This window comes from Streptomyces sp. NPDC085460 (genome assembly GCF_044541975.1).
Lineage (GTDB): Bacteria > Actinomycetota > Actinomycetes > Streptomycetales > Streptomycetaceae > Streptomyces.
This window is the reverse complement of sequence record NZ_JBITTO010000001.1, coordinates 563,336-678,678: the sequence shown is the minus strand read 5'-3', so window position 1 is coordinate 678,678 and position 115,343 is coordinate 563,336. Positions and strand designations below refer to the sequence as shown.

General features: G+C 74.6%; 74 protein-coding genes and 1 pseudogene (1 of these 75 cut by a window edge). 39 read left to right on the top strand and 36 right to left on the bottom strand.

The window, feature by feature from the left end:
* Both aceB and aceA read right to left on the bottom strand, forming a co-directional pair.
* On the bottom strand, positions 1–1,210 hold the 5' portion of the coding sequence (aceB, locus tag ACIGHB_RS02915; protein ID WP_360308597.1) for a malate synthase A. It extends 383 nt beyond the left edge of the window; only the first 1,210 of its 1,593 coding nucleotides appear in the window; its start codon is at positions 1,208–1,210; its stop codon lies off the left edge, out of view.
* A gap of 105 nt (positions 1,211–1,315) precedes the next feature.
* A complete protein-coding gene (aceA, locus tag ACIGHB_RS02910) occupies positions 1,316–2,599 on the bottom strand; it encodes an isocitrate lyase (protein WP_399908990.1) in 1,284 nt (427 codons plus the stop codon).
* A 411-nt stretch (positions 2,600–3,010) separates the two neighbouring features.
* Here aceA and ACIGHB_RS02905 point away from each other — a divergent pair, with 411 nt between their 5' ends.
* On the top strand, positions 3,011–4,417 hold the full coding sequence (locus tag ACIGHB_RS02905) for a short-chain fatty acyl-CoA regulator family protein (protein ID WP_399908988.1): 1,407 nt from the start codon (positions 3,011–3,013) through the stop codon (positions 4,415–4,417).
* Between the two features lie 59 nt (positions 4,418–4,476).
* On the opposite strand, the gene aztD is transcribed toward ACIGHB_RS02905, so the two are convergent.
* The 4 genes from aztD to aztB all read right to left on the bottom strand — a co-directional run bounded on the left by aztD (position 4,477) and on the right by aztB (position 9,081).
* Positions 4,477–5,655, bottom strand: a complete 1,179-nt coding sequence (aztD, locus tag ACIGHB_RS02900) for a zinc metallochaperone AztD (protein ID WP_399909355.1) — start codon at positions 5,653–5,655, stop codon at positions 4,477–4,479.
* A 217-nt stretch (positions 5,656–5,872) separates the two neighbouring features.
* Complete coding sequence (gene aztC, locus ACIGHB_RS02895; protein WP_360308585.1) at positions 5,873–6,853, bottom strand: zinc ABC transporter substrate-binding protein AztC; 981 nt, start codon at positions 6,851–6,853, stop codon at positions 5,873–5,875.
* Positions 6,850–8,175, bottom strand: a complete 1,326-nt coding sequence (locus ACIGHB_RS02890; protein ID WP_399908985.1) for a hypothetical protein — start codon at positions 8,173–8,175, stop codon at positions 6,850–6,852. The genes aztC and ACIGHB_RS02890 overlap by 4 nt, the downstream gene beginning before the upstream one ends.
* Before the next feature lie 21 nt (positions 8,176–8,196).
* The gene (gene aztB, locus ACIGHB_RS02885) at positions 8,197–9,081 is read right to left on the bottom strand and encodes a zinc ABC transporter permease AztB (protein ID WP_399908983.1); all 885 of its coding nucleotides are present in this window, start codon (positions 9,079–9,081) and stop codon (positions 8,197–8,199) included.
* Between the two features lie 16 nt (positions 9,082–9,097).
* Here aztB and aztA point away from each other — a divergent pair, with 16 nt between their 5' ends.
* Entirely contained in the window at positions 9,098–9,844 is a 747-nt protein-coding gene (gene aztA, locus ACIGHB_RS02880) for a zinc ABC transporter ATP-binding protein AztA (protein ID WP_399908981.1), read from the top strand.
* On the opposite strand, the gene ACIGHB_RS02875 is transcribed toward aztA, so the two are convergent.
* The 4 genes from ACIGHB_RS02875 to ACIGHB_RS02860 all read right to left on the bottom strand — a co-directional run bounded on the left by ACIGHB_RS02875 (position 9,825) and on the right by ACIGHB_RS02860 (position 13,784).
* Entirely contained in the window at positions 9,825–10,454 is a 630-nt protein-coding gene (locus ACIGHB_RS02875) for a lactate utilization protein C (RefSeq protein WP_399908980.1), read from the bottom strand. The genes aztA and ACIGHB_RS02875 overlap by 20 nt on opposite strands.
* Positions 10,451–12,079, bottom strand: coding sequence for a lactate utilization protein B (locus ACIGHB_RS02870; RefSeq protein ID WP_399908978.1), 1,629 nt, complete (start codon positions 12,077–12,079; stop codon positions 10,451–10,453). Before ACIGHB_RS02870 ends, ACIGHB_RS02875 begins: the two co-directional genes overlap by 4 nt.
* The gene (locus ACIGHB_RS02865; RefSeq protein WP_360308567.1) at positions 12,076–12,843 is read right to left on the bottom strand and encodes a (Fe-S)-binding protein; all 768 of its coding nucleotides are present in this window, start codon (positions 12,841–12,843) and stop codon (positions 12,076–12,078) included. The genes ACIGHB_RS02870 and ACIGHB_RS02865 overlap by 4 nt, the downstream gene beginning before the upstream one ends.
* A 200-nt stretch (positions 12,844–13,043) precedes the next feature.
* Entirely contained in the window at positions 13,044–13,784 is a 741-nt protein-coding gene (locus ACIGHB_RS02860) for a FadR/GntR family transcriptional regulator (RefSeq protein ID WP_399908976.1), read from the bottom strand.
* A 264-nt stretch (positions 13,785–14,048) separates the two neighbouring features.
* Here ACIGHB_RS02860 and ACIGHB_RS02855 point away from each other — a divergent pair, with 264 nt between their 5' ends.
* The gene (locus ACIGHB_RS02855) at positions 14,049–15,482 is read left to right on the top strand and encodes a Gfo/Idh/MocA family protein (RefSeq protein ID WP_399908974.1); all 1,434 of its coding nucleotides are present in this window, start codon (positions 14,049–14,051) and stop codon (positions 15,480–15,482) included.
* 40 nt (positions 15,483–15,522) lie between these two features.
* On the top strand, positions 15,523–16,536 hold the full coding sequence (locus tag ACIGHB_RS02850; protein WP_399908972.1) for an NEW3 domain-containing protein: 1,014 nt from the start codon (positions 15,523–15,525) through the stop codon (positions 16,534–16,536).
* A gap of 127 nt (positions 16,537–16,663) precedes the next feature.
* On the opposite strand, the gene ACIGHB_RS02845 is transcribed toward ACIGHB_RS02850, so the two are convergent.
* A complete protein-coding gene (locus tag ACIGHB_RS02845; protein ID WP_360308555.1) occupies positions 16,664–17,464 on the bottom strand; it encodes a DeoR/GlpR family DNA-binding transcription regulator in 801 nt (266 codons plus the stop codon).
* A 314-nt stretch (positions 17,465–17,778) separates the two neighbouring features.
* Here ACIGHB_RS02845 and ACIGHB_RS02840 point away from each other — a divergent pair, with 314 nt between their 5' ends.
* The 10 genes from ACIGHB_RS02840 (at position 17,779) to ACIGHB_RS02795 (ending at position 27,715) form a co-directional block, all read left to right on the top strand.
* A complete protein-coding gene (locus ACIGHB_RS02840) occupies positions 17,779–18,738 on the top strand; it encodes a 1-phosphofructokinase family hexose kinase (protein WP_399908969.1) in 960 nt (319 codons plus the stop codon).
* Between the two features lie 110 nt (positions 18,739–18,848).
* Complete coding sequence (locus ACIGHB_RS02835) at positions 18,849–19,799, top strand: SIS domain-containing protein (protein WP_399908967.1); 951 nt, start codon at positions 18,849–18,851, stop codon at positions 19,797–19,799.
* Between the two features lie 167 nt (positions 19,800–19,966).
* Positions 19,967–20,803 (top strand): ketose-bisphosphate aldolase, encoded by an 837-nt coding sequence (locus ACIGHB_RS02830; protein ID WP_399908965.1) that lies wholly within the window; start codon positions 19,967–19,969, stop codon positions 20,801–20,803.
* Positions 20,804–20,919: 116 nt separating this feature from the next.
* Positions 20,920–21,621, top strand: a complete 702-nt coding sequence (locus ACIGHB_RS02825; protein ID WP_399908963.1) for a DUF2470 domain-containing protein — start codon at positions 20,920–20,922, stop codon at positions 21,619–21,621.
* A gap of 186 nt (positions 21,622–21,807) precedes the next feature.
* Positions 21,808–22,524, top strand: a complete 717-nt coding sequence (locus ACIGHB_RS02820; protein ID WP_360308540.1) for a DUF2470 domain-containing protein — start codon at positions 21,808–21,810, stop codon at positions 22,522–22,524.
* Between the two features lie 115 nt (positions 22,525–22,639).
* Complete coding sequence (locus ACIGHB_RS02815) at positions 22,640–23,296, top strand: isochorismatase family protein (protein ID WP_360308537.1); 657 nt, start codon at positions 22,640–22,642, stop codon at positions 23,294–23,296.
* Between the two features lie 46 nt (positions 23,297–23,342).
* A complete protein-coding gene (gene argC, locus ACIGHB_RS02810; RefSeq protein ID WP_399908960.1) occupies positions 23,343–24,380 on the top strand; it encodes an N-acetyl-gamma-glutamyl-phosphate reductase in 1,038 nt (345 codons plus the stop codon).
* A 34-nt stretch (positions 24,381–24,414) separates the two neighbouring features.
* Complete coding sequence (argJ, locus tag ACIGHB_RS02805) at positions 24,415–25,566, top strand: bifunctional glutamate N-acetyltransferase/amino-acid acetyltransferase ArgJ (RefSeq protein WP_360308532.1); 1,152 nt, start codon at positions 24,415–24,417, stop codon at positions 25,564–25,566.
* Positions 25,567–25,583: 17 nt separating this feature from the next.
* Positions 25,584–26,510, top strand: coding sequence for an acetylglutamate kinase (gene argB / locus ACIGHB_RS02800; protein ID WP_399908958.1), 927 nt, complete (start codon positions 25,584–25,586; stop codon positions 26,508–26,510).
* Entirely contained in the window at positions 26,507–27,715 is a 1,209-nt protein-coding gene (locus ACIGHB_RS02795; RefSeq protein WP_399908956.1) for an acetylornithine transaminase, read from the top strand. Before argB ends, ACIGHB_RS02795 begins: the two co-directional genes overlap by 4 nt.
* Before the next feature lie 290 nt (positions 27,716–28,005).
* Here the strand turns inward: ACIGHB_RS02795 and ACIGHB_RS02790 are convergent, their stop codons facing one another.
* From ACIGHB_RS02790 to ACIGHB_RS02770, 5 genes are read right to left on the bottom strand one after another with little or no spacing between them, the layout of a single operon-like run.
* Positions 28,006–28,236 (bottom strand): hypothetical protein, encoded by a 231-nt coding sequence (locus ACIGHB_RS02790; protein WP_360322318.1) that lies wholly within the window; start codon positions 28,234–28,236, stop codon positions 28,006–28,008.
* Positions 28,233–29,813 (bottom strand): amidohydrolase, encoded by a 1,581-nt coding sequence (locus ACIGHB_RS02785; protein WP_399909353.1) that lies wholly within the window; start codon positions 29,811–29,813, stop codon positions 28,233–28,235. Before ACIGHB_RS02785 ends, ACIGHB_RS02790 begins: the two co-directional genes overlap by 4 nt.
* Before the next feature lie 15 nt (positions 29,814–29,828).
* The gene (locus ACIGHB_RS02780) at positions 29,829–30,701 is read right to left on the bottom strand and encodes an ABC transporter ATP-binding protein (RefSeq protein WP_360322315.1); all 873 of its coding nucleotides are present in this window, start codon (positions 30,699–30,701) and stop codon (positions 29,829–29,831) included.
* On the bottom strand, positions 30,698–31,810 hold the full coding sequence (locus ACIGHB_RS02775; RefSeq protein ID WP_399908953.1) for a FecCD family ABC transporter permease: 1,113 nt from the start codon (positions 31,808–31,810) through the stop codon (positions 30,698–30,700). Before ACIGHB_RS02775 ends, ACIGHB_RS02780 begins: the two co-directional genes overlap by 4 nt.
* On the bottom strand, positions 31,807–32,853 hold the full coding sequence (locus tag ACIGHB_RS02770; protein WP_399908951.1) for a FecCD family ABC transporter permease: 1,047 nt from the start codon (positions 32,851–32,853) through the stop codon (positions 31,807–31,809). The genes ACIGHB_RS02775 and ACIGHB_RS02770 overlap by 4 nt, the downstream gene beginning before the upstream one ends.
* Positions 32,854–33,130: 277 nt before the next feature.
* Here ACIGHB_RS02770 and ACIGHB_RS02765 point away from each other — a divergent pair, with 277 nt between their 5' ends.
* Positions 33,131–34,822: an ABC transporter ATP-binding protein gene (locus ACIGHB_RS02765; protein ID WP_399908949.1), complete on the top strand. Its 1,692-nt coding sequence runs from the start codon at positions 33,131–33,133 to the stop codon at positions 34,820–34,822.
* A complete protein-coding gene (locus tag ACIGHB_RS02760) occupies positions 34,819–36,777 on the top strand; it encodes an ABC transporter ATP-binding protein (RefSeq protein ID WP_399908947.1) in 1,959 nt (652 codons plus the stop codon). The genes ACIGHB_RS02765 and ACIGHB_RS02760 overlap by 4 nt, the downstream gene beginning before the upstream one ends.
* Before the next feature lie 166 nt (positions 36,778–36,943).
* On the opposite strand, the gene ACIGHB_RS02755 is transcribed toward ACIGHB_RS02760, so the two are convergent.
* The 4 genes from ACIGHB_RS02755 to ACIGHB_RS02740 form a co-directional block, all read right to left on the bottom strand.
* Entirely contained in the window at positions 36,944–37,153 is a 210-nt protein-coding gene (locus ACIGHB_RS02755) for an MbtH family protein (RefSeq protein ID WP_360320992.1), read from the bottom strand.
* Positions 37,150–51,537: an amino acid adenylation domain-containing protein gene (locus ACIGHB_RS02750; RefSeq protein WP_399908945.1), complete on the bottom strand. Its 14,388-nt coding sequence runs from the start codon at positions 51,535–51,537 to the stop codon at positions 37,150–37,152. The genes ACIGHB_RS02755 and ACIGHB_RS02750 overlap by 4 nt, the downstream gene beginning before the upstream one ends.
* A 136-nt stretch (positions 51,538–51,673) precedes the next feature.
* Positions 51,674–52,723: an iron-siderophore ABC transporter substrate-binding protein gene (locus ACIGHB_RS02745; RefSeq protein ID WP_399908943.1), complete on the bottom strand. Its 1,050-nt coding sequence runs from the start codon at positions 52,721–52,723 to the stop codon at positions 51,674–51,676.
* A 58-nt stretch (positions 52,724–52,781) separates the two neighbouring features.
* Positions 52,782–54,134 carry a SidA/IucD/PvdA family monooxygenase gene (locus ACIGHB_RS02740; RefSeq protein WP_360322482.1) on the bottom strand — a complete coding sequence of 451 codons (1,353 nt, stop codon included), beginning with the start codon at positions 54,132–54,134 and terminating at the stop codon, positions 52,782–52,784.
* A 254-nt stretch (positions 54,135–54,388) separates the two neighbouring features.
* Between ACIGHB_RS02740 and ACIGHB_RS02735 the strand changes: the two genes are divergently transcribed.
* On the top strand, positions 54,389–55,336 hold the full coding sequence (locus ACIGHB_RS02735) for a methionyl-tRNA formyltransferase (protein ID WP_399908941.1): 948 nt from the start codon (positions 54,389–54,391) through the stop codon (positions 55,334–55,336).
* 123 nt (positions 55,337–55,459) lie between these two features.
* Complete coding sequence (locus ACIGHB_RS02730) at positions 55,460–56,506, top strand: winged helix DNA-binding protein (RefSeq protein ID WP_399908939.1); 1,047 nt, start codon at positions 55,460–55,462, stop codon at positions 56,504–56,506.
* Positions 56,507–56,913: 407 nt separating this feature from the next.
* Here the strand turns inward: ACIGHB_RS02730 and ACIGHB_RS02725 are convergent, their stop codons facing one another.
* From ACIGHB_RS02725 to ACIGHB_RS02705, 5 genes are all read right to left on the bottom strand, one after another.
* Entirely contained in the window at positions 56,914–58,806 is a 1,893-nt protein-coding gene (locus ACIGHB_RS02725) for an SIP domain-containing protein (protein WP_399908937.1), read from the bottom strand.
* 136 nt (positions 58,807–58,942) lie between these two features.
* Positions 58,943–60,001, bottom strand: a complete 1,059-nt coding sequence (locus ACIGHB_RS02720) for an ABC transporter substrate-binding protein (RefSeq protein ID WP_399908935.1) — start codon at positions 59,999–60,001, stop codon at positions 58,943–58,945.
* 2 nt (positions 60,002–60,003) lie between these two features.
* A complete protein-coding gene (locus ACIGHB_RS02715; RefSeq protein ID WP_360321853.1) occupies positions 60,004–60,852 on the bottom strand; it encodes an ABC transporter ATP-binding protein in 849 nt (282 codons plus the stop codon).
* Positions 60,849–61,922 (bottom strand): FecCD family ABC transporter permease, encoded by a 1,074-nt coding sequence (locus ACIGHB_RS02710; protein ID WP_399908932.1) that lies wholly within the window; start codon positions 61,920–61,922, stop codon positions 60,849–60,851. The genes ACIGHB_RS02715 and ACIGHB_RS02710 overlap by 4 nt, the downstream gene beginning before the upstream one ends.
* Positions 61,922–62,947 (bottom strand): iron ABC transporter permease, encoded by a 1,026-nt coding sequence (locus ACIGHB_RS02705; protein ID WP_360321859.1) that lies wholly within the window; start codon positions 62,945–62,947, stop codon positions 61,922–61,924. Before ACIGHB_RS02705 ends, ACIGHB_RS02710 begins: the two co-directional genes overlap by 1 nt.
* A gap of 183 nt (positions 62,948–63,130) precedes the next feature.
* On the opposite strand from ACIGHB_RS02705, the gene ACIGHB_RS02700 reads away from it, so the two are divergent.
* Together ACIGHB_RS02700 and ACIGHB_RS02695 are read left to right on the top strand one after the other, a co-directional pair.
* On the top strand, positions 63,131–63,931 hold the full coding sequence (locus tag ACIGHB_RS02700; protein WP_399908930.1) for an AraC family transcriptional regulator: 801 nt from the start codon (positions 63,131–63,133) through the stop codon (positions 63,929–63,931).
* 155 nt (positions 63,932–64,086) lie between these two features.
* On the top strand, positions 64,087–64,296 hold the full coding sequence (locus ACIGHB_RS02695; RefSeq protein ID WP_360321865.1) for an MbtH family protein: 210 nt from the start codon (positions 64,087–64,089) through the stop codon (positions 64,294–64,296).
* 131 nt (positions 64,297–64,427) lie between these two features.
* Here ACIGHB_RS02695 and ACIGHB_RS02690 read toward each other — a convergent pair whose 3' ends face one another.
* Complete coding sequence (locus tag ACIGHB_RS02690) at positions 64,428–64,931, bottom strand: GNAT family N-acetyltransferase (protein ID WP_399908927.1); 504 nt, start codon at positions 64,929–64,931, stop codon at positions 64,428–64,430.
* Between the two features lie 133 nt (positions 64,932–65,064).
* On the opposite strand from ACIGHB_RS02690, the gene ACIGHB_RS02685 reads away from it, so the two are divergent.
* The 8 genes from ACIGHB_RS02685 to ACIGHB_RS02650 all read left to right on the top strand — a co-directional run bounded on the left by ACIGHB_RS02685 (position 65,065) and on the right by ACIGHB_RS02650 (position 92,825).
* On the top strand, positions 65,065–65,334 hold the full coding sequence (locus ACIGHB_RS02685; protein ID WP_360321871.1) for a phosphopantetheine-binding protein: 270 nt from the start codon (positions 65,065–65,067) through the stop codon (positions 65,332–65,334).
* A complete protein-coding gene (entS, locus tag ACIGHB_RS02680; RefSeq protein WP_399908925.1) occupies positions 65,321–66,664 on the top strand; it encodes an enterobactin transporter EntS in 1,344 nt (447 codons plus the stop codon). The genes ACIGHB_RS02685 and entS overlap by 14 nt, the downstream gene beginning before the upstream one ends.
* A 100-nt stretch (positions 66,665–66,764) precedes the next feature.
* A complete protein-coding gene (locus ACIGHB_RS02675) occupies positions 66,765–81,041 on the top strand; it encodes an amino acid adenylation domain-containing protein (RefSeq protein ID WP_399908923.1) in 14,277 nt (4,758 codons plus the stop codon).
* 20 nt (positions 81,042–81,061) lie between these two features.
* Positions 81,062–88,282 (top strand): amino acid adenylation domain-containing protein, encoded by a 7,221-nt coding sequence (locus ACIGHB_RS02670; RefSeq protein ID WP_399909351.1) that lies wholly within the window; start codon positions 81,062–81,064, stop codon positions 88,280–88,282.
* A 53-nt stretch (positions 88,283–88,335) separates the two neighbouring features.
* Positions 88,336–89,163, top strand: a complete 828-nt coding sequence (locus ACIGHB_RS02665) for a 2,3-dihydro-2,3-dihydroxybenzoate dehydrogenase (protein WP_399908920.1) — start codon at positions 88,336–88,338, stop codon at positions 89,161–89,163.
* A gap of 63 nt (positions 89,164–89,226) precedes the next feature.
* Complete coding sequence (dhbC, locus tag ACIGHB_RS02660; RefSeq protein ID WP_360319694.1) at positions 89,227–90,480, top strand: isochorismate synthase DhbC; 1,254 nt, start codon at positions 89,227–89,229, stop codon at positions 90,478–90,480.
* A complete protein-coding gene (locus ACIGHB_RS02655) occupies positions 90,477–92,147 on the top strand; it encodes a (2,3-dihydroxybenzoyl)adenylate synthase (RefSeq protein WP_399908918.1) in 1,671 nt (556 codons plus the stop codon). Before dhbC ends, ACIGHB_RS02655 begins: the two co-directional genes overlap by 4 nt.
* Positions 92,148–92,192: 45 nt before the next feature.
* On the top strand, positions 92,193–92,825 hold the full coding sequence (locus tag ACIGHB_RS02650) for an isochorismatase family protein (protein ID WP_399908916.1): 633 nt from the start codon (positions 92,193–92,195) through the stop codon (positions 92,823–92,825).
* Here ACIGHB_RS02650 and pntB read toward each other — a convergent pair.
* Positions 92,812–94,230, bottom strand: a complete 1,419-nt coding sequence (gene pntB / locus ACIGHB_RS02645) for a Re/Si-specific NAD(P)(+) transhydrogenase subunit beta (protein ID WP_399908914.1) — start codon at positions 94,228–94,230, stop codon at positions 92,812–92,814. The genes ACIGHB_RS02650 and pntB overlap by 14 nt on opposite strands.
* Before the next feature lies 1 nt (position 94,231).
* Complete coding sequence (locus tag ACIGHB_RS02640; protein WP_399908912.1) at positions 94,232–95,758, bottom strand: Re/Si-specific NAD(P)(+) transhydrogenase subunit alpha; 1,527 nt, start codon at positions 95,756–95,758, stop codon at positions 94,232–94,234.
* 186 nt (positions 95,759–95,944) lie between these two features.
* Here ACIGHB_RS02640 and ACIGHB_RS02635 point away from each other — a divergent pair, with 186 nt between their 5' ends.
* Positions 95,945–96,919 (top strand): acetylxylan esterase, encoded by a 975-nt coding sequence (locus ACIGHB_RS02635; RefSeq protein WP_399908910.1) that lies wholly within the window; start codon positions 95,945–95,947, stop codon positions 96,917–96,919.
* A gap of 49 nt (positions 96,920–96,968) precedes the next feature.
* The gene (locus ACIGHB_RS02630) at positions 96,969–97,898 is read left to right on the top strand and encodes a LysR family transcriptional regulator (RefSeq protein WP_399908908.1); all 930 of its coding nucleotides are present in this window, start codon (positions 96,969–96,971) and stop codon (positions 97,896–97,898) included.
* 7 nt (positions 97,899–97,905) lie between these two features.
* On the opposite strand, the gene ACIGHB_RS02625 is transcribed toward ACIGHB_RS02630, so the two are convergent.
* The gene (locus ACIGHB_RS02625; RefSeq protein WP_399908906.1) at positions 97,906–98,379 is read right to left on the bottom strand and encodes a hypothetical protein; all 474 of its coding nucleotides are present in this window, start codon (positions 98,377–98,379) and stop codon (positions 97,906–97,908) included.
* A gap of 138 nt (positions 98,380–98,517) precedes the next feature.
* On the opposite strand from ACIGHB_RS02625, the gene ACIGHB_RS02620 reads away from it, so the two are divergent.
* Entirely contained in the window at positions 98,518–99,882 is a 1,365-nt protein-coding gene (locus ACIGHB_RS02620) for a carbohydrate-binding protein (RefSeq protein WP_399908904.1), read from the top strand.
* Positions 99,883–99,994: 112 nt separating this feature from the next.
* The gene (locus tag ACIGHB_RS02615; RefSeq protein WP_399908902.1) at positions 99,995–100,567 is read left to right on the top strand and encodes an antibiotic biosynthesis monooxygenase; all 573 of its coding nucleotides are present in this window, start codon (positions 99,995–99,997) and stop codon (positions 100,565–100,567) included.
* Here ACIGHB_RS02615 and ACIGHB_RS02610 read toward each other — a convergent pair.
* Together ACIGHB_RS02610 and ACIGHB_RS02605 are read right to left on the bottom strand one after the other, a co-directional pair.
* Positions 100,557–102,329 carry a methyltransferase gene (locus ACIGHB_RS02610; RefSeq protein ID WP_399908900.1) on the bottom strand — a complete coding sequence of 591 codons (1,773 nt, stop codon included), beginning with the start codon at positions 102,327–102,329 and terminating at the stop codon, positions 100,557–100,559. The two genes, ACIGHB_RS02615 and ACIGHB_RS02610, sit on opposite strands and share 11 nt — an antisense overlap.
* 103 nt (positions 102,330–102,432) lie before the next feature.
* Positions 102,433–103,653 (bottom strand): 4-hydroxybenzoate 3-monooxygenase, encoded by a 1,221-nt coding sequence (locus tag ACIGHB_RS02605; RefSeq protein ID WP_399908898.1) that lies wholly within the window; start codon positions 103,651–103,653, stop codon positions 102,433–102,435.
* A gap of 269 nt (positions 103,654–103,922) precedes the next feature.
* On the opposite strand from ACIGHB_RS02605, the gene ACIGHB_RS02600 reads away from it, so the two are divergent.
* Positions 103,923–105,134: an MFS transporter gene (locus ACIGHB_RS02600; RefSeq protein WP_399908896.1), complete on the top strand. Its 1,212-nt coding sequence runs from the start codon at positions 103,923–103,925 to the stop codon at positions 105,132–105,134.
* 32 nt (positions 105,135–105,166) lie between these two features.
* Positions 105,167–105,598 carry a heme-binding protein gene (locus ACIGHB_RS02595; RefSeq protein WP_399908894.1) on the top strand — a complete coding sequence of 144 codons (432 nt, stop codon included), beginning with the start codon at positions 105,167–105,169 and terminating at the stop codon, positions 105,596–105,598.
* Between the two features lie 24 nt (positions 105,599–105,622).
* On the opposite strand, the gene opcA is transcribed toward ACIGHB_RS02595, so the two are convergent.
* Positions 105,623–106,537, bottom strand: coding sequence for a glucose-6-phosphate dehydrogenase assembly protein OpcA (gene opcA / locus ACIGHB_RS02590; RefSeq protein ID WP_360319720.1), 915 nt, complete (start codon positions 106,535–106,537; stop codon positions 105,623–105,625).
* Between the two features lie 82 nt (positions 106,538–106,619).
* Complete coding sequence (locus ACIGHB_RS02585) at positions 106,620–107,198, bottom strand: DoxX family protein (RefSeq protein ID WP_399908892.1); 579 nt, start codon at positions 107,196–107,198, stop codon at positions 106,620–106,622.
* A gap of 192 nt (positions 107,199–107,390) precedes the next feature.
* On the opposite strand from ACIGHB_RS02585, the gene ACIGHB_RS02580 reads away from it, so the two are divergent.
* From ACIGHB_RS02580 to ACIGHB_RS02570, 3 genes are all read left to right on the top strand, one after another.
* Positions 107,391–108,785, top strand: a complete 1,395-nt coding sequence (locus tag ACIGHB_RS02580) for a dipeptidase (protein WP_399908890.1) — start codon at positions 107,391–107,393, stop codon at positions 108,783–108,785.
* Between the two features lie 148 nt (positions 108,786–108,933).
* Positions 108,934–109,560 (top strand): HdeD family acid-resistance protein, encoded by a 627-nt coding sequence (locus ACIGHB_RS02575; RefSeq protein ID WP_360322147.1) that lies wholly within the window; start codon positions 108,934–108,936, stop codon positions 109,558–109,560.
* A 145-nt stretch (positions 109,561–109,705) separates the two neighbouring features.
* Positions 109,706–110,128 carry a DUF350 domain-containing protein gene (locus tag ACIGHB_RS02570; protein ID WP_360322150.1) on the top strand — a complete coding sequence of 141 codons (423 nt, stop codon included), beginning with the start codon at positions 109,706–109,708 and terminating at the stop codon, positions 110,126–110,128.
* Positions 110,129–110,250: 122 nt separating this feature from the next.
* Here the strand turns inward: ACIGHB_RS02570 and ACIGHB_RS02565 are convergent, their stop codons facing one another.
* Complete coding sequence (locus ACIGHB_RS02565) at positions 110,251–110,754, bottom strand: hypothetical protein (protein WP_399908887.1); 504 nt, start codon at positions 110,752–110,754, stop codon at positions 110,251–110,253.
* Positions 110,751–112,196, bottom strand: a complete 1,446-nt coding sequence (locus ACIGHB_RS02560; RefSeq protein ID WP_399908885.1) for a WGR domain-containing protein — start codon at positions 112,194–112,196, stop codon at positions 110,751–110,753. Before ACIGHB_RS02560 ends, ACIGHB_RS02565 begins: the two co-directional genes overlap by 4 nt.
* A gap of 175 nt (positions 112,197–112,371) precedes the next feature.
* Between ACIGHB_RS02560 and ACIGHB_RS02555 the strand changes: the two genes are divergently transcribed.
* Both ACIGHB_RS02555 and ACIGHB_RS02550 read left to right on the top strand, forming a co-directional pair.
* Complete coding sequence (locus ACIGHB_RS02555) at positions 112,372–113,427, top strand: SPFH domain-containing protein (RefSeq protein ID WP_399908883.1); 1,056 nt, start codon at positions 112,372–112,374, stop codon at positions 113,425–113,427.
* Between the two features lie 590 nt (positions 113,428–114,017).
* Positions 114,018–114,380 (top strand): annotated as a pseudogene (locus ACIGHB_RS02550) (M23 family metallopeptidase); the annotation flags it as partial.
* Between the two features lie 22 nt (positions 114,381–114,402).
* Here the strand turns inward: ACIGHB_RS02550 and ACIGHB_RS02545 are convergent.
* Positions 114,403–115,254, bottom strand: coding sequence for a lysophospholipase (locus tag ACIGHB_RS02545; protein ID WP_399908881.1), 852 nt, complete (start codon positions 115,252–115,254; stop codon positions 114,403–114,405).
* Positions 115,255–115,343: the final 89 nt, after the last annotated feature.

Here is a 115,343-nt window from a genome sequence, read left to right as displayed (position 1 = left end):
GGTCGGCGGCGGTGACCGTGACGTCGTCGCGGGTCCGGTCGAGCTGGTGGGGGTGCGCGCCGAGGACGCCGTCGAAGACCTCGCGGCAGACGGGCACGAGCGCCGGGTGGGCGACCCAGGAGCCGTCGAAGCCGTCCTCTGCCTCGCGTTCCTTGTCGAGCCGGACCTTCGCCAGGGCCGCCGTGTTGGCCTCGGGGTCCTTGCTGGGGACGTGGGCGGCCATGCCGCCGATGGCGTGGGCGCCGCGCTTGTGGCAGGTGCGGACCAGGAGTTCGGTGTACGCCCGCATGAAGGGGGCGGTCATGGTGACCTGGGCGCGGTCGGGGAGCCGGAAGTCGGTGCGGTGGCCGAAGGTCTTGATGAGGCTGAAGAGGTAGTCCCAGCGGCCGGCGTTGAGTCCGGAGCTGTGCTCGCGGAGCTGGTAGAGGATCTCCTCCATCTCGAAGGCGGCGGTGATCGTCTCGATGAGGACGGTGGCGCGGACGGTGCCGCGCGGGATGCCGAGGAGGTCCTGGGCGAGGACGAAGATGTCGTTCCAGAGCCGTGCCTCGCCCGCGTTCTCCAGCTTGGGGAGGTAGAAGTACGGTCCGTGTCCGGCGTCGATCTGCCGCTGGGCGCAGTGGAAGAAGTACAGGCCGAAGTCGACGAGGGACGCCGGTACGGGCCGGCCGTCGATCTCCAGGTGCTCTTCGAGCAGGTGCCAGCCCCGGGGCCGGACGACGATGGTCGCCGGGGTGTCGCCGAGGCGGTACTCCTTGCCCTCGGGCGTGGTGAAGTCGATCCGCCGTTCGATCGCGTCGAGCAGGTTCAGCTGGCCGCCGATCACGTTCTCCCAGGTGGGCGCGGTCGCGTCCTCGAAGTCCGCCATCCAGACGCGGGCGCCGGAGTTGAGCGCGTTCACGGTCATGCGCCGGTCCGGCGGTCCGGTGATCTCGACGCGGCGGTCGGTGAGTCCGGGAGCCGGGGGCGCGACGCGCCAGTCGGGGTCCGCCCGGATGGCGGAGGTGGCGACGGAGAAGTCCAGCGGGGTCCCCGAGACCAGGCGGTCCCTGCGGCGGCCCCGCTCCTTGAGGAGGGCCTCGCGGCGGGGGGCGAAGGCCGCGTCGAGCCGGCCGATGAAGTCGAGGGCCTCCGGCGTGAGGATCTCGTCGTGGCGGTGGCCCGGCGCGGCGAGGACCCGGACCTGGCGGGTGGTGACGGTGGTGGACATGGGGTCTCCTGACGAGGGTGGAGTGGGGGCCGTACGGAGACGGTCGTCCGGCCCCCACTGTTCACGGGCCCGCGGCCGGGCGGCGGCCGGCGGGGCGGAGGCGTCCTAGTGGAACTGCTCCTCCTCGGTGGAGCCGGTGAGCGCGGTGGTGGAGGAGGCGGGGTTGACGGCGGTGGAGACGAGGTCGAAGTAGCCGGTGCCGACCTCGCGCTGGTGCTTGACGGCGGTGAAGCCCTGTGCCTGCGCGGCGAACTCGCGCTCCTGGAGGTCGACGTAGGCGGTCATGCCGTGCTCGGCGTAGCCGCGGGCCAGGTCGAACATGCCGTGGTTGAGGGAGTGGAAGCCGGCCAGGGTGATGAACTGGAACTTGTAGCCCATGGCGCCGAGTTCACGCTGGAACTTGGCGATCTGGTCGTCGTCCAGGGCCGCCTTCCAGTTGAAGGACGGCGAGCAGTTGTACGCCAGCATCTTGCCCGGGTAGCGGGCGTGCAGGGCCTCGGCGAACTCGCGGGCCTGGCCGAGGTCCGGGGTGCCGGTCTCGACCCAGATCAGGTCGGCGTACGGGGCGTAGGCGAGGCCGCGGGCGATCACCGGGCCCATGCCGTTCTGGACGTGGTAGAAGCCCTCGGAGGTCCGCTCGCCGGTGACGAACGGCGCGTCGCGCTCGTCGATGTCGCTGGTCAGCAGGGTGGCGGCGAGCGCGTCGGTGCGGGCGACGATCAGGGTGGGGACGTCGGCGATGTCGGCGGCGAGCCGGGCCGCGTTCAGGGTGCGGATGTGCTGGGCGGTCGGCACGAGGACCTTGCCGCCGAGGTGGCCGCACTTCTTCTCGGAGGCCAGCTGGTCCTCGTAGTGGATGCCCGCCGCGCCGGCCGCGATCATCGCCTTCGTCAGCTCGAAGGCGTTCAGCGGGCCGCCGAAGCCGGCCTCGGCGTCGGCGACGATCGGCGCCAGCCAGTCGGTGGTGTCCGCGCCGCCCTCGGCGGTGGCGATCTGGTCGGCCCGCAGCAGCGCGTTGTTGATCCGGCGCACCACCTGCGGCACGGAGTTGACCGGGTAGAGGCTCTGGTCCGGGTACGTGTGCCCGGCCTGGTTGGCGTCCGCGGCCACCTGCCAGCCGGAGAGGTAGATCGCCTGGAGCCCGGCCCGCACCTGCTGGACCGCCTGGCCACCGGTCAGGGCGCCCAGCGCGTGGACGTAGTCCAGCTCGTGCAGCTGCCGCCACAGCCGCTCGGCACCGCGCCGGGCCAGCGTGTGCTCCTCACGGACGCTCCCGGAGAGCCGCACCACGTCCTCGGCGCTGTACGTGCGCTCGATCCCCTGCCAGCGCGGCTCCGTCGCCCAGCGCCGCTCCAGCTCCCGCGCCGCCTGCGTCGTGATGTCCGTCATGACTGTCACCGTCTCCCTGAGTCGTTCGATCTGCCAACGCTCTCGTCCGCACAGACGAGCAGGTGGCACTATGTGCCTGGGTTTGATGGGTCGCGGCCGCCGGCCCCGCGGGAAGCGGATCAGAGCAATCACGCGGACGACCGAGCCGAACTGCCGGGATCTCCGACGTCAGGGCATGAATCGTGCCCGGATCGTTCGTCTCGGTCGCCGGGGTCCGGCGGGCCGCAGGACGACTGTTTCACTGGCACCCAGTGCCATCAAGGAGTGCCGTTCGCCAAGTTCTGCGAATCTTCCGGCCCGGTTCTGCGAAGTTTGCAAAGCTTGGCGGAGACGGATTCGCGCGTACGCTGAAGCCCGGCGCGAGCGGAGCACGGGACCTGGAGCGCGGGATCCGAGGGCGGAGGGGTACGGATGGGCAAGACGTACGCGGGGGCACGGCTGCGCCGGCTGCGCGAGGAGCGGCGGATGAGCCAGGCCGAACTGGCCCGGGTGCTCGGGATCTCCCCCAGCTATCTGAACCAGATGGAGCACGACTCGCGTCCGCTGACCGTCCCGGTGCTGCTGAGGCTCACCGAGGCGTTCGGCGTCGACCCCGGCTTCTTCTCGGAGCGCGACACCAGCCGGCTCGTCGCCGACCTGCGCGAGGCGCTCGCCGGGGAGGTCGCCGCCGCCCGGGTCTCGGCCACGGACCTGGCCGAACTGGCACAGCGGATGCCGGCCGTCGCGTCCGTCCTCCTCGACCTCGGCCGGCGCAGCCATCAGCTCGCCGAGCGGCTCGCCGACGCGGCCGACGGCCGGAACGACGCGGGCGCCGCCGCACCCCGCTCCCCGCACGAGGAGATCCGGGAGTTCTTCTACCGCCGGCAGAACTACCTCCACGACACCGACCTCGCCGCCGAGGAGCTCGCGCGCGAGATCGGGATCCGCCCCGGAGACGTCCTGCGGTGCCTCACCCGACGGCTCGCCGAGCGGCACGGGATCCGGCTCGCGGCCGACTCCGACCGGCTGCACCACTACGACTCCGCGAGCCGGGTGCTGCACCTGTCCGGCCGGCTGCGGCCGGGCCAGCAGGCGTTCCGGATGGCCACCCAGCTCGCCCTGCTCGAATACGACGACGAGCTCGACCGGCTCGCCGGGGAGGACTTCGAGCCCGGCTCCCCCGCGCACCGGCTCGCCCGCATCGGCATCGCGAACTACTTCGCCGCCGCGCTGATCCTTCCCTACGCCGCCTTCCACACGGCCGCCGAGGAGGTCCGCTACGACATCGAGCGGCTCACCGACCGTTTCGGCCTCGGCTACGAGACGGTCTGCCACCGTCTCAGCACCCTGCAACGCCCCCGGCTGCGCGGCGTCCCCTTCTCCTTCGTCCGCGTCGACCGCGCCGGGAACATGTCCAAGCGGCAGTCGGCCACCGGCTTCCACTTCTCCCGCGCCGGCGGCACCTGCCCCCTGTGGAACGTGTACGAGGCGTTCGCCGCGCCCGGCCGCATCCACGTCCAGATCGCGGCGATGCCCGACGGGCAGCGCCACCTCTGGACCGCGCGGGCCGTCACGCGCCACCGGGGCGGCTGGGGCGAGCCGGGGAAGACCTTCGCCATCGGCCTGGGCTGCGAACTCCGCCACGCCCACCGGCTCGTCTACTCCGACGGCCTCGACCTGGACAACACGTCGGCCGCCACCCCCATCGGCATGGGCTGCCGGCTCTGCGAACGCCTCGACTGCCCCCAGCGGGCCGTGCCGCCGCTCGGCCGGTCCCTGGCCGTGGACGAGAACAGCAGCACCTTCGTCCCCTATCCCGTCGTCCCCGGCCAGGGGTGAGCGTCACCTCCGCGGGAATGCGGGGGTGACCGTCGCCCCACCCTCGCGGGGGTGCGGGGTCAGTGTCCGGCGACGACGCCCGACAGTTCGTTCGTGCCCTTCGGGAGCGTGACGGAGGCGGTCTTCTCGCCGGTCTCCAGGTCGACGGCGTGCAGGGCCTTCTTGCCGGGCTCGGAGACGTACGCGGTGTGATCGCGGACGAACAGGGTGGGGCGGGGCTGCTGCCAGTCCAGCGGCTCGCGCCACTCGCCGACGACGGGGATCTTCTTCCGGATCTCGCCGGAGGCGGGGTCGATGACGTGGAGCGCGCCGTTCGTGCCGAGCACCAGGGCCTCGCCGTGCGGCCCTCGGGCGAGGGAGCGGAAGGAGTAGCTGGTGCCCAGGTCGACCAGGCGGATCTTCTTCCGCTCGGTGTCGATGAGGGAGACGCGGGTGGGCCGCTCCAGCTCCGCTTCGGGGTCGGTCTTGTAGTCGCCCAGCAGGATCGGCGAGTTGTCGCTGCCCGCCTGGTTGCCGATGCGGCCGTAGGCGTCGGGAGAGTCGATCTTGGTGAACTCGCCGTCCCGGTAGATCAGGATGCCGTCCTCGCAGCCGACGCCGACGGCCTCGTTCTCGGCCGCCGCCTCGCCGTGGACGCCGGGGCACTGCTCGCTGCGCGCGATCTCCTTGCCGTTCTTGTCGAGCACCAGCGCGCCGGTGCGCTTCTCCTCGGTGCCCAGGGTGCTGAGGAGCCGGCCGTCGGCCAGTTCTATGGCCACACCGTGGTGCGGCGCGGCGGAGGTGTACGTGCGGCCCTCGGGCTTCCTGCCGGAGGCCAGGTCGGCGGGGTCGAAGACGTCGACCCGGCCGGTTCCGTCGGTGAACAGCACGGTCTTGCCGGCGTGGCGGACGACGTGGCCGGGCTTGGGGCCCTCGTACGCGATGCCGGTGAGGGTCCGCCCGGTGGCGTTCAGGACGCGGAAGCCGCTGTCGGTGGAGACGATGACGTGGTCCTTGTCCCCCGCCGGGTTGACCCGGTTGAAGCCGGGCAGCTCGATGGTCCCGGCCGGCTTGAGGGTCGTGGCGTCCAGGACGTAGAGGCCGCCGTCGAAGGTGGCGACGAGGGGGTTCTCGACCGCGGCGGCGGGCTTGGCGCCGGCCGTGGCTCCGGCCTTGGCGTCGGCGGTGGCGGTGGCGGACGGGGAGTCCTTTCCGCCGCAGGCGGTGAGGACCGTGGAGACGGCGAGGGCGAGTGCCATGCCCGCGAGGGCTCTGTTCCGCGGCGCGGAGTGCGTCGTCGAGGTGCTCGTCGAGGTGCTCGTCGAGGACTTGACCGGGTTCTTCATCGGGGTGTTCCTTTCCGTGCCGTCCGGTGACGGCGGTGCGGGGGTGATCAAGGGGGTGACGGGTGAGGGGGTGACGGGTGAGGGGGTGACGGGTGAGGGGGTGACGGGTGAGGGGCGGGGCGCGCGGGGCTCAGTCGCCGGTCAGGCCGTCGGTCATGGCGGTGGTGTTGGCGCGCATCATCCGCAGGTAGGTGTCGGCGCCCTCGCCCTCGGCGGTGAGCGACTCCGAGTAGAGGTCGACGACCCGGACCCCGTCGCCCAGCTCCGTGCGCAGGACCTCGGCGAGGCGTCGCGGCTGGGAGGAGTCGGCGAAGACGGTGCGCACCCCGGCGTCCTCCATCGCCTCGGTGAGGGAGCGGAGGTCGGAGGAGCTGGGTGAGGCGAGCGTGGTGCCGCTGGGGACGACCGCGCCGATCACGCGGAAGCCGAAGCGCTCGGCGAGGTAGCCGAAGACGTGATGGTTGGTGACCAGCGCCTTCCTGTCCTCGGGGATGCGGTCGAAGGACTGCTCCATCCAGGCGGTGAGAGCGGTGAGCTGCGCCGTGTAGCGGTCGGCGTTGGCGCGGATCGCGCCGGCGTCCACGCCGTCGACGTGCTCGACGACCTGGTCGGCTATGAGGCCGGTGACCTCGCGCATCCGGTCGGGGTCGGTCCAGAAGTGCGGGTCGGGCCGCCCCGCCTCGCCGCCGGGTCCGCCCTCGGCGGTGGTGCGGAAGGTGAGCGGGTCGGCCGCCTCGCCCGCCGCGAAGGCGGCGACGCCGGACTCGCGGGCGGCGTGCACGTGCCGCAGCACGTTCTCCTCCAGCTCCAGGCCGTTGTAGACGATCAGGTCGGCCTGCTCCAGCTCGGCGGCCTGCACCGCCGAGAGACCGAAGGAGTGCGGGTCGGCGTTGGGCTTCATCAGGACGGTGACGTCGGCTTCGGCGCCGACGATCTCCCGGGTGACGTCGCCGAGGATGTTGGTCGTGACGACGATGCCGGGCCGGTCGTCTCCGGAGGCGGTGCAGGCGGTCGCGGTGGCGGCGGTGGCGAGGGCGAGCAGGCCCGCGACGAAGCCGCGCAGGCGGGCGACGCCGATCCTCGCGCGCCGTACGGCGGCGGTCCGGGTCATCGGCCGGTCTCCGCCATGAGCACGGGCGCGATGTCCAGGTCGAAGGTGCGCGCGAGGCGCAGGTCGTCGGCGTAGTCGATCTCGAACACTCTCTTGCCTGCAGGGTCGTTGAGGTAGGCGCGGCTGCGGTCGACCTCGATCACGGCGGCGCCGGTGCCGGTCCGCTCGCCGGTGTCGGTCCGCGTGCCGGTGTCGGTTCGCTCGCCGGTGTCGGTCCGTTCACCGGTGGACAGGAGCGGGCGGGTCCGCGCGGTCCGCTTCCCGGTCGCGATGTCGTAGCCGTGCAGCGCGCCGTCGGTCTCCAGGACGAGCAGCGGGGAGCCCTCGCCGGCGGTGTTGGCCGCGACGACGGGTCCGGTGTCCACCCGGGTCCACGTCCGCGCGGCGACGTCGAGCACCCAGACGGCGTCGCCCCCGGCGACGGCGGTGAGGGTGTCGCTGCCGGGCCGGTGGCGGAAGGAGGTGGCCCGTTCCCGGGCGGGGACCTCCCTTCCGTAGGGAATCGGCTCGGCGGTGAACGCGCCGTCGGCGCCGTCCGCCGCGCGGACCAGCAGGGCGCCGTCGGCACAGCCGAAGACCACGCCGCGCCGGGTGACGGCGTCGCCGCGCGGCTGCTCGCACGCCACGCCGGGGGCGGCGACGCGCTCGCCCTCGCGGTCGAGGACGACGAGCTCGGGCCCGCCGCCCTCGTCCGCGAACGCGAGGAGGTGCTCCCCGTACGGCACGACGGCGCCGGTGTAGGTGCCGGGCAGGGTCCGCGCGGGCCCGATCCCGCCCCGCTCCAGGTCGGTCCGCTCGTAGAGGGCGGCCCGCCCCTTCTCGTCGGTCACCGCGGTCACGGTGGCGTCGGCGCGCACCTGCGCGCGGGCGCCCGCGGGCAGTTCGCCGACGTCGCGTACCGCCGCGCTGTAGTAGTGGACGTGGTCCCCGTGGTCCACCGTCCAGGCGCCGCCGTCGATCACGCGGGTGCCTCCGGCCGTGTGGAGGTAGCCGAACCTGCCGTCCGTGCCGAGGCGTACGGCGCCCGTCACCGGGGTCGTCTCGTGCGTTTCGCCGGTGATGAGGTCGAGGACCCTGCCGCTGCCGGTGCCGGGGTCGTTCAGCAGGAGCCGGGACTGCTGTCCGGCGGCCTCCTGGGCTCCCTCGACGTATCCGTGCGGAGTCCCGGCGGACAGGTCGGGGGAGGTGTCGAGGGAAGTACGGGCCGCGGGCCGGCCGTCGTCTGCCGTGCTTCCCGCGCTTCCCGCGCAGCCGGCGGCGAGCAGCGCGGTGAGCGCCAGTGCGGCCGAAGCCCATGGTGTGACGTTTCTGCGGAGGGGCATGGCGATCGCCTCGGACTTCTCTCAGTCGACTGCGGGGACGGAAGCGGGGGTGGGGGCGGGAGCGGGGGTGGGGGCGGGGTCCCGGCGCGTGCGGCGGTGCCGCAGGCCGGAGAGCGCGTGGGAGAGGAAGAAGAAGGCGACCGCGAGGGCGGCGACCGTGGCGCCGGCGGCCGTGCTCAGGTGCCAGGACAGCAACAGGCCGCCGAACGTGGCCAGGGCTCCCAGCAGCGCGGCGAGCGCCATGACCCCACGGACGCTGCGGGCCCAGGGCAGCGCCGCGGCCGGCGGTGCGATCAGCAGGCCGAGGACGAGCAGCGTGCCCACGATGTGGAACGAGGCGACGATCGCCAGTCCGAGCAGGCCCAGGAGCAGGGCATGGGCCAGGCGCGGCCGCAGCCCCAGGGTCGTGGCCTTGCGCGCGTCGAACGCCAGGGCCAGGAAGGCACGGTGGCCGAGGACCGAGACGGCCAGCGCCACGGACAACGCCACCGCGAGGACGAGGAGATCCCGCTCCCGGACCGCGAGGACGTCACCGAAGAGGAATCCGGTGAGGTCGACGGCGAAGGACTCCGAGCGCGACACGATGATCACTCCGAGCGAGAGCATGCCGACGAACAGCAGCCCTATGCCGGTGTCCTGGGAGATCCTCGGCGTACGGCCGAGGGCGGTGACGCCGGCCGTCATGACGACGGCGCTCACCACCGCGCCCACCATCAGGTTCCCGCCGAGGAGCGCGGCCAGGGCGACACCCGGCAGCAGTCCGTGGGACATGGCGTCGCCGAGGAAGGCCATCCCCCTCAGCACCACCCAGGTGCCCGCGGGCGCGCAGATCGCGGAGACGAGCATTCCGGCCCATAGGGCCCGCTGCACGAAGGTGACCTCGAACGGGGCCGTCAACCATTCCATGAGCGAGGACACTACAATGAAAATCATGTTCAACAAACCGCCCCACTCGACCGCCGCCCCCCACGACCGGCCCGCCCACCTGCACCTCTCCGCGCTGTGCGCCGGCTATCCCGGGCGCCCCGTGCTGCGTGAAATGACCGCCGAGATACCGGAGTTGGCCACGACGGCGCTCGTCGGCCCGAACGGCAGCGGCAAGTCGACGCTGCTCGGCGTCCTCGCCGGTGTGATCCATCCGACGTCCGGCACGCTCCGACGCACCGGAGACCGGCCGCCCGCCTTCGTCCCGCAGCGCGGAGCCACCGGCGACACGCTGCCGCTCACCGTCCGGCAGACCGTGGAGATGGGGCGGTGGGGGGAACGCGGACCGTGGCGGCGGCTGACCCGCCAGGACCACGCGGCCGTGGACGCGGCGCTCGACCGCCTCGACATCCGGGACCTCGCCGCACGACAGCTGGGCGAGCTGTCGGGCGGGCAGCGCCAGCGCGCCCTCATCGCCCAGGGCCTGGCCCAGGGCTCGGACCTGCTGCTCCTGGACGAGCCGACCACCGGTCTCGACCCCGGGGCGAGGGACCGGATCGGGGCGCTGCTGACGTCACTCGCCGCCGACGGGGTCACGGTCGTCCAGGCCACCCACGACCTGGAGGCCGCCCGCACGGCGGACGCCTGCCTCCTGCTCCGGGACGGCCGGCTCGTCGGCCAGGGTCATCCGGACCGGGTCCTCACCCCCTCGGCGCTCGCCGGGCTCAGTGGTCGGTTCGGATGACGACGACGAGGGTGCGGGGGCCGTGGACGCCCTCGACGCGTTCGAGTTCGATGTCGGAGGTGGCCGACGGACCGCTGACCAAGGTGGTCGGACGCTCGGGCGTCAGACGTTCCAGGGCTTCGGGGATCCCTGCGGTGACCTGCGAGAGGTCCACGACGCAGACGTGGACGTCGGGGACGAGGGTGAGCGCCCGGCGGCCCTGGTCCGGGGAGCCGTCGAGGAAGATCGTGCCGGTCTCGGCGCAGGTCACCGCGGAGGCCGTCACCACGGCGTCGAGGTCCGCCAGGGACGGGGCCGGCGCGTCGGGGCGGTCCTCGACGAGCTCGCCGGTCCAGGCGGCGAGCCAGGCGCGGTCGAGGCCGGAGGGGACGCCGACCCGGCGGGCGCCGAGGTCGGTGAGCAGCTCGGCGAGGGTCGCCGAGGTCTCGGCGCCCGTGCAGGTGCGGACCCGCGCCTTGTAGTCCACGAGACGGTCGACAAGGAGGGCGAGACGGTCCGCGTCGGGCAGTTCGCGCCCGCGCCGGTAGTCGCGGGGCACGGTGACGGCGGGGCGGGGGGCGAGCGCGAGCGCGTCCCGCACCCGGCCGAGGACGGTCTCGCGGGCGTTCATCGCTCCTCCTCGGGGGCGTCGGCGGGCGCACGGCGCTCGGCGGCCGGGGCGCTGCGTTCGGCGGCCGGGGCTTTGTGCTCCGCGGCCGGGTCACGGTGGCCGGCGGCCGGGTCGCGGTGCTCGGCGGACGCGGCCGCCAGGGCCTCGCGGCCCTCCTCGGAGGCGTACCAGGCGCGGAAGGTCCGGCGGGGCGGTGCGGGGACGTCGCGGCTGTCGGTCCAGCCGGAGAACGGGGGCGGCAGGTGGGAGATCTTCCCGTCCCGGCCCGCCGCGATCCGGCCGAGCGCGGCGGCCCGCTGCGCCGTGGCGTAGACCTTCGGGCGGCCCATCACGGCGGCGGCGGCCCTCATGGCGAGGCGTTCCGCGCTGTTGCCGGTGCGCTCGGTGGTCTGGTGGCGGAGTTCCACGAGCAGCGAGGGGATGTCGATCTTGACGGGGCAGGCGTCGTAGCAGGCGCCGCAGAGGGTCGAGGCGTACGGGAGCGAGGCGTTGGGGTCGTTCTTCGCCGCGTGGGTGCCGGCGAGCTGCGGGGTGAGGACGGCGCCGATGGGCCCGGGGTAGGTGGAGCCGTACGCGTGGCCGCCGACCCGCTCGTAGACCGGGCAGACGTTCAGACAGGCCGAGCAGCGGATGCAGTTGAGGGCCTCGCGGCCGATCGGGTCGGCGAGGGCGGCGGTGCGGCCGTTGTCGAGGAGGACGAGGTGGAAGTCCTGCGGTCCGTCGCCCGGGGTGACCCCGGTCCACAGGGTGGTGTACGGGTTCATCCGCTCGCCGGTCGACGAGCGGGGCAGCAGCTGGAGGAAGACCTCCAGGTCGGCGTAGCGGGGCAGGACCTTCTCGATGCCCATGACGGTGATGAGGGTCCGGGGGAGGGTCAGGCACATGCGGCCGTTGCCCTCGGACTCGACCACCGACAGGGTCCCGGTCTCGGCGATGCCGAAGTTGGCGCCCGAGACGGCGACGGGGACCGTCATGAACTTCTCGCGCAGGTACGCCCGCGCGGCGGCGGCCAGTTCGGCGGGGACGGAGCCGAGGCCGGGGTCGACGCCGGGGATCCGTTCGAGGAAGATCCGGCGGATCTCCTCGCGGTTGCGGTGGATGGCGGGGACCAGGATGTGGGAGGGCCGGTCGTCGGCGAGCTGCACGATGAGTTCGGCGAGGTCGGTCTCGTGGGCGGTGACGCCCTGGCTCTCCAGGTGTTCGTTGAGCCCGATCTCCTGGGTGGCCATGGACTTGACCTTGATCACCTCGCGGCTGCCGGTGGCCGCGACCAGTTCGGTCACGAGGGCGTTCGCCTCGGCCGCGTCCCGGGCCCAGTGCACGGTGCCGCCGGCTTCGGTGACCTTCGCCTCCAGTTGCTCCAGGAGTTCCGGGAGCCGGCTCATCGCCTCGTTCTTGACGGCGGCGCCGGCGGCCCGCAGCTCCTCCCAGTCGGGGAGTTCGGCGGTGACCGCGAGCCGCTTGGCGCGGATGGTGCGGGTGGCGCGGTGGAGGTTTCCGCGCAGCTGGTCGTTGTCCAGCTCGTGCGCGGCGGCCTCGGGGAACTTCCGCTCGCCCCGCAGGTTTCCCTCCCCGTACGGGGAGCGGGGCGGGGGCGCGGGCATGCCGAGGAAGGTGCTGCTCATCGGGGCGTCTCCAGCGGTGCGTACGGCGCGGTACGGGTGGCGGCGAGGATCTCGGCGAGGTGGAGCGTGCGGGTGCCGGAGCGGATCCGGGAGAGTCCGCCGCCGATGTGCATGAGGCAGGAGGAGTCGCCGGCGGTGCAGACGGCGGCGCCGGTCGACGCGATGTGGTCGAGCTTGTCGCGGAGCATGGCGGTGGACGTGGCGGCGTTCTTGACGGCGAAGGTGCCGCCGAAGCCGCAGCAGGCGTCCTCCTCGGGGAGGGCGACGAGGTCGATGCCCTCCACCGCGCGCAGCAGTCGCAGCGGCTTGTCGCCGACGCCCAGCATCCGCAGGGAGTGGCAGGTCGGGTGGTAGGTGACGCGGTGCGGGAAGTAGGCGCCGACGTCGGTGGCGTCGAGGACGTCGACCAGGAACTCCGAGAGTTCGTACGTCTTGGCCTTCACGACCGCGACACCGGAACGCAGCGCCGCGTCGCCGTACCGGTCGGCCACCAGGGGGTGCTGGTGGCGCACGCAGCCGGCGCAGGAGCCGGAGGGCATGACGACGGCGTCGATGGACGGGTCGCCGAACTGCTCGGCGAAGTTCCGCACGAGGGGGACGGGCTCGCGCTGGTAGCCGGTGTTGACGTGCATCTGCCCGCAGCAGGTCTGGTCAGGCGGGAAGACGACCTCGTGGCCGAGGCGGGCGAGGAGCAGGGCGGTCGCCCGGACCGCGTCGGGGAACAGGGTGTCCCCGAGACAGGTGGCGAAGAGGCCGACGCGCATGACTTCCTCCGGGGCCGGGGGCGCTTCAGTGGTCCGACCATACGCGGGTCGACCGAGGGGCGCCAAGACCTGACCACAATATGGTCGGACCTTTCTCGCGCACGCCGATCGGACGCCGCCGCCGATCTGAGGCCGCCGCCGACCGGACGCCGCCGCCGACCGGAGGCCGGCCCGGTACGACCGTCGGCCCCCGCCGGCCGTCAGCGGGCCGGGTCCTCCGGGCGGGTCGAGACGAAGGCGCCGTGGAAGCCCCGGATGTGCCGCTCGACGAGCTCGGCCGCCGCGCCGCCCTCGCCCGCGCCGATCAGGCGCAGCAGCTCCGCGTGGTCCGCGTTGAGCTGCCGGGCGGTGGCCGGCCAGTCGTCGAGGTTCCGTTCGGCGTCGAGGATGAGCGCGCGCACGGACTCCCGTACGGCGGCGGTGAGCGTGGACACCAGGTGGTTGCCCGAGCAGCGGGCGAGCAGGACGTGGAAGGCGGTGTCGAGCTCGTTGAACAGCTCCGCGTCGGACTCCGCCCCCGCCATCCGGGCCAGCAGTTCCTCCGCCGCCTCGAAGTCCTCGGTCCGCCCGGCCCGCGCCGCCGCCTCGACGCTGGACCGCTCCAGGACGACGCGGGCCTCCAGGACGTCCTCCAGGCCGTAGCTGCCGAGGGCCAGGTGCAGCCGGAGGACCCTCCCGAGGGCGTCGTCCGGCTCGCGGACGATCCGGGCGCCCGCGTCCGGCCCGCGTCCGACCTGGGCGACGAGCACCCCGATCGTCTCAAGCACCCGCAGCGCCTCGCGCAGCGCCGAGCGGCTGACACCGAGGGCCGCCGCGAGTTCACGCTCCGGCGGCAGGCGGTCCCCCGCCTTGAGCTCTCCGGCCAGCAGCTGCCGCTCGATGGCCTCCAGGACCAGCTCGTGCGTCCGCGACTGCCGCACCGGTCGCCACTGGGTCACCACAGGCCCCTCCCCTCTCACCGTCGGGGCCACACACCCCTTGCTCCTTCCTCATTATGGTCCGACCGCATCCACCTGCCGCCCCTCCCGGACACGGCGAGCAGGGCCTTCGCTCCCGCGCGGAACCTGCCCAGAGAATGCGCGATTCATGCAGATGGAGTGATCGAAGCTATCCGAGAAGTCGTCATTCCGAGCATCTATTGACACGCAGCGTGGGCGCCGCCAGAGTCGTGCCCCATACAGCCCGCCTTCGCACCGAGGAGCGCCATGCCCAAGTTCCCTTCGCTCTCGCGCCGTTCACTGATGGGAGGTGCGGTCGCCACCGGAGCCGCCATGGCCGGGCTCGGCGCGACGCTGCCGGAAGCCGCCGCGGCCCCGCCGGGCGGCGGCACGCCCCGCCGCCGGCCCGGCCAGAAGTCCATGATCGGCGTCGCGTACGACACGTACCCCACCGTCCGCGTCGGCGTCATCGGCCTCGGCAACCGGGGCGGCGGCATGACCCTGGGCTGGGCCGCGGTGCCGGGCTGCACCGTGACCGCCGTGTGCGACATCCGCGCCGACCGGGTCAAGCGGACCGCCGACCAGCTCGTCGCCCAGGGCAAGCCCCGCCCGGCCGAACTCGGCGGCTCGGCGGCCTCGTTCGAGCAGCTCCTGAAGCGGGACGACGTGGACCTGGTCTACATCGCCACGCCCTGGGAGTTCCACTACGAGCAGGGCAGGGCCGCGCTCCTGGCCGGCAAGCACGTCATCGTCGAACTGCCCATCGCCACCGGGCTCGACGAGCTGTGGGACCTCGTCGACACCTCCGAGCGCACCCGCAGGCACCTGATGCTCGCGGAGAACTGCAGCTACGGCCGGAACGAGCTGGCCATGCTGAAGATGGCGCACGAGGGCATGTTCGGCGACATCACCAACGGCCACGGCGGCTACCTGCACGACCTGCGGGCGCTGCTGTTCTCCGACACGTACTACACGGACAGCTGGCGGCGGCTCTGGCACACCCGCAGCACCGCCTCCTTCTACGCCATGCACGGCCTCGCGCCGATCGCCGCCGCGATGGACATCAACCGCGGGGACCGGATGACGACCCTGCGCGCCACCGCCACCGCGCCCAGGGGCCTCGCCGACTACCGGGCCCGGTTCGTCGACCGCTCGCACCCCTCCTGGAAGGAGACCTACGTCAACGGCGACCTCGTCACCTGCCTCATCGACACGGCCCAGGGCCGTGTCATCCGGGCCGAGCACGACGTCAGCTCGCCCCGGCCGTACAGCCGCATCAACACCCTCGCCGGCAGCCGGGGCATCTTCGAGGACTACGCGGGCGTGGTGTCGTCCGGCGGCGGACGGATCTACGTGGAGCCCGACCACGGCGGGCACGCCTGGCGGGACTTCGGGTCGTACCGCAAGGAGTTCGACCACTGGCTGTGGAAGAAGATCGGCGACGACGCCGCGAACAACGGCGGCCACGGGGGCATGGACTACGTTCTCCAGTGGCGCACCGTCCAGCAGATGCGGGCCGGCCTCGCCCCCGACATCGACGTCTACGACTCCGCGGCCTGGTGCGCACCCGTCCCTCTGAGTGTCATGTCCCTGGCGAAGGACGGCCGGCCCGTGGCCGTACCGGACTTCACCCGCGGCGACTGGGTCAACCTGCGCACGGGCCTCGACTCCCGGCCCTCCGACATGCCGCCCGTCGCCTGACGCGCCGACCGAGCGATCCCACTCACCAGGAGCAGCAGACATGAGACACCCGCGCCACTGGGGCAGCGCCCTCAGAACCCTCGCCGCGGCCGTGACCGCCGTCGTGGCCCTCTCCCCCGCCACCGCCTCCGCACACGCCGCGTCCGGAGCGCCGGCGGGCACGGCGGCGCCGAGGACGGAGGTCGCCGTCTCCGCCGTCGACCTCGACGGACCCGCCATCTCGACCGTGCAGGTCACCGTGAGGAACGCCGGGCCCGACCGGATGCGGTCGCTGAAGGTGTCCTTCGCCGGGCCGGTGGGCTGGGCGGTGCAGCCGTCGTCGCAGACCGTGGAGGGCACCTTCGCGGCCGGGGCGACCGCCCGGGCCACCTTCCGCGTGCAGGTGCCCGAGCGCCGTCCGGGCTTCACCGTCCGCACCTTCACGGCGACGGCGACGTATCGGGGCGGGGACGGCCTCGGTACCGCCACGGGCACCCGTACCGAGCTCAGCGGCACGCCGGTGGCGTCCCTCGCCGCCGCGTACAACAACGTCGCCGTCACGGACGAGGCGAACCCCGCGCCGGGCGACTACGACGGCGAGGGCAACAGCTTCTCCGCACAGAAGCTGGCCGCCGCCGGCCTCACCAGGGGTGCCGCCGTCGAGGCCCTCGGCGCCCGCCTGACCTGGCCGGACGTCGCCCCCGGCAGCAAGGACAACGTCGCCGCCTCCGGCCAGGCCGTGACCCTCTCCGGCGCGGGCGGCAAGCTCGTGTTCCTCGGATCGGGCGTGGGCAGCGGCGCGACCGGAAGCGCCACCGTGCACTACACGGACGGCACCACGACCACGGGCACGTTCGGGTTCCCGAACTGGTCCTTCGACCCGGCGAACGCCCACGGGGCGACCCTCGTGGCGTCGAGCGACGGGCGCAACCGGCCGAACGGCTACGGCAACGCGGGCATCGCGTACCGGGTGTTCGCCCACGCGATCGCCCTCGACCCCGCCAAGCAGGTCTCGTTCGTCGTCCTGCCGGCGAACGCGGGCATCCACCTCTTCGCCATGGCCCTCGCGCCGTGACCGAGGCCGACTGACTGGCCGGCCGGCTGACTGGCCGGCTGACTGACGGGGCCCCGGGGACACCCGGGGCCCCCGTGCGTCCGCCGCCGCCGCGCGGTTCGCCGAGGCGGGCCGCTCGGCGGTGGGGTCAGACGGTGACGACCTCGATCCCCGCCTCGGCGAACCGCGCGGCCATGTCCGGGGCCAGGCCCGCGTCGGTGACCAGCACGTCGACGCGGTCGAGACCGCAGATGCGGGCGAAGGCCCGCTGCCCCACCTTGGTCGAGTCCGTCGCGAGGACGACCTTCCGGGCCCGCTCGGCGAAGAGCCGGCTGATGCCGGCCTCGTCCTCGTGCCGGGTCATCACCCCGAGCCGCGGGTCCACGCCGTCGACTCCGAGCACCGCGATGTCCAGGACCACCTGGTTCAGCACGCCCTCGGTGAGCGGACCCACCAGTTCGTACGTCTGCGGGCGGGCCACGCCACCGGTCACGACGATCTTGAACTGCGGACGCACCGCCAGCTCACCGGCGATGTTGAGCGCGTTGGTCACCACGGTGTACTGCGGACCCGCCGGGGTCTCGTACCGGTCCCCCGTGCCGTTGCCCGCGCGCAGCGCCAGGGCCCGGGCCACCTCCGTCGTGGTCGTGCCCCCGTTGAGCCCGACGACGTCGCCCTCCGCGAGCAGCTCGACCACCGCCTTCGCGATCCGCTGCTTCTCGGAGGTGCGCCGCGAGGACTTGTAGCGCAGCGGCAGCTCGTACGAGACGCCGTGCGCCATCGCTCCGCCGCGCGTCCGGACCAGGAGCTTCTGCTCGGCCAGCTCGTCGAGGTCGCGCCGGATGGTGGCGGGCGACACGGCGACCGCGACGGCCGCCTCCTCGACGTCGAGTCTGCCGTCGGCCGCGAGCAGCTCCAGCAGCTTGCTCCATCGCTCCTGCTTGGACACGCGCCACATCCTTCTGGGTCCCGGACTCGTTCGCTCCCTCACGGGATGCACGCAGGCGATCGTAACCGCGCAGCCTTCGCGCACCCCGCGAGCGGCCGGTCCGCGCACGCCAGGGGCGCCCGGGCACCCCTCCTCTGGACTCCGCGGCCCTCCACGGCCGATACTTCGATCAGACTTGGTGTTCCATCAAGCTTGATATGAGCGGTAAACACGCAGATTCACGCACACGATGGTGAGATCGTCATGACGCGCAGCTCCCGCCCCTCACCCCCCGCGCTCCCCACCGGGCCCGCTCCGGCCGGGGCGGTGGCGTCGTGATCCTCACCGTCACGCTCAACGCCGCCCTGGACGTCACCTGGCACGTCGAACGCCTGACACCGCGCTCCTCGCACCGCGTCGACGCCGCCCGCGAACGCGCGGGCGGCAAGGGCGTCAACGTGGCCCGCGTACTGGCCTTCCTGGGGCACGCCCCGATCGCCACCGGCCTCGCGGGCGGGACCACCGGCCGCCTGATCCGGGACGGGATCCGCTCCGCCGGCGTCCGGGACGCGTTCGCCGAGGTGGCCGGGGAGTCGCGGCGCACCCTCACGGTCGTCTCCCGCGAGGACGGCGACGCCACCGTCTTCAACGGGCGGGGCCCCCGGGTCACCGCAGCCGAGTGGCACGCCTTCCGGCGCCACTTCGCGGCCCTGCTCCCCGGCGTCCGCGTGGTGGTGCTGAGCGGCAGCGTCCCGCCGGGCCTGCCCCGCGACGCGTACGCGCGGCTGATCCGCGCGGCGGCGGAGGCCGGCGCGGCCACCGTGCTCGACACCAGCGGTCCCGCGCTGACCGGCGCCCTGGGGGCCCGCCCCGACGTCGTCAAGCCCAACGCGGACGAACTCGCCGCGGCCACCGGTCTGTCCGACCCGGCCGCGGCGGCCGTCGCGGTACGCGCCCGCGGGGCCCGCGCGGTGGTCGCGTCCGCAGGACCCGAGGGGCTGTACGCGGTCACGCCGGAGGGGGCCTGGGTGGCGCGGCCCCCGGAGCGGCTCTCCGGCAACCCCACCGGGGCGGGCGACGCGTGCGTGGCCGCGCTGGCGGCGGGTCTGGCATCCGGCGCCCCCTGGGACGCCATCCTGCGGGAGGCCGTGGCCCTGTCGGCCGCGGCGGTGCCGTGCCCGGTGGCGGGAGACGTCGACGCGGGGGTGTACGAGCGGTTCCGGCGGGAGGTACGCGCCGAACGCCTGCCCCTGGAGGCGGAGAGCGGAGAGGCCCGGAATGGGGCTGCTCATTAATGCGTGAAAGCATGGAGTTACGAGCAAGTATTGACTTGCGGTGTGCTCATAACACACCATGAGAGCGGCTCGGCTCCTCCGTCGAGGGCCCTTGAGAAGAAGGAACCCGCGTGACCACCTTCGAAACCTGCCGCACGTCCATCGAGATCGAGTCCCAGCCGGCGGTCTGGCAGCGGACCGTCGAATCCGTCTCCGGCCACGCCCCCGCGCTGCCCCGGCGGGGCGAGCGCGTGGCCGTGGTGGGCTGCGGCACGTCCTGGTTCATGGCGCACGCCTACGCGCGGCTGCGCGAGGCGGCGGGCCACGGCGAGACCGACGCCTTCGCCGCCTCCGAGTTCCCGCACGGGCGCCGGTACGACCGGATCCTCGCGATCAGCCGGTCCGGCACGACCACCGAGGTCCTCGACCTGCTCGGCCGGGTACGGGGGACCGCGCCCACGAGCGCGATCACGGCGGATCCGGACACCCCCGTCATGACCGCCGCCGACGCGGTGGTGGTGCTCGACTTCGCCGACGAGGAGTCCGTGGTCCAGACGCGGTTCGCCACCACGGTGCTGGTCCTGCTCCGCGCCCACCTGGAGACGGAGGGCGCCCCGCCCCCGGGGACCGGTCCGGTCGCCGGGGCGGTACGGGACGCCCGGCGGGCCCTCGACGTGCCCCTCGGGCCGGAGCTGACCGGTGCCGAGCAGGTCACCTTCCTCGGCACCGGCTGGACCTACGGGCTCGCCCAGGAAGCCGCCCTGAAGATGCGCGAGGCGGCCGGCGCGTGGACGGAGGCGTACCCGGCCATGGAGTACCGGCACGGCCCCATCAGCGTCACCGGCCCCGGGCGCGTCACCTGGCTCTTCGGCGCCGCGCCGCAGGGGCTCGCCGACGACGTCGCCCGCGTCGGCGGCCACTTCGTCTCGGCCTCCGGCGGCACGGGCGACGGGCTCGACCCCCTCGCCGACCTGGTGATCGCCCAGCGGCTGGCCGTGCACCTGGCCCTGACGAGCGGTCAGAACCCGGACACGCCGCGGAACCTGACGCGCTCGGTCATCCTCCAGGACTCCCCCGCGTAACGCGGCACGTACCCCGAGCCGGCGGGGGCGGAGGCGTCTTCCCGGCCCCTGCCGTGGACGACCCCGCTGTGCACACTCCCCCGGCGGAGGCTCCCGCCACGGACGACCGACCCGCCGCCGGCCCCGCCGTTCACGGACGGCGCCCCACCGCCCTGTGGAGAACCCCCATGCCCCTCGCACCCACCGGTGCCATCATCGGCCCCGCGTCCGCCGGCCACCGCGGCGTCGGCGCCTTCAACGTCGTACAGATCGAGCACGCCGAGGCCATCGTCGCCGGAGCCGAACGCGCCGAGCTCCCCGTCATCCTGCAGATCAGCGAGAACACCGTCCGCTACCACGGCGCCCTCGCCCCGATCGCGGCCGCGTCCCTGTCGCTCGCCGCCGCCTCCTCCGCACCCGTCGCCGTGCACCTGGACCACGCCGAGACGGCCGAGCTCGTCCACGAGGCCGTCGCACTCGGCTTCTCCTCGGTGATGTTCGACGCGTCCCGGCTGCCGTACGAGGCCAATCTCGCCGCCACCCGTGAGATCACCGACCACTGCCACCGGGCCGGCGTCTGGGTGGAGGCCGAACTCGGCGAGGTCGGCGGCAAGGACGGCGCCCACGCCCCCGGCGTCCGCACGGACCCCGAGGAGGCCCGCGCCTTCGCCGCCGCGACGGCCGTCGACGCGCTGGCCGTCGCCGTGGGCAGCTCGCACGCGATGCTCACCCGCGACGCGGTCCTCGACCTCGACCTCATCACCCGCCTCCGGGACGCCCTCGGCATACCCCTCGTCCTGCACGGCTCCTCGGGCGTCGGCGACGAGGATCTGGTGAAGGCCGTCGCCGCCGGGATGACGAAGGTGAACATCTCCACCCACCTGAACCGGCTCTTCACCCGGACGATCCGGGAACGCCTGGCGGAGGCCCCCGGCGTCGCCGACCCCCGCACGTACCTGGGCCCGGCCCGCCAGACCGTGGCCACCGAGGTCGAGCGGCTGCTGGGGGTGCTCGCCGGACGCTGACGTCGGCCGGGTCATGCCGTCGCCCGGGCGATGACATGACCCGGCCGAGACACGGAGCCCATGGGTTAAGTTAGGCTTACCTAAGTTGGTATCGCCCCCACTCCCCTGGAGCGCCCATGCGGCTTCGTACTGCCCGCGCCACCCGGCCGACCCCCGCCGAGCGGATGCGGTCGATCATCGCGGTGGCCCGCTCCATGACCGTGGTGACCGACGGCCACCGGCACGAGATCCACACCGCCGACGGCACCCCCGCGATGGGCCGCGTCCACCTCCACGAGCCCACCGAGGACCTGGACCGGCGCGGGGCGCCCCGCATCCCGATCCGCGTCGAGCTCACCGACATCGCCCCCACACCCGTACGCGACCGGGTCCGTGCCCGCGTGACCCTCACGGGCCTCGTCGCCTCCGCCTACGGCGCGGAGTCGGACGCGAGCACGTGCGTGTTCCTCGGCCAGGCGGTCATCGAGGACGCCGAGGGGCGCACCTACGTCCCGCTGAGCCAGTTGACGGCGGCGGCCCCGGACCCGCTCGCGGGATGCGAGGCGGCGATGCTGCACCACCTCGTCGCCGACCACCCCGACCTGGTCACCCGGCTGCTCCGCCTCGCGTCCTCGCACCTCAAGCGCGACCTCGTCCGCGCCCTGCCGCTCGCGATCGACCGCTACGGACTCACGCTCCGCCTCGAACGCGCCGCCGGCCAGCACGACGTACGGCTGCCGTTCCCCACCCCGCTCGCCGACGTCGAGCAGGTCGGCCCCCGTGTGCGGGCCCTGCTGACGACCGCGCGCCGGGCGTCCCACTCCCGGCTGTTCGCCTGACTCGTCGTCAAGGGCGCCCGCCCGTAGGGGCGTACAGAACGCACCCGCATGTGATGTACGTCACCTTCCCCCGTCACCCCTAGGCAGCCGACGGGCGGAAACTAAGGTTAGCCTTACCTCAATTCGGCGGCGCGGTACGGCCGCAGGACCGAGGTCACCGATTCGACTTGTCCGCAGGGAGTCCCGTTGAGCACGCATGGCACCGTCGCCCCCACCGGGCCGAGCGCGGCGGAGCACGTGCGCACCGTCCTGGCGCGCGCGGTCTCGCTGTCCCTCAGGACCGCCGGGCAGGAGTACGACCTGATCGGCCTGCACACCGTCGGTCCCGACGGCGACATCACGCTCCGCCTCCAGGACGCCACCTCGCCCGCCCCGCACCCCGACGAGACGCCCGGCGCCGGGCAGGCGGCCGTCCTGGAGTTCACCGACATCGCCCCGACCGCGGTCCGCGGCCGCGTCCGGGCGCGGGTGACCGTCGTCGGCCGTCTCACCCCGGCCGACGGCGGCGCCCTGCGCCTCGACACCCTCCACGTCCGGCTGGGCACTCCGGGGGGCACGGTGGACGTCTCACCGGAGGAACTCGCCCGGGCCGCGGCCGACCCCCTCGCCGTCGAGGAGGCCGCCCTCCTCACGCATCTCGTGGACGCGCACGGCGACACCGCGCGACAGCTCCTGAACCTGGCCGGCCACCGGGTGCCCGCGGGCGTCGTCCGGGCCGTCCCGTACGCCCTGGACAGTCGCTCGATCACCCTCCGCTGCGAGTACCCCGGCGGTCACTGCGACCTCCGCCTGCTCTTCCCGGCACCCGCCCGCGACGCCGCCGAGGCGGGCGAGCGGATCCGGCAGCTGCTCTCCGAGCCGTGCCCGTGCCGCCACCACTCCCCCACCCGCTCCCACCCCTGACGGGACGACACCACCTCGTCCGCTCCACGGCCGGCGCACCGCGTGCGCCGGCCACCCAGACCAGTACAGTTCCGCAGGCTCGCTCGCGAGCCGGTTCGCCGGGGAGGGACCCATCATGGGCTTGCCTGTCATCGAGTCCTATCCCATGCCCGACCGGGCCGCCCTCCCCCGCTCGTGCGCCTCCTGGACCGTCGACCCCGCGCGGGCCGCGCTCCTCGTCCACGACATGCAGCACCACTTCGTCCGGGCCTTCCCCGCGGGCCGGTCGCCCGTGGTGGAACTGGTCCAGAACATCGCCGCGCTGCGGGAGCTGGCGGGCACGCTCGGCATGCCGGTCGTCTTCACCGCCGAACCGGCGGGACAGTCACCCGGCCGGCGCGGTCTCGTGGCCGACGTGTGGGGCCCGGGCATCGGGGACGACCCCGAGGAGTCCGCGTTCGTGGCCCCCCTCGTCCCCCGCACCGGCGAGCACGTGCTGCCCAACCTCCGCCCCAACGCCTTCCTCCGCAGCCATCTCGGCCGCGTCCTCCGCGAGGAGGGCCGCGACCAGCTGATCGTCTGCGGGGTCTACGCCCACCTCGGCGTCCTGCTGACCGCGGCGGACGCCTTCATGAACGACATACAGCCCTTCGTCGTCGCCGACGCCGTCGCCGACTTCTCCGCCGAGGAGCACGCCATGGCCCTGCGGTGGGCCGCGCGCAGCGGTGTGGTCTGCACGACCGACGCCCTCCTGCGCGACCTGCTGCTCGGCCGGGTCCCGCGCGACGCGTGACGACGCCCCCTTCCAACCGCACCTCGACAACAGGAGACGGAAGAACATGGCCCTACGGGTCGCGGTGGCCGGAGCCAGTGGCTACGCCGGCGGAGAGATCCTGCGTCTGCTCACCTCGCACCCCGAGGTGGAGATCGGCGCCGTCACCGCGCACAGCAGCGCGGGCCGGACACTCGGGGAGGCACACCCGCAAGCGAACAGCCTTGCCGACCGGGTCCTGAAGGACACCACGGCGGAGAACCTCTCCGGGCACGACGTGGTCTTCCTCGCCCTGCCGCACGGCCAATCGGCCTCCCTGGCAGCCGAGTTGTCACCCGGAACCCTCGTCATCGACTGCGGCGCCGACTTCCGGCTGCGCGACCCGGCCGCCTGGGAGCGGTTCTACGGCTCCGCGCACGCGGGCACCTGGCCGTACGGGCTCCCCGAACTCCCGGGCGCCCGCGACGAACTCAAGGGCGCCACCCGTATCGCCGTGCCCGGCTGCTTCCCCACCGCGGTCACCCTGGCCCTGCTCCCCGCCTACACGCACCACCTGGTGGAGCCCGAGGCCGTGATCGTCGCGGCCAGCGGCACCTCGGGCGCCGGGCGGGCGCTCCGCCCCCATCTGCTCGGCGCCGAGGTGATGGGGTCGATGACGCCGTACGGGGTCGGCGGCGGCCACCGGCACACCCCCGAACTCACCCAGAACCTCTCCCTGGTGGCCGGCGAGCACGTGACCGTGTCCTTCACGCCCACGCTCGCCCCCATGCCCCGCGGCATCCTCGCCACCTGCTCGGCCAGGCTCCGGCCCGGCACCGCGGACCGGAGCGAGGAGGAGGTGCGCGCGGTCTACGAGGCCGTCTACGCCGACGAGCCGTTCGTCCGGGTGCTCCCGCCCGGCCGCTGGCCCTCCACCGCCTCGGTCCTCGGCTCCAACACCGCCCAGCTACAGGTGGCCGTGGACCCCGAGGCCCGCCGCCTCGTCTGTGTGAGCGCGATCGACAACCTGACCAAGGGCACCGCCGGCGGCGCGGTGCAGTGCATGAACGTCGCCCTCGGCCTGCCCGAGCGGCTGGGCCTGCCCACGGACGGAGTCGCTCCGTGAACGGGCACCTCACCACGACGAACGGAGTGGCACCGTGACCGTGACCGCTGCCCAGGGGTTCCTCGCGAGCGGCGTGACCGCCGGGATCAAGGAGTCGCCGAGCCCCGATCTCGCCCTGGTGGTGAACCGGGGACCGTCCCGCGCCGCCGCCGGCGTGTTCACCTCGAACCGGGTGCAGGCGGCGCCGGTCCGCTGGTCCCGGCGCGTCCTCGCCGGCCGGCGGGTCTCCGCCGTCGTCCTCAACTCCGGCGGGGCCAACGCCTGCACCGGCGAGGCGGGCGCCCACGACACCAGGACCATGGCGGAACGCACGGCGGACGCGGTGGGCGTGAGCCCGCACGAGGTCGCCGTCTGCTCCACCGGCCTGATCGGCGTCCGGCTCCCCATGGACCGCGTCGAGACGGGCATAGGCACCGCGGCGGACGCGCTGTCGCCCACCGGCGGCGGGGACGCCGCCCGGGCCATCATGACGACGGACTCGGTGCACAAGACCGCCGCCGTCGCGCGGTCCGGGTGGACGGTCGGCGGCATGGCGAAGGGCGCGGGCATGCTCGCCCCCGGACTCGCCACCATGCTCGTCGTCCTCACCACGGACGCCGACGCGGACGACGCGCTGCTCGACTCCGCGCTGCGCTCCGCCGTCCGCACCACCTTCGACCGCGTGGACTCGGACGGCTGCATGTCCACCAACGACACCGTCCTGCTGCTCGCCTCCGGCGCCTCGGGCGAGGCCCCGGACGCCGGCGAGTTCACCGGCGCCGTGCACGCCGTCTGCGCCGACCTCGCACGGCAGCTCGTCGCCGACGCCGAAGGGGCGTCGAAGGAGATCGAGATCGAGGTGGTCGGCGCGGCCACGGAACACGACGCCGTCACCGTCGGCCGCTCCGTGGCCCGGAACAACCTCCTCAAGTGCGCCCTGCACGGGGAGGACCCCAACTGGGGCCGGGTGCTCTCGGCGATCGGCACCACCGACGCCGTCTTCGACCCCGACCGGCTCGACGTGGCGATCAACGGCGTCTGGGTGTGCCGGGACGGCGCGGCGGGCGAGCCCCGCGAGAAGGCGGTCCTCTCCGGCCGCCGGATCACCGTCACCGTCGACCTGCGCGCCGGCGACGCGTCGGCGGTCGTCTGGACCAACGACCTCACGGCCGAGTACGTCCACGAGAACAGCGCCTACAGCTCGTGAGCGCGAGGGGGACACAGATGCGTACGACAGTCGCGCGACCGGTCGCGCAGGCGGCGCCGCCGACCGGGGCGGCGCCCTGGCGCGAGGAGCTCGGGGGCCGCACGGTCGTCGTGAAGTTCGGCGGCAACGCCATGGTGGACGGGGCGCTCCTGGAGGCGTTCGCCCGCGACGTCGTGGAGCTGTGGCGGGCCGGGGTGCGGCCGGTCGTGGTGCACGGGGGCGGCCCCCAGATCAGTGCCATGCTCGACCGGCTCGGCCTGGAGACCCGCTTCGAGGCGGGCCTGCGGGTGACGACGCCGGAGACCATGGACGTGGTCCGTATGGTCCTGACCGGCCGCATCCAGCGCGAGCTGGTCGGCGCGCTCAACGCCCACGGCCCGCTGGCCGTGGGCCTGTCGGGGGAGGACGCGCACACGCTCACCGCCGTGCGGCGCCGGGCCGAGGTCGACGGGCGCCTCGTGGACATCGGGCTCGTGGGCGAGGTCGTGTCCGTGGCACCTGACACCGTCAGGGCCTTACTGGACGAGGGCCGCATCCCGGTCGTCTCCCCGATCGCGCGCGGGGACGACCGCCAGGTCTACAACGTCAACGCCGACCTCGCCGCCTCGGCGCTCGCCGTCGCGCTCGGCGCCGACCGGCTCGTGGTGCTCACCGACGTCCAGGGCCTGTACGCGGACTGGCCGCACAGCACCGAGGTGATCCCGCGCCTGACCGCCGCCGAACTGGCCCTCCTGCTCCCGGGCCTCGCGAGCGGCATGCTGCCGAAGATGGAGGGCTGTCTGCGGGCCGTACGGGCGGGCGTCGGCCGGGCCCAGGTCGTCGACGGCCGGGTGCCGCACGCGCTGCTGCGCGGCCTCGCGTCCGAGCACGGCCCCGGCACCACGGTGGTGCCGGACGACACGACCGGGCCGGAGGGCCCCCGCGCCGAGGAGGACCGCGCATGAGCCCCGACAGCACGCGCCCGCCGCTCGCCGAACGGTGGCGCGCGGCGATGATGGACACCTACGGCACTCCCCCGCTGGCTCTCGTCCGGGGCGAGGGCAGCACGGTGTGGGACGAGTCCGGGCGCGCGTACACGGACTTCACCGGCGGGATCGCCGTCAACGCCCTCGGCCACGCCCACCCGGCGTTCGTCGCGGCCGTCCGCGACCAGGCCGCCCGCCTGGGGCACGTGTCGAACCTGTTCGTCGCCGAGCCGCCGGTCGCGCTCGCGGAGAAGCTCCTGGAACTGCTGGGCGGTCCGGAGCGCGACGGGCGGGTGTTCCTCGCGAACTCGGGGACCGAGGCGGTCGAGGCCGCGTTCAAGCTCGCCCGCAGGACGGGGCGACCCCACCTGGTCGCGGCCGAGGGCGGATTCCACGGGCGCACCATGGGCGCCCTCGCGCTCACCGGCCAGCCGGCCAAGCGCGGGCCCTTCCTGCCCCTGCCAGGCGAGGTGACGCACGTGCCCTTCGGCGACGTGGCGGCGCTCCGCGCGGCCGTCACGGAGCGGACGGCGGCCCTCGTGCTCGAACCCGTCCAGGGCGAGGGCGGGGTCGTCCCGGCGCCCGAGGGGTATCTGCGGGCCGCCCGCGAGATCACCCGCGCCGCGGGCAGCCTCCTCGTCCTCGACGAGGTGCAGACCGGGATCGGGCGTACCGGCCGGTGGTTCGCGCACCAGGCGGAGCGGGGTGTGGATCCCGACGTGGTCGTCCTGGCGAAGGGGCTCGGCGGCGGTCTGCCGATCGGCGCGACGGTCGCCTTCGGCGCGGCGGCCTCCCTGCTGACCCCCGGTCAGCACGGCTCCACCTTCGGCGGCAACCCCGTGGCGTGCGCCGCCGGGCTCGCCGTGCTGGAGACCATCGAGAAGGAAGGGCTGCTTCCCCGGGTCGCGCGGGTGGGCGCTCGGCTGCGGGGCGGCGTCGAGGCGCTGGGGCATCCCCTCGTCCGTGAGGTGCGGGGGGCGGGGCTGCTCCTGGGGGTCGTCCTCCGCGAGCCGGTCGCCGCGCGGTTCCAGCGGGCGGCGCAGGACGCCGGCTTCCTGGTGAACGCGGCGGGACCCGCCGTCGTCCGGCTGGCACCCGCCCTGACCCTGGAGGAGGAGCAGGCCGAGGCGCTCCTGTCGGCGCTGCCCCGGATCCTCGACGCCTCGGCGGACGGCGGCAGCTGACGTACACGGCGCCGGAGGGCCGTGCGGTGCGGCGGACGGCGGCAGCTGACGTACGCCGCGCCGGAGGGCCTTGCGGTGCGGCCCGCCGACGCGACCCGCCTCCCGCGCCCGCCTCCCGCGCCCGTCTCCCTCACCCGCCTGCCACACCCCCGGCGCCCCGCCCGACGATCCGTCCGGCGGGGCGCCCCGGCGTCCGGCCCGGCGTCCCGCCCGGCGCCCGGCCCAGGAGGTCCCGCGCACGGCGGAAGTCCGGGCGGCCGGTGCCCTCGGCCCGTGTCGCGGGCCGGCCGTCACCCGCAGGGGCCGCCGGGGTAGTCGTCCGTCTCCGGTGCTCCGGCCGTCCGCATGCGGCGCAGGACGTCCGGGAGGTACCGGTCGTCCACGTCGACCGGGAGGTTGGACTCCCGGTCGAAGACCATCGACTCGTCCCCGCCCATCCGCCAGATGACCCAGCGCGGCGGCGTGGCGGGCGCCTGCCACAGTTCGGCGAACCGGTCCGGTGCGCTGCCGGGGCCGCTCACAGCTTGGCCTCGCCCGTCGCCTCGTGTCCGTCGACGATCGTCGACACGACGTCGATGGAGCCGATCCGGGAGGGGTCGACCCGCCGGGGGTCGTCGCCGAGGACGACGAGGTCGGCGCGCATGCCCGGGGCGAGGACGCCCGCGCTGTCCTCCCATCGGCAGGCGTGGGCGCCGGCGACGGTGTAGGCGCGCAGCGCCTCGTCCACGGTGATGGCCTCGTCCGGTCCGATCAGGCGGCCGGAGACGGAGGCGCGCTCGACCATGAACTGGATGGCGCGCAGCGGGGAGCCGTCCGTGACGGGCCGGTCGGAGCTGCCGACGAGGGTCACTCCGTGGTCGAGGAAGCCGCGGCCCCGGTACATCCAGGGGGCCCGCCGCTCGCCCATGACAGTGGCGTAGTCGTCGCCGAAGTAGCGCAGGAAGTTGGGCTGGACGACCGCGCTGACGCCGAGCCGGGCGAAGCGCGGGAGCTGGTCGGGGCGGATCAGCCCGGCGTGCTCGATGCGGTGGCGGGCGTCGGGGCGGGGTCGTGCCCGCTGCGCCCGCTCCAGGGCGTCGAGGGCGAGGTCGGCCGCGCGGTCGCCGATGGCGTGGACGGCGAGCTGCCAGCCGGCGAGGTGGCCGTCCACGATGAGGTCGGTGAGCCGTTCGGGGTCGTCCTGGAGCTGCCCGGTGTGGTCCGTTCCCTCGTACGGTTCGGTGAGGGCGGCGGTCCGCGCCATCATCCCGCCGTCGGTGTAGATCTTGAGCGCCCCGACGGAGAGCCAGTCGTCGCCGAAGCCGGTGCGCAGGCCGAGGTCGAGCGCGCGGGGTATGCCGTCGTGGCGGTGGGCGCCGGCCGGTTTCAGGGTGTCGCCGCCCGGCATGAGCTGGACCCGCAGGGGCAGCCGGCCCTCGTCGCGGAGGAGTTGGTACGCGCCGAGTTCGACGGGGCTGTGGCCGAGCAGCCCGCCGCCGATGCCGGCTTCGGCGCAGGCCGTGATGCCCTCGGCGAGGCAGGCGCGGCCGGCGTGTTCGATGGCGTCGGCGAGTTCGGTCTGGGAGTAGGGCAGGCGCAGTTTCCGTACGGCGCCCATGGCGCTCTCGACGAGGAGGCCGTCCTGGTGGGGGACGTCGGCCGGGAGCAGGTCGAGGACCGCAGTGTTGACCACGCAGGCGTGGCCGGAGTCGTGCATGAGGAAGATCCGGCGGCCGTGGGCGACCCGGTCGAGCTCGGCGGCGGTCAGGTGCCGGCCGAGGGGCCGCTGGTCGTAGCCGCCGATGCTGACCCAGGTCCCGGGTCCGGCGGCGCGGGTGGCCGCGTCCTCCACGGCGCGCAGCACGTCCTCGACGCGGGTGAGGCCGGTGATGCTGGGTGTACGTGCCTTGAGGCCGGCCCAGGACAGGTGCACGTGGCTGTCGATGAACCCCGGGAGCACGGTGGCCCCCTGGAGGTCGACGACGTCCCTGGCGGGCAGCGCGGTCACGGCCTCGTCCACGCCGACGATACGGCCCCGCCAGATGCCCAGGTCGTGCGCGACCGGATGGTCCGGGTCCATGGTGAGGATGTTCGCGTTCGTCAGCCTGGTACAGAGCATCATGGGCTGTCCGTCCTAACGGGGTTCGGCCATCACGGACTCGGGTGCCCGGCCGCGGTCCTCGCCGTCCTCGGGGGTGAACCGCCGGGGTGCGGCGGGGACCATGAGGGGGGTGCCGGTCTCGGGGTCGTCGATGATGCGGCAGGGCAGGCCGAAGACGTCCTCGACGAGTTCGGCGGTCATGACGTCGGCGGGGGCGCCTTCGGCGGCGATGGTGCCGCCGGGGCGCATGACGATGAGGTGGGTGGCGTAGCGGCACGCCTGGTTGAGGTCGTGCAGGACGGCGACGACGGTGTGGCCCTTGCGGGCGTGGAGTTCGGCGCAGAGGTCGAGGACGTCGACCTGGTGGGCGATGTCGAGGAAGGTGGTCGGCTCGTCGAGCAGCAGGAGGTCGGTCTGCTGGGCGAGGACCATGGAGAGCCAGACGCGCTGGCGCTGGCCGCCGGAGAGGTCGTCGACGGGCCGGTCGGCGAGTTCGAGGACGCCGGTCTGCCGCATGGCCTCGACGACGGCCGTCTCGTCGTCGGCGGACCACTGCTTGAGGAGTCCCTGGTGGGGGTAGCGGCCGCGGGCGACGAGGTCGCCGACGGTGATGCCGCCGGGGGCGGTGGAGGTCTGCGGGAGGAGTCCGACGCGGCGGGCGACCTCGCGCGAGCGGTAGGAGGCGATGGCCGCGCCGTCGAGGTAGACCTGTCCGTGGCGGGGCTTGAGCATCCGGGCGAGGGCTTTGAGGAGGGTGGACTTGCCGCAGGCGTTCGGCCCGATGATCACGGTGAAGGAGTGGTCGGGGATGTCCACGCCGAGGTGGGTGGCGACCGTCCGCCCGTCGTAGGCGAGCGTCAGGTCCTCGGCGCGCAGCCGGGGGGCGGGGGTGTGCGGTGCGGTCATGCGCGGCTCTTTCGCGACTCGGTGATCAACAGCCAGATCAGGTACAGCCCGCCGATGGTGCCGGTCGCCGTGCCGACGGGCAGGAGGGAGGGGGCGAAGAGGCGCTGGGCGGCGAGGTCGCTGCCGGCCAGCAGCAGCGCGCCGAGGAGCGCGGCGGGCAGCAGGGCGGGGCCGGCGGTACGGGTCAGGCGCCGGGCGAGCTGGGGGGCGGCCAGGGCGATGAACCAGATGGGGCCGGTGACGGCGGTGGCGAAGGCGGCCAGGGCGACGCTGATGACGAGGAGGGCGGCGCGGGTGCGGTGGACGTTCACGCCGAGGGCGGTGGCGGTGAGGTCGCCCATCTCGACCATGGAGAGCCGGCGGGCCAGGAGGAAGGCCGGCGGGAGGAGGACCGCGCAGGCGAGGAGGATGGCGTTGGCGTGGGTCCAGCCGCGGTTGCCGAGGCTGCCGATCAGCCACGCCTGGGCTTCGATGGCTTCCTGGAAGGTCGCCCGGGTGATCAGGTACGAGTTGACGGCGAGGAGCAGGGCGCTGACCCCGATGCCGGTGACGATGAGCCGGAAGCCGTGCAGTCCCCGGCCCAGCATCAGGAGGTGGACGGCGGCGGCGGTGGCGAGGCCGCCGATGAGGGCGCCGGTCGCGATCTGGGTCATGCTGCCGTGCATCAGGATGATGACGACGAGCGCGCCGACGGCGGAGCCGTTGGTGAAGCCGATGATGTCCGGGCTGCCGAGGGCGTTCCCGGTCAGGCTGGTGAGCAGCGCGCCGCTGACGGCGAGGGCCGCGCCGACGGCGAGGGCGGTGAGCAGCCGGGGCAGGCGGAGGGTGTTGACGATGAAGTCGGCGCCGCCCGAGTCCTGCCCGGCGAGTGCCCGGACGACCTCGGCGACGGTCAGTTCGTAGTCGCCGGTGGTGAGGGTGACGAGCGTGACGGCGACGAGGACGGCGAGGAGGGCGGCCGTCACGATCAGGGCCCGGCCCCGGACCCGTACCGACCATCCGCCGGCGCGCAGGACGCTGCCGGTGATCACGCGCGGCCGGTGGACCTTCCGGCCGGCCGCCTCCGGGGAGTCCGGAGCGGCGGTGCGGGTGTCGTGGAGGGCGCTCACAGCATGACCAGCTTTCGGCGACGGCACAGCGCGAGGAACACGGGCGCGCCGAGGAACGCGGTGACGATGCCGACCTGGACCTCGCCGGGGGCGCCCATGACCCGGCCGAGGACGTCGGCCCCGATGAGCAGGACGGGGGCGAGCAGCATCGAGTACGCGAGCACCCACCGCTGGTCCGGGCCGACGACGAAGCGCGCGATGTGCGGGACGACGAGTCCGACGAAGGCGATGGGTCCGGCGGCGGCGGTGGCGGCGCCGCACAGCAGCATCACGCCGACGGCGCCGAGGATCCGGGTCCGGTGGACGTTGACGCCGAGTGCCCGCCCCATCTGGTCGCCCAGCGCGAGGGCGTTGAGCGAGGGGCCGAGGAGCAGCGCGATCACCAGGCCCACGGCGACGAACGGCAGGATCACGTGGACGACGTCGAGGTAGCGGCCGGCGAGCGAGCCGACGGTCCAGAAGCGGAACTGGTCGAAGGCGCGGGGGTTCAGCAGCAGGACGGCCGAGTTGAAGGCGTAGAGGACCGCCGTCACGGCGGCGCCGGCGACCACCAGACGGTCGGGGGTCGCGATCTGGCGGCCTGACGACCCCAGCAGGTACACGACCACCGAGGTGATGGCCGCGCCGAGGAAGGCGAACCACACGTACCCGAGGACGGATCCGACGCCGAGGAAGGCGATGGCGACGACGACCCCTGCGGACGAGCCGAGGCTGATGCCCAGCAGTCCGGGCTCCGCGAGCGGATTGCGGGTCAGTGCCTGCATCAGGGCGCCGGAGAGGCCGAGGGCCGCGCCGACGAGGAGTCCGAGCAGGGTCCTGGGGATGCGGTAGTCATGGATGATCACCGAGGTCTCGGATCCGTCGGGGTTCCACAACGCGCTCCATGTGGCGGTGAACGGGATCCCCCTCGTGCCCGTCCACACGCTCAGCAGACCCACGAGCACCAGTGCGGCGAGGACGACGAGGAGTCCCGCGCCCCGCAGGGCGGTGGAGGTGCCGCGCGGCTTGGGCACGGTTGCGGGGGCGGCTTCCTTGTCGGACACCGCCCGGGTTTCGACCGGCAAAGACCATTCCCCCTGACGGCGGTGCGCGCGTACCGCGATCGTTCGAGCACTCCGGGGACGAGGTGGCGACTCGACGCCCATGAGACTTGTAACTTAGGCGAGGCTAACCGAACGTGGTGAGCGGGTCAACGCGCCCGCGAGTGAGGCGAGATGGCACGGCGGCGCCCTCACCCGCGGAAACGTCCGACCCCGCAGAACGCGTTCGATATGCAGGATAGCCTTACCTAACTTTCCGCGACTCCGGATGGAGGGTCACATGCTCGTTGGAGGACCGACCGGAGGACTCGTCCTCCGCGGGGCGATCCGAGGCCAGCGCCGAAGAGTCGTCTCGGCGTCCGCGCTCGGCATGACCCACCAAGCGTGCGAGGCGCTGGTCCCCGTGGTCATCGGCGCCGCGATCGACTCGGCGTTCGCCACCGGCTCCACGCAGGCGCTGCTGCGCTGGCTCCTGCTGTTGGGCGTTCTCTTCCTCGTCCTGTCCACCTGTTACCGGACGAGTGCCCGGATCGCCGAGGGCGCGGGCGAGCACGCCGCGCACCTGCTGCGCCTCGAACTCGGCGCCCGGGTCCTCGACCCCCGGGGCGGGGCGGACGCGAACCGGCTGCCGGGCGCGCTCACCAGCGTCGCCACCAACGACGCCCGCCGCGTCGGCTCGGTCGCCACCGTGCTCCCCTACGGCTGTGCGGCGATCGCGGCGCTGGTGGTCAGCGCGGTCGCGCTGCTGAGGATCTCCGTCCCCCTCGGTCTGCTCGTCCTGCTCGGCATTCCCCCGCTCCTTTGGCTCGGCCACCGCATCAGCCGCCCCCTCGAACAGCGCAGCGAGACCGAACAGGAATCCGCCGCCCACGCCTCCGGCGTCGCCGCCGACCTGGTCTCCGGACTGCGTGTCCTCAAGGGCATGGGCGCCGAGTCCGCCGCCGTGGACCGCTACCGCACCACCAGCCAGGACTCCCTCGCCGCCGCCCTGCGCGCCGCCCGCAGCCGCGCCGGCCACGAAGGCGCCCTTCTCGCCCTGACCGGCGTCTTCATCGCCGTCATCGGCATCGTCGGCGCCTACCTCGCCATGGACGGCTCCATCAGCGTCGGCGACCTGGTCGCCGCCGTCGGACTCGCCCAGTTCCTCATCGCCCCCTTCCAGCTCCTCGCCTACGCCAACGCCGAGTTCGCCCAGGCCCGCGCCTCCGCCCGACGCATCGCCGACGTCCTCGCCTCCCCCACCGCCGTCCCCGGCGGCACCCAGGCACCCGGCTCCGCCGCCGGGCACGTCCGGCTGCGGAACGTCCACCTGGGCGACCTGCACGGCATCGACCTCGACCTCCCGGCCGGCAGCCTCACCGGCATCGTGACCCGCGACCCGGCCGCCGCCCACGACCTCCTCCTCGCCCTCGCCCGCGAGACCGACCCCACCGAAGGCCGCGTCGAACTCGACGGCACCCCCCTCACCGACCTCGACCCCGACCTCCTGCGCCGCGCCGTCCTCGTCTCCCCCCACGACGCCGACCTCTTCGAGAGCAGCCTCCTGGACAACGTGCGGGCGGGCGCCGCGGGGCCCGGGTCGGTCGAGGCGGCCCTGGCCGCCTCGACGGCGGACGAGGTGACCCGGCTGCTGCCGGACGGCGGGGACACGGTGCTCGCCGAGCGCGGCCGGTCCCTCTCCGGCGGGCAGCGCCAGCGTGTCGCGCTCGCCCGCGCGCTCGCCGCCGACAGCCCCGTCCTCGTCCTGCACGACCCGACCACGGCCGTCGACACCGTCACCGAGTCCCGGATCGCCGCCCGCCTGCGGGAGAGCCGCCGCGGCCTGACCACCGTCCTCATCACGACCAGTCCGGCGCTGCTCGCGGTGACGGACCGGGTCGTCGTCCTCGACGGAGGGACCGTGTCGGCCGAGGGCCCGCACGCCGAACTCGTCACCGCGAACGAGACCTACCGCAAGGCGGTGCTCGCATGACCGCCGTGCACGACGACCGCGCGCACGCCACGGAGACCACGCGCCCGACCGGCGACACACCGACGGAGACCGACATGAGCGGAACCAGCACGAACCAGCCGGGTCGCGTGCTCCTCCCGACAGCCAAGGGCGCCGAGTGCGTGGCCGCGCTGCGCGTGATCCTGCGCGGTCACCGGCTCCTGGCCGTCGCCGCCGCCCTCGTCCTCGTCGCCGGGACCGCCATCGGCCTGCTGACCGCTCCCCTGCTCGGCCACATCGTCGACCTCGTGATCGACAGCGAAGGGCCCCGTGCCCTCACCGTCCCGCTGGTCCTCCTCGTCGTCGTCGCCCTCGCGCGCGGCGCCGCCGCCGTGGTCGGCGGGGTGCTGGTCGCCCGGCTCGGCGAGACGGTCCTCGCCACCGTCCGCGAGCGGTTCATCGAGCGGGCCCTCCGCCTTCCCCTGGAACGGGTGGAAGCGGCCGGGTCCGGGGACCTCGTCTCCCGCGTCACCAGCGACGTCTCCATGATCGCCAAATCAGTCCGGCAGGCCCTGCCCGAGTTCACCCGCTCCACGCTCACCATCGTCCTCACCCTCGCCGGACTCGCCCTCCTCGACTGGCGCTTCCTCCTCGCCGCACTCCTCGCCGTCCCCGTCCAGATCCTCTCCGTCCGCTGGTACCTCCGCCGCGCCGCCCCCGTCTACGCCACCCACCGCATCGCCACCGGCGCCCTCCAGCACCAACTCCTCGACAGCATCGGCGGCGTCCGCACCGTCCGCGCCTTCCGCCTCAACCACCCCCACACCACCCTCCTCGAAGACCGGTCCGCAGCCGCCCGCGACGTCGCCCTGCGCGGACTGCACATCGTCACCGGCTTCTTCTCCCGCCTCAACCTCGCCGAGTTCATCGGCCTCGCCGCCATGCTCGCCACCGGCTTCCTCCTCGTCCAGAACAACGCCGTCACCATCGGCACCGCCACCGCCGCCGCCCTCTACTTCCACAGCCTCTTCAACCCCGTCAACGCCGCCCTCTACCTCATCGACGACGCCCAGTCCGCCGGCGCCAGCTTCGCCCGCCTCATCGGCGTCGCCAACCTCCCCGCCGAACACACCCCCAAGAACGCCGGCACACCCGTCGACGGCGCCGTCAAGGTCACCGGACTCGGCCACGCCTACACCGACGGCCGCCCGGTGCTGTCCGACATCACCCTCGACATCCGCAGCGGAGAACGCGTCGCACTCGTCGGCGCCAGCGGCGCCGGAAAGACCACCCTCGCCAAGGTCATCGCCGGCATCCACACCCCCACCACCGGAACCATCGCCCTCGGCGACACCGACACCCGCGAACTCGGCCCCGAAGGCATCCGCAACGCCGTCACCCTCATCAGCCAAGAGGTGCACGTCTTCGCCGGCCCCCTCACCGCCGACCTCCGCCTCGCCAAACCCGACGCCACCGACGAGGAACTGCGGGGCGCGCTCGCCACGGTGGGGGCCCTGGAATGGGCCGAGGCACTGCCCGAAGGACCGGACACCGTCGTCGGCGAGGGCGGACACCGGCTGACGGTCGCGCAGGCCCAGCACGTGGCGCTGGCGCGGCTGGTGCTCGCGGATCCGCCGATCGCCATCCTGGACGAGGCCACCGCCGACGCCGGCAGCGCCGGCGCCCGCGTCCTGGAGCAAGCCGCCGACCGCGCCCTGGAAGGCCGTACCGGCATCGTCGTCGCCCACCGCCTCCCCCAGGCGGCAGCCGCCGACCGCGTCGTCGTCCTCGACGGCGGCCGCGTCGTCGAGACCGGCACCCACACCGAACTCGTCACCGCCGGCGGCCGCTACGCCGAACTCTGGACCGCGTGGTCGGACAGCCGCCAGGAGGCGGACGTCCCGTCGTCGCGGAATGCGCGGACGGCGGACGGCGCCACCGGTGACGTACCCGCGCCCGGCCCCGCCGAGCGGTCGGAGGCCGGCTCCGCGCTCTAGGCGCCCCGCGTCACGGGCCGTTCACGGCGGCCCGTGACGCACGACCGCGGCCCGCGGAGGTCTCCCTCCGCGGGCCGCGGTCGTCGTCGGGCGTGGCCGGTCGTCCCAGCCGGGCGGTCTCCCGCCGGCTGGTCACTCCGGCCGGCCGGTCAGTCCTGTCGGCCGGTCAGTCCTGTCGGGCGGCCAGGCTCGCGGGGCGCAGGTCGGTCCAGTGCTCCTCCACGTACCCGAGGCACGCCTCGCGGGTGTCCGGTCCCGCGACCGTGCGCCAGCCGGCGGGGACCTCGGCGAAGGACGGCCAGACCGAGTGCTGGTTCTCGTCGTTGACCAGGACCAGGAAGGTGCCCTGCGGGTCCTCGAACGGGTTGGTCGTCATGCGTGGTCACTCCTCGGGGACGGTGCGGTGAACAGTGCGGACAGCGGCTGTTCCGGACGGGCCGCCGCGGTGCGCAGCAGCTCCTGGAGTTCGTCGGCGAGCCGCCGGGCGCCGGCGGTGCCGAGCAGGTCGGTGGCGTGGATGAGGGCGCAGTGCACGGGGCCGTCGCCGCGCGGTTCGTGGAAGCCGAGGGTCAGCTCGGCGCGGGACCAGCCGGTCGGCACCACGTCGAGCGTGCCCACGCCGCCCTCCAGGAGGTCCAGGTCGGCCTGCTCGTGGTGGACGACCATGACCTGCGGTCCCTCGACGGGGAGGCCCGACGCGCGGGCGACGTCGTCGTACGGGACCTCCTGCCGGTCGAGGGCGGCGAGCGTGGTCTCCCGCACCCGGGTCAGCAGCTCGGTGAAGGCCGGGTCGCCCGCGGTGTCGGTGCGCAGCACGACCGTGTTGAGGAAGCTGCCGACGAGGTCGGCGAGCTGGTCGTCGGAGCGTCCCGCGACCATCGTGCCGATGGGCAGGTCGGTGCCCGCGCCGTGCGCGGTGAGCAGGGTGGCGAGGGCCGAGTGCAGCACCATGAACATGCTGGTGCCGGTGGCCCTGGCGAGCTCGTCCACGGCCGCGTGCAGCTGCTCGTCGAGCACGAACGCGACGTGCTCCGCGGGCCGGAGCGCCGGGTCGGCGGCGGCCGGGCGGGCGCCCGTGGCCGGGAGGGTGAGCCGGGCCGGGACGTCCCTGAGCGTCTCCCGCCAGTGGGCGAGCTGCCGCCCGCCGCGGCTGTCGGGGTCCGTGGGGTCGCCCAGGACGTCGTGGGCCCAGCGGGTGTAGTCGGCGTACGAGACGGGCAGCGGCTCCCAGGCGGGGGCGAGGCCCCGGGTGCGCGCGGTGTAGGCCGTGGTGAGGTCGCGGACGAGGGGGACCACGGACCATTCGTCGACGGCGAGGTAGTGCAGGGCGAGCAGCAGGGACTGGCGGCCGTCGGGGCCGGTCAGCAGGCGGGCCCGCAGCGGGGCCTCCCGCGTCAGGTCGGGCGCCTCGGCGGCCAGCTCGCGCAGGCGGTTCTCCGGGTCGGCGGAGGACTCGGTGGTCAGGGCGGGGGCCGGGGCCGGCCGCTGGTACACGACGCCGTCGCGCTCCTCGAAGGCCGTGCGCAGCGGCTCGTGGCGGGCCGTCACGTCGTCGAGGGCGGCGGCGAGCGCCGTCTCGTCGAAGCCGTCCGGGGCGCGCAGGACCAGGGCGTGGTCGAAGCCGGGGCGGCTGCGGTACGCCTGCCACCTGGGGCGCTGGCCGGGTGCGAGCGGCAGCGGCTCGTCCCCGTGTGCGGCGGGGCGCAGCGGCGGGCGGGCGGTCGCCGCGCCGTCGAGCCTGGCCGCGAGGCGGGCGACGGTCAGCGCGTCGAAGACGTCCCGGATGCCGAGTTCGACGCCGAACTCGGCGCGGATGCGGCCGAGGAGCCGCATCGCGGCCATGGAGTGGCCGCCGAGGGCGAAGAAGTCGTCGTGCACGCCGACGGTGTCGAGCCGGAGGATCTCGCGGAACAGCGCGGCGAGGCGGGCCTGGGACTCGGTGGCCGGGCGGACGTCGCCGGTCATCGCGGACCAGTCGGGCGCGGGCAGCGCCTTGCGGTCCAGCTTGCCGTTGGGGGTCAGCGGCAGCGGGCCGTCGAGCGGCACCACGAGCGCGGGGACCATGTACTCGGGCAGCAGCCCGGCGACGTGGGCGCGCAGCTCCTGCGGGTCGAGCGCGCCGGACTCGGGGACCGCGTAGCCGATCAGGCGGACGATGTCGCCGTCGCGGTCGGGCAGGACGGCGGCCTGGGCGACGGCGGGGTGTCCGGCGAGGGCGGCCTCGATCTCGCCGAGCTCGATGCGGAAGCCGCGGACCTTGACCTGGGTGTCGACCCGGCCGAGGAAGTCGAGGTTGCCGTCGCGGCGCCAGCGGGCCCGGTCGCCGGTGCGGTACATCCGGCTGCCCGGATCTCCGTACGGGTCGGCGACGAACCGCTCCGAGGTGAGTCCCGGCTTGCCGAGGTAGCCGCGGGCGAGGCCGCGCCCGGCGACGTACAGCTCGCCCACCACGCCGGGGGGCACGGGCCGCAGCCGGTCGTCGAGCACGTAGGCGCGGGTGTTGGGGTCGGGGCGGCCGATCGGGACCCGTCCCGCCGGGGTGCCGCCGTGCTCGTGGGCGGGCCACAGCGTGGAGTTGACCGTCGCCTCGGTGAGGCCGTAGGCGCAGATCAGGTGGGCGGTGGCGCCGAACCGCTCGAACAGGTCCGGCGGCACGGTCTCGGTGCCGACGAGGACGGTCGAGCCCTCGGGGAGGGCGCAGCCGGGCGGCAGCGCCGAGACGAGGGACGGCGGGAGGATCATGTGGGTGACGCGCTGGTCCGCGAGGAAGTCGGTGAGCGCCGGTCCGGCGACCCGTGCCTCGTCGGTGATGAGGACGAGCCGGCCGCCGTGGCACAGCGCCATCGCCAGTTCGAAGGCGAAGACGTCGAAGCCGATGGAGGCGAACTGGAGCACGCGGCTGTCGGGGCGCAGGCCCATCCGGTCGACGGCGGTGGCGACCAGGCTGGAGATGCCCTCGTGGGGCACGACCACGCCCTTGGGGCGGCCGGTGGAGCCGGAGGTGTAGATCACGTACGCGGCCTGGTCGAGGGCGATCCCGCCGGTCTCCGGGGGCCCGTCGGGGAGCGCGTCGAGCTCGGCGGCGGTGCCGGGCGCGTCGAGGAGCACGGCGGGGACGCCGGGTACGTCGGGGATCTTCCCGGCGACCGGTTCGGTGCCGACCACGAGGCCGGCCCGCGAGTCCTCGATCATGTACGCGAGGCGGTCGGCCGGGTGCGCGAGGTCGAGCGGGAGGAACGCGGCGCCCAGCTTCAGGACGGCGAGGACGGTGGCGACCATGTCCACGGACCGGGGCACCGCCACGCCGACGACGCTCTCGGCGCCGACGCCGTGTGCGGCGAGCAGCCGGGCGAGGCGGTCGGAGCGGGCGTCGAGCTGCGCGTACGTGACGGAGCGGGCGCGGTCGACGACGGCGACGGCGTCGGGCCGTTCGGCGAGGCGCCGGGCGAACAGGCCGGGGAAGGTGTCCTCGTCGACCTCGCGCGGTGCTCCGTTGAAGCCGTCCAGGACGAGGCGCCGCTCGTCGCCGGTGAGGATCTCCGCCCGGGACAGGGGCTGTGCGGGGGCGGCGACGACGGTGGAGACGAGGCGGCGGAGCCGGGCTCCGAGCTCCTCGGCGGTCTCCTGGTCGAAGAGCTCGGTGGCGTACTCGAGGCGGCAGGTCAGGGAGCCGGTGGCGCCGTCGGCGGGGGTGTGCTCGGTGAAGCTGAACACGAGGTCGAACTTGGCCGAGCGGATCCGGAAGGGCACGTACTCCACGGCCAGGCCGGGCAGGGCCGTCTCCGCGCCGGTCCTGGCGTGGTAGCCGACCATGACCTGGAAGAGCGGGTTGCGGGCGAGGGAGCGGGTGGGGTTGAGCGTCTCGACGACGGACTCGAAGGGCACGTCCGCGTGGGAGAACGCGGCGAGGTCGGTCTCGCGGACCCGGGCGAGGAGCTCGGTGAAGCCGGGGTCGCCGCTGAGGTCGGTGCGCAGCACCAGGGTGTTGACGAAGAAGCCGACGAGGTCGTCGAGGGCCGCGTCGGTCCGGCCGGCGATGGGCGAGCCGAGCGGGATGTCGGTGCCGGCGCCCATGCGGTGCAGCAGGGCGGCGACGGCCGCGTGCACGACCATGAACATGCTGGCGCCGGTCTCCCGGGCGAGCCGCCTGAGGCCCTCGTGGGTGTCGGCGTCGAAGGCGATGTCCAGCTCGGCGCCGGTGAAAGCGGGGCGGGCCGGCCGGGGGCGGTCGGTGGGCAGTTCCAGTTCCTCGGGGGCGCCGGCGAGCGTGGTCCGCCAGTACGCCAGCTGCCGGGCCGCGAGTCCTTCGCCGTCCGCCGGGTCGCCGAGGAGTCGCCGCTGCCAGAGGGCGTAGTCGGCGTACTGCACCGGCAGCGGCTCCCACGCGGGGGCGTGTCCCTGGGTGCGCGCCGCGTAGGCGGCGGCGAGGTCCCGCAGGAACGGGCGGTCCGACCACTCGTCGGTGGTGATGTGGTGCAGCAGCAGGACGAGGACGTGGTCCTCGGGCGCGAGCTCCACGACGGTGGCCCGCAGCGGGAGTTCGGCGGCGAGGTCGAAGGGCCGGCTGACGGCCGCGGCGACGAGGCCGGGCAGCTCGTCCTCCGTGGCGCGCACCAGGTCCACCACCGGCCGTGCCTCGCCGGCGGGCAGCACCCGCTGGACGACCTGGCCGTCGGGGGTGGTGGGGAAGAGCGTGCGCAGCGGCTCGTGGCGGCTCGTCACGTCGGTGAGCGCGGCGCGCCAGGCGTCGGTGTCGAGGGCGCCCCGGGCGCGCATGACCAGCGGGAAGTTGTACGCGGCGGAGGTGCACTCGATCTGCTGGATCATCCACAGCCGCTGCTGGGCGTGGGAGAGCGGCAGCTCGTCGGGGCGCTCGCCGGCCGTGAGGGCGGGGCGGACCGCTCCGCCCGCGCGGTCGGCCCGTTCGATCAGTTCGGCGACGGTGGGCGCCTCGAAGAGGTCGCGGATGGCGAGTTCCGCGTCGAGCGCGGTCCGGGCGCGGCTGACGAGACGGGTGGCGAGGAGCGAGTGGCCGCCGAGCTCGAAGAAGTCGCTGTCGATGCCGACGCTGCCCTCGGGCAGGCCCAGGGCCTCGGCGAAGAGGCCGCACAGCGTCTCCTCGCGGGGGTTGCGCGGCGGGCGGCTGACGGCGGTGGCGGCGAAGTCCGGGGCGGGCAGGGCGCGGACGTCGAGCTTGCCGTTGACGGTGAGGGGCAGGGTGGGGACGGTGACGAGCGCGGACGGGACCATGTAGTCCGGCAGGCCGGCCTTCAGGTGGTCGCGCAGCCGCTGGACGAGGTCGTCGCCGGAGGGGGTGCCGGAACCGGACGCGGAGCCGGACGGGGTGCCGGAGGACGCGGTGCCGGACGGGATTCCGGAAGACGCGGATCCGGACGCGGTACCGAGCGCGGTGCCGGACGCGGTGCCGGATCCTGTTCCCGGCTCGGGGACGACGTAGCCGACCAGGCGCTTGACGCCGGTGGACTCGTCGACGACGACGGCGGCGTGCGCGACCGCCGGGTGCGCGGCGAGCGCCCCCTCGATCTCGCCGAGCTCGACGCGGTAGCCGCGGATCTTGACCTGGTCGTCGGTGCGGCCGAGGAAGTCGAGGAGTCCGTCGGGGCGCTGCCGGACGAGGTCGCCGGTGCGGTACATGCGCTCGCCGGGCTCGCCGTACGGGTCGGCGACGAACCGCTCGGCGGTCAGTCCCGGCCGGTCGTGGTAGCCGCGGGCGAGGCCGGTGCCGGCGATGTACAGCTCGCCGGGGGTGCCGGGCGGGACGGGCCGGAGCATGGCGTCGAGGACGTGGCCCCGGGTGTTGCGGATCGGCACGCCTACCGTGGAGGTCGCGCTGTCCGCCGTCGAACCGCCGAGCGTGTTGATGGTGTACTCGGTCGGCCCGTACAGGTTGTACCCGTAGGTGCCCTCGGTGCGGCGCAGCCGGTCCCAGACGGAGTCGGGGACGGCCTCGCCGCCGAGCAGGACCAGGGCGGGCCGGTGCCTGCCGGCCGCCTCGTCGTGGTCGAGCAGTCCCTGCTCGATGAGGAGCTGGGCGTAGGTGGGGGTCACGTTGACGACGTCGACGCGGTGGGCGTCGCAGTAGGCGACCAGGGCCTCCGCGTCCCGCCGGAGGTCCTCGTCGCAGACGTGGACCTCGTGGCCCTCGACGAGCCAGAGCAGCTCCTCCCACGACATGTCGAAGGCGAAGGAGACCGTGTGCGCGATGCGCAGGCGCCGGCCGCCGGCCGAGGCGATCGCGGGGTCGAAGATCTCCTTCTGGTGGTTGAGCTGCATGTTCGTCAGGCCCCGGTAGGGGGTGACGACGCCCTTGGGCCGGCCGGTGGAGCCGGAGGTGTAGATGACGTACGCGGGGTGCTCCAGGCGGCCGGGGACGTCGTGCGCGAACGCGGGGCGTTCGGCGTCGGTGATGTCGTCGCCGGGCAGGGCGGCCAGCTCTCGGGCCACGGCCTCGTCGTCGAGGAGGAGTTCGGGCGCGGCGGGGCCGTCGGGTCCGCGCAGGGTCGGGGCGACGGCCGCGGTGGAGACGAGGCAGAGGGGGCCGGTGTCCTCGACCATCATGCGCAGCCGGTCGGCCGGGTGGTCCAGGTCGAGCGGCAGGTAGGCGGCGCCGGTGCGCAGGACGGCGAAGAGGGCCGCGACCATGTCGAGGGAGCGGGGCAGCGCGAGCGCCACGGCCTTCTCGGGTCCGGCGCCGCGGGCGAGCAGCAGCCGGGCGATCCGGTTGATGCGCGCGTCCAGTTCGGCGTAGGTGAGGGCGCGCTCGCCGAAGACCAGCGCCACCGCGTCCGGGGTGCGGGCGACCTGGGCGGTCAGCATGTCGGCGATGGTCTCGTTCGGCACGGGGCCCCGGGTGTCGTCCCAGGCCGCGGTCAGGGCGGCGCGCTCCGGGGGCAGCAGCAGGTCCACGCCGACGGTCCTGGCCGGGGTGGCGCCGGGGGCGTCGAGGAGGGCGCCGAGGCGTTCCAGGACGGTCGTGAAGCGGTTCAGGATGGTGGCGGACGCCTCGGCGTCGAAGAGGTCGGGGCGGGCCGCCAGGGTGACCCGCAGCCGGGTCTCGGGGGTGACGATCAGGGTGAGGGGGAAGTGGGTGCCGTCCACGTTCGCCACCTCGGTGATGCCGTGGCGGCGGCGCAGTTCGGCGGCCCGGTCCTCGCCGTCGGCGGAGCGGAGCACGAACAGGGTGTCGAACAGGCGGCGGTGGCCGGTCTCCTGCTGGATCGTGCCGAGGCCCACGTACTCGTACGGCATGACGGCGGCGCGCTCGGTCTGGGTGCGCCGCAGCAGGTCGAGCAGGGGCTCGTCCGGGACGAAGGCGATCCGGGCGGGCACGGTGTTGAGGAACATGCCGATGATGCCGGCGGCGTTGGGCACGTCGGCGGGCCGTCCGGCGACCGCGGTGCCGAAGGCGACGTCGCCGCGTCCGGTCATCGCGGAGAGGACCAGGCCCCAGGCGGTGTTGAGCAGGGTGTTGAGGGTGAGGCCGTGCCGGCGGGCGAGGGCGCGCAGCCGGTCGCTGGACTCGCGGGACAGGACGGCGTGGTGGTCGGCCGGGATGACGGGGCCGGCGTCGCGGCCGGTGGGGGCGACGAGCGTCGGCTCGTCGAAGCCGGCGAGGGAGTCGCGCCAGGCGGCGACCGCGCGGGGGGTGTCCTGCCGGTCCAGCCAGGCGAGGTAGTCGCGGTACGAGCCCGGGGCGGGCAGTCCGGTGACGTCGCCGCCCCGCTCGTACAGCGTGAACAGCTCCTCCAGGAACAGCCAGGCGGACCAGCCGTCCCAGAGGATGAGGTGGTGGGTGACGACGAGCCGGTCGCGGCCGTCGCCGAGGCGGATCAGCCGGAGGCGGCAGAGCGGCGGCGCGGACAGGTCGAAGCGCTGCCTGCGGTCGGCGGCGAGGAGTGCGGCGACCCGGTCGTCCCGCTCGCCGGGGGCCAGGCCGGTCAGGTCGGTCACGGTGAGGGGGATCTCGGGGCCGTCGGCGATGAACTGCACGGGGCGGGGCAGGCCGTCGCTGGTGAAGCCGGCCCGCAGGCTGGTGTTGCGGGCGAGCAGGGCGCGGCAGGCGGCGCGCAGCCGGTCGGCGTCGAGCTCGTGGTCGAAGTCCAGGGTCTCCTGGGAGAGGTAGACGTCGAGGGCGTCGCCGGAGTCGTAGGTGGCGTGGAAGTACATGCCCTCCTGGAGCGGGGAGAGCGGCCACACCTCGGCGACGGGGAGTCCGGCGGCGCCCTCGACGCGGGCGGTCTCCTCCGGGGTGAGGACGAGTCCGCCCAGGGGGGCGGGGGCCCGCTGCGCGTCCGGGGCGGCCGTGGTCAGCTGGTCGAGGAGGGCCTTCAGGGCCGGGTCGACGGCCGCGCCGGAGGCGGCCTGTGCCGCGAGCATCGCCTGGAGGGCGGCGGCGGCCTGGCCGGCGTCGGCGGCCGACACGGTCACGGCGGCGGGCGCCTCGGGGGCCGGTGCGGCGGTGGGCTCGTCCGGCACGTCGGCGGCCGTCGCGGCGAGCGCGGCGGGCGTGCGGTGCTCGAAGACATCGCGCGGGCTGATGGTCAGTCCCCTTTCACGGGCCCGGGTGGCGACGGCGATGGAGGTGAGGCTGTCGCCGCCGAGCATGAAGAAGTCGTCGTCGGCGCCGATGGACTCGATGCCGAGGACCTCGGTGAAGATCTCGCAGAGCGCGGTCTCCCGCTCGTCGCGGGGCGCGCGGCCGTCGGCCCTGGGCGTGTGCTCGGGCGACGGCAGGGCGTTCTGGTCGAGTTTTCCGCTGGGCGTGAGCGGCAGCTCGTCGAGGATCGTGACGGCGCCGGGTACGAGGGCGGCGGGCAGCGCCTCGGCGAGGGCGGCGAGCAGGGCCGCTCCGTCCGGCGCCGCGCCGGGGGCCGGGACGGCGTAGCCGAGGAGGGTGTCGTCGCGGACGATCACGGCGGCGCGGGCGACGCCGGGCCGGGCGGCGAGGGCGGCCTCGATCTCGCCGAGTTCGACGCGGTTGCCGCGGATCTTGACCTGGCGGTCGGTGCGGCCGAGGTACTCGACGGCGCCGTCGGCGCGGCGGCGCACCAGGTCGCCGGTGCGGTACATGCGGGTGCCGGGCGGGCCGTACGGGTCGGCGACGAACCGTTCGGCGGTCAGGGCGGCCCGGCCGTGGTAGCCGCGGGCCAGCTGGACGCCGGCGAGGTGGAGCTCGCCGGGGACGCCGTCGGGCACCGGGCGCAGGAAGGGGTCGAGGACGTACAGGCGGGTGTTCCAGACGGGCCGCCCGATGGGGACGGTGAACTCGGCGCCGCCCTCGTACGGGTGGTACGTGACGTCGACGGCCGCCTCGGTGGGGCCGTACAGGTTGTGCAGCGGCACGGGCCCGTGCGCGGAGCCCGCGGTGAGCTCCCGCCAGCGCGCGGCCTCGGCGCCGGTGAGCGCCTCGCCGCTGCAGAAGACGCGCCGCAGGCTCGCCGCCCAGTCGGGCGCGGTTCCGGCGCCCGCCACGACCTGGGTGAAGACGGCGAGCATCGACGGGACGAAGTGGAGCGTGGTGATCCGTCGCGTGCGGATCAGCTCGGCGAGGTAGGCGGGGTCGCGGTGGCCGTCCGGGCGGGCGAGGACGACGGTGGCGCCGGCGGTCAGGGCCCAGAAGAACTCCCAGACCGACACGTCGAAGCTGGACGGGGTCTTCTGGAGCACCCGGTCGTCGGCGGCGAGCCCGTAGGCGTCCTGCATCCAGGCGAGCCGGTTGACGATGGCCCGGTGGGTGACGGCGACGCCCTTGGGGCGGCCGGTGGAGCCGGAGGTGTAGATGAGGTACGCGGGGTGGTCGGGTCCGGCGGCCGGTGCGGGCCCGTCGGACACGGCCGGTGCGGCACCGTCGGACACGGCCGGGTCGTCGTCGGGGTCCGCCGGGTCGAGCACGAGGAGGTCGAGGCCGTCCGCGCGGGGCAGCCGGGCGGCCCCGGCGGCGGTGGTCACGACGGTGCGGGCGCCGGAGTCGGCGAGCATGTACGCGACGCGGTCGGCCGGGTAGTCGAGGTCGACGGGAAGGTAGGCGGCGCCGGCCTTGAGGACGCCGAGGAGGGCGACCATCAGCTCGGCGGAACGGGGCACGGCGACCGCCACGTACGTCTCGGGTCCCGCGCCCCGGGCGCGCAGCCGGCGGGCCAGCGCCCCGGCGCGCCGGTCGAGTTCGGCGTAGCTGAGGGTGGTGTCCTCGAAGACGACGGCGGGGGCGTCCGGGGTGCGTGCGGTCCGCTCGGCGATCAGGGAGACGAGGGTGGCGTCGGGGACGGGGTGCGCGGTGGCGTTCGACGCGGCGAGGTGGCCGCGTTCGCGGTCGGAGAGCACGTCGGTGCGGGCGACGGTCCGGCCGGGCTCCGTCAGCAGGGTGCGCAGCAGTGCGGTGAACCGGGTGGCGAGGACGGCCACGGTGAGGCCGTCGAGACGGGTGGCGTCGTGCTTGAAGCGGAGCAGCAGGCCGTCGCCCGGTTCGACGACGAGGGCGAGGGGGTAGTGCACGGCGTCGTGGACCTCGGTGCCGGTGACGCGCAGCGCTCCCGGTTCCGGTCGGGCGGCGGGGTCGCCCGCGGGGTAGTTCTCGACGACCACGAGCGTGTCGAAGAGCTCGCCGCCGCCGGCGAGCCGCTGGATGTCGGCGAGGCCGAGGTGGTGGTGGTCGAGGAGGGCGGCGTGCTCGTCCTGCACGCGGGCCAGCAGGGCGCCGAGGGGTTCGTCGGGGCGCAGGGTCACGCGGACCGGGACGGTATTGATGAAGAGGCCGACGGCGGAGTCGACGCCGGGGACCTCGGTGGTCCGTCCGGACACGGTGGTGCCGAAGACGACGTCCCTGCGGCCGGTGAGGGCGCCGAGGAGCAGCGCCCAGGCGCCGTTCAGGACGGTGCCGAGGGTGAGGCCGTGGGTGCGGGCGAAGGCGTGGAGGTCGGCGGTGAAGCCCTCGGGCAGCCGGGTGTCGACGTGTTCGGGGCGGGCGGGGGTCCGGTCGGTGCCGGTGGCGCCGGCGGGCGCGGCGAGCCGGGTGGGCTCGTCCAGTCCTGCCAGGGCGTCGCGCCAGGCGTCCCGGGCGGCGTCCCGGTCCCGGGCGGCCAGCCACGCCAGGTAGGGGCGGGGGTCGACGGGCTCGGGCAGGGCACCGCCCGTGGCGGCGGTGGTCAGTTCGCGCAGGAGGAGGGCGACGGACCAGCCGTCGGCGATGATGTGGTGCAGGGTGAGCAGGAGGCGAGGGCGCCCGCCGTCGCGGATCAGGGTGGCCCGCATCAGCGGCGGTCGAGCCAGGTCGAAGGGCTCGGCCCGGTCGGCGGCGAGGATCTCGGCGAGGGCGGTGTCGGCGGTGTCGGCCTGCCGCCAGGGCAGCGTGACGTGGTCGGCGAGCCGCTGGACGACCTCGCCGCCGGGCAGCTGCCGGTAGGAGGCGCGCAGCAGGGCGTGGCGGTCGAGCATCAGCTGGAGGGAGCCGCGCAGCCGGTCGGCGTCGACGGGGCCTTCGAGGTCGAGGAGTTCCTGGACGACGTAGAGGTCGGCGGCCTCCTCGTCGAAGGCGGCGTGGAAGTAGAAGCCCTCCTGGAGCGGGGAGACGGGGAGCGCCGTCTCGTCCAGGGCGGCGACGGCGGCGGGGGCGGCGGCCGGGGCGGCCTGGTCCGCGACGCGGGCGAGCGCGGCGACCGTGCGGTGCCGGAACACCGCGCGGGGGGTGAGGGCGAGGCCCGCCTCGCGGGCGCGGTTCACGAGCTGGATGGCGACGATGCTGTCGCCGCCGAGCTCGAAGAAGCTGTCGTGGACGCCGACCGAGGGCAGGCCGAGGACCTCGGCGACCAGGCCGGCCAGGGTGGTCTCGACCGGGCCGGTGGGCGCGTCGGTGCCGCTGACGGCGGTCCAGCGGGGCTCGGGCAGGGCGCGGCGGTCGAGCTTGCCGTTGGGGGTGAGGGGCAGCGGTCCTTCGAGCACGACGACCGCGGACGGGTTCATGGCGTCGGGCAGGGTGTCGGCGATCCGGGCGCGGGCGGCGGAGACGGCGGTCTCGGTGTCCGTGCCGTCGTCGCCCACCAGGTAGGCGACGAGGCGCTTGACGCCCCGGTGGTCCTCGCGGGCGAGGACGGCGGCCTGAGCGATGCCGGGGCAGGCCATGAAGGCGCTCTCGACCTCGCCCGGTTCGATCCGGTGGCCGCGGATCTTGATCTGGCCGTCGGCGCGGCCGAGAAACTCCAGGTTGCCGTCGGCGCCCCAGCGGACGCGGTCGCCGGTGCGGTACATGCGGCTGCCGGGTGCGCCGTACGGGTCGGCGACGAATCGTTCCGCCGTGAGCCCGTGCCGGCCGAGGTAGCCGCGGGCGAGGCCGCGTCCGGCGACGTACAGCTCGCCCTCGGTGCCGACGGGGACGGGCCGCAGGGCGGTGTCGAGGACGTAGGCGCGGGTGTTGGGGTCGGGGCGGCCGATGGGCGCGGCGCCGGGCCGGTCGGGCTCGGCGGGCCACAGGGTGGAGTTGACGCTCGCCTCGGTGAGCCCGTACGCGACGACCACCCGGACCCGGCCGGACCAGCGGGCGATCAGCTCGCCGGGGACGGCCTCGGTGCCCACGATCAGGACGGCGCCGTCGGGGAGTTCGCACTCCGGGGGCAGCGCGGAGACCAGCGACGGGGGCAGGATCATGTGCGTGGCCCGGTGGCGGGCGATGTAGTCGGTGAGGGCGGGTCCCGCGACGCGGCGTTCGGCGGGGACGACGATGATCCGGCCGCCGACGCACAGGGACATGATGAGGTCCCAGACGGTCACGTCGAAGCCGACGGAGGCGAACTGGACGACGCGGCTCTCGGCGGTGATGCCGATGCGGTCGGTGGCGGTGGCGATGAGGCTGCCGACGCCGTCGTGCGGGACGACGACGCCCTTGGGGCGGCCCGTGGAGCCGGAGGTGTAGATGACGTACGCGGCCTGGTCCAGGGCGACGGGCACGCCGGGGCGGCCGGCGTCGAGGCGCGCGAGGGCGTCCGCGGTGGCGGGGGCGTCGAGGAGGAGGTGGGTGACGTCCGGCAGCCGGGGCAGGTCGGCGGCGAGCCCGGTGGTGGTGACGACGGTACGGGCCCCGGCGTCGTCCAGCATGTAGGCGATGCGGTCCTGCGGGTGGTCGGCGTCCAGCGGCAGGTAGGCGGCGCCGGCCTTCATCACGGCGAGCAGGGCGACGACGAGTTCCGGGGAGCGCGGCAGGGCGACGGCCACGACGTCCTCGGCGCGGGTGCCGAGGTCCCTCAGGTGGCGGGCGAGCCGGTTCGCGGCGGCGTCGAGTTCCGCGTACGTCAGCTCCCGCTGCTCGCAGACGAGGGCGACGGCGTCCGGCGTGCGGTCCACCCGCGCCTCGAAGGCGGCGGGCCACGACAGTTCGGCCGTGTCGCGGGGTGACACGCCGAACTCGTCGAGCAGGAGGGCGCGTTCGCTCTCCGTGACCAGGTCCAGGTGGCCGACGGGGCGGTCCGGGTCCTCGGTGAAGGCGTGCAGGAGGGCGAGGAAGCGCGTCTCGTGCGCGCGCAGGGTCTCCTCGTCGCAGACGGCGGCGTCGGCGTCCAGGTGGACGGAGGTGCCGCTGCCTCCCGGGATCTCGCCGAAGCTGAAGGCGAGGTCGCTGACCGGGCCGAGCCACTCGGGCCGGAGCCCGGCCGTGAGGCCGGCGAAGCGCAGGTCGTCGGAGCGGGGCAGGATGTTGACGGTGGGGCCGACGAGTTCGGCGACGCCGTCGACGAGTCCGAGGTCCTTGGCCAGGTCCTCGGCGCGGTAGCGGCCGTGCTCGACCGTCTCGGCGACGGCGTCGCGGACGTGGGCCACGAGGGCGGTCGCGGTGGTGGCGGGCCGGACGGTCAGGCGCAGCGGGACGATGTTGGAGACCATGCCGGGGACGGTGGCCGCGGCCTCGTCCTGCCGGGCGGCGATGGGCAGGCCGAGGACGAGGTCCCGCTCCCCGGTCACCCGGTGCAGGTAGGCGGCGACGGCCGCGAGCAGGACGCGCGAGGCGCGGGTGTCCGCGTGGGCGGCGGCCCGGTGGAGCCGCGCGGTCTCCTCGGCGGACAGTTCCACGGAGCGCCGCAGCCGCCGGGTGGTGAGCGAGGGGGCCCGCTCGACCAGGCGGGCCGGTTCGGTGCGGCCGGCCATGCGCTCCCGCCACCAGGCGCGCTCGGTCGCGTAGTGGTCGGAGGCACGGTGGGCGTGGTCGGCGTCCACCAGGCGGGCCAGGGACCAGTCGGGGGTCTCGGGGGCCTGCTCGCCGAGGGTGTAGAGCTCGCCCGCGCGGCGGGAGATCAGCGCGACGCCCATGCCGTCCACGAGGAGGTGGTGGTAGCGCTGGTGCCACCACACGCGGTCGTCGGCGAGGCGGAGGAGGGCCTGGGCGAAGAGCGGCCCTCCGGCGTCCAGGTCGACGGGCCGGTCGCGGTCGGCGGTGATCCAGGCGGTGGCGGCCTCCTCGGGGTCCGCGGCTTCGCGCAGGTCGACGACGGGCACGTCGAAGGCGGTGGGGACGGGCGTCTGGCGGGGCGTGCCGTCCTCGCCGGGCGCGAAGCGCACGTGGAGGCTCTCGGCCTCGGCGACGGTACGCCGCACGGCCGCGCCGAGGCGGTCCAGGTCGATGTCGCCGCGCAGGTCCAGGGCGAAGACGATGTTGTAGGCGGAGGTTCCCGGCTCGATCTGCTGGGCCAGCCAGATGCCGGTCTGCCCGCCGGTCAGGGGCGTACCGGGTGCGGGCGTCGGGTCCGACTCGACGTCAAACATCGTGCGTGGTGGCCTTTCCCTGGGGTGCTGCGGCGATGGGCGGGACGGAGGACCGGCCGCGGGGGAGGCCGCCCCGCGCCGGCACGACGTGCCGGACGGTGACGTCCTCCCCCGCTCCGCCTCGGCGGTGGAGGTGCTACTTGACGGCCGACAGGAGGGGTTCGATCTCGTCGATGGCGTACGGGATCGACAGGACGGTGTTGAAGGAAAACGCGGCGCCGATGTCCGGGTCCTGGTACGGCACGAACAGGTCGCGCTTGTCCTGGTTGACCTTCAGCTTCTTGTACAGCGGCTCGGCCTTGATGCGGGTGTTGGCGTCGGTGCTGGAGGTCACCCAGACCAGCCGGTCCACGTCAAGGACGTTCAGCTTCTCCGCGCTCAGCTCCGCCACGTTCCAGCCCGGCTTGGCCAGCGTGTCGATCTCAGGCTTCAGCTTGAACCCGAGCTCCTGGAAGAAGATCGACTTCGGATCGGTCTTCGTGAACGCCGAGTACTTGCCCGCCTCGAAGCTGTCCGCGACCGCGAGCGTCTTCGACGCCCACTCCGGGTGCTTCTCCCGCGCCGCCTCGAACCGGGCGTCGATGCCCTCGATCAGCTTCTCGGTCTCGTCCGCCCTGCCCAGCGACTTACCGATCTGACGTGTCATCACCTGCCACGAAGCACCGTAGTCCGGCACGCCCTTGGGCTGCGCGACGACCTTCGTGAACTTCGACAGCGTGTCGTACTGCTCCTTCTTCATGCCCGAGTACTGCGCGATGACGAGATCCGGCTTGAGCGCCGCGATCTTCTCGACGTTGTACTCGTCCCGCTCGCCGACGATCTGCGGCTTGTCGGCCCCCCACTTGTCCTTCGTCCACGGCCACTTGCCGTACGGGTCCTCCTTGAACCAGTCGACCGCCCCGACCGGCTTCACCCCGAGCGCCAGCACCGCGTCCTGGTCCGACAGGCCCAGCGTGACGACCCGCTTCGGCTCCTTGTCGATCGTCGTGCTGCCGTACTTGTGCTCCACCGTCACGGGGAAGGCGGACGGCGCCTCGCCGCCGGCCGACGTGGCAGCGGGCTTCGACTCCGCCTTCTCCGAACCACCACCGCACGCCGACAGGGCGAGAGCCGCGACCGTCGCGACGGCCACGTACGGCAGTTGTCCGACGAACCGCGGCGGGGCGGGACGCGTACCAGTGAACACAGACGTTCCTTTCGAGGGTTCTCGCGGTGGGGCGTGCCCCGGTGGTGCGGGGGGGGTGCTAGCGGGCCGAGCCGATGCCGTCGGCGACCGGCCGGGGCTCGCCCGGCGCGGGCGTGCGGCCCCGGTCGAGGATGGAGTCGAGGATCTCGCCGACCCGGATCGCGGTGTTGGAGAGCAGGGAGGAGGTGATGCCGTGGGTGTGCTCGGTGCCGCCCTGGAGGTAGATGCCGCAGCGCAGTTCGGCGTCGGTCGTCAGCCGGTAGTCGCGCTCGGCGAGGACGCGGCCCTCCTCGTCGCGCCGGCAGTGGTCGGCGACCGGGCCGAGCAGTCCGACGGGGTCGGCGGGGCTGTAGCCGGTGGCGTACACGACGACGTCGGCGTCCAGGACCGTCTCCTCCCCGGTGACCAGGGAGGTGACGAAGGCGCGGACCTTCTTCCCGTCGTCCTCGACGCCGGTGAGCCGGGAGACGTTGATGAACCGCAGGCGCTCGGTGCCGAGGACCTTCTCCTGGTACGCCTGGCGGTACAGGTCGTCGATCAGGTCGATGTCGACGACCGAGTAGTTGGTGTTGCCGTGGTAGTCCATGAGCTTCCGCTTCACGTCTCCGGGCGCCGTGAAGTACTCGTCGACGGCGGCCGGGTCGAAGATGCGGTTGGCGAAGGCGCTGTCGTCCGCGGGGCTGTAGCCGTAGCGGGAGAAGACGGCGCACACCTCGGCCTCGGGGAAGCGGCGGTGGAGGTAGGCGACGTTCTCGGCGGCGCTCTGGCCGGCGCCGACGACGACGAAGCGCGTGGGGCTCTCGCCGTTCAGGGAGTCGACCTTGGTGAGCAGCTCGGAGTTGTGCCAGACGCGGTCCGTGCGCTCGACGCCCTCGGGCATCATCGGGCGGAGACCGGTGCCGATCACGAGGTTGCGCGCCCGGTGGACGACGGTCTCGGTGCCGTTCCTGGCGGTGACGTCGAGGTATTCGATGACGCCGTCCCGTACGACGGGTTCGACGGCGACGACCTCGTGGCCGTAGGAGACCATGTCGTCGACCTTGGCCGCCGCCCACTCGAAGTAGTCGTGGAACTCGACGCGGAGGGGGAAGAGGTTCTTGTGGTTGACGAAGTCGATCAGCCGGTCCCTGCTCTGCAGGTAGCAGAGGAAGCTGTACTCGCTGGTCGGATTCCTCAGCGTGACCAGGTCCTTGAGGAAGGAGACCTGCATCGTGGCGTCGTCGATCAGCATGCCGCGGTGCCAGCCGAAGCCGGGCTGCCGCTCGAAGAAGTGCGCGGTGACGGCCTCCTCCCTTCCGACGCGGGCGTTGTGCTCGGTGAGCGCTATCGCCATGGCCACATTGGACGGCCCGAAGCCGATCCCTATGAGGTCGTGGACCAGAGGGGCGTCGCCAGGAAGGCCCTGAGACATGTCACTCCCATCGTGCGGAACTGCCGCCTGTGAGGCGTGGGGCGAAAGGAACGCGACAGCGGCTCGGTGTCATCCACAAGCCAGCCGCAACTTAGGTAAAGCTAACCTGACCTGCGCGAGGCTGTCGACTGGACAAATGGGACATGACGCGACCAGGCCAGGCCAACTGGCTTGAAAGAACCGCAACTTGCGGACCTTAGGTAAGGCTTGCTTTACTTGGCGCGACCATTCGTTTCACCGAGGAGGAAGCCCTTATGCGGGTCGTCATGTTCGGTTACCAGACGTGGGGTCACCGCACCCTCAAGGCCCTCCTGGAGTCCGAACACGACGTGGTGATGGTCGTGACGCACCCCAAGAGCGAGCACGCCTACGAGAAGATCTGGAGCGACTCGGTCGCCGACCTCGCCGAGGAGCACGGCGTCCCCGTCGCGATCCGCAACCGGCCCGACGACGACGAGCTGTTCGACCTGCTCAAGGCCGCCGACCCGGACATCATCGTGGCCAACAACTGGCGCACGTGGATCCCGCCGCACATCTACTCGCTGCCGCGCCACGGCACGCTGAACATCCACGACTCGCTGCTGCCGAAGTACGCCGGCTTCTCGCCCCTCATCTGGGCCCTCATCAACGGCGAGTCCGAAGTGGGCGTCACGGCCCACATGATGGACGAGGTGCTCGACGCCGGCGACATCGTCGACCAGCGCGCGGTCACCGTGGAGCCGGCCGACACGGCCACCGACCTGTTCCACAAGACGGTCGACCTCATCGCCCCCGTCACGATCGGGGCGCTCGCCCGGATCGCCGCCGGGGAGACCGAGTTCACCCCGCAGGACCGCTCCCAGGCCAGCTTCTTCCACAAGCGGGCCGAGGACGACATCCGGATCGACTGGAACTGGCCGGCCGACCGCCTGGAGCGCCTGGTCCGCGCGCAGTCCGCGCCGTACCCCAGCGCCTTCACCTTCCACAGGGGCAAGCGCCTGGAGCTCCTCTCCGCCGCCGTGTCGGAAGGCCGTTACGGCGGCACCCCAGGACGGATCTTCTACCGCGAGGGCGCCGGCGTCGTGATCGTCGCCGGCCCCGACGCCTTCACCGGCCGCAACCACGGACTCGCCGTCACACGGGTCCGGACCGAGGACGGGCGCGAGCTGCCCGCCACCGAGTACTTCACCTCCATGGGCGGATACCTGACCAGCCGCCCCTGAGGCCAGGGGCCCCTGGCCCCCGCACCCCGTCGCCCCTCAGACGGTCCTGAGGGGCGACGGCTTTTTACGACCACTTGAGTGGGTTAGACACACCTCACTCGCAGGGTGAGCAAGGGGAAGCTCATGGAACAACCGGCAGTCTCCGGCGTCGCGCACGACGCGTCCGGAGCAGCGTTCGCCGTCGTCGGCCTGTCCAATCTGCCGACGACCGACTGGGCCCAGGTCTTCCGGGCCCTGGCCGACACCGATCTGACGATCCAGGCCGTCGCCTTACCCGGCACGACGCGGCAGACCTCCCCGGCGGACACGGCGGGCGTCCCCGACCGGGCCGCCGCCGGACCCTCCGGGCCGCCCCGACTGAGCATGACGCCGCCCAGCGTCCTGAACCTCAACGCGTACCTGCTCTACGCGCTCGGCAAGGCCGCCCGCCGCCGGCTCACCGAGCGGCTCGCCGCCCACAACCTGCGGTTGTGGCACCTCACCGTGATGGCGCTCGTCGCGGATCTGGGCCCGCAGATGAAGACCGTCCTCGCGGCGCGGCTCGACATGAACTCCAGCGACCTGGTGAAGATCGTCAACGACCTGGTGCGGACCGGCCACGTCGACTGCGCCCGGGACCCGGCCAACCGGCGCAGGGTCCTGGTCCGCCTCACCCCCGAGGGCAGGACCTGGCTGGCCCGCCTCAACGCGGAGATCGCCTCGACGGACGACGAGGTCCTCGCCCCGCTCAACGAGGAGGAGCGCGCCCAGCTCGCCTCCCTGCTCCGCCGGGTCCACCGGCACCTCGAACCGAGCCCGGCGGGCGTGGTCCACGACCCTCCGGGAGCGGTCGAGATCCTCTCCGGCGGCTCCGACGAGGACGGCCGCATCGACTGGACGCACTCCGCGGAGGAGCTCGCCCGCTTCGTCGAGTCGCGGCGCGGGCTGCACCCGACCGCCTTCACCCACCACGCCGGCCGGCGGCTCGACGTTCTCGCGGCGACGGTCTCGCGGGGCCTCTACTCCGGCGAGCCGGGGCTGATCCTCCGGACCGGGGACGAAGGCGTGGTCGTCGTCGCCGGCGCGGACCACGGCGGCACCGCCCGCCCGGCCCTGGTGCTGCGCCAGGTCCGGTCCGAGGGAGGCGGCGCGTCCTCCGCCGAGGAACACTTCGGCACGGGACGGGGGTGACGGCCGGCCCCGGTCTCCCGGCCCCGGGATACCTGGGCCGGGAGACCGGGCCCGGGGCCGGGGAGATCGGGGCCGGGGCCGGGGCCGGGGAGATCGGGGCCGGGGAGATTGGGGCCGCTGAGACCGGGGCCCGGGGTCGGGCACGGGGAGACCGGGCCGGCGAGACCCAGGCCCGGGGTCAGACACGGGGAGACCAGGCCGGGAAGGCCCGGGGCCGGGGTCGGGCACGGGGAGGCCCAAGGGTCGAAACCCGGGCGCGGGGAGATCCGGGGGCCGAAGGCGGGTGTGGCCAGGGGCCGGGCACGGGGTCTCCTCGTGCCCCGCACCGGGAGTCCGAAGGGCCGGGCGCAGGAGAACGCGCGGGGGCCGGGCCGGCGGTGTGCCGGGCCGGTCCCCGCGCGCGTGAGTCAGGAGGCGTCGCGGACGAGGGTCCAGAGGCGGTGGTCCCAGCCCACGTCGGCGCGGGAGACGACCCTGAGGCCCGCGCTCTCCGCCAGTGCCGCGATCGCCTCCGCGTCGCGCACCCCCGAGCCGAAGGCGCACTTCAGGCGCAGATGGTGCAGGACCTCCTCCATGTCCTCGGGGTCGCCGGTCGCGACCTGCTCGACCAGGAGCAGGGTGCCGTCCGGCGCGAGGGCGGCGGCCGCCTCGGCGAGGGTGTGCACCGCGTCCTCGTCGGCCTGCCACTCCAGCTGACGTGACATCAGCACCGTCCGCGCGCCCACCGGTACGGCCCCGGATCCGGCGACCAGGTCGATCCGGGGCAGCAGCTCCTGGTCCAGGATCGCCTCGCGCAGCACCCGCAGCACCGAGGGCATCGCGACGATCCGCGCCCGCAGTTCCGGGTGTTCCTTGACCAGGGTCTCGACGACGGTGGCGACTCCCTGGCCGGTGGCGGTCAGCTCGGTGACGGCCGACCAGTCGTGGGCGCGCAGGACGCCGGGGGCGATCCAGCGGGCCTCGTCCTCGACGGCGGCGCGCGCGGTGTCGGCGATCCGGGACTCCCGGGCCAGCTCCTCGGTCAGGGTGCGGCCGGCGAGGGTGCGGTAGCCGGCGCGGCCGGTGCGGACGGTGTGCAGCAGCCCGGAGAGGGAGGCGTCGAGCGCGGCCTGGGCGCCCTCCAGGTGGTACTCCTCCGCCGAGTGGTCGTCCTCGACCAGCTCCTCGCTGACCGGGGTGAGGCTGTAGTGGCCCTCGCCGTCGGTGGCGAGCAGGTCGATGCCCACGAGGTAGTCGAGGAGGGCGCGGAGGGTGGCCGGGTCGGCCTCGGCGCGGCGGGCCAGTTCGCCGGCGTGCCGCACGCCCCGGTCGACCAGGTCGAAGACGCCGAGGGTGACGGCGGTCCGGATGGCGTACGGGGGCGCCAGGTCGGTCAGGGCGTGGAGGCGCTCGTGCGCGTCGTCCTCGTCGTCCTCCACCGCCGGGACGGTCTCGGCGCCGGCGGGCGACTCCCCGGCCGAGGCCGAGGCCGAGTCCGAGGCCGGCGCGGCGGCGGGCGCGGAGCGGCGCCAGTAACCGGTGATGTGCGTCTGCTCGCGCGGGATCTGACGCTCCGTCGCCAGGTGGCGGCGGATGCCCTTGAGGGTGACGGCCTCGCCGGCGACCCAGGCGAAGACGGTGCCGGGCAGCCATTCGGCGGCGCGGAGGGCCTGCTCCAGGAGGTCGGTGGTGCCGGCCGGGGCGCCCTCGCGGGAGAGCCAGACGATCTCGGCGTCGGCCTCGGTGGGCAGCTCCTGGCGGTGGCTGTCGTCGCCGACCTCGATGAAGACGCGGGCCTTGGTGCCGGCCGGCATCTCGGCGAGCCAGCGGCCGATGGCGGGCAGGGCGGTCTCGTCGCCGACGACGAGGATCCAGTCGGCGCCCTCGGGGTGGCTGTGGGACATCTTCGGTCCCGCGATCCAGGCGCTGTCGCCGGGGACGGCGTTCTCGGCCCAGGTGGAGGCGACTCCGCCGTCGTGGCGGACGAAGTCGAAGTCGATCTCGCCCTTCTCGGGGTCGTGGCGGACCGGGGTGTAGTCCTTGGCGACGGGCCGTCCGTCCGACCAGTCGAGGCTGCTCACCCGCTGCCGGGGCAGGACGAGGCGCCCGGTCTCGTCGGCGAAGAAGAACTTCACGTGGTCGTCGAAGCCCTCGGTGCGCAGGGCCGGGAGTTCCAGGCCGTCCTTGACGAAGGCGTCGAGCTGGGGTCCGCCGAGGGTGAGGCGGCGCATCCCGGGGGTGAGGTTCTCGGCGCGCAGGACGGTCAGCTCGCGCAGCACGATGGGGAAGGTGACGACCGAGCGGGGGCTGCGGGTGGGCATGGGTACTGCTCCTTCGTGCGCGGCGCCGGGCGGGCGCCGCGGGACGGACCTGCGGGCCGGGCGGGCCGGTGGCGCGGTGCGCCGGCCCGCCCGGCCCGTACGGGTGGCGGTGGGTGCTCCCTGCCGGGAGCGGGGGTCACTTGCCGGCGACGGCCCCGGCGAGGATCGGCGTCAGCTTCTCGACGACCCAGGGGGCGCTGAGGGCGTCCGGGTAGGCGACGGCGGAGGAGAGGGTGTTCTCCGAGGGGATGACCGCGTAGTGCTTGCCCTTGACGGCCTTCAGGGACTGGAAGAGCTTGTTGCTCTCCAGCTCCTTGACGCTGAGCAGGCCGTTGTCACCGAAGGGGTAGGTCATGAGGAGGACGTCGGCCTCCAGCTCGTCCAGGTTCTCCAGGCTGACGGCGTTCTTGTCGGCCTTGTAGTTCTTGGCCTTGTCCGACTTGGTGAAGCCGAGCTGCTCGAAGACGCCCGGGTCCTGGTCGGCGTAGGACATGAAGGTGATCTGCTCGGGGTGGACGACCGCGTAGGTGTACGTCTTGCCCTTGAACTCGGGGTGCGCGGCGGCCGCGTCGGCGGTGGCCTTCTCGTTGGCGGCGATGACCTTCTCGGCCTCGGCGGTCATGCCGAGGGCCTTGGCGGCGGTCTTCAGGCGCTCCTGCCAGGTGAGGGTGTCGGAGTGCGCCTTGTCGGTGAAGGTGACGACCGGGGCGATCGGCGCGAGCTTGGCGTAGTCGGCGTCCATCGACCAGGTGTTCATGCCGAGGATGACGTCCGGGGCCTCGGCGGCGATGGCCTCGTAGTCGGTGCCGTCGGTGTCGTCGTACGTCTTGAGCTTGCCGGCGCCGAGCTTGTCGATCGCGCGCTGCTTGTACTCGGGGACGGGGCCGCCGTCCTCGGCGTCCGGGGTGATGACCGGGACGAGGCCGAGGGCGAGGGCGATGTCGGTGTCGCCGTCGGAGACGGTGGCGACCTTGAGGGGCTTCTTCTTGACCTCGGTCTTGCCCCAGGCGTTGGGGAGGGTGACCGGGAAGGCGGCCTCGGCGGCGGCGCCGCTCGCGGCACCGGTGGGCTTCGCGCCGTCGCTCTTCGCGTCGTCCTTGCCGCCGCAGCCGACGAGGAGGGCGCCGCACGCGGCGGCGGCGAGGAGGGTACGGGCGGCGGAGCGCCGTGCGAGCGGTCTGGCGGGGCGGTTCATGGTCAGTTCTCCTGCGCGTGGTGACGGCGGCCGAGGGGGAAGATCTGCGGCCGTGCGGTGAGGGGATGGGGTACGACGAGGCAGCGGAGGCCGAAGACCTCGGCCACGGTGCTCTCGTCGAGGACCTCTTCGGGCGGGCCCTGCCGGATGACGCGCCCGTCGCGCAGGGCGACGATCGTCGAGGCGTACAGGGCTGCCTGGTTGAGGTCGTGGGAGACGAGCACGATGGTCTTGCCCGTCTGTTCGTTGAGGTCGGCGAGGAGGTCCATGACCTCGATCTGGTGCGCGACGTCCAGGTAGGTGGTGGGTTCGTCGAGCAGCAGGGTGGGGGTGTCCTGGGCGAGGGCGAGGGCGATCCACACGCGCTGGCGCTGGCCGCCGGAGAGCTGGTCGACCGGGCGGTCGACGAGTTCGGCGGTTCCGGTGGCCTGGAGGGCCTCGGCGATGATCTCGTCCTCGCGCGCGTCGCGGCGGCGGCCGAACTGGCGGTGCGGATGGCGGCCGCGCCAGACCAGGTCGCCGACGGTGATGCTCTCCGGGGCGACCGGGGACTGCGGGAGGACGCCGAGCCGGCGCGCCACCTCGCGGGTGGGCAGGCGGTGGATGTCGGAGCCTTCGAGGAGGACCGATCCGGCGGCGAGCGGCAGGAGGCGGGCGATGGACTTGAGGAGGGTGGACTTGCCGCAGGCGTTGGGGCCGACGAGGGCGGTGATCCGGCCCTTCTCGATCCGGAGGTCCAGGTCCTCGATGACGGGTGTCTTGCCGTACCCGGCGCTGATGCCGCGGGCTTCGAGCTGGTGGGTCGCGGTGGCTTCCGGGCTCTCGGTCTGCGGGGTCACGGTGTGGGTCACGAGGCTCCCTGCCTGCGTCGAAGGATCAGCCAGACGAAGTAGGGGGCGCCGAGCAGCGCGGTGAGGACACCGGTGGGCACCGGGCTGATCAGCGGTGCGTGCTGGGCGAGGACGTCGGCGCCGAGGACGATGGCGGCGCCGATCGCCGAGGCGAGGAGGGTGGAGCGCTCGGTCCCCACCAGGCGGACGGCGATGGGGCCGCTGACGAGGGAGACGAAGCCGATGGGGCCGACGACGCTGGTGGCGAGGGCCGCGGCGGCGGCGCCGACGAGCAGGACGCCGACGCGGGAGGCGGTCACCCGGGTGCCGAGGCCGGCGGCGAAGCCGTCGCCCAGGGTGAGGGTGGCGAGGGGCCGGGCGAGGAAGAGGGCGGCGAGCGCGCAGGCGGCGAAGCCGGCGGCGAGGGTCGTGACGCCGTCCCAGTCCGCGTCGTTGGTGGTGCCGACCGTCCAGCGCAGGGCGATGGCGAGGCTCTGCTGGTCCGCGACGAGGAAGAGGTAGTTCGTGTACGCGGTGCAGACGGCGCTGAGCCCGATGCCGACGAGGACGAGGCGGTACGTGTCGACCCCGCCGCGCCAGCTGAGCGCCTGGACGGCGGCGACGAGGACGAAGGAGCCGATGACGGCGGCCACGGGGACGCCGAGGGAGAAGGCGGCGGGCGCGTAGAGCAGCGCGGTCGCGGCGCCGGCGCCGGCTCCGGCGGAGATGCCGACGATGTCGGGGGTGGCGAGCGGGTTGCGGATCAGGCGCTGGTAGAGCGAGCCGGCCAGGCCGAAGAGGGCTCCGGCGAGCAGCGCGGAGAGCGCCCTCGGCATCCGCAGCTGGAAGATCATGTAGTCGGCGAGGCCGTCGCGCAGGCCGAAGGCGGCGGGCAGGACGTCTGCGGGGTCGAGCCGGCCGATGCCGCCGAGCAGGACGGAGGCGGTGGTGAGGCCCAGCAGCGCGACGGCGAGCACGGAGGCGGTCACCGAGGCGCGGCGGTTGCGGGCGCGGCGGTCGGCGCGCAGGCGGGCGACGACGACGGGCGTGGTCGGGGAGTCCGGCGTGGACCGGAGGGCGAGAGGGGTCATCACATCCGCACCAGGTCGCGGCGCCGGGCGAGCCAGACGAAGAAGGGGGTGCCGACGATCGCGGTCATGAGGCCCACCTGGACCTCGCCGTGGTCGAGGACGAGCCGGCCGGCGGTGTCGGCTCCGGTGAGGAGGACGGCCCCGGCGGCCATGGAGATCGGCAGCGACCAGCGGTGGTCGGGGCCGACGAGGAGCCGGGCGCAGTGGGCGGCGACCAGTCCGACGAAGGCGACGGGGCCGACGGCGGCGGTGGCGGCGGCGCACAGGAGGACGGCGACGGCCGCGGCGGTGAGCCGGGCGCGTTCGACCCGGACGCCGAGGGCGCGGGCGGTGTCGTCGCCGAGGCCGAGGATGTTGAGGGTGCGGCCGAGGGGCAGCGCGAGGAGGAGTCCGACGAGGACGAAGGGCATGAGGTGGCTCAGGACCTCCGCGCGGCCGGTGAGCTGACCGACCGACCAGAAGCGGAGGTGGAAGAACGCCTCCTTGTCGCGGACGACGAGGAGGGTGATGAGGGAGGACATCACGGCCGCGAGGGCGACGCCGGCGAGGACGAGGCCGACGGCCGAACTCCCGGCGTCGGTGCGGGTCCCGATGAGGTAGACAAGGGTGGCGGTCACGGAGGCGCCCAGGAGGGCGAGCCAGAAGTAGTCGCCGGTGTCGGTGACACCGAGGAGCATGATGCCGAGGACGACGAACATCGAGGCGCCCTGTTCGACGCCGAGGATGCCGGGGTCCGCGAGGGGGTTGGCGGTGAGGGCCTGCATGACGAGACCGGCGGCGCCGAGCGCCGCGCCGACGGCGAGGCCGAGGAAGGTGCGGGGGATGCGCTCGGTCCACAGGACGTGGGTGTTGAACGCCTCTTCCCCGGGGTGGAGCAGGATGCGGACGACTTCCAGGGGCGAGATGTCCCGGGCGCCGAGTCCGATGCTCGCGACGAGCGTCACGAGGACCGCCGCGACGGCGAGGACGGACACGACCGTGCCCCGCGAGGTCCGGGTGCGGACCGGGGGGTCGCCCGGAGGCATGTCCTGTATCGGGGCTTTCGCCACCGATAGGGGCGGTTGTGTCATGTGCCGTCCTTGTTCTCACTGCTCGTACGGCTACTTAGGTTACCCTTGCCTAACCTTCGGGGATCCAACTCGGAGGCCGACCGATCACACCGAGGGGTCGCGGGCCGACCGCCTCTCAGACACCGGGGGGTGGCGCGCATGACCGACCGCACGGCGGGCGCGACCGACGAGATCGTCATCACGGCGACGGGTCATGCGACGCACTGGCACGACTACCACCAACTCCTGTACGCGCCCTTGGGACGGATCACCGTCACCACCCCGGACGGCGAGCACGAGCTGACCTCGCCGCAGGCGCTGTGGCTTCCGGCCGGCACCCCGCACAGCGCCGCGTTCGATTCCGGATCCCTGGTCCTGACCGAGTCGTTCGACCCCGTCCGGCACCGCCTGCCGTACACCCGGGCCACCACGATCCGGCTCGACGAGACCGCTCGCCGGCACCTGCTGGCCCGCACCCGGGGCGGGGGCGCGGAGGTCGACGACGCGGCCATGTTCGCGGCGCTGACCTGCGCCGGGCCCCACGGCGACGCCCGGCTTCCGCTGCCCCGCCCGACCAGCGAGGCGGCCCGCGCCGTCGCGGGAACGCTGCTGCGCAGACCCGACGACCAGCGCACCGCGACGGAGTGGGCCGAGAGCCTCTACGTGAGCGCGACGAGCCTGCGCCGGGCCTTCCGCGCCGAGACCGGGCTCGCCTTCTCCGAGTGGCGGACCCGGGTGCGCCTCAACCACTCGCTCGCCCTGCTCAGCCGGGGACATCAGGTCGGCGCGGTCGCCGCCAAGGTCGGATTCACGAGCACGAACGGCTACATCCTGGCGTTCAGGCGACACTTCGGGCGCACCCCGGGCGTCTGGATCAAGGAGCACGGAGGGCGCCCGCCCGGGCCTCCCGAGCCGGTCGGAAGCGTCCCCTCCGCGCGAAAGTCGGCCACCGGGGGGTGACTTGACAGCCACCGCACCCTAGGTGATTTTAGGTAAGCCTTACCTAAACGCCCAGCTCCTGGGCGCCCCCACCGACCCGACCCCCCCCCCACGGCCCCCGTGCCCCGCCCCGAAGGGCGCGGCAGGCGGGGCCGCCCCGGCGCGAGGAGAGACCCATGACCGCGACCAACCCCTTCGAGGACGACGACGCCCGCTACTACGTGCTCGTCAACGCCGAGAACCAGCACTCGCTCTGGCCGGCCTTCGCCGAGATCCCGGACGGCTGGACCGTGGTGCACGGCGAGGACTCCCGGCAGGGCTGTGCCGCGTACACCGAGGAGCACTGGACCGACCTGCGCCCGGCGAGCCTGGCCGCCCGTTCCTGACGCCGGACCCCCGGCGGGCGCGGCCCGTCCCGCCCGCTCCCGTCCGGCGCGCGACCGCGTCCGGGAGATGGCGGGACGGGAGCCGGCGGCACGGGAGCCGGCGGCACGGGAGCGGGCAGGGCCCGTCCGCCTCACGCCAGGACGCGGGTGAGGATCCGGGAGCCGCGCGCGGGATCGAGGGCGGCCCGCCACGCGGGCGGCGCCTCCTCCTCGCGACCGGCGGCGAAGCCGTGCCGCAGGAAGAGCAGCCCGCTGCCGACGGTCGCCGCGCACACCCGGGCGGCGCCCCGCGCGTCCGCCTCGCGGAGCACGGCGCCGAGCAGCGCGGAGCCGATGCCCCGCCCCTGATGTCCGGGCGCCACGCAGAAGTTGTAGAGCACGACCGCCACCCGGCCCCGCGCGTCGGCGCAGGCCCGCAGACCCACACATCCCACCAGACCCTCGGCGCCGGCCTCCACGACCAGGAAGTCCGCCGCGTCGCGGGCCAGTTCGGCGAGCGACCGGTCGCGCAGGGCGCCCTCGCGCACGAACGGCCTCGACAGCCGGTGGACCGCGCCGGCATCCCCGGCCCCGGCCGCCCTGACCTCGACGAGGGGCAGCGGCGGGCGCTCCGGTCGGGACAGTGCAGTGTTCAACGTCTTCTCGCTCTCTGACAACTGACGGACCGCCGTGAGTTCGCGGCACGCGTTTGACTGCACGATAGCTACTTAGGTAAGCCTTACCTAACCAACACCTGCACCACCGGAACGGGAAGACGAGGACCCACCCATGGCCGACACGGCCGGACAGCAGACCTTCGCCCTGGAGCGGCTCACGCGTGACGTCGCCGACGTGCTCTACGTCGACGCCGAGGAGATCGACCCGGACGAGAGCCTGCTCGACCAGGGCCTCGACTCGATCCGGCTGATGGCCCTGGTCGAGACGTGGCGCGCCGACGGCGCCGTGATCGGATTCGTCGAACTCGCCGAACACCCCACCCTCAAGGAGTGGGCCGCCCTCCTCGGGCAGCCGTCGGGAGCGTCCCGTGCGAGCCGGTGACCTCCTCATCGACATCAGCCCGCTGCGGGCCAGCCGCGACTTCCGGGCGATCTTCATCGCCCGGATCGTGTCCCTCTTCGGACTCGGCATGGCCATGGTGGCGCTGGCCAAGCAGGTCTACGACCTGACGGGCTCCACCTTCGGGGTCGCCGTCTCCAGCATGATCATGAGCGTCACCGTGCTGCTCGGCTCCCTCTGGGGCGGCTGGGCGGCCGACCGCATGGACCGCCGGAAGCTGATCCTGTGGGGCCGTTCCTCCGCCGCCCTCGCCTTCGCCGGACTCGCGGTCAACGCCTTCCTGCCCGACCCGCAGCTGTGGACGGTCTACCTGTTCGTCGCCCTGGACGGACTCGCCACCGGAGTCAGCGTCACCGCCCTGATGGCCGTCGCCCCGACCCTGGTCCGGCCCGACCAACTGCCCGCCGCGGGCGCCCTGATCTCCCTCACCGGCGAGCTCGGATCGATCGCCGCCCCCTTCCTCGGCGGTGTGGTGCTCGCCCTGACCGGCGGCCCCGGACCGGTCTACGCCTTCACCGCCGTCACCACCGGCGTCACCACCCTGCTCCTCCTCAGGCTGCGCCCGCTGCCCCCGGTCACGGACGACGACGAGGACGAGGACGGCGCCGAGGACTCCGGCTCGCCGCTCGCCGCCTTCCGGTTCGCCGTCCGCAACCGCGTCGTCGGCGGCCTCCTCGCCCTCGGCGGGATCAACGCGCTGTTCAGCATGCCGGTCGTCGTCTTCCCCGAGCTGGTCGACAAGCGGTTCGGCGGCGGCGAGTTGATGCTCGGCCTGCTGTACACCGCCCCGGCCGTGGGCGCGATCCTCGTCTCCGCCACCAGCGGCTGGATCGCGCGAGCGCCCCGGCCCGGACGCCTGCTGCTCACCGCCGCGTTCGTCGGCGGTCTGGCCATCCTCGGTTTCGGACTCAGCGGCAGCCCCGCGCTCGCCTTCGCGATGCTGGCCGTGGGCGGAGCCGCCGGCACGGTCTACGAGATCCTCGAGTACGCCCTCGTCCAGCACAACACCCCGGACCGGCTGCGCGGCCGCATGGTCAGCGTCCTCACCGCCCAAGGCACCACCGGCGGCATCGCGGGCGAGGTCGAAGTCGCCCTGGTGGCCAAGTGGTTCAGCCCGGCCGGCGCCGCCGTCGTGAACGGCGTGGTGTGCACGGCGGCTGCCGTGGTCGTCGCCCTCACGGTCCCCGGACTGCGGCACGCCACCCTCCCCGAGGAGGAGCCCGAGGACGACGGTCCGCCCGAGGGCCCCGACCTCGCGAAGACTCCCGCCGCCGCCGCGCGGATCGACGCCACGGGCCCGGCGGGCGGCTGACCCGCCCGCCGGTGCCGCCCCGCCCTCCCCCACACCCCCTCTCCGTCCCGTCCCGCGGCCGGCCCCCCTGCCGCCGCGGGTGAACCCTGGAGCAAGATCCATGACCGAGCGTGCCCAGCGACGCCTCGCCCTGACCGGGGCCCAGACCGGAGTCTGGTACGGCCAGCGGCTCGACCCCGACTCCCCGGTCTACAACGTCGGCCAGTACGTCGCCGTCGACGGGACGCTCGACCCGGACCTCTTCGCCACGGCCCTGCGCCGGGTCGTCGGGGAGTGCGAGGCCCTCACCGTCCGCTTCGAGGAGGACGAGCACGGACAGCCCGTCCAGATCCTCGCCGACGCGCCCCCGGACGGCCCCGTCGTCACGGTCGTGGACCACCGGGGCGAACCGGACCCGGAGGCCGCCGCGCTCGCCCGGATGCGCGCCGACATGGCCACCCCCGCCGACCCGGCCGCCGCCCCGCTGTTCGCGTTCGCCCTCCACCGGGTCGCCCCCGACCGCACGCTCTGGTACCAGCGCGTCCACCACATCGCGCTGGACGCCTACGGCTTCTCCCTGCTCTCCCGCCGTGCCGCCGAGGTCTACACGGCGCTCGCGCGCGGCGAGGAGCCCGCCCCGTCGCCGTTCGGACCGCTCTCCGCCGTCGTCGAGGAGGAGGCCGCCTACCGCGACGACGAGCGGTACGCCGCCGACCGCGCCCACTGGCTGGACCGGCTCGCGGACCTCGGCGACCACGAGCCCCTGGCCGGCGCCTCCTTCCCCGCCGCCCCCGGCTTCCTGCGCGCCGAGGCCGCCCTCTCCCCCGAGGCCACCGCCGGGGTGCTCGCCCTCGCCCGCGCCGCGAAGGCCACCTGGGCGGACGTCGTGACCGCCGCCTTCGCCGCCTTCCTCCACCGCTCGACCGGCAGCCGGGACGTCCTGCTGTCGCTGCCCGCGATGGCCCGCCTCGGCTCGGCCGCCCTCTCCGTGCCGGCCATGGTCGTCAACGTGCTGCCGCTGCGGGTCGCGGTCCGCCCCGACCTCCCCCTGGCCGGACTCGTCGCCGAGGTCGCCGCCGGCGTCCGGGACCTGCGCCGCCACCAGCGCTACCGCGCCGAGGACATCCGCCGCGACCTCGGCCTCGTCGGCCGCGACCGGGGCCCGCTCGGCCCGATGGTCAACGTCAAGGCGTTCGACAACGCCCTCGACTTCGCCGGCGCCCCCGGCACCGTGCACAACGTGGCCGCCGGACCGGTCGACGACCTCACCCTCGCCGTCCGCCACGACGCCGCCGCGGGCCGGATCGCCTTCGAGCTCGACGCCAACCCGCGCGCCTACGACGCCGAGGGCCTGGACGCCCGCTGCGCCGAGTTCGTCCGCTTCCTCACCGAAGCCGCCGGAGCCGCCCACGACACCCCCGTGGGCCGCCCCGACCTCCTCGACACCGGCGCCCTGCGCGCGCTCGCCGAGCAGGCCGCCGCCACCACCCGCGCGATCCCGCCCGGCACCGTCGCCGACGCCTTCGCCGCCCGCGTACGGGAGCACCCCGAGGCCCTCGCCCTCGTCGCGGGCGCCGAGGAACTCACGTACGCCGAACTCGACGCCCGGGTCGACCGGCTGGCCCGGCTGCTCGCCGCGCGCGGCGTCGGCCCCGAGCGGTTCGTCGGCATCGCCCTGCCGCGCGGCGCCGACCTCGTCGTCGCCCTGCTCGCCGTCCTCAGGGCGGGCGGCGCCTATCTGCCGCTCGACCTCGAATACCCGGCCGAGCGCCTGGAGTTCATGGTCCGCGACGCCCGCCCCGTCTGCGTCCTCACCACCCTCGCCGCCGCGCCGGACGCCCCCGACGTGCCCGGCACCGACACCCTCGTCCTGGACTCCCCCGACGCCCTGTCCGCGCTCGCCGACCTCGCCGACCTCGCCGACGGACCGTCCGCGCCCCTTCCGGCCCCGGACGGCGCCCACCCGGCGTACGTCATCCACACCTCCGGCTCCACCGGGCGCCCCAAGGGCGTGGTGATCCCCCACTCCGCGCTCGCCAACTTCCTGCGCATGCAGGCCCACGAGCTGGCCATGGCGCCCGGCGACCGGCTCGTCGCCGTCACCACCGTCTCCTTCGACATCGCGGCCCTGGAGCTCCACGTGCCGCTGATCAGCGGCGCGGCGGTCGTCCTCGCCGACCGCGACACGGTCCGCGACCCGGCGGCCCTCGCCGCCCTCGTCGAGGCCCACCGCCCGGCCGTCATGCAGGCGACGCCGTCGCTGTGGCACGCCCTGCTGGAGGAGGGCGCCCCGCGCGCCCTCGCCCGTACCAAGGTCCTCGTCGGCGGCGAGGCCCTGCCCGCCGCCCTCGCCGAACGCCTCGCCCGCACGGCAGCCTCCGTCACCAACGTGTACGGGCCGACCGAGGTGACCGTCTGGGCCACCTCCTCCGTCCTCTCCCCCGAACACACCGGCACCCCGGACATCGGCCTGCCGTTCTGGAACACCCGCGCCCACGTCCTCGACTCCGCGCTCCGCCCCGTCCCGCACGGCCGCCCCGGCGAGCTGTACCTGTCGGGCGAGCAGCTGGCCCGCGGCTACCTCGGCCGCCCGGCCCTCACCTCCGAGCGGTTCGTCGCCGACCCGTACGGCCCCGCCGGCTCCCGCATGTACCGCACCGGCGACCTCGTGCGCCGCCGGCCCGACGGCGTCATCGACTTCCTCGGCCGCGCCGACGACCAGGTGAAGGTCCGCGGCTTCCGCATCGAACTCGGCGAGATCGAAACAGCCCTGACGGACCGTCCGGAGGTCGACCGCGCGGTGGTCGTGGTCCGCGAGGACATCCCCGGCTCCCCGCTCCTGGTCGGCTACGTCACTGGCACGGGCGGCTCCGCCCCCGACCCGGCCGGACTGCGCGCGGCGGTCGGCGAGCGGCTGCCCGCCCACATGGTGCCGTCCGCCGTGGTGGTCCTGGACGCCTTCCCGCTCACCGCCAACGGCAAGGTCGACCGGCGCGCCCTGCCCGCCCCGGACCTGGCCGGCCTCACGACGACCACCGGCCGGACCCCGCGCGACGCCCGTGAGGAGATCGTCGCCGGCGCCTACGCCGACGTCCTGGAGCTGGCCTCGGTCGGCCCCGGCGACGACTTCTTCGACCTCGGCGGCCACTCGCTGCTCGCCGCCCGCGTGGCGGCACGGCTGCGCGCCGCCCTCGGCGCCGACTGCGGCGTGCGGGACGTCTTCGAGGCCCGCACCCCCGCCTCGCTCGCCGAGCGGCTCGCCGCCCGCACCGCGACCGGCCCCCGCCCCGCGCTCACCGCCGGGCGGCGGCCCGAGGTCCTGCCGCTCTCCGACGCCCAGCACCGGCTGTGGTTCCTGCACCAGCTCGAAGGCCCCAGCGCCACCTACAACATCCCGTTCGTCGCCCGCTTCGGCACCCTCCTCGACCCGACCGCCCTGGACGCGGCCCTCGGCGACGTGGTGGCCCGGCACGAGGCGCTGCGCACCGTCTTCGGCGAGCGCGGCGGCGAGCCGTACCAGCGGATCCTCGACCCGGCGGGCGCCGGGGTGCGGCTGCGCCTGGCGGAGACCGCCCCGGACCGCGTGGACGCGGCGGTGGCGGCGGCCCTCGGCCACCTCTTCGACCTGTCGGCCGAGGCACCGGTGCGGGTCACCCTGGTCCGCGACACCGAGCGGGGCGCCGACGCCCTGGTCGTGCTGCTGCACCACATCGCGAGCGACGAGTGGTCGATGGGCCCGTTCCTCCACGACCTCGAACACGCCTACGCGGCCCGACTCCGCGGCGAGGCACCCGAGTTCGCCCCGCTGCCGGTGCAGTACGCCGACTTCGCGCTCTGGCAGCGCGCGGCCCTCGGCGACCCGGCCGACCCCGCGTCCCCGGCCGCCCGGCAGGCCGCCCACTGGTGCGAGGCGCTCGCCGGTCTGCCGGCCGAGGCCACCGCGCCCACCGACCGGCCGCGCCCCGCCGAGCCCGACAACGCGGGCCGCATGACCCACCACGCGGTGCCCGCCGCCCTCGCCACCGGCATCCGCAGGCTGGCCCGCGACTCCGGCACCAGCGTCTTCATGGTCGTCCACGCGGCCGTCGCCACCCTGCTCCACCGCCTCGGCGCCGGCGACGACATCCCGCTCGGCAGCCCGGTCGCCGGCCGCTCCGACCCGGCGCTCGACGGCCTCGTCGGCTTCTTCGTCAACACCGTGGTGCTGCGCGCCGACCTGTCCGGCGACCCGACGTTCGCCACCCTCCTGGAGCGGGTGCGCGCCACCGACCTGGCCGCGCTCGACCACGCCGACCTCCCGTTCGACGCGGTCGTGGAGGCGGTCAACCCGGAGCGCTCCCTCACCCGGCACCCGCTCTTCCAGACCATGGTGTCGCACAGCACCGTCACCCAGGACGTGCGCGCCCTGTTCGGCCTGGACGCCTCCGTGGACCGCACCGACCCGGGCGTCACCAAGTTCGACCTCGACATCACCTTCTCCGACAGCGCCCACGGCGACGAGCTCGACCTGGAGGTCTTCTCCTCGTCCGCCCTCTTCGACGCGGCCACCGCCGACGCGCTCGCCACCCGGCTGCTGCGCCTCCTGGAGCAGGCCGTCGCGGCCCCCGACACCCCGGTCTCCGCGTACGAGCTGCGCTCCGGGGAGGAGCGGACGCTCCTGGAGCGGTGGAACGACACCGCCGTCGACCACCCCGCCGCCACCGTCGTGGAGATCCTGGCCGAGCGCGTCCGGGAGACCCCGGACGCCACCGCCCTGGTCTGCGGCGACCTGCGGCTCACCTTCGCCGAGCTGGACGAGCGCGTCACCCGGCTCGCCCTGCTCCTCGCCGGGGAGGGCGCGGGACCCGACGCCGTCGTGGCGCTCGCCGTGCCCCGCTCGGCCGAGTCCGTCGTCGCCGCCTTCGCCGTCCTGAAGGCCGGCGGCGCCTACCTGCCGCTCGACCTGGACCACCCGGAGGAGCGCCTGGCGTACATGCTGGACGACGCCGCGCCGGTCTGCGTCGTCACCACCCGGGCCGTGGACGACCGGGTCCCGGAGACGCCCGGCGCGACCCGGCTCGTCCTGGACGACCCGGCGGTACGGGACCGGCTCGCGGCGGCGGAGGGCGAGGCGCCCGCCGCCCCCGGTCCCGACGACCTGGCGTACGTCATCTACACCTCGGGCTCCACCGGCCGCCCCAAGGGCGTCGGCCTGCACCACGCCGGTCTGACGAACCTGTACCGGGACCACGAGCGGCAGCTGTACCGCCCGGTCGCCGAGCGGCTCGGGCGCCGCGTGCGGGCCCTGCACACGGCCTCGTTCTCCTTCGACTCCTCGTGGGAACAGCTGCTGTGGCTGATCGCCGGCCACGAGCTGCACGTCCTCGACGAGTACGGGCGCCGCGACGCCGACGCCGTCGTCGCCCACGTGCGGGAGGCGCGGATCGACGCGCTCGACGTCACCCCGTCGTACGGCCGCCACCTGCTCGACGCTGGCCTGCTCACGGGCGCGCACCGGCCGCCGCTGTTCCTGCTCGGCGGCGAGGCCGTGCCGCCCGCGCTGTGGACGGAGCTGCGCGCGGTGCCCGGCGTGGAGACGGTGAACTACTACGGCCCCACCGAGTTCACGGTGGACGCCCTGGTCGCCCGGGTCACCGACTGCCCGACCCCGGTGGTGGGCCGTCCCCTCGACAACACCCGGGCGCACGTCCTGGACGCCCGGCTGCGGCCGGTGCCGCCCGGCGTCCCCGGCGAGCTGTACCTCGCGGGCGTCCAGAACGCCCGCGGCTACCTGGGCCGTTCCGTGCTCACCTCGGAGCGGTTCGTCGCGGACCCGTACGGTCCCGCCGGCTCCCGCATGTACCGCACGGGCGACCTGGCGCGCCGCCGTGCCGACGGGCTGATCGAGTTCCTGGGCCGCGCCGACGACCAGGTGAAGATCCGCGGCTTCCGTGTCGAACTCGGCGAGATCGAGGCCGAGCTGACGGCCTGTGAGGGCGTCGCCTCGGCGGCCGTGCTGGTCCGCGAGGACGTCCCCGGCGTGCCGCGTCTGGTGGCGTACGTGACCGGCGGCGCCGACCCGGACGCGGTGCGCCGCGAGGTCGCCTCCCGCCTGCCGGAGTACATGGTCCCGGCGGCGGTCGTCGCCCTGGACGTCCTGCCGGTGAACGTCAACGGCAAGCTGGACCGGGCCGCGCTGCCCGCGCCCGCCGTGACGGCCGCCGCGCCGTCGCGGGCGCCGCGCGGCGAGGCCGAGGAACGGCTCGCGGAGGCGTTCGCGGAGGTCCTGGGCCTTGCCTCGGTCGGAGCCGAGGACGACTTCTTCGCCCTCGGCGGCCACTCCCTGCTCGCGACGCGCCTGGTGGCCCGGGTGCGGGCGGCGGGCCGCGCCTGCGCCGTACGGGACGTGTTCGAGGCGCGGACGGTCGCGGCGCTCGCCGCCCGGCTCGCGGAGCGCACCGCCTCCGCACGCCCCGCCCTCGCCCCGGCAGCTTCCCGGCCCGAGCGGCTGCCGCTCTCGTACGCCCAGCGGCGGCTCTGGTTCCAGTACGGCATGGACGGCGCGAGCTCCACCTACACGGTCCCCCTGGCCCTGCGGCTGCGGCAGCGTCCGGACGAGGACGCCCTGCGCGCCGCGTTCGGGGACCTGCTGGCCCGCCACGAGGTCCTGCGGACCGTGTACGCGGAGGCGGAAGGCGAGCCGTACCAGCGGATCCTGGCGCCCGACCGGGCCGAAGTCCCCTTCGCGGTCCGCGAGGTGGCCCCCGAGGCCCTGGCGGACGCGGTCGAGGCGGCGGTCGCGGAGCCCCTCGGCCTGGAAGCCGAACTCCCCCTGCGGGTCACGCTGTTCGGCGCGGGCGACGGCACCCACGTCCTGGTGGTGCTGCTGCACCACATCGCGACGGACGAATGGTCCACCGGCCCGTTCCTCACCGACCTGGACACCGCCTACACGGCCCGCCTCGCGGGCCGCGCCCCCGACTTCCCCGAACTCCCCGTCCAGTACGCCGACTACGCCCTCTGGCAGCGCGAACTCCTCGGCGACCCGGCGGACGCCGCCTCCCTCGCCGCCCGCCAGTCCGCCTTCTGGAGCGACACCCTGGCGGGGCTCCCGGAGGAGCTGACGCTGCCCACCGACCGGCCCCGGCCCGCCGTCCCGACCCACCGGGGCGACACGGTCACGGCCGCCCTCCCCGCCGAGCTCGTCGCCCGCCTCGACCGGCTGGCGGCGGACTCGGGCGCGACGATGTTCATGGTGGTGCACGCGGCCGTCGCGGCCCTGCTCCACCGGCTCGGCGCCGGCGACGACATCCCCCTCGGCACCCCGGTCGCCGGACGCGGCGACAGCGCCCTCGACGGCCTCGTGGGCTTCTTCGTCAACACGGCCGTGCTGCGCACCGACCTGTCCGGCGACCCGTCCTTCACGGAGCTGCTGCACCGGGCCCGTACGGCCGGCCTCGCCGTCCTCGACCACGCCGACCTGCCCTTCGACGCCGTCGTGGAGGCGGTGGCGCCGGCCCGCTCGCTCGCCCGCCACCCGTTGTTCCAGACGATGGTGGCGTACGAGGGCGGCGGCCCGGACCTCTCCCGGCTGCTCGGCACGGACGCCGAGGAGTTCCCGGTACGGGGCGGCGCGGCCAAGTTCGACCTGGAGATCCTTTTCCGGCGCGCGAACGGAGCGGAGGGCACCGGCGGCACCGGCGGCGCCGGCATGACCTGCGGAGTGCGGTACGCGACCGACCTGTTCGAGCGCGCGGGCGCCGAGCGCCTGACGGAACGGCTCGTCCGCCTGCTCGACGCCGTGGCGGCCGCGCCCGACGCGCCCGTCTCCTCGGCGGCCCTGATGGGTGACGACGAGCGGCGCGCCCTGGAGGGGTGGAACGCGACCGGGCGGGCCGTCGACGGTCCCCGCACCCTCGCGGACCTGGTGGCGGCCGGCGCCGGGAAGGCCCACGGCCCGGCCCTGGTCTTCGAGGGCGAGGAGCTGTCCCGTACGGACTTCGAGGCGGCCGTCAACCGCCTCGCCCGGCTGCTGATCGACCGGGGCGTGGGACCGGAGACGGTCGTCGCCGTGGCCCTGCCCCGCTCGCTCGACCTGCTCGTCGCCCTGCACGCCGTGGTCAGGGCCGGTGGCGCCTACCTGCCGCTCGACCTCACCCTGCCCGCCGACCGCCTCACCCACATGACGGACACCGCGCGTCCGCTGTGCGTCCTGACGGACCTTCCGTCGCTCGGCGCGCTGCCGGCCGGCGTGGAGGCCGAGCCGGTGGTCCTGGACGCGCCCGAGGTGCGCGCGGAGCTGGACGCCCTCGCGGACACCGAGATCACGGACACGGACCGGCGGGCGCCGCTGCTGCCCCGCCACCCGGCGTACGTCATCTTCACCTCCGGCTCCACCGGACGCCCCAAGGGCGTGATGGTCGAGCACGAGGCCATCGTCAACCGCCTCCAGTGGATGCAGGGCACCTACCGGCTGACCTCGGCCGACCGGGTCCTCCAGAAGACGCCGACCACCTTCGACGTCTCCGTCTGGGAGCTGTTCTGGCCGCTCACCCACGGCGTGCCCCTGGTCATCGCCCGGCCGGACGGCCACAAGGACCCCGAGTACCTGGCCGGTCTGATCCGCGAACAGCGCGTCAGCGTCCTGCACTTCGTGCCGTCGATGCTCCAGGCGTTCCTGGACTCGGCGGACGTGGCGGAGTGCCCGAGCTTGCGGCTCGTGGTGTGCAGCGGCGAGGCCCTGCCGACGGAGCTCGTCGACCGGTTCCACGCCTCCGCCGGGGATCGAACGGTCGCCCTGGAGAACCTGTACGGACCCACCGAAGCAGCCGTCGACGTCACCGCCGCCTCGGCCCTGCCGGGCGCCACGACCGCCTCCGCCTCCATCGGCTCCCCGGTCTGGAACACCCGCGTCCACGTCCTCGACGGACGCCTCCAGCCCGTCCCCGTCGGCGTCCCCGGCGAGCTCTACCTCGCCGGAATCCAGCTCGCCCGCGGCTACCTCACCCGCCCCGACCTCACAGCGGAACGATTCGTCGCCGACCCCCACGGCCCCGCCGGCACCCGCATGTACCGCACCGGCGACCTCGTCGTCCGGCACGCGGACGGCCGCCTCCAGTACCTCGGCCGCACCGACGACCAGGTCAAGCTCCGCGGCCTGCGCATCGAACTCGGCGAGATCGACGCCGTGCTCTCCGGGGCTCCCGGCGTGGCCCACGCGGTGACGCTGGTCCGCGAGGACCGGCCGGGTGTCCAGCGGCTCGTGGCGTACGTCGTCGGCGCCGGCGACGGGCCGGTCCCCGTGGACGCGGTGCGCGCCCACGCGGCCTCCCGCCTGCCGGAGTACATGGTCCCGGGCGTGTTCGTGAAGATCCCGGCCGTGCCGCTCTCCCCCAACGGCAAGCTCGACCGGCGCGCCCTGCCCGCGCCGCCGGACGCCGTCGCCGGGCCCTCGCGGGCGCCGAGGGACGCGCGAGAGACCCTCCTGCTCGGGATCGTCACGGCCGTGCTCGGTGTGGACACGGCCGGTGTCGAGGACGACTTCTTCGACCTCGGCGGCCACTCCCTGCTCGCCGCCCGCGCCGCGAGCCGGATGCGGACCGCGCTGGGCGTGGAGTGCTCCGTACGGGACGTGTTCGAGGCGCGGACGGTCGCGGCGCTCGCCGCCCGGCTCGCCGAGCGGACGGGCTCCGCCCGGCCCGCGCTCGTCCCGGTCGCCGCGCGGCCCGAGCGGCTGCCGCTGTCGTACGCGCAGCGCCGGTTGTGGCTGTTCGACAGCGTCCGGGGGCCGGGGACCGCGTACAACGTGCCCTTCGCCGTGCGCCTGGACGGGGCCGTGGACGCGGAGGCCGTACGGGCCGCCGTGGCGGACGTGGTGGCGCGGCACGAGGTGCTGCGGACCGTGTTCGCGGAGGCCGACGGGGAGCCGTACCAGCGGATCCTGGCGCCGGGTGAGGTGCCGGTGCCGTTCTCGGCGCGCCGCGTCGGCGACGGGGAACTGGCCGCCGAGGCGGAGGCCGTCTCCCGGTACGTCTTCGACCTGGCCCGGGAGATCCCGGTGCGGGTGACGCTGCTCAGCTCGTCCGACGACGCGCACGTGCTGGTGGTGCTGCTGCACCACATCGCGACCGACGAGTGGTCCACCGGACCGCTCCTCGCCGACCTGGACGCCGCCTACGCGGCCCGCGCCGCGGGCCGTGCCCCCGACTTCCCCGAACTCCCCGTCCAGTACGCCGACTACGCCCTCTGGCAGCGGGAACTCCTGGGCGACGAGGCCGAGTCGGGCTCCGTGGCCGCGCGTCAGGCCGCCTACTGGCGGGAGGCGCTGGCCGGGGTCCCGGAGGAGTGGGGCCTGTTCACCGACACCCCGCGTCCGGCGGCCCCGACGCACGGCGGCGACGTGGTCCCGTTCGGCGTGTCCGCCGCGACGGGCGCCGGGCTCGCCCGGATCGCCCGCGCCTCGGGCGCGACGATGTTCATGGTGGTGCACGCGGCCGTCGCGGCCCTGCTCCACCGGCTCGGCGCCGGCGACGACATCCCCCTCGGCGCCCCGGTCTCCGGGCGCGGCGACGAGCAGCTCGACGGGCTCGTGGGCTTCTTCCTGAACACGCTCGTGCTGCGCGCGGACCTGTCGGGCGAGCCGACGTTCGCCGAGCTCGTCGACCGGGTGCGGGACACCGGGCTCGCGGGCTTCGCCCACGCCGACCTGCCGCTCGAAGCGGTGGCGGAGGCGGTGGGCGCGGCCCGCTCGCAGGCCCGCAACCCGCTGTTCCAGGCGATGGTGACGTACCACTCGGTGTCCACCGAGGTGGACTCGCTGTTCGGCGTGGCGGCCCGTGAGCTGCCGGTCGAGATCGGCGGGTCGAAGGTCGACCTGGAGTTCGCCTTCGGCGGCTCGGAGGCGGACGGGCGGATCGAGGGCGGCCTGCGGTACGCGACCGACCTCTTCGGCCGGCCGGGCGCCGAGCGGCTCGTGGAGCGGCTCGTCCGGCTCCTGGACGCCGTGGCGGCCGACCCGTCCGCCCCGGTCTCCGCCCTCGACCTGAGGGACGGGGAGGAGCGGCGTGCGCTGGAGGGGTGGAACGCGACCGGGCGGGCCGTCGACGGTCCCCGCACCCTGGCGGACCTGGTGGCGGCCGGCGCCGGGAAGGCCCACGGCCCGGCCCTGGTCTTCGAGGGCGAGGAGCTGTCCCGTACGGACTTCGAGGCGGCCGTCAACCGCCTCGCCCGGCTGCTGATCGACCGGGGCGTGGGACCCGAGTCGGTCGTCGCCGTGGCGCTGCCCCGCTCGCTCGACCTGCTCGTCGCCCTCCACGCCGTGGTCAGGGCCGGTGGCGCCTACCTGCCGCTCGACCTCACCCTGCCCGCCGACCGCCTCACCCACATGTGCGCGACCGCCCGGCCGGTCGCCGTCCTCACCGACGCGGCCTCGGCTCCGGACCTTCCGGCGGGGCTCGCGGCGGAGCGGATCGTGCTCGACTCGGCCGCCGTGGCGGCGGAGTGGGCGGGCGCGGACCCCCAGAAGGTGACGGACGCGGACCGGCGGGCGCCGCTGCTGCCCCGCCACCCGGCGTACGTGATCTTCACCTCCGGCTCCACGGGGCGCCCCAAGGGCGTGATGGTCGAGCACGAGGCCATCGTCAACCGCCTCCAGTGGATGCAGGGCGCGTACGGGCTCACCGCCGGCGACCGTGTCCTCCAGAAGACGCCGACCACGTTCGACGTCTCCGTGTGGGAGCTGTTCTGGCCGCTCGCCCAGGGCGTGCCGCTGGTCGTCGCGCGGCCGGACGGCCACAAGGACCCGGAGTACCTGGCCGAGCTGATCCGCGAACAGCGCGTCAGCGTGCTGCACTTCGTGCCGTCGATGCTGGCCGCGTTCGTCGCGGCGGTGGAGGTCGCGGAGTGCCCGGGGCTGCGGCTCGTGGTGTGCAGCGGCGAGGCCCTGCCGACGGAACTCGTGGACCGGTTCCACGCCTCCGCCGGAGGCCGCGCGGTCGCCCTGGAGAACCTGTACGGACCCACCGAGGCCGCCGTCGACGTCACCGCCGCCACCGCCCTGCCGGGCGCCACGACCGCCTCCGCCTCCATCGGCTCCCCGGTCTGGAACACCCGCGTCCACGTCCTCGACGGACGCCTCCAGCCCGTCCCCGTCGGCGTCCCCGGCGAGCTCTACCTCGCCGGAATCCAGCTCGCCCGCGGCTACCTCACCCGCCCCGACCTCACAGCGGAACGATTCGTCGCCGACCCCCACGGCCCCGCCGGCACCCGCATGTACCGCACCGGCGACCTCGTCGTCCGCCACCCCGACGGCCGCCTCCAGTACCTCGGCCGCACCGACGACCAGGTCAAACTCCGCGGCCTGCGCATCGAACTCGGCGAAATCGACGCCGTGCTCACCAGCGCCCCCGCAGTGGCCCACGCCGTCACCCTCGTCCGCGAGGACCGGCCCGGCGTCCAGCGGCTCGTCGCCTACGCCGTCCCGGCCGGCGAAGGACCGCTCGACCCGGAGGCGCTGCGGGCGCACGCGGCGGCGCGGCTCCCGGAGTACATGGTCCCGGGCGTGTTCGTGGAGATCCCCGCCGTGCCGCTCTCCCCCAACGGCAAGCTCGACCGGCGCGCCCTGCCCGCCCCGCCGGAGCCGCGCCGAGCCGTCCCGCCGACCGCCCCTGCGGCGGCCGGCGAGACCCCGGCCGGGCTGCTCGCGCGGCTGATGGCCGAGGTCCTGGGGCTGCCCGAGGTGGGTCCCGAGGAGAACTTCTTCGAGCTGGGCGGCGACAGCATCGTCTCCATCCGGTACGTCAGCGAGGCCCGCAAGGCGGGGTTCACGGTGACGGCCCGGCAGGTGTTCCAGCATCCGACGCCGGCCGGCCTGGCCGCCGTCGCCGCGCCCGCCGCCCCGGCGGGCACGGCCCCCGAGCGACCGGCCGAACAGGCGACGGGTCCGCTGGTCCTGCCGCCGGTGGCGCGCTGGTTCGCGGCGCGCGGAGGCGCGTACCGGCGGTTCTGCCAGGCCCGTCTGGTGCTGCTGCCCGCCGGGGTGCGGCCCGCGGACCTGGAGACCGCGCTCCAGGCGGTCCTGGACCGGCACGACGGGCTGCGGCAGGTGCTGACCGTGGCGCGGCCCGGGGTGTGGAGCGCCGAGATCGCCCCGGCCGGCTCGCTGACGGCCGGTTCGGTGCTGCGGACGGTGGACGCCGCCGGGCTCGACCCGGAGGCCCTGCGGGCGCTGGTCTCCCGCGAGTCGGACCGGGCCGCCGGTGAGCTGGACCCGGAGTCCGGCAGGACCGTGCGGGCCGTGCGTTTCGACGGCGGGCCCGGCGCACCGGGCCGGCTGCTGCTCGTCGCCCACCACCTGGTGGTGGACGAGGTGTCGTGGCAGATCCTGCTGCCGGACCTGCGGGCCGCGTGCGAGGCGGCGGCGGAGGGGCGGACGCCCGTCCTCGACGCCGTGCCGACGGCGCTGCGCACCTGGACGGCGGGGCTGCTCGCCGAGGCGCAGAGCGCGCGGCGGACCGCCGAGCTGGACCGCTGGCTCGCCGAGTCCGTCACCGGCGGGCGGCTTCTGACGGAGCGTCCGCTCGACCCCGCGCGGGACACGGTGGCGACGGCGCGGCGGCTCACCGTGCGGCTGTCGGCCGAGCGCACCGGGCCGCTCCTGACGACGGTGCCGCAGGCGTTCCACGGGACGGTCAACGACACGCTGCTCACCGCGCTCGCGCTCGCCGTGGGCGACTGGGCGGCCCGGCACGGGAGGCCGGCGGACGGTCTGACCGTCGAACTGGAGGGGCACGGCCGGGAGCAGGACCTCGTCCAGGGCGCCGACCTGACCCGTACGGTCGGCTGGCTGACCAGCGTGTACCCGCTGCGGCTCACCGCCGACGCGTACGACGCGCGAGCGGTCGTGGCCGGTACGCAGGACGCCGGGGCGGCCCTGAAGGAGATCAAGGAGCGGATCCGCGGCGTCCCGGACGGCGGGATCGGCGCCGGGCTGCTGCGGTACGCCAACGCGGCCACGGCCGGGCTCTTCGACCCGGAGGACCGGCCGGAGATCCTGTGGAACTACCTGGGCCGGCAGACCGCCGCCCGGGAGTCGGCCTGGGGGCCGGCCGGGGAGTCCGACGCGCTCGCCGTCGGCCCGGAGCCGGACGCGCCGCTCGCGTACCCCCTCCAGGTGGACGCGGAGGTGGAGCACGGACCGGACGGGCCGGAGCTGGCCGCCTCCTTCCTGTGGGCGGGCGACGCCCTGTCCCAGGACACCGTCGCGCAGCTCGCGGACGGCTGGACGGCCGCCCTCGACGCGCTCGCCGCCTGGGCGGCGGGCGGGGACACCGGCGGGCACACGCCGTCCGACCTCGACCTGCTCGACCTCGACCAGAACCAGATCACCATGCTCGAAGAAATGTGGAGGGCCCAGCAGTGACGCAGGCTCGTATCGAGGACATGCTGCCGCTGTCCCCCCTTCAGCAGGGCATGCTGTTCCACTCCGTCTACGACGACGGGGCGGCGGACGTGTACACCGTGCAGGTGTCGGTGGGGCTCGCGGGCCCCGTCGACGCCGGCCGCCTGGAGCGGGCGGCGGCGGCGCTGCTGCGCCGGCACCCGAACCTGCGGGCCGGTTTCTGGCACGAGGGGGTGCCGCAGCCGGTGCAGTTCGTGCCGGCGGAGGTGTCCTTCGGCCTGGAGCGGGTCGATCTGACGGAGTCCGGTGCTCCGGGGGCGTCGGTGGAGGACCGGCTCGCCGGTCTGCGCCGGTCCGAGCTGGCCCGCCGGTTCGCGCTGCACCGGCCGCCGCTGCTGCGCCTGGTGCTCGCGCGGACGGGTGAGGACGACCACCGGCTGGTGATCACCGTCCACCACATCCTGGTCGACGGCTGGTCGATGCCGCTGCTCGTCGGTGATCTGCTCGCGCTGTACGCGGCGGACGGGGACGCCTCCGGGCTGCCGCCGGTGCGCCCGTACCGGGCCTATCTGAAGTGGCTGAAGGAGCAGGACGCTCCGGCGGCCGAGTCCGCCTGGCGGGGGGCGCTGGCCGGGGTGGAGGAGGCGACGCTGGTCGCCGACCCGGATCCGGCGCGCGTGCCGGTGCGGCCGGGTGTCCGCTCGCTGGAGCTGTCGGAGGAGGCGACCGCCCGGCTGACGGCGGCGGCCCGCCGTCTCGGTACGACGCCGAGCACGCTGGTCCAGTGCGCGTGGGGGCTGCTCGTCGGCGGTCTGACGGGCCGCCGGGACGTGCTGTTCGGGCTGACCGTGTCGGGGCGTCCGGACGAGATACCCGGCGTCGAGTCGATGCTCGGCCTGTTCATCACGACCGTGCCCGTCCGCCTTTCGGTGCGGAACGAGGAGACGGTCGAGGGGCTGCTGCGCCGCTTCCGCGACGAGCAGAACGCCCTCCTGGCCCACCACCACCTGGGGCTGCGGCTCATCAGGAAGCAGAGCGACGCGGGCGAGCTGTTCGACACCCTCGTCGTCATCGAGAACTACCCGGTGGACCCGGCGGCGCGCGAGACCGTCGCCGCCGGGGTGCGGGTGACCGGCGTCGAGGCGGAGGACGCCACCCACTACCCGCTGACCCTCGCCGTCTCCCTGGACGAGCGGGCGCTGCTGCGCCTGGAGTACCGCCCGGACGTCTTCGACGACCGGCGGGCCGGTCTGATCGCCGACCGGCTCGCGCACGTCCTGGACCGGATCGCGCAGGAGCCGGGGACGAAGGTCGGGGCGCTGGCCCTGCTGCCCGAGGCGGAGGCGGAGCGGGTGCGCGGCAGTTGGCCGGGGACGGTGCGGGACGTGCCGGCGGGCACCGTCGCGGACGTGTTCGCGGAGCGGGCGGCCCGGACCCCGGACGAGGTCGCGGTGGTGTGCGGCGGGCAGTCGCTCACCTTCGCGGAGGTCGACGCGCGGTCCGCGCGGCTCGCGTCGCTGCTGGCCGCGCGGGGCGTGGGCCCCGAGTCGGTGGTGGCGCTCGCCGTGCCGCGCTCGGCGGAGACGGTCGTCGCGATCCTCGCGGTGCTGCGGGCGGGCGGCGCGTATCTGCCGCTGGACCTGGACTATCCGGCGGAGCGGCTCGGGCTGATGGTCGACGACGCCCGTCCGGTGTGCGTGGTGACCACCGCGCGCGGTCTGGAGCTGCTGCCGGAGGCCGGCGACGGGCCGGAGCGGCTCGTCCTGGACGCGCCGGAGACGGCCGCCGCGCTGGCCGCGGCCCCGGCGGAGTTCGTCTCGCCGGACGTGGCGGACGGGCATCCGGCGTACGTCATCTACACGTCCGGTTCGACCGGGCGTCCCAAGGGCGTCGTCCTCACCCACGGCGGTCTGTCGAACCTGTACGCCAACCACATCGCGGACGTCTTCGGCCCGGTGGTCGAGGCGACCGGCGGGCGGCGGCTGCGGGCCCTGCACACGGCGTCGTTCAGCTTCGACACCTCGTGGGAGCAGCTGTTCTGGCTGATCGCCGGGCACGAGCTGCACGTCCTGGACGAAGTGGGCCGCCGGGACGCCGAGTTCGTGGTGTCGTACGTGCGGGAGCAGCGGATCGAGACGATGGACGTCACTCCGACGTACGCGCTGGGCCTGCTGGACCAGGGTCTGCTGGATCCGGCCGCCCATCGTCCGGCGCTGCTGCTGCTGGGCGGCGAGGCGGTGCCGGAGGCGCTGTGGTCGGCGGTGCGGGCGGCGTCCGGTGTGATGTCGGTGAACCTGTACGGGCCGACGGAGTACACGGTGGACGCGCTCGCGGCGGACCTGGCGGCCTCGGCCTCTCCGGTCGTGGGCCGGCCGATCGGGAACACGCGCGCGTACCTGCTGGACGCGGCGCTGCGGCCGGTGCCGGCCGGGGCGACCGGTGAGCTGTACCTGGCCGGGCACGGCATCGCGCGCGGCTATCTGGGCCGGTTCGCGCTGACGGCCGAGCGGTTCGTGGCCGACCCGTACGGCGTGCCGGGGTCGCGGATGTACCGCACGGGCGATCTGGCGCGGCTGCGGGTGGACGGGGAGATCGAGTACCTGGGCCGGGCCGACGACCAGGTGAAGATCCGGGGTTTCCGGATCGAGCTGGGCGAGGTCGAGTCGGCGCTGGCGGCGGTCGCCGGGGTCGGTGCGGCGGCGGTGGTGGTCCGTGAGGACACGCCGGGGGTGAAGCGGCTCGTCGGCTATGTGACGGGGACGGCCGATCCGGTCGCGGCCCGCGAGGAGCTGGCGGTCTCGCTGCCGGACTACATGGTGCCGGCGGCGGTGGTGGTGCTGGACGCGCTGCCGTTCACGGTGAACGGCAAGCTGGACCGGGCGGCGCTGCCGGCGCCGGTGTTCGGCGGCTCGGAGGGGTCGCGGGCGCCTTCGGGTGAGCGCGAGGAGGCGCTGTGCCGGGTCTTCGCCGAGGTGCTGGGGCTGGCGTCGGTGGGTGTGGACGACGACTTCTTCGCCCTGGGCGGCGACAGCATCGTCTCCATCCAGCTGGTGACCCGGGCCCGCAAGGAGGGCCTGGTCCTGACCCCGCGCGACGTGTTCGAGCGGCGGACGGTCGCGGCGCTGGCGCCCGTGGCCCGGACGCCGGAGGAGAAGGAGGCCGGTGCGGCGGTCGACGCGGACGCGCCGCTGGTGGTCCTCGACGACGCCGGGCGGGCGGCGCTGGAGCGGGTGTTCCCGGGCGCCGAGGAGGTGCTGCCGCTGGCGCCGCTCCAGGAGGGCCTGTACTTCCACGCGCAGTACGACGACCGGGCGCTCGACGTCTATCTGATGCAGAACTTCGTGGAGCTGCGGCACGCCGTGGACACGGCGGCGCTGCGGTCGGCGTTCGACGCGATGCTGCGCCGCCACCCGAACCTGCGCTCCGCGTTCTGGCACGAGGGCCTGCCGGGTCCGGTGCAGGTGGTGCCGGCGGAGTGGGAGCTGCCGTGGGAGGTCCGTGACCTGACGGCGCTCGACCGGGCGGGGCAGGACGAGGCGCAGCGGGAGTTCTCGCTGGCGGACGCGGCGACCCGGTTCGACCTGGCGGCGCCGCCGCTGATGCGGGTGACGCTGCTGAAGTTCGCCGAGGACCGCTGGATGCTGTGTGTGACGCAGCACCACATCCTGACGGACGGCTGGTCGGAGTCGCTGTTCTTCGAGGAGCTGTTCGCGCTGTACGGGGCGGGCGGGCGCGAGGAGGTGCTGCCGCCGGTGACGCCGTACCGGGAGTACCTGCGCCGGCTCGCGGGCACCGACCGGGACGCGGCGCGGGCCGCCTGGCGGGCCCATCTGTCGGGTCTCGACCAGGCGACGCTGGTGGCGCCGGCGGATCCGGCGCGGCAGCCGGTGACGGCCGAGGTGGTGGACATCGCGCTGGGCGCGGAGACCAGCGACCGGCTGCGGTCGTTCGCGCGGGGCTGCGGCGTCACCCTGAACACGGTCCTGTCGGCGGCGTGGGCGCTGTCGCTGTCCGGGATGACCGGGCGGGACGACGTGGTGTTCGGCGCGACGGTCTCGGGCCGTCCGGAGGACGTGCCGGGCGTCGACCGGATGATCGGCATGTTCATGAACACGCTGCCGTTCCGGGTGACGCTGCGTCCGTCGGAGACGCTGCGGGACCTGCTGGTCCGGATGCAGGGCGAGCACGCGGAGCTGCTGCCCCACCACTACCTGGGGCTCGGTCCGATCCAGCAGGGCACGGGGATCGGGCAGCTCTTCGACACGCTGTACGTGTTCCGGAACACGCCGCTGGACGACGCGGCGCGCGAGGAGGCGGTGGAGCGGCACCAGATCGGCTGGACGCACAGCGTCGACGGCACGCACTACCCGCTGACCCTCGCGGTGACCCCGGAGCGGTCGCTGGAGCTGAGCCTGGCGTACCGGCCGGACCTGTACGACCGGGAGACGGCCGGGCGGCTCGCGGACCGGCTGCGGCTGCTCGTGGAGCAGTTCGCGGCGGGCGGGGCGACTCCGGTGGGCCGGCTGCGGACCCTGGAGGCCGCCGAGCGGGACGCGCTGCTGGTCCTGGGCGACGACACCGGGCACGAGGTGCCGGACGTGCCGCTGGTGGAGCTGTTCGCGCGGCAGGCGGCGCGGACGCCGGAGGCCACGGCGCTGGTCTTCGAGGACGAGCGGCTGACCTACGCGGAGCTGGACGAGCGGGCCAACCGGCTGGCGCGGGCGCTGATGGCGCGCGGGGCGGGCCCCGAGCGGACGGTGGCCCTGGGGCTGCCGCGTTCGGCGGACTTCGTGGTGGCGCTGTTCGCGGTCCTGAAGGCGGGGGCGGCGTATCTGCCGCTGGACCTGGACCATCCGGTGGACCGGCTGGCCGCGATGGTCGAGGACGCGCTGCCGGTGTGCCTGGTCACCGTGGACGCGGTGGCGGGGCGGGTCCCGGTCGTGGACGGTGTGCCGCCGTTCGCCCTGGACGCGCCGGCGACGGTCGCGGAGCTGGCGGCGCTGTCCGGCGCCCCGGTCGCGGAGGAGGAGCTGACGGAGCCGCGCGACGGCCGGCACCCGGCGTACCTGATCTACACCTCGGGTTCGACCGGCCGCCCGAAGGGCGTGGTGGTGCCGGGTTCGGGGCTGGTGAACATGCTGCTCAACCACCGGGAGCGGATCTTCGACCCGGCGGTGAAGCTGGCGGGCGGACGCCGGATGCGGGTGGCGCACACGGTGTCGTTCGCGTTCGACATGTCGTGGGAGGAGTTCTTCTGGCTGGTCGACGGGCACGAGGTGCACGTGATCGGCGAGGAGCTGCGGCTCGACCCGGCGGCGCTGACGGCGCACTACGACCGGGTCGGCATCGACGTCGTCAACGTCACCCCGTCGTACGGGCAGCAGCTGGTCGACGCGGGTCTGCTGGACGCGGACCGGCACCGTCCCACGCTCGTCCTGCTCGGCGGCGAGGCCGTGCCCGACTCCCTCTGGACGCTCCTGGAGGAGACCGAGGGCACCATGGGCTACAACCTGTACGGGCCCACCGAGTACACGATCAACGCGCTGGGCGCCGACGTGGGGACGAGCGTCTCGTCCTGCGTGGGCCGGCCGATCTTCAACACCCGTGCCTATGTGCTCGACAGCGCGCTGCGGCCGGTGCCGCGCGGGGTGCCGGGCGAGCTGTACCTGGCGGGCGCGGGTCTGGCCCGGGGCTACTTCGCGCGGCCGGCGCTGACGGCGGAGCGGTTCGTGGCCGACCCGTTCGGCGAGCCGGGCACCCTGATGTACCGCACGGGCGACCTGGTGCGCTGGCGCGAGGACGGGCAGATCGACTACCTGGGCCGGGCCGACCACCAGGTGAAGATCCGGGGCTTCCGGATCGAGCTGGGCGAGATCGAGTCGGCGCTCGCCGCCGCTCCCGGCGTGGCCGCCGCGGCGGTGGTCGTGCACGCCGGGGCGAACGGGGTGAAGCGGCTCGTCGCGTACACCGTGCCCGCGTCGGACGTGGTCCGGGCCGATCCGGAGGCGGAGACGGCGGCGCTGCGCGCGCTGCTGTCGGCGACGCTGCCGGAGTTCATGGTGCCGTCGGCGTTCGTCGCACTCCCGGCGCTGCCGCTGACGGTGAACGGGAAGGTGGACCGGGCGGCGCTGCCCGCCCCGGAGTTCGCGGACGCGGGCGGCGGCCGGCCGCCGAAGGACGCCCGGGAGGAGCTGCTCTGCGGGATCTTCGCGGACGTGCTCGGCCTGGAGCGGGTCGGCGTGGAGGACAACTTCTTCGAGCTGGGCGGGCATTCGCTGCTCGCGATGCGGCTCGTGGGGCGGATCCGCGACGAACTGGGCGTGCCGGTCCAGGTGGCGACGGTGATGTCGGCGCCGACGGTGGCGGACGTGGCGGCCCGGATCGGGTCGGACGCGCGCCGGGACGCGCTGCGGGTGCTGCTGCCGCTGCGCGAACGGGGCACGAAGGCGCCGCTGTTCTGCTTCCACCCGGCGTCCGGGTTCGGCTGGCAGTACACGGGCCTGCTGCGGCACCTGGACGCGGACCGGCCGCTGTACGCGGTGCAGTCGCCGGGTCTGGCCGGGGAGCTGCCGGAGGTCGCCGACGTGGCGGAGCTGGCCGGGCTGTACCTGGCGGCGATCCGTGAGGTGCAGCCGGAGGGCCCGTACCACTTCGCGGGCTACTCCTTCGGCGGGACGGTGGCGCACACGCTCGCCGCGATGCTCCGGGAGCGGGGCGAGGAGGTCGCCTTCCTGGCGCTGCTCGACGCCTATCCGCCGGAGCGGGACGACTGGTCGTACCTGGAAGGGCCGGACTGGCGGGAGCGGCTGGAGCGGGAGGAGAACGGCTTCCTGCTGTCGGTGGCCGGCCTGGGCGCGGAGGAGTCCGGCCGGGCCGGGGTGACGCGGGAGGAGGCCGTCGCGGCGATCCGGGACAGCCAGGGCCTGCTCGCCGGGTTCGACGAGGAGCTGCTGCGGGCGATCGTCGACACCAACGTGCACTGCGTACGGCTGCTCTCGCGCAGCACGACCCGTCACTTCGACGGCGACGTGCTGTTCTTCACCGCCTCGCGCACGACCGCGCCGGAGGACCTGCCGGGGGCGGTGTGGCCGGCGTACGTGTCGGGGGCGCTGACCGAGCACGTCCTGGACCGGGGCCATGACGAGCTGATGGCCCCGGAGGCGCTGGCGGAGATCGGCCCGCTCCTGGACGGGGCGCTGCGCGCGGTGGCGCCCCGGCGGGCCGCCGGAGCGCGGCCGGCCGGCGCCGGCCCGCGGAACTGACAGACATTCACCACAACTTAGGTTAGGCTTACCTAAGTAAAAGGAGTTTCGGTATGGACGACAACGAGCCGCGCACCACAGGTCCCGGCGGCGAGTTCGCCGGCCGCGTGGCACTGGTCACCGGCGCGGCCCAGGGCATCGGCGAGGCGGTGGTCCGCGCCCTCTCCGCGCGCGGCGCCACCGTGGCGGCGACCGACCGCTCGGAGCCCGAGCTGTGCCGGAGCGTCGCCCGGCTCACCGCGGACGCCGGCGCCGACCCGGCCGCCGGGCCGGTCGTCCCGTACCGGCTCGACGTCACCGCCCCGGACGACGTGGCGGAGACCGTCGCCCGGGTCACCCGCGAACTCGGCCCCGTGGACATCCTGGTGAACGTCGCCGGGGTGCTGCGGACCGGACCGGCCGTCGAGGCGACGGACCGCGACTGGGCGGACGTCTTCGCCGTCAACACGACCGGCGTCTTCCACCTGTCCCGGGCCGTCGTCGCCGGCATGGCCGCCCGGGGCTCCGGCTCCGTGGTGACGGTCGCCTCCAACGCCGCCGGGATCCCCCGCGCGGACATGAGCGTGTACGCCGCCTCCAAGGCGGCGGCCGTGGCCTTCACCAAGTGCCTCGGCCTGGAGGTGGCCGCCCGGGGCGTGCGCTGCAACGCCGTCTGCCCCGGCTCCACCGACACGCCGATGCAGCGCTCCCTCTGGGAGGGCGAGTCCGTCCCCGCCAGCGTGCTCGACGGGGACCTCGCCGCCCACCGCACCGGCATCCCGCTGCGCCGCATCGCCCAGCCGGAGGACGTCGCCGAGGCGGTCGTCTTCCTCGCCTCCGACCGGGCCCGCCACATCACCATGCAGGACCTCTACGTCGACGGCGGCGCCACCCTGCGCTGACGGACCGTGGCCGGCACCGGCCACCCGCCGCCCACCCACCTCACCGAACCAAGGAGCCCACCCGTGTCGACGGTCCCCCAGATCGCCGCGCATCCGCCGGCGACCGCCCCCATACCCGCCCCCGCCCCCGTACCGGCGCCGTCCCCCGCACCGGCGCCCACCTCCTCCGCCGTCGGCGCCGCCACCGGCCTCCTCGACGCCTTCCGCGCCGGCGACCGCTTCCTCGCCACGCCCACCCGCACCCTGCTCGCCCACGGCGTGCTGAGCGAGGTCCCGCACGGCACCGACCCGATCGCCGAGCGGGTGGCCGACGCCCTCGCCGAGGCCCGCGCCGGCCGCCACGCCGCCGCCGTCGTGATGGGCGCCATCCCCTTCGACCAGAGCGCGCCGGCCGCGCTCGTCGTGCCCGAGACGGTCCGCACCGGACCGGCCCTCGCCTCCGACCCGCTCGTCGCGCTGCCCGCCGAGGCCCCCCGCGCCGGCACCTGGACCGTCCGCCCGCACCCGGACCCCGAGGACTACGCCAAGGGCGTCGGCGCCGCCGTCGACCGCATGTGGAACGGCGAGTTCAGCAAGGTGGTGCTCGCCCGCACCCTGGAACTCACCGGCCCCGGCGAACCGGACGTCGCCGCCATGGTCCGCCGGCTCGCCCGCCGCGACCCGCTCGGCTACACCTTCGCGCTCCCCACCCACCCCGGCCGCACCCTGCTCGGCGCCAGCCCCGAACTCCTCGTCTCCAGACACGGCGACCGCCTCGTCTCCAACCCGCTGGCCGGCTCCACCCCCCGCAGCGACGACCTCGCCGAGGACGTACGCCGCGCCGCCGCCCTCCTGGAGTCCGCAAAGGACCTCCACGAGCACGCGGTCGTCGTCGACGCCGTGCACCAGGCGATGGCGCCGTACTGCTCCGCCATCGACGTCCCGGCCCGGCCGTCGCTGATCCGCACCGCGACCATGTGGCACCTCTCCACCACGGTCACCGGCACCCTGGCCCACCCCGAGGTGTCGGCCCTGGAGATCGCCTCCTCGCTCCACCCCACCCCCGCCGTGTGCGGCACCCCGACCCCGCTGGCCCGCGAGGTCATCCGGGAGACCGAGCCCTTCGACCGCGGCTTCTTCACCGGCATGGTCGGCTGGGGCGACGCGGACGGCAACGGCGAATGGGTCGTCACCATCCGCTGCGCCGAGGCGGAGGAGCGGACCCTGCGCCTCTACGCGGGCGCCGGCGTCGTCGCCGCCTCCGTCCCGGAGGACGAGACCGCCGAGACCGCCGCCAAGTTCCGCACCTTCCTCGACGCCGTGGGAGCCACGCTGTGACCGCACCGTCCCCCGCCCTCCCCGGCACCGGCCCCGATGCCGTCCCGTACACCACCCCCACCTGGCCCCCCGAGTTCGCCGAGCGGTACCGGGCGGCCGGCCACTGGGAGGGCCTCACCTTCGGCGCGATGCTCCGCGACCGGGCCGCGGCCCACCCCGACCGGGTCGCGGTCGTCGACCACGCGGGACCCGGCGGAGCCCGGCGCGCCTGGACCTACGCCGAACTCGACCTGCGCGCCGACCGGCTCGCGGCCGGCCTCGCCGCCCGTGGCGTCGGCGCCGGCGACAAGGTCGTCGTCCAGCTCCCCAACGTCGCCGAGTTCCTCGAAGTGATCTTCGCGCTCTTCCGGCTCGGGGCGCTGCCCGTCTTCGCGCTGCCCGCGCACCGCGAGTCGGAGATCACCTACTTCTGCACCTTCACCGGCGCCGTCGCCTACGTCGTCCCGGACACCCACGCCGGCTTCGACCACCGCGCCCTGGCCACCACGGTCCTCGCCCGCTGTCCCGAGCTGCGGCACGTCTTCGTCGCCGGCGAGGACGCCGGCCCCTTCGAGGCGCTCTCCGACGTCCCCGCCGAGCCCGTCGCCCTCCCCGACCCCGACCCGTCGGCCGTGGCGTTCCTCCAGCTCTCCGGGGGCAGCACCGGCGTGCCCAAGCTCATCCCCCGCACACACGACGACTACGTCTACTCGCTGCGCGGCTCCGCCGAGATCTGCGCGCTCGGCGAGGACAGCGTCTACCTGTGCGTGCTGCCCGCCGCCCACAACTTCCCGCTCTCCTCCCCCGGTTCGCTGGGCACGCTGTACGCGGGCGGCCGGGTCGTCATGTGCCCGCGGCCCGCCCCCGACGTGGCGTTCCCGCTGATCCAGGACGAGGGCGTGACGCTCACCGGCCTCGTACCGCCGCTCGCCCTCGCCTGGATCGACGCCGCCCCCGGCTCCGCGTACGACCTGTCCACCCTCGACGTGCTCCTGGTCGGCGGCGCCCGGCTCTCCGACGAGGTCGCCCGCCGGGTCCGCCCGGCCCTCGGCTGCACCCTCCAGCAGGTCTTCGGCATGGCCGAGGGGCTGGTCTGCTACACCCGTCTCGACGACGACCCGGGGACGATCGTCACCACCCAGGGCCGGCCGATCTCGCCGGACGACGAGATCAGGATCGTCGACGACGAGGACCAGGACCTGCCCGTCGGCACCACCGGCCACCTGCTCACCCGCGGCCCGTACACCATCCGCGGCTACTGGAACGCCCCCGACCACAACGCCCGCGCCTTCACCGCCGACGGCTTCTACCGCACCGGCGACCTCGTCCGGCTCACCGCGAGCGGCCACCTGGTGGTCGAGGGACGCGCCAAGGACCAGATCAACCGGGGCGGCGAGAAGATCGCCGCCGAGGAGATCGAGAACCACCTCCTGGCCCACCCCTCGGTCCACGACGCCAACGTGGTCGGCGAGTTCGACCCGTACCTCGGCGAGCGCAGCTGCGCGTACGTCATCCGCCGCCAGGGGGCCGAAGAGGTCAAGGCCCTGGCCCTCAAGCGCTTCGTCCGGGACCGCGGGCTCGCCGCCTACAAGGTCCCCGACCGCATCGTCTTCGTCGACGCCTTCCCGACCACCGGCGTCGGGAAGATCTCCAAGAAGGACCTCCGCGCGGAGAGCGCGGACGCCTGACCGCCCCCTTCCCCCACCTCTCTCCTTCCTCCGAAACGGACCGTCATGAGCCTCCCCGCCGTCCCGCCCTACCCGATGCCCCGCCCCGGCGAGCTGCCGGCCAACCGGGTGGACTGGACCGTCGACCCCGACCGCGCCGTGCTCCTCGTGCACGACCTCCAGAACCACTTCCTGGCCCCGTTCGACGACGGCGCCGAGCCGCTCACCGCCCTCCTCGGCAACCTGGACCTGCTCCGGAAGGAGGCCGCCCGGCTCGGCGTACCCGTCGTCTACACCGCCCAGCCCGGCGGCCAGACCCCCGAACAGCGCGGTCTCCAGCAGGACTTCTGGGGGCCCGGCGTGCCGGACGACCCGCACGCCGTGGCCGTCGCGGACGCCGCCGCCCCCGGCCCGGACGACATCCTCCTCACCAAGTGGAAGTACAGCGCGTTCGTCCGCACCGACCTCCTGGAGCTGCTGCGCGAGCAGGGCCGCGACCAGCTGGTGATCACCGGCGTGTACGCGCACATCGGGGTCCTGATGACGGCCTGCGACGCGTGGATGCGCGACATCCGGACCTTCGTCGTCGCGGACGCCGTGGCGGACTTCTCCGAGCGCGAGCACCGGATGGCCCTGGAGTGGGCGGCCGGCCGCTGCGCCGTCGTCACGACGACCGACCGGGTGTTCACAGGGCGCTGACGATGTCCTCCACCCGGTCCTTGGCGTCCCCGAAGAGCATGGCGGTGTTGGGACGGTAGAAGAGGGGGTTCTGGACGCCCGCGTAGCCGGAGGCCATCGACCGCTTGAAGACGATGACCTGGCCCGCCTCCCAGACGGTGAGGACCGGCATGCCGGCGATGGGGCTGCTCGGGTCCTCGGCACCCGCCGGGTTGACGGTGTCGTTGGCGCCGATGACCAGGACGACGTCCGTGTCGGCGAAGTCGCCGTTGATCTCATCCATCTCCAGGACGATGTCGTACGGCACCTTCGCCTCGGCCAGCAGGACGTTCATGTGGCCGGGGAGCCGGCCGGCGACGGGGTGGATGCCGAAGCGGACGTCGACGCCCCGCGCGCGGAGCTTGGAGGCCAGCTCCGCCACCGGGTACTGGGCCTGGGCCACGGCCATGCCGTAGCCGGGGGTGATGACCACCGAGCGGGCGCCGCCGAGGAGTTCGGCGGCGCCCTGCGCGGTGATCTCCTGGTGCTCGCCGTAGTCGACCTGCGAACCGGCCGGCGCCTCGATGCCGAAGCCACCCGCGATGACCGCGAGGAAGGAGCGGTTCATCGCCCGGCACATGATGTAGCTGAGGTAGGCGCCGGAGGAGCCGACGAGGGCGCCGGTGACGATCAGCAGGTCGTTGCCGAGGAGAAAGCCGGAGGCGGCGGCGGCCCAGCCGGAGTAGCTGTTGAGCATCGACACGACGACCGGCATGTCACCGCCGCCGATGGAGGCGACCAGGTGCCAGCCGAGCGCGAGCGCCAGGACCGTCGCCGCGATCAGCACCCCGAGGGAGGGCACGACGGTGAACCGGGCGGTCAGGACGGCGAAGACGGCCAGCGCGCCGACGTTGAGGGCGTTCTTGCCGGGGAGCATGAGCGGCCTGGAGTCGATCCGGCCGGCGAGCTTGAGGTAGGCGACGACCGAACCGGTGAAGGTGACGGCGCCGATGAACACGCCGATGACGACCTCGGCGTGGTGGATGCCGAGGGTGCCGACCGCGTCGAGGGCGGCGGCCTCGGGGCCTCCGGGGCGGTGCTCGACCTCCAGGTAGCCGTTCCAGCCGACGAGGACGGCGGCGAGCCCGACGAAGGAGTGGAGCAGCGCGATCAGTTCGGGCATGCCCGTCATCTCGACGCCCCGGGCCCGCCACATGCCGATGAGCGCCCCGGCGAGCATGGCGGCGGCGAGCAGCCCCGCGGCGCCGGCGGCGATGCCCCGGTCGGCGGCGAGGACGACGGTGGCGACGAGGGCGACGCCCATGCCGAGCATGCCGAAGGCGTTGCCGAGGCGGGCCGACTCGTGCTTCGAGAGGCCCGCGAGGGCGAGGATGAACAGCAGCGCGGCGACGAGGTAGGCCGCCTGTGCGGCGTGGGTGGCGGACATGTCAGCTCCTGTTGAACATTCCGAGCATGCGGCGGGTCACCGCGAAGCCGCCGAAGACGTTGATGCTCGCCAGCAGGATCGCGGCGGCCGACAGCACGGTGACGAGGGTGCCGCCGTGTCCGATCTGGAGGAGCGCGCCGACCAGGATGATCCCGGAGATGGCGTTGGTCACCGACATCAGCGGGGTGTGCAGGGCGTGGTGGACGTGTCCGATGACGTAGTAGCCGATGACGATCGCGAGCACGAAGACGGTGACGTGGGGCAGGAGCGCGGCGGGGGCGAAGCCGACGGCGAGCAGGAGCGCGAGGGCGCCGGCGGAGACGCCGGTGAAGCGGCGCCTCGGCGTCATGGGCTCCCTCACCGGTGAGACGGGCTGCGGGGCGGTGTCGCCGGCGGGGGCGGGGGCGGCGGAGACCTGGACGGGCGGCGGGGGCCAGGCGGGTTCGCCGTCGCGTACGACGGTGACCGAGCGCTGCACGGGGTCGTCCTGGTCCAGGACGGGGACGCCGTCCTTGCCGGGGGTCAGGAGCGCGAGGAGGTTGAACAGGTTGGTGCCGTACAGCTGGGACGCCTGGGCGGGCAGGCGTCCCGCCAGGTCGGTGTAGCCGAGGAGGGTGACGCCGTTCGGGGTGACGGTCCGCTCCCCCGGTACGGTGCCCTCGACGTTGCCGCCGTTGGCGGCGGCCATGTCCACGATCACCGAGCCGGGCTTCATGGCGGCGACCGTCTCGGCGGTGATGAGGCGGGGCGCGGGGCGGCCGGGGATCAGGGCGGTGGTGATGACGATGTCGGCCTCGCGGCACTCGGCGGCGTAGAGGGCGGCCTCCCGGGCCTTGTAGTCGTCGCCCATCTCCTTGGCGTAGCCGGTGGCCGAGACCTCCGTCTCCGGGGAGTCGATGGCGAGGTACTCGCCGCCCAGCGAGCGGACCTGGTCGGCCACTTCGGGGCGCGGGTCGGTGGCGCGGACGATGGCGCCGAGCGAGCCGGCGGTGCCGATGGCGGCGAGTCCGGCGACACCCGCGCCGGCGACGAGGACCCGGGCCGGGGGGACCTTGCCCGCGGCGGTCATCTGGCCGGTGAAGAAGCGGCCGAAGGCGTGGGCGGCCTCGATGACGGCGCGGTAGCCGGCGATGTTCGCCATCGAGGACAGGACGTCCATGGACTGGGCGCGGCTGATACGGGGCACCGCGTCCATGGACAGGACGGTGAGGGGGCGCCGCCCCAGTTCCTCGACCGTCGTCGGGTCGGAGCCCGGGGCGAACAGCGCGATGACCGTCGCGCCGGGGCGCATCCGGTCGAGCCGCTCCGGACCGGGCGCGTTCACCCCGAGCACGACGTCCGCCTCCACCGCCTCGCCGATCGCCGCGCCGGCCGCCTCGTAGGCGTCGTCGGGGAAGCCCGCGCCCACGCCCGCGCCCGGATCGACGACGACCTCGTACCCGAGCCCGCGGATCCGCTCCACCGTGGCGGGCGTCGCCGCCACCCGCCGCTCGCCGTCCTGTGTCTCCCTGAGGACTCCGACCCTCACCGCACCCCTCCGTTCGCCGTTCCGGCCCCCCACCTTGGCCCTCACGGCCGCCCGCGTGAAGAAGGCTCGCGCGGCGAACGAAGATCATTCACGTATATGAATCCGGCGGTCTCCCGGGCTAGGGTGGGCCGGGCCGGGTCGGACCGGCCGACATTTCGAACGTGACGTCCCGACCAGGTGGTGTGCATGACCCTCTTCGACCTGCCCCTCGACCGGCTCCGTGAGTACCGGAGCGCGTCGGCCGAGCCCGAGGACTTCGACGCCTTCTGGGCGAAGACGCTCGGGGAGGCGCGGGAGCACGAGCTGGGCGCGCGGTTCGAGCGCGTGGCGACGGGGCTCGCGACGGTGGAGACGTACGACGTGACCTTCGCCGGGTTCGGCGGGCAGCCGGTGAAGGGCTGGTTCGTGGTGCCGGCGGGGATCACCGAACCGGTGCCGGTCGTCGTGGAGTTCCTGGGGTACGGCGGCGGGCGCGGCCTGGCGCACAGTCATCTGCTGTGGGCGTCGGCCGGGTTCGCGCACTTCGTGATGGACACCCGGGGCCAGGGCAGCGGCTGGGCGCCGGGCGACACGGCCGACCCGGTGGGCAGCGCGCCGGCGTTCCCGGGGTTCATGACGCGGGGCGTGGAGGACCCGGAGACGTACTACTACCGGCGGGTGTACACGGACGCCGTGCGCGCGGTGGAGGCGGCCAGGTCGCATCCGCTCGCGGACGCGGCCCGCACCGCCGTGACCGGCATCAGCCAGGGCGGCGGCATCACGGTCGCCGTCTCGGGTCTGGTGCGGGACCTCGCGGCGGTGGCGCCGGACGTGCCGTTCCTCTGCGACTTCCCGCGCGCGACGACGGTGACGGACCGCACGCCGTACCGGGAGATCGGCAACTACCTGAAGACGCACCGGGGCCGCACGGAGCGCGTGGGCGAGACCCTCGCCTACTTCGACGGGGTGCACTTCGCGGCCCGCGCGACGGCTCCGGCGCTGTTCTCCACCGCCCTGGAGGACCAGACCTGCCCGCCGTCGACGGTCTTCGCCGCCTTCAACGCGTACGCGCACGAGGACAAGGCGATCGAGGTCTACGACTTCAACGACCACGAGGGCGGCGGCGCGTTCCAGCAGGCGGCGCAGCTCCGCTGGCTGCCGGAGCGGCTCCGCGCCCGATAGCCCCCTCCTTGGTCTGGACCTGTCAGGCGGGCGCCGTCAAGCTGGGTTCATGGACTTGGAGTTGCGGCACCTGAAGACGGTCCGGGCCATCGCGGAGGCCGGCAGCCTCACCCGCGCGGCCACCGCCCTCGGACTGGCGCAGCCGGCCCTCAGCGCCCAGCTGAAGCGGATCGAACGGGCCCTGGGCGGGGCCCTGTTCGAGCGCGGCAGGGACGGGGTGCGGGCCACCGCGCTCGGCGATCTGGTGCTCGAACGGGCCCGCGTGGTGCTGCCCGCCGTCTGCGAACTCCAGGAGGAGGCCGTCCGGTTCGCCCGGGACGGCGCCACCGGGCACCGGCTCGGCGGCACCCACGGCCCGCTGCTCGGCGGCCTCGTGGACCGGCTGGCGCGGGCGGAGCCGGAGACGCAGGTGACCACGTACACCTCGTGGTCGGAGCGGGAGGTCGCGCGCGGGGTGGCGGCGGGCCGGCTCGACTTCGCGCTCGTCGGCGTCTGCGGCGAGAGCGCCCCGCCTGAGGCCGGGCGTCTCGCCTGGACGGAGGTGGCCCGCGACCCCGTGTACGTGATGCTGGCGACCGGGCATCCGCTGGCCTCGCGCCCCCAGGTGGCGCTGGCCGAACTCGCCGCCGAGGACTGGACGGACGTGCCCGGCGACGGCTGTTTCGGCGACTGCTTCGCCGCCGCCTGCGTACGGTCCGGCTTCACCCCGGTCCGGGTGTACGAGACGGACACCGCGTCCTGCGTCCACCTGGTCCAGGTGGGCCGGGCGGTGGGCCTGTGCCGGGCGACCTTCCCGGCCACGCCCGGCATCGTCACCCGCCCCCTGACCGGCGCCCCGCTCCTCTGGCGCCATCTCCTCGGCTGGCACCCCGAGGGCCGCGCGGCCGCCCGCGCCGCCGCCGTCCTCGGCCACGCCCGCGCCGCCCACGCGGAGGCACTGGCCCGGAGCGCCGGCCGGTCGGCGGACGCGCTGTCCTGAGCGACCGTCAGGTGTCGTACGTGCCGTCCCAGGGATCGGTGAAGCCGAGCCCGTCGGGATAGAGCTCGGCCCAGTCCTTCCCGTCCGGGTTCTCCTCGCCGCGGTTCTCCGCGACCAGTCCGAACAGGACCCCCTCGGACCGTACGGCGAAGGGCGCGACGGCGATGGACCCGTACCTCCGCCCGGGCAGGGCGTCCAGCCATCCGTCGAGGATCACGCGCGCGGCCTCGACCGCCCGCCGCTCCCCGTCCTCCGCCGTCCCGGTGGACGTGATGCTCGACCCCAGGTGGCGCCCGGCCTCGTCGAAGCGGTGCAGGACCGCGAACCAGCGCTTGTGCCGCCGCCAGTCGGCCGTCACGGTCCACCCCTCGGGAAAGCCCGCGGTGACCGAGGCGAGGAACTGGCCCCCGTCCCACCGGCCGATGGTGGCGGTGCGGTGCTCGGGCTCGTACGCGATGGGGACGACCTCGGGAACGCTCATGGCCGCACCGTACCGGCCGCCGCCGACACCGCCCAGGGCCATAACGCCGAGGGAGGGGCCGGGCGGAGGCTCCCGCCCGGCCGGGCCCGTTCCTACGGTTCTCCGCAGATCCCCCACCGAGAACCGAGGAGACTCCCCATGCTCCGACGACACGCCCGCGCGGCGTGTACCGCGCTGGCCGCCGCCGGGATGGTGCTGGCCGGACCGCAGACCGGATCCGCCGGCGCCGCGCAGCCCTCCCCCGGGACCGCCCCGGCCGCGCAGAGCGCCGCCCGGGCGCTCGGCGCCGCCGAGGCGCGGCCCGAGCTGCTCGCCGCGATGGGCCGCGACCTGGGCCTGACCCGGGCTCAGGCCGAGCGCCGCCTGGTGAACGAGGCCGAGGCGGGCGCCACGGCGGCCCGGCTCCGCGACCGGCTCGCCGGCTCCTTCGCGGGCGCCTGGGTCGCGGGCGCCGAGTCCGGCTCCCTGACCGTGGCCACCACCCGCGCCGCCGACCTGCCCGCGATACGGGAGGCCGGGGCGACGGCCCGGCTGGTCCGGCACGACCTCTCCGCCCTGGAGCGGGCGAAGGAGGCCCTGGACCGGGCGGCGGGCGCGGACGCGCCGGTCCGGTACGTGGACGTGCGGGCGAACGTCCTGGTCGTCGAGGAGGTCCGGGCCGGCGCCGGGGCGCGCCTGGCCGCCGCCACCGGGGTGCCGAGGGAGCTCGTGCGGGTGGTGCGGACCAACGCGGCGCCGCGCCCGCTGTACGACATCCGGGGCGGTGACGCGTACTACATGGGCGGCGGCGGGCGCTGCTCGGTCGGCTTCGCGGTGACCCGGGGCACCACGCAGGGCTTCGCGACGGCGGGCCACTGCGGTCGCGCGGGCCAGTCCACCAGCGGCTACAACCAGGTCGCGCAGGGCACCTTCCAGGCGTCCGTCTTCCCCGGCAGCGACATGGCGTGGGTCGCGGCGAACGGCAGCTGGACCTCGACCCCGTACGTGAAGGGCGCGGGCGGCGCGAACGTGCAGGTCACCGGGTCCGTGCTGCAGACGGTCGGCTCCTCGGTCTGCCGGTCGGGCTCGACGACCGGCTGGCACTGCGGCACGATCCAGCAGCACAACACGAGCGTGACCTACCCGGAGGGCACGATCTCCGGCGTGACCCGGACGACGGTGTGCGCCGAGCCCGGCGACTCGGGCGGCTCGTACATCTCCGGCAGCCAGGCGCAGGGCGTGACCTCGGGCGGCTCCGGCAACTGCTCCAGCGGCGGCACGACCTTCTTCCAGCCGCTGAACCCGATCCTGTCGAACTACGGCCTGACCCTGAGGACCGGCGGCACCGACCCGGGCCCCGGCCCGGGCGAGCCGGAGCCGGGCGGCACGTGGAAGGCGGGCACGGTGTACGCGACCGGGGCGACGGTCACGTACGGCGGCTCCACCTACCGCTGCCTCCAGGGCCACCAGGCCCAGTCGGGCTGGGAGCCCCCGAACGTCCCGGCCCTCTGGCAGCGCGTCTGACGCCGGGGGGCGTCGGACGGGCTCCAGGCGCCACTCGCCCTGCCGGGCGGGTGGCGCCTCCGCGTTCGCCGCGTACAGTGGGCGCGGGCGCGCGTGATCACGAGGAGCGTCCATGACCGCCACCGCCCTGGAGCGAGCCGCCGTCCCCGCCGACAGCGGAGAGGTGACCCTCCTGATAGCCCGGAGGGTCGAGCCCGGCCACGAGGCCGCGTTCGAGCGGTGGGCCAAGGGCATTCTCGACTGCGCGGCGACCTTCCCCGGGCATCTGGGGTACGGCTTCTTCCGCTCCGCGGGCGGCGACGCCCCCTGGTTCCTCGTGCACCGGTTCCGGGACGCGGAGGCGTGCCGCACGTGGCAGGAATCGCCTGAGCGGGCCGCCTGGTTCGCCGACTGCGAGGGGCACCACCACACCGAGATCGCCCGGCGGAAGCTGACCGGCATGGAGACCTGGTTCGCGAAGCCCGGCTCGACCCGCCCCGCCCCGCCTCGGTGGAAGATGGCCGTCAGCGCGACGCTGGCGATCTACCCGATCTCCGTGCTCGGCAGCCTCTTCCTCGTCCCCCGCCTCACCGCGCTGCCCGTCCTGCTCAGCAGCGCGGTCGTGGCGTGCGTCTTCAACGTGCTGATGACCTACGTGGCGATGCCGGCGGTCAGCCGGCTCCTGCGCCGCTGGCTCACGCCGTGACCCCCGGCGCCGCCCGGCGGACGTGGAGGGCGTGCGCGCCCAGGGCGAGCGGGGTGTGGCCGACGAGTGCGAGTCCGCACGCCGCGAAAAGACCGGCGTACTGGACGGCGGTGCGCTCGCTCCCCCCGGTGTTGCACATCATGTGGAGGTCCCAGGCGGTCGCGAGCGACGGGGAGCCGTCGGCGGGCAGCAGCCGCTCCACGACGAGGAGGTCCGCGTCGGGGCCCATGGCGGCGGCGCAGTGCCGCAGGATGCTCCGGCACTGCTCGTCGTCCCAGTCGTGCAGGACGCGGGAGAGCAGATAGACGTCGGCGCCGGCCGGTACGTCGGCGAAGTCGCCCTCCTGGAAGGCACAGCGGCCGTCGGCTTCCAGGGCGGCCAGGTGCCTCCGCGCCGCGGCGAGGACGTGGGGGCGTTCCAGCAGGGTGCCGCGCAGGGTGGGGTGGGCGGTCAGGACCCGGCCGAGCAGCGTCCCGGTGCCGCCCGCCACGTCGACGACGGTGCGGGGGCCGCCGGGGGCGCCGGCCGCCGCGCTGAGGACGGGGTGGGACGGGAGGGCGTCGAAGAGGGGGGCGCTCGCCACCATCGACCGGTCGAACAGGGCCGCGAGTTCGGGGTCGCGGGCGAAGTGGTCGAAGTGGTTCTCGCCGTGGAGGTGCTCGAAGGCGGGTTCCCCGCTGCGCACGGTGTGGGTCAGGTGCGCGAACGACCGGTAGAACGGTCCGCCGTACATCAGGGCCAGCGGTCGCATCGAGGACGGGGCGGCGTCCGCGAGGAGCGCTCCGACGTCGGTGAGCCGGAAGCCGTCCGGGGCGTCCGCGACCACGCCGAGCATGGCGAGGTACCGCAGCAGGACCCCGAGGCTCTCCGGACGCGCCCCGACGGCGCGGGCGAGCTCCGGTACGGGCGTGCCGGTGTGGAGGTCCAGGGCTTCCGGGAGCCCGAGTTCCGCGCAGGTGGCCAGGGCCTGGGTGGTCCAGGCGCCGGTGAGCAGCCGCAGGAGCGTTTCCGCCGGCTGCGCGGGGCCGTGCGGGGACGTGGACCACGGGGCCGGGATCCGGCGGAGGTGCTCGTCCAGGACGTCGCGGTGGTCGCCGCGCGCGTACAGCTCGACCCTCCGGTAGGGCGTCTTGGTGCCGTCGGGAAGGGCGAGGTAGAAGACGGTGCCGTCCTCGTGCGGGTTGTAGCCGCCGCCGTCGGGGGCCGCGCCGTGCCGCGCGAAGCTCGCCAGCAGTCCCCGCAGCACGAGCGGATCGGGCCGCTCGACGTCGAAGGCGAGGTGGGCCTCGTGGTCCAGCGCGCGTTCGCCCGCCGCGATCCCCGCCAGGGCGGAGCCCGGTGGCACGGTGAGCGCGAACACCTCGACCGCCCGGTGTTCTCCGGCCGGCCCTCGGACGGCGGGGCGGAGAATCCTCACCTCGAGATCGGCGGGGCGGTGACCGTACCGTACGGCGAGGCGGTCCCGGACGACGACGCTGGGCCGGGCCGGCGCGCCGGCGTCCAGCCCGCAGCCCGCCAGCCCCGACCGCAGTGCGGCCTCGTCGGGCGGGAAGACGAGCACGGCGGCGTGTGCGAAGCGGCACTGGTCGGTGAAGGCGCGCAGCTCGGGTCCGTCGAGGCCGGGCAGCACCCGGGCGAGCAGGAGGGAGGTGTCCTGCTCGCGGACGAACCGGGCGGTCGCGTCGAGCCGCCCGGTGTCGTCGGCGCCGTGGGGGGCCGGAGTCGGGTGCGCGGGCGCGGTGAAGGAAGGTGCGGAGTGCATTCCCTGTCCATGGGTGAAGGGAGCGGGATGAGGGGGGAGAGGAGACTCGGAGGAAACAAGGAAGTACGTATGCGGGAGCGCGGGCAGCTCCCTTGACGTCACGTCAGATTCCGACGTAGTTCTCCGCGAACCAGTGCTGGGCGGAGGCGGAGTCGCGCAGCGCGGCGAGCCGCGCGTACCGGAGCCGTTCCCGGAAGAGCGAGTCGCCGCCGGGGTCCGGGAGTTCGTGGAGCAGGCGGATCATCCAGCGGGAGAACTCCTGGGCGCGCCAGATGTGGGCCAGGCACCGCTCGGAGTAGCGGTCGAGGGCGCGGGGGTCGCCGTGGACGAGGTCGTCGACGAGGGCGTGGCCCAGGATCTCGGCCTCCAGCACGGCGAGGTTGGCGCCCTTCGCGGCGGACGGGCTGATGAGGGCGGCGGCGTCGCCCACCAGGAACAGCGAGCCGTGGCGCAGGGGTTCGATCACGTCGGACTCCAGGTCGACCACGGCGCGCCGCACGATCGGTCCGGACACCAGCGGGCCGTACGCGGAGGCGCGCATGCGCAGGGCGAGTTCGCCCCAGACGTGGTCGTCGCTCCACGCGTCGGCGCGGGTGCCGGGGGCGCACTGGAGGTAGTAGCGGGTGATGTCGGCGGAGCGGGCCATGTGGCCGGCGAATCCGCGCGGATGGACGGAGTAGCCCACGGCGTCCAGGCTCGGCGGGGCCTCGGCGAGCAGGCCCAGCCAGGAGACGCCGTGGTCGCGGTGGTGGCGCGCGGCGCCGGGCGGGAGGGAACGCCTGCCGACTCCGTGGCGGCCGTCGCAGGCGGCGACGTACCGGGCCCGGCGGAGTACGGGGCGCCCGTCGGCCTCCCGTACGGTCACCGCGGGGGTCGGGCCGTCCGCGTCGGACACGGCGACGGCCTCCGCACCGAAGCGGATGCGCCCCCCGCCGTCGAGGTAGCGGTCCAGCAGGTCGGCGACCAGATCGTGCTGGGGGTAGACGGTGTGGGGCTCGCCCCGGCCCAGCAGGCGGTAGTCGAGGCGGAAGCGGCCGTCCTCGGTGCGGAACTCGCAGACGCCGTGCTCCCGGCCGCGCCGCCTGATGCCCGTGTCGAGGCCGTTGCGCTCCAGAACCCGCACGGTGTGCGGCACCAGGAAGCCGGCGCGCGCCCGGCCCTCCACCGAGTCCCGGGCCGCGCGCTCCAGGACGACGCAGTCGACTCCGTGGCTCAGCAGGATGTTGCCCAGCACCAGGCCGGCGGGGCCGGCTCCGACGATGACCACGTCCGCGGAGTCGGAGCCGGGGTCGCACACGGCTTCTGGGGACTCACTCTCTGTCACAGCAGTGGATCATAGGCACGCGGAAGTGCGGTAATGCCCCAAGATCACCCGTATGCACCAGGGGCGAGAAAAGGATTCATCGCGCCGTTGACGCCCGGGGCGGGCCTGATCCACAGGGCGCACGCCCGCGCACATCGGACAGCGAAGCGGCCGCGCCTCCCCTCCTATCCGGAGCACACCCATGAGCCGCGTTTGCAGATATGGCGCGTCTGCAATTATTGTGGAGGCACGTAACAAGCCCACTCAAGTAATTATGGAAGCGGGGAACCATGCCGCTCGCTCTGCTCGCCCTGGCCGTCGGGGCCTTCGGGATCGGCACGACCGAATTCGTCATCATGGGTCTGCTGCCCGGCATCGCCGCCGACTTCGGCGTCTCCATCCCCACCGCGGGACTGCTGGTCACCGGCTACGCGCTCGGCGTGGTCGTCGGCGCGCCGCTGCTGACCGTGCTCGGCGGGAGGGTCAGCCGCAAGCGGATGCTCATGGTGCTGATGAGCCTCTTCGTGGCCGGGAACATACTCTCCGCGCTCGCCCCGAGCTTCGGGATGATGCTGACCGGCCGCGTGATCGCCTCACTCGCGCACGGGTCCTTCTTCGGCATCGGGTCCGTCGTCGCCGCCGGGCTCGTCGCGCCGGACCGGAAGGCGGGCGCGATCGCCACCATGTTCACCGGGCTGACCGTCGCCAACATCGTCGGCGTGCCGCTCGGCACCTTCATCGGGCAGGCCGTCGGCTGGCGCACCACCTTCGCCGTCGTCGCCGCGCTCGGCGTGGTCGGGCTGCTCGGCATCGCCCGGCTCGTGCCCGCCATGCCGCGCCCCGAGGGGGCCCGGCTGGGCCGGGAGCTGACCGCCTTCCGCAACCCGCAGGTGCTGCTCGCGATGGCGATGACCGTGCTCGGCTTCGGCGGCGTCTTCGCCGCGATCACCTACATCGCCCCGATGATGACCGAGGTCGCCGGCTACTCCGAAGGCGCCGTCACCTGGCTCCTCGTCCTCTTCGGCACCGGCATGTTCCTCGGCAACCTGATCGGCGGCCGGTACGCCGACCGCGCGCTGATGCCGCTGCTGTACGTCACCCTCGGCGGCCTCGCGGTCGTCCTCGCGCTCTTCACCGTGGCCGCCCACAGCAAGGTCCTCGCCGCGGTCGCCGTCCTCCTCGTCGGGGCGCTCGGCTTCGCCACCGTGCCGCCGCTCCAGAAGCGCGTCCTCGACCAGGCCCACGGCGCGCCGACCCTGGCCTCGGCCGTCAACATCGGCGCCTTCAACCTCGGCAACGCGCTCGCCGCCTGGCTCGGCGGCCTCGTCATCGCCGGCGGCTTCGGCTACACCTCCCCGAACTGGGTCGGCGCCGCCCTCGCCGCCGCCGCCCTCGGGCTCGCGTTCTGGTCCGCCGCCCTGGAGCGCCGCGCCCCCGCGCCCGCGCCGGCCGAGGCGGCCGCCGCCCCCGTCCGTACCCCCGTCGCCCCCGTCCAGCACTGACCCACCGCACCACCCCTTCAAGGAGAAGCGCCATGAGCACCACCACCACCGTCACCCCGCTGACCACCGCCGACGCCGAGATCCTGGTCGCCGCCGCCGGGCGCGCGGCCGAGGCCGCCGGGGCCACCGTGAGCGTCACCGTCCTGGACGCGGGCGGGCACCTGCTCGCCTTCCGGCGGGACGACCGCTCCGTGCTGATCTCCGGCGAGACCAGCACCCGCAAGGCGTACACGGCGCTCCAGCTGGACGCGCCGACCGCCGAGCTCGTCGAACTGGTCAAGCCGGACGGGCCGTTCCACAGCCTGACCACCGCCCTGGACCGGCCGCTGCTCTTCATCGCGGGCGGGGTCCCCGTGCACCGCGACGGGCGCCTGGTCGGCGCCCTCGGCGTCGGCGGCGGGGCGCCGGAGCAGGACCACGCGTTCGCCTCGGCCGCCGTGGCCGAACTGGCCGACAGGGGCTGACGGCCCGCCCCACCGCGCGGCGGCTCAGGAGGGACGGCCCTCCAGGGCCGCCGCGTAGGCGTCGTCCGGGTCGAGGTGGCGCAGCTCCTCGGCGATCAGCTCCGCCGTGGTGCGGACCTTGAGGGCCATCACGCGGCTCGGCTGGCCGGGGATGGCGAGCCGGGCCACCGGGCCCTCGGGGCGGTCGATGCGGACCTCGCCCTGCGGGGTGCCCATCCGGACGGCGGTGACGACGGGGCCCTCGGAGACGATCCGCTCCACGGGGATCCCGAGCCGCACCTCGAACCAGCGGGCCAGCAGCTCGGCGCTCGGGTTGGCCTCCTCGGCCTCCACCGCGGCCGAGACGACGTCCGTCCCGGCCTGGTCGAGGGCGGCGGCCAGCATGGAGCGCCAGGGCGTGAGACGGGTCCAGGCGAGATCGGTGTCCCCGGGGGCGTACGAGGCGGCGCGGGCGTCCAGCGCGCCGAGCGGGTCCTCGACCGCGTACGTGTCGGTGATGCGCCGCTGGGCGAGGGCGCCGAGCGGGTCCTTGGAGGGGACGGCGGGGGCGTCCACCGGCCACCAGACGACCACGGGCGCGTCGGGCAGCAGCAGCGGCAGCACCACCGAGTCGGCGCGGGCGCCGAGTTCGCCGTGGAGGCGCAGCAGCACGGTCTCGCCGGAGCCGGCGTCGGTGCCGAGGCGGACCTCGGCGTCGAGCCGGGTCACGTTCCGCTCGCGCGGGGAGAGCGCGCGGCGGCGGATGACCACGAGGGTGCGCGAAGGGTGTTCCTTCGACGCCTCGTTGGCGGCCCGCACGGAGTCGTAGGCGTTCTCCTCGTCGGTGACGATCACGAGGGTCAGGACGACACCGACGGCGGGGGTGCCGACGGCCCTCCGGCCCTCCAGGATCGCCTTGTTGATCGCGCTGGAGTTGGTGTCCGTGAGATCGATCTTCATTGCCCGGCGCCCGTCCCTTCCTCTGCGGCGAGCCTAACGCCCCGCACGCGCGCGCGTGCCACGCGGTCGGGGCGCAGGGGTGTCAGCCGGCGTCCGGCTCCTCGGTGCCCTCGGTCCCGTTGGCCAGGTCCTCCTCGGTGGCGGCGGCCTTGGCCGCCCGGGCCTGGGCGCGCTTGCCGACCACCGCGGCGGCGGCGAGCGCCGAGCCGAGGAAGGCGGCGGCCACCACCCAGGGGCGGTCGAGGACGTGGCCGGTGGCGTGGTCGAGGGAGTAGCGGCCGGCGCCGGTGATCCCGAGGGCGGCGGCGGTGAAGCCGAGGAAGGCCGGGTACTCGTAGCCGCCGCCCTGGGCGAAGAAGCCGGCCGGGGCGTGCACGGAGACCGCGCCCGCCATGGCCCCGGCGGCGGCGGCGCCGGCCGCGGGGGTGGCGAGGCCGAGGGCGAGCAGCGCGCCGCCGCCCGCCTCTCCGAGGCCCGCGGCGACGGCGGACTGGCGCGGCGGGTGGAAGCCCATCGCCGCCATCCCCTGCGCGGTGCCCTCGATCCCTCCGCCGCCGAACCAGCCGAAGAGCTTCTGGGTGCCGTGCGCGGCGAGCACGGCACCGGTGCCGACCCTGAGCACGAGCAGCCCGAGGTCGCGTCGGTTGGGGTGGGCGGCCATGACGTTCTCCAGGTGCGGGAGGGGACGCGTACGTCCCCACTGTCGGGTCGCGGCGCGCCGGCCGCCGCCCGGGAGCCCTCCCCCGTACTCCACTTGAGGCATCTTTTGCGGCGTTTGTCCGATCTTGCTTGACTGGGGTGGCCGTCGCCGCCCCGGGGCGCCCGGGCGCGGCGCCCGAGGGAAGGGGTACGCATGACCTCCGAGCCCACCGACACCGCCGCGCTGCGGGAGCGGGTCCGGACCCTGATGCCGCGCGCCGAGGACGACCTGAGGGCTCTGGTGGCGATGCGCTCGGTGGCCGACCCGCGCCAGTTCCCGCCCGAGGAGTGCGCGAAGGCCGCCGACTTCCTGGTGCGGGCCTTCACCGAGGCGGGGCTGAGCGACATGCGGCGGGTCACCACGCCGGACGGCACGGACGCGGTGGTCGGACACGCCGAGGGCCCCGAGGGCGCGCCGACCGTCCTCCTCTACTGCCACTACGACGTGCAGCCGCCGCTGGACGACGCGGCCTGGCGGACCCCGCCGTTCGAGCTGACCGCCCGCGACGGGCGCTGGTACGGGCGGGGCGCGGCCGACTGCAAGGGCAACATCGCCATGCACCTCACGGCGCTGCGGGCGCTCGGCGGGGCCGAGGGCGCGGGCTTCCCCGTGCACATCAAGTTCGTGGCGGAGGGTTCGGAGGAGCAGGGCACCGGCGGCCTCGAACAGCTGGTGCCGACGCGGCCGGAACTCTTCGAGGCGGACGCCCTGTTGATCTGCGACACCGGGAACTTCGCGCTCGGGCTGCCCACGACGACGACCTCGCTGCGCGGGCTCGTGAACGTGGTGGTGACGGTCTCGACGCTCAAGGGCGAGATGCACTCGGGGATGTTCGGCGGTCCCGCGCCGGACGCCCTGGCCGCGCTCGTACGGATCCTGGACGGGCTGCGGGACGCGCACGGGAACACGGCGATCGACGGGCTCGCGGCCGACGGGGTGTGGGACGGGGTGTCGTATCCGGCCGAGCGGTTCCGCGCCGACGCCGGCGTCCTGGACGGGGTGGGTCTCGTCGGCACCGGGTCGGTCTCGGACGAGCTGTGGGCGCGGCCCGCGGTGACGGTCCTCGGCATCGACTGCCCGCCGGTGGTGAGCTCCTCCGCCGCCGTGCAGGCGCGGGTGCGGGCCCGGGTGAGCCTGCGGGTGCCGCCGGGGACGGACGCGGAGAAGGCGCGCGAGGCGCTCACCGCCCACCTGCTGGCGGCGGCCCCGTGGGGTGCGCGGGTCGAGGTGGAGGCGGAGGGCGTCGGGCAGCCCTTCCGGGCCCGTACCGACGGGCCGGCGTACACGGCGCTGGGGGCGGCGCTGGGCGAGGCGTACGGCACGTCCATGGTCCAGTCGGGGCAGGGCGGTTCGATCCCGCTGTGCAACGTGCTCGCGGACCGCTTCCCGGACGCGGAGATCGCGCTGATCGGCGTGGAGGAGCCGGGGTGCCTCATCCACGCCCCCAACGAGAGCGTCGACCCCGCCGAGATCGAGCGGATGGCCCTGGCGGAGGCGCTCTTCCTCCGCTCCTACGCCGAGGCGTACGGGCGCGCGGGCGGCAGGTGACGGCACGGCGGACGGCAGAAGGCCGGCGACTGGCGGCAGAAAGCGGGCGGCAGAGGGCAGACGGCAGAAAGCGGACGGCAGGAGGCGGGCCGCGGGCCGCCGTGGATCGACGAGCAGCGAACCCAGCACGTGAACGGAGACCGACCCCATGACGCAGACGCATGACCGACCCCACGACCGGCCGCACGACCGGCCCGCCCGGGACGGGGTGCCGCCGGGCCCGCTGACGATGCTCGCCGGGGCGGCCTGGCAGGCCCTGCTGCTGGCCGGGGTCGTGGCCCTCGTCCTCGGCGTGCTGGTCCTGGTGTGGCCGGGTGCCTCGCTGGTCGCGGCGGGCGTGCTCTTCGGCCTCTACCTGCTCTTCAGCGGTGTGATGCAGCTGGTCGCCGCCTTCGGTACGCACGCGACGACCGCGCTGCGGGTGATGGCCTTCATCAGCGGCGCCCTGTCGATCCTCCTGGGCCTGTTCTGCTTCCGGGGCGCCACGCAGTCGATCCTGCTGCTCGCGCTGTGGATCGGCATCGGCTGGCTCTTCCGCGGCATCACCCAGACCGTGGCGGCGGCTTCGGACCCCGCGATGCCGGCCCGGGGCTGGCAGATCTTCCTCGGCGTCGTCAGCGCCCTCGCCGGAGTGGTGCTGATCGTCTCCCCGCTGGAGTCGGTCGCGGTGCTGACGCTGCTCGGCGGGATCTGGCTGATCGCGGTCGGAGCGGCCGAGATCGTGACCGCCTTCCAGGTCCGTTCGCGGGCCCGGAACCTGCCGCCGGGCGCCTGATCCGCCCCGGGAGGTCCCGCTCGTCCGGTCCGCCGTCCGCCCGATCTCCGGGCGGACGGCGGACCGGCTTGTTCCGTGCGCTAGATTTTGCCGGTCCATGACCGTCGATCGCTCGCGATCACCACTCTCCGGAGCCGGCTTTCCCATGACCGACATCGTCAACGGCCTCGGCCGTGCCACCGCCTACGGCGCCCTCGGCGTGGTCCTGCTGATCCTCGGCATCGTCCTGGTGGACATCCTGACCCCGGGCAAGCTGGGCCGGCAGATATGGGAGGACCGCAACCGCAACGCGGCCGTCCTGCTCAGCTCCGCCCTGCTCGGCATCGGCGGGATCGTCTTCACCTCCATCTGGACCACGTACGACAACTTCGGCAAGGGCCTCGTCTCCACGGCGGCGTTCGGCCTCCTCGGCCTGGTCATGATGGCCGTCGCCTTCCTGGTGGTGGACCTGGTGACGCCCGGCAAGCTGGGGGCCACGCTGGTGGACCCGGAGCCGCACCCGGCGGTCTGGGTGACCGCCTCCGTCAACCTCGCCGTCTCCGCGATCGTCTCCGCCTCGATCGCCTGACCGCTCGACCGCGCGCCGACCTCTCGCCCGGCCCGGCGTCCGTCCGCTCAGGACGGACCCGGGCCGGCGGCCGTTCCGGACGCTCCCGCCGCACCGGCCGGGCCTCCCGGTCCCGCCGGTCCTTACGGCCTTCCCGGTCCCGTCTGTCCCGCCGGTCCCGCCGGTTCGACCTCCAGGAAGCGGCGGCCGCGCGGTCCCTTGTAGAGCAGTGCCTCCCAGCCGAGGCGTCCGAGGACGTCGGCGCAGGCGGCGAGCGCCTCGGCCTCCTGTCCGGCGGCACCGGAGCCGGGCGGTCCCAACCACTCGACCACGGCCGTGGCCGGCCGCTCCCCCGCCCGCACCCGGTAACCGGCCGCCGTCCGCGCCCCGTCGGCGTCCACCGCCGAGGGCGCGAGCCCGCCGCCCTCCAGGGCCAGCGCCACGGCCCGTACCGGCCGGCTCCGCTCCCACAGCGCGGGCACGGCTCCGGCGGTGGCACCCGGCGCGGCGGTGAGCCGCCGGATCTGCCGGAGCCCGTCGAGGGCGGAGCGGACCTCCCGGGAACGCTGCTCGGCGTCCCCGGCGAAGGGCGGTCCGTCGCCCGTCGCCGGCTCGAACGCCCCCTTGTCGCCCCGGTCCCCGCTCACAGCAGGCGCCGGATCTCGCCGCGTACCCGGTAGAAGCCGCCGGCCGCCGGGTGCAGGGCCTCCACCACGAAGCGGGCGCCCGGCTCGCGGATGGCGCGCGGGAACTGCACGTTCCACGACGGCTCGTAGCCGGGGCTGACCACCCGGACCCGGCTCCGGCCGCCCTCGCGGGCGACCTCGACCACGATCGAGCCGGCCGGGGCCTCGCCCACCGACGCGACGGAGGCGACCGCGGAGACGGTGGTGGCCGGGGTGTAGGTGGGCAGCGCGGCGGCCAGCTTGACGTCCCGGACGACGGGGACGCTGCCCTGCTGGGCGGCCTCGATGGCCGCCTCGCTCGCGTCCACGCAGACCAGCGAACCGTCGGTGGTGACCAGGTACAGCCGCTCGTCGCGGTACTGCATGGAGAGCGCCGAACCGCCGCCGGTGCCCAGCTTCCACAGCCGGGTGCCGTCCTCGGCGAAGCAGTAGACGGAGGAGGACGAGTCGCCCGCGAAGACGAAGCGGCCGCCGGGCGAGGTGGCGCACGAGTACACGACCGCGTCACAGCCGTAGACGGCCTCGACGCGCCCCTCGCGCTTCGCGAGGCGCTGCACCTTCTTGCGGCCGGTGCCCGCGTAGACCGCGGTGGACTCCTGCCAGCCGAAGAGCACCGCCCCGTCGGTGGGGGTGTGCCAGAGCTCGCCCGAGCCGTCGTTCGCGTACGCGGTGACGCCCTGGGTGTCGCCGTAGTAGACGGCACGGGAGTCCGCGCGGACCATCCAGGCGTGCTCGCCGCGGCCGGAGCGCGCCCACTGGTGCTCGTCCTCGTGGTCGATCACGGTGAGGCGGCCGGACCGGTCGGCCACGTCGAGGACGCCCTCGTGGATGTCGAGCCAGAAGATGTCGACGTCGGAGGTGATGTCGTAGGCGGCGAACGGCAGCTTGGAGGAGAGGTCGTAGACCTTGCCGTCGTCGCAGCCCGCGTAGATCCAGAAGTCGTCCGCGACCAGGCACTTCACCCCGTCGGGCAGCCCGAACCTGGCCAGCACCTCACCGCCGTGGGCCAGGGTGTAGACGTCGCCCGCCTGGTTGCCCACCCAGATGCGGTCCTCGTCCACGTGGATCCCGAAGGCGGCGGAGCCGGTGCGGAAGCGCCACAGGACGGGGGCGACGGCGCGAGCGGTGGAGGGCGCGGAACTGACCGCGCGGCGGGTGACGGCCCGGGCGGCCCGCTGGCCGGGGACGGCCGGCGCGTACCCCTTGCGGACCTTCTCGCCGATCTTCTTCGCGGCGGCGGCCCGCGCCTTGTCCGGGGTCGCGAAGGCGGAGCGCTGGGTCTGTCCGGCCGCGCCGATCCGGCCGTAGCGCACCGACACCTCCAGTCCCTCGACGGTCACTTCGTAGAACTTGTGGGCACCGCCGCCGTCCTGCGACAGCTCCAGATAGGTCGTCGTCGTCATGATCCGAACGGTAGGGGGCGCCACTGACAACGGCCTCCCGAGGGGCGCCGGCCCCGGGACCAAGGTCCTGGCCATTCGGGACCTTTGTCTCGGCATTCCGGACATACACCCCTGTGACGATGGAGTTCGAAGATCATCCGACGCGCCGTCACCTCCCTGCGGCCGGAAGGGCCCCATGACCGAGCCACCCTCACGGGCCGTGCCCGTCCGCGTCCGCCGGCACGCCGACGGCATAGCGATGGACGACCTCTTCCGGTCGGCCCCCGGCGCCGGCCGCCCCCGCGACGACACCCCCCGCGCGGGCACGGACCACCCGTTCGCCGGCGCCTCCACCCCGCCGCGCCGCCATCCGCCCGCCGACGCGGAGCTCGTCGAACGCCCGGGTCCCGCCGCCCCCGGCTGGCTCGCCGTCCTCACCGGCGCGGCCGCCCTGGGCAGCGCCGCCGCCCTGCTCTGGCAGGTCCGCCCGGTACGCGCCGCGCACCTGCTCCCCTGGGAGTGGGCCGCGCTCGCCTGCCTGGGCGCGCTCGCCGTGGTCTGCTTCGGCGGGCTCACGCGCGGGCGTACCGGCTCCGCCTGGGTCCTCTCGCTGTTCGGCCGCTACCGGGGCAGCGTGCGCCGCACCGGCCTGGTCTGGATCAGCCCCTTCGTGCTGCGCCGCCGGATGGACGTGCGGCTGCGGCACTGGCGCAGCGAGCCCATCGCCGCCGTGGACGCGGAGGGTTCGGCGCTGCGCGTGGTGGTGCTCGTGGTGTGGTCGGTACGGGACACGGCGCGGGCGCTGTACGCCGTGGACGACCATCTCGGCTATCTGCGGGAGCAGGTGGAGGCCGCCACCGCGCGCGTGCTCTCGCAGCTGCCGGCCGACGCCTTCCAGGGCGGGGCGCCGACGCTGCGGAACGCGGAGGCCGTCGGCGACGCCCTGACCCGGCTGCTGTCGGCCGAATGCCGGCCGGTCGGCGTCGCCGTCTTCTCGGCCCAGCCGACCCGGATCGAGTACGCCCCCGAGGTGGCCGCGGCGATGCACCGCCGGCAACTGGCGGTGCTGGACGCCCGGCACCGGGAATCGGTGCTCACCGGGGTGATCGACGCCGTGGACGACACCGTCACGCGGCTGACCTCGCGGGGCCTCGTCGAGCTCGACGACTTCGAGCGCCAGGCCCTGGTCAAGGACTTGACCGTCGCCTTCTGCACCCGGCGGGGCGACCTCCCCCGCCCGAACGAGGAGTGAGCGTGGAGCGTACCCCCGACGGCCTGGGGCTCCCGGGCTTCACCGACGAGACGCCCACGGGCTGCGGCTGCGCCGGCTGCGCCGCTGGGGCCCTGGCGGCCCGGCTCGGGGCGGCCCGCGCGGCCCGCTCCGTGACACCCCTGCACGGGGTGCGGCGGGCGGTGGTGACGGCCGCGGGCCTCGTCGCGCTGACGGCCGCCGGCACGGGCACGGCCGCCGCCGAACCGGCCCCGGCGCACGCCGGCTGGGACGGCTCGCGCTACTGGTTCCGTGACGCGGCCGGCGCGTGGCGGTGGACGAGCCACGCCTCCGTCTACCGGGAGCGCACCGGCGGATCCGCCGCCGCCACGGCGCCGGCGGGACCGGCCCGGGAGCCGGTCTTCCGGGGCCGCCAGGGCTGGGACGCGCGGGACCGGGTCTACTGGTTCCGGTCGGACGGGCACTGGTACTGGACCTCGCACCGCTGGAAGTACGAGCGGCGCACGGGCCCTACGGAGGCTGCGGGTTCCCCGGCGGAGCGCCCGGGGCGGGGCGGCGGGGCGGCGGCGCGGGGCTGGACCGCGCCGGTGGAGTCGTACGTCTTCACCGGCTCCTACGGGCAGCGCGGCGCCTGGTCGCGCGGCTACCACACGGGCCAGGACTTCGCGGTGCCGAGCGGGACGCCGGTGCGGGCGGTGGGGCCCGGGCGGGTGGTGCGGGCCGGGTACGCGGGCGCGTACGGCTACGAGGTGGTGATCCGTCACCCGGACGGCCGCTACACGCAGTACGCCCACCTCTCCCGTGTCGAGGTGTCGGCCGGGCAGAGCGTGCCGGGCGGGCGGCGGATCGGGCGGTCGGGGGCGACGGGCCGGGTGACCGGTCCGCATCTGCACTTCGAGGTGCGGACCGGGCCGTCCTTCGGCGCGGACGTGGACCCGCTGGCGTATCTGCGCGGGCACGGCGTCCGGATCTGAGGCGGGGCGGCCGGGCGGGCGGTCAGCCGGTGACGCGGTCGATCCAGGCGGTGAGGTCGGCGACGACCTCGGCGCGGTTGGTCTCGTTCAGGACCTCGTGGCGGGCGCCCTCGTAGCGGTGGTAGGTGAGGTCGGTGAGGCCGGCCTCGCGGTAGCGGGAGACCAGCAGGTCGGTGTGGGCGAGGCGGCCGTTGAGCGGGTCGCGGTCGCCGACGAAGAGCGCGACGGGCAGGCCGGCGGGGATGCCCGCGGGGGCGGCGAGCCGTCCGGCGGCGTCCGCCATGTGGGCGAGCCCCTGGAGGTCGAGGCCGAAGCCGCAGAGCGGGTCGGCGAGGTAGGCGTCGACCTGCGCCTCGTCGCGGCTGAGCCAGTCGGCCTCGGTGCGGGCGGGGGCGAAGGGGGCGTTGAAGGGTCCGGAGGGGCCGTGGCCGGCCGGGGGCGCGGTCGCGAGCGCGGTGATCAGGGCGTCGACGGCGGTGGTGCCGGAGAGCGCCACGCCGTCGACGAGCTCCGCGTGGTCGAGGAGGAACTGCTGGGCGGCGAAGGAGCCCATGCTGTGCCCGAGCAGGACGACCGGGACGCCGGGGTGCCGGTCGCGGGTGGTGCGGGTGAGGGTGGCGAGGTCGTCGACGAGGCGGTTCCAGCCGTCGGCGCCGAGGTGGCCGGGTCCCGCGTGCATGGACCGGCCGTGACCGCGCTGGTCGGGGGCGTGGACCGCGTATCCCCGGGCGGTGAGGTGCGCGGCGAGCGGGGCGTAGCGCAGGCCGTGCTCGCCCATGCCGTGGGCGATCTGCACGACGCCGCGGACGGGGCCCTCGGGGTGCCAGGCGTGGACGTGGACGCGGACGCCGTCCGGGGAGGTGAAGGTGAACACGCGCGTTCCGGCTCCTCTGCCCGCTCGGTGATCGGTCACGCCACCGTACGCCCCGTGCGGCATGGCCGAACGGGGCCCGGTGGCGTGAT

Excerpts from the sequence above, each read along its gene's own strand:
- ACIGHB_RS02855 (WP_399908974.1), top strand. The coding sequence starts at position 14,049 with ATGCCCAAGTTCCCTTCGCTCTCGCGCCGTTCACTGATGGGAGGTGCG.
- ACIGHB_RS02750 (WP_399908945.1), bottom strand. The coding sequence starts at position 51,537 with ATGTTTGACGTCGAGTCGGACCCGACGCCCGCACCCGGTACGCCCCTG.
- ACIGHB_RS02785 (WP_399909353.1), bottom strand. The coding sequence starts at position 29,813 with ATGCTCTGTACCAGGCTGACGAACGCGAACATCCTCACCATGGACCCG.
- ACIGHB_RS02630 (WP_399908908.1), top strand. The coding sequence starts at position 96,969 with ATGGACTTGGAGTTGCGGCACCTGAAGACGGTCCGGGCCATCGCGGAG.
- ACIGHB_RS02665 (WP_399908920.1), top strand. The coding sequence starts at position 88,336 with ATGGACGACAACGAGCCGCGCACCACAGGTCCCGGCGGCGAGTTCGCC.
- ACIGHB_RS02830 (WP_399908965.1), top strand. The coding sequence starts at position 19,967 with ATGCCCCTCGCACCCACCGGTGCCATCATCGGCCCCGCGTCCGCCGGC.
- ACIGHB_RS02685 (WP_360321871.1), top strand. The coding sequence starts at position 65,065 with ATGGCCGACACGGCCGGACAGCAGACCTTCGCCCTGGAGCGGCTCACG.
- opcA (WP_360319720.1), bottom strand. The coding sequence starts at position 106,537 with ATGAAGATCGATCTCACGGACACCAACTCCAGCGCGATCAACAAGGCG.
- ACIGHB_RS02575 (WP_360322147.1), top strand. The coding sequence starts at position 108,934 with ATGACGCAGACGCATGACCGACCCCACGACCGGCCGCACGACCGGCCC.
- ACIGHB_RS02570 (WP_360322150.1), top strand. The coding sequence starts at position 109,706 with ATGACCGACATCGTCAACGGCCTCGGCCGTGCCACCGCCTACGGCGCC.
- aceA (WP_399908990.1), bottom strand. The coding sequence starts at position 2,599 with ATGACGGACATCACGACGCAGGCGGCGCGGGAGCTGGAGCGGCGCTGG.
- ACIGHB_RS02555 (WP_399908883.1), top strand. The coding sequence starts at position 112,372 with ATGACCGAGCCACCCTCACGGGCCGTGCCCGTCCGCGTCCGCCGGCAC.
- ACIGHB_RS02675 (WP_399908923.1), top strand. The coding sequence starts at position 66,765 with ATGACCGAGCGTGCCCAGCGACGCCTCGCCCTGACCGGGGCCCAGACC.
- ACIGHB_RS02780 (WP_360322315.1), bottom strand. The coding sequence starts at position 30,701 with ATGACCGCACCGCACACCCCCGCCCCCCGGCTGCGCGCCGAGGACCTG.
- ACIGHB_RS02695 (WP_360321865.1), top strand. The coding sequence starts at position 64,087 with ATGACCGCGACCAACCCCTTCGAGGACGACGACGCCCGCTACTACGTG.
- ACIGHB_RS02585 (WP_399908892.1), bottom strand. The coding sequence starts at position 107,198 with ATGGCCGCCCACCCCAACCGACGCGACCTCGGGCTGCTCGTGCTCAGG.
- ACIGHB_RS02615 (WP_399908902.1), top strand. The coding sequence starts at position 99,995 with ATGACCGCCACCGCCCTGGAGCGAGCCGCCGTCCCCGCCGACAGCGGA.
- ACIGHB_RS02705 (WP_360321859.1), bottom strand. The coding sequence starts at position 62,947 with ATGCCTCCGGGCGACCCCCCGGTCCGCACCCGGACCTCGCGGGGCACG.
- ACIGHB_RS02740 (WP_360322482.1), bottom strand. The coding sequence starts at position 54,134 with ATGTCTCAGGGCCTTCCTGGCGACGCCCCTCTGGTCCACGACCTCATA.
- aztA (WP_399908981.1), top strand. The coding sequence starts at position 9,098 with ATGAAAATCATGTTCAACAAACCGCCCCACTCGACCGCCGCCCCCCAC.
- aztB (WP_399908983.1), bottom strand. The coding sequence starts at position 9,081 with ATGGAATGGTTGACGGCCCCGTTCGAGGTCACCTTCGTGCAGCGGGCC.
- ACIGHB_RS02850 (WP_399908972.1), top strand. The coding sequence starts at position 15,523 with ATGAGACACCCGCGCCACTGGGGCAGCGCCCTCAGAACCCTCGCCGCG.
- ACIGHB_RS02710 (WP_399908932.1), bottom strand. The coding sequence starts at position 61,922 with ATGACCCCTCTCGCCCTCCGGTCCACGCCGGACTCCCCGACCACGCCC.
- ACIGHB_RS02730 (WP_399908939.1), top strand. The coding sequence starts at position 55,460 with ATGGAACAACCGGCAGTCTCCGGCGTCGCGCACGACGCGTCCGGAGCA.
- aztD (WP_399909355.1), bottom strand. The coding sequence starts at position 5,655 with ATGGCACTCGCCCTCGCCGTCTCCACGGTCCTCACCGCCTGCGGCGGA.
- ACIGHB_RS02755 (WP_360320992.1), bottom strand. The coding sequence starts at position 37,153 with ATGACGACCAACCCGTTCGAGGACCCGCAGGGCACCTTCCTGGTCCTG.
- ACIGHB_RS02870 (WP_399908978.1), bottom strand. The coding sequence starts at position 12,079 with ATGAGCAGCACCTTCCTCGGCATGCCCGCGCCCCCGCCCCGCTCCCCG.
- pntB (WP_399908914.1), bottom strand. The coding sequence starts at position 94,230 with ATGTCCGCCACCCACGCCGCACAGGCGGCCTACCTCGTCGCCGCGCTG.
- ACIGHB_RS02560 (WP_399908885.1), bottom strand. The coding sequence starts at position 112,196 with ATGACGACGACGACCTATCTGGAGCTGTCGCAGGACGGCGGCGGTGCC.
- ACIGHB_RS02875 (WP_399908980.1), bottom strand. The coding sequence starts at position 10,454 with ATGAACGCCCGCGAGACCGTCCTCGGCCGGGTGCGGGACGCGCTCGCG.
- ACIGHB_RS02580 (WP_399908890.1), top strand. The coding sequence starts at position 107,391 with ATGACCTCCGAGCCCACCGACACCGCCGCGCTGCGGGAGCGGGTCCGG.
- ACIGHB_RS02635 (WP_399908910.1), top strand. The coding sequence starts at position 95,945 with ATGACCCTCTTCGACCTGCCCCTCGACCGGCTCCGTGAGTACCGGAGC.
- argB (WP_399908958.1), top strand. The coding sequence starts at position 25,584 with ATGCGTACGACAGTCGCGCGACCGGTCGCGCAGGCGGCGCCGCCGACC.
- ACIGHB_RS02825 (WP_399908963.1), top strand. The coding sequence starts at position 20,920 with ATGCGGCTTCGTACTGCCCGCGCCACCCGGCCGACCCCCGCCGAGCGG.
- ACIGHB_RS02725 (WP_399908937.1), bottom strand. The coding sequence starts at position 58,806 with ATGCCCACCCGCAGCCCCCGCTCGGTCGTCACCTTCCCCATCGTGCTG.
- aztC (WP_360308585.1), bottom strand. The coding sequence starts at position 6,853 with ATGACCCGGACCGCCGCCGTACGGCGCGCGAGGATCGGCGTCGCCCGC.
- ACIGHB_RS02795 (WP_399908956.1), top strand. The coding sequence starts at position 26,507 with ATGAGCCCCGACAGCACGCGCCCGCCGCTCGCCGAACGGTGGCGCGCG.
- argC (WP_399908960.1), top strand. The coding sequence starts at position 23,343 with ATGGCCCTACGGGTCGCGGTGGCCGGAGCCAGTGGCTACGCCGGCGGA.
- ACIGHB_RS02600 (WP_399908896.1), top strand. The coding sequence starts at position 103,923 with ATGCCGCTCGCTCTGCTCGCCCTGGCCGTCGGGGCCTTCGGGATCGGC.
- ACIGHB_RS02720 (WP_399908935.1), bottom strand. The coding sequence starts at position 60,001 with ATGAACCGCCCCGCCAGACCGCTCGCACGGCGCTCCGCCGCCCGTACC.
- ACIGHB_RS02760 (WP_399908947.1), top strand. The coding sequence starts at position 34,819 with ATGACCGCCGTGCACGACGACCGCGCGCACGCCACGGAGACCACGCGC.
- ACIGHB_RS02735 (WP_399908941.1), top strand. The coding sequence starts at position 54,389 with ATGCGGGTCGTCATGTTCGGTTACCAGACGTGGGGTCACCGCACCCTC.
- ACIGHB_RS02865 (WP_360308567.1), bottom strand. The coding sequence starts at position 12,843 with ATGCGCGTCGGCCTCTTCGCCACCTGTCTCGGGGACACCCTGTTCCCC.
- ACIGHB_RS02595 (WP_399908894.1), top strand. The coding sequence starts at position 105,167 with ATGAGCACCACCACCACCGTCACCCCGCTGACCACCGCCGACGCCGAG.
- ACIGHB_RS02610 (WP_399908900.1), bottom strand. The coding sequence starts at position 102,329 with ATGCACTCCGCACCTTCCTTCACCGCGCCCGCGCACCCGACTCCGGCC.
- ACIGHB_RS02905 (WP_399908988.1), top strand. The coding sequence starts at position 3,011 with ATGGGCAAGACGTACGCGGGGGCACGGCTGCGCCGGCTGCGCGAGGAG.
- ACIGHB_RS02815 (WP_360308537.1), top strand. The coding sequence starts at position 22,640 with ATGGGCTTGCCTGTCATCGAGTCCTATCCCATGCCCGACCGGGCCGCC.
- ACIGHB_RS02670 (WP_399909351.1), top strand. The coding sequence starts at position 81,062 with ATGCTGCCGCTGTCCCCCCTTCAGCAGGGCATGCTGTTCCACTCCGTC.
- ACIGHB_RS02650 (WP_399908916.1), top strand. The coding sequence starts at position 92,193 with ATGAGCCTCCCCGCCGTCCCGCCCTACCCGATGCCCCGCCCCGGCGAG.
- ACIGHB_RS02620 (WP_399908904.1), top strand. The coding sequence starts at position 98,518 with ATGCTCCGACGACACGCCCGCGCGGCGTGTACCGCGCTGGCCGCCGCC.
- ACIGHB_RS02700 (WP_399908930.1), top strand. The coding sequence starts at position 63,131 with ATGACCGACCGCACGGCGGGCGCGACCGACGAGATCGTCATCACGGCG.
- ACIGHB_RS02890 (WP_399908985.1), bottom strand. The coding sequence starts at position 8,175 with ATGCCCCTCCGCAGAAACGTCACACCATGGGCTTCGGCCGCACTGGCG.
- ACIGHB_RS02625 (WP_399908906.1), bottom strand. The coding sequence starts at position 98,379 with ATGAGCGTTCCCGAGGTCGTCCCCATCGCGTACGAGCCCGAGCACCGC.
- ACIGHB_RS02765 (WP_399908949.1), top strand. The coding sequence starts at position 33,131 with ATGCTCGTTGGAGGACCGACCGGAGGACTCGTCCTCCGCGGGGCGATC.